This window comes from Paenibacillus sp. R-74696 (assembly GCF_055814915.1).
In genome coordinates this window covers 1-115,343 of the sequence record NZ_JBPULM010000038.1, presented here as the reverse complement: position 1 = coordinate 115,343, position 115,343 = coordinate 1, and the positions used below count along the sequence as shown (strand labels likewise).

Sequence of the window (115,343 nt, the reverse complement as noted above, 5' to 3'; positions counted from 1 at the left end):
CGGTGACCAAGGCGATCGGAAAATCCGATCATTTATTGATCGTTCAATTGGATGTTACCCGGCCTGCCGAAGCACAGTCGGCAGTCAACGCGGCAATCGAGCGGTTCGGAACGATTGATGTGCTGATTAATAATGCCGCACAATTCTATGGGGGCTTCTTCGAGGAACTGACTCCAGACCAAATTGAAGAACAGCTGCAAGTGGCTTTGATTGGCCCCATGAACGTTACGCGGGTGGTGTTGCCTGTCATGCGCAAGCAGCGTTCCGGCCATATCATCTCGATTTCTTCTGGTGCAGGCCTTTCCGGATTCGAGTTTAATTCCGCCTATTGTGCATCAAAATTTGCGCTTGAGGGCTGGATGGAGTCATTGTCGCCTGAGATAGCGCCTTTTGACATTCATACGACCATTGTCAATCCAGGCTTTTTCCGAACGGAATTCCTTACGGAGGCGTCGTCGACTTATGCCAAGCATTCGATCGAGGATTATGAGGAACGCAGAGCTAATCACATGTCATTTTTTAATGGACAAAACGGACAGCAGCCAGGTGATCCCATCAAGCTTGCGAAGGCACTTCTCAAAATCGTAAGTGAGGCGAAACCGCCGCAACGGTTCATCGCAGGCTCCGACGCTATTGGTATTGCAGAGCAAAAGATTGTGGATCTCCAGGCTCAGATAAATGCCTACCGCGATCTTTCATCGGCTATGGCTTATGAAGATTGAACGAAATCATTTGATTGTCTATATATTGACCTTTGGCGTATTCAGTATCTTAAACACCGAGATGGGAGTTATCGGAATCTTGCCCTTGATTGCGGACCACTTTCATGTCAGTATCTCCACCGCGGGGTTGATCGTGAGTCTGTTTGCACTTGCGGTTGCTATCTCTGGTCCAATTTTGCCTTCCTTGTTTTCGGGTATGAACCGTAGGAATGTCATGCTGCTTGTTCTTGGCATTTTTATTGCGGGCAACCTCGTTTCTGCCATCACATCAGACTTTACTGTGTTATTGATTGCTCGTGTTGTTCCTGCTTTTTTTCATCCCATTTATTGTTCATTGGCATTTACCGTGGCAGCTTCTTCCGTTAATAAGGATCAAGCCTCGAAGGCAGTAGCCAAAGTATTCATTGGCGTATCTGCAGGAATGGTGCTTGGCGTACCGCTCGCAGGTATGATTGCCACCGCAACCTCCCTTGCTCACACGATGTTGTTTTTTGCTGCCATAAACGTAGTCGCATTCATCGCGACAATTCTGTTCGTACCATCTATGCCTGTTGAGAATAAGTCCTCCTATGGCACTCAATTGCGTGTATTAAAAAGCTCCACGATCTGGCTATCCATTGCCGCTGTGATCTTCATGAACGGAGCCGTATTCGGAGTATACAGTTACCTTGCCGAGTATTTGAAAACCGTAACCCAATATACTTGGAACACAATCAGTTTGATGTTATTTCTATACGGTGCGGCCAATATTATTGGAAACTTGATCGCAGGGAAGCTGCTTACAAAGCATGCATTAAGCACGATAAAGTTTTATCCATTTGCATTAGGAATTGTTTACATCCTGCTTTTTATGCTGGGACAGTTCAGCGAGCCAATGACTTTCATTATCTTGGTTTGGGGAGTATTGAGCGGCATAGGAGGCAACATTACTCAATATTGGATTGTATCTGCCGCGCCAGAGGCTCCTGAATTTGCAAATGGAATCTTTCTGACATCCGCGAATCTGGGAACGACGTTAGGTGCAAGTGTATGTGGGCTGTTCATAACAGGAATGAGTATACAATACGTCATACTTGGGGGGATCTTGTTCCTGATATTAAGTATAGCAGCCATTTATCCAAGAATTTTCAAAAGCGGCCGATTGGAGGTATGAACTCGTCAGAGACTGCTCTTGTTTAGAAAATGAATATCACTATTATTACGGTAAATAATCTGATTTATGCGGATGGCAGGTTTGTCGCAGTCGGCATGGGGAAAGACTTCTTGGGAAGAAGCGTCGGGGAGACCTGGACTTCCGAGGATGGATCAAGCTGGGAAAGCTACAAAATGAATAATCTACGGCAACAGCTGGTCATATCCGGTATCGGGACGTCTACGGATATCTATACCGTCGTTTATGGGAATGGGTTGTTCGTTGCTGGCGGTAATATCGGCTTGATTCTCACCTCCACTGACGGGAACCATTGGAAACAACTCCCCGCAAATAACGATTTTGACCGCGCTAGGTAATGTAAGTAAATAGTTATACAAAAGACAGTACCTGCGGGGTACTGTCTTTTGTATTTTTGGCAGCACATCCCGAAGCTAGCTAGTTTCGTGGAGCTTGAGGACTGCTCAGTCCAAATGCTCTCGATCATCAGGCCCACCGTTCAGTACTACTGTTAATCGAGCATCCGCACCGGTCTAAGTGAAGAGCTGGAAGGAACGGATATGTTGGACGAACGGCAGAAAAAGGTGATAGAGTTACAGGGAGAGCGGCCGATGACGGGCGACGTCGTTATTAATGGTCAAAAGGATCAGTCAGTCAGGATAGATTATACGAATGATCATGATTTGATGGATAAAGGTTAGTTGTTGACAGAGTCGTGTTGGGCCTGCACACGGGTTGTTCACGAAAGCGACAAGGATTTTTGACAGAATAATGAGGGTTGATTGAGTAGCAGCAAATAAGTGACGCTTTATGGTAACCTATAGAAGTGACCTATAGAGTGACCTATAGCAGTGAAATCAGATACAGGGAGTGTTATTCTCATGTTAATACAAAGCAATACAACTAGTATTGAACGAATTCCGATCTCCATTACGAAGGTGCTCTTTGAAACGATAAAGTTTGGCATTATTAAGTCGAACCTCATTGCGATGATCGCAGGGCTTAGCATGGCGCTATACGTTCATCACTTATCTTTCTTCGATAAGATCGGCAACATTGTGCTCGCTTTGATTGGATCTGCCTTGGTGATTGGAGCGGCCGGCATCTTCAATAATTTATATGATCGTGATATCGATGCCATTATGGAACGGACGAAAAACAGGCCGACTGTTTCAGGAATTGTTGACCTCAGGAGCGGGCTGATCATGGGAATCTGGATCGCTACAGGTGGCCTTGTCGCGTTGTATATTTCTTCTCCGCTTGCAGCTTACTGTGGCTTTCTGGGTCTGTTCCTCTATGTCGTGCCTTATACCATGTGGACGAAGCGCAGAACCATCTATAATACGGAAGTGGGAAGCTTGTCGGGTGCGATGCCTCCCCTGATCGGATGGGCCGCGATTTCACCTGACATTTTTCACCCTGGTGCAATGGCGTTGTTCCTGCTAATGGTGATTTGGCAGATGCCACATTTTTATGCAATCGGGATTCGTCGTATGGAGGAATACCGGGCGGCTAACATCCCGATGCTGCCGGTCGTCAAGGGTATTCGAAGAACGTACGTGCAGATGAACGTATATCTGGTTGCGTTGTTCCTGTGCAGCTTCTTGTTCTGGTCCTTTAATCCTTATATCGCTGCGGCGAATGCGCTGCTGAGCTTGATCTGGCTGATCCTGAGCGTAGACGGATATCGTCGGAAGCCGGAGGAAAAGTGGGCGCGTTCGATGTTCATTTTTTCACTGAACCACATCACAGTGCTGCTGCTGATGATCGTCGGCTACTCCTTGGGTGCTCCTCTATTTCTGTAGAACGATTTGAGCATTTACGCTAGTGTGGGTGTTCTAGATGAATTAATAATAAAGGGATCGTGAAGAGGATATGGTAAAAGCAGTGGATTAAACCTCCTAAAACGAAAAAGCAAGCATTTTAGGAGGTTATGATAAATGAACTTCAATCCGATTATTATGGATAGCTGGAGTAGAAAACATTACTTTGACCATTATTTAAACAAGGTCAGATGTACCTTTAGCATGACGGCCAATATTGATATTACCCGGCTGCTGAAAGAACTCAAGATTCAGGAGATAAAGCTGTATCCTGCACTCATACACATGATAACGACCGTGGTAAACCGCCATCATGAATTTCGCACAAGCTTTAATTCTGAGGGGACATTAGGTTATTGGGATCGTTTATCTCCTAGCTTTACCATTTTTCATGCTGATGATAAGACTTTTTCAAGTTTATGGACTTTGTATGATGAGGATTTTAATGATTTCTACAGTCGTTATCTTGCTGATATGAAAAAGTACGGAAGTGTTAAACAATTTGCTCCTAAAACAAACGAACCGCCCAATACTTTCCCTATTTCCAGCATTCCTTGGGTTAGCTTTACAGGCTTTAACCTGAACATCTATAATGAAGGAACCTTTTTACTCCCCATCTTTACAATGGGTAAATATTTTCGGCAGGACGACAAAATACTGTTGCCATTATCAGGGCAATTCCACCATGCCGTTTGCGATGGTTACCATGCTGGGTTGCTGTATAATGAGCTGCAATTACGTGCAGATACTTGTAAGGAATGGTTGCCAAACTATACCTCATTTTGCTAACGGCCATGTTAGTTGGATAAGGGAGCGGCAGTCTAAAACTTTATTTTTTGAAAACAAAACATAAGCCATGCGAGAGAAATCGGCGCATGGCTTTCATAATTATATATTTTATTATTGAAAACTATTTCCCGACAAGTTGTATTCCGCTCCAGCTGCTTACATCACATTGGCCTTCATTATTTCGGCCCACAGCCACCACCGTACCGTCCGATTTAAGACCGATGGTATGAGCGCAACCCGCCGCAATCGCCACTATATCGCGCCAGCCACTTATATGGCATTGGCCATGCTCATTCCAACCCACAGCCGCCACCGTACCATCCGATTTAAGGCCGATGGTATGATTACTACCCGCCGCAATCGCCACAATACCGCGCCAGCCGCTTACATTGCATTGGTCACGCTTATTCCAACCCACAGCGGTCACCGTACCGTCCGATTTAAGCCCGACGGTATGAAGGTAACCCGCCGCAACTGCCACCATATCATGCCAGCCACTTACATGGCATTGGCCATACCGATTATTGCCCGTAAACGTCACCGTGCCGTCTGATTTAAGCCCGACAGTATGCCAGTCACCTGCCGTAACCGCCACCATATCACGCCAGCCGCTTACATCGCATTGGCCTTCATTATTTCGGCCCACAGCCAGCACTGTGCCATCCGATTTAAGGCCGATAGTACGACGCCAACCCGCCGCAACCGTCACCATATCGCGCCAGCTGCTTACATCGCATTGGTTATGCTTATTCCAACCCACAGCCGCGACCGTCCCGTCTGATTTAAGCCCGATGGTATGAGCATTACCGGTATGGGCATTACCCGCTGCAACCGCAATCATATCGCGCCAGTCGCTTACATCACATTGGCCATATTTATTATCACCGACAGCCACCGCCGTCCCGTCCGATTTAAGACCGACGGTATGGCGATAACCCGCCGCGATGGAGGGCAGCGCTCCGACCCGTGTGTCGCAGCTTTTGGGAGCAACGATTTCCATAATCGAATCCCCCTCATTCATAATTTTATAGATAGTATTGCAGAACCTCCACACATTTTCAACGCTTCAGTTCGTTTTGAAATGGATAATGGGGTAAATCTAGGGTTCGAGGGAGGTATCTTAGTTTTTGCATCCATGTTGTACAATTAAACTAAAAACGAATGGAGAAGATCCTCTTGGAAAATGTTGATTTTGCTTGCACGCAATTCCGGAACGCCGAGCCCGGCGCACTCCTTACTTTCGGCATGTATCCGCAAACGGCGGATGGCACAGACAGAACGCCGATCATGTGGCGGGTGCTGCAAAATTCAGGCAGCGAGCTGTTCCTGTTGAGCGAGTACATTTTAGACTGCAGGCGGTATCATGGTGAATTTGTCGATATTTCGTGGAAGGATTCTGATATGCGTAAGTGGCTGAACGATGAGTTTTATAATGCCGCGTTCGATGACTCCGAGAAGAGGTTCATCAAGACTGCGCACTGCACAGACAACGGAGAGGGGAGTGCAGACACGTATGACCAGGTTTTTTTGCTCAGTGTCTCGGAAGTGAGAGAACTGACCTATAAACATGATGAAGTCGCTTTAAGCGCGAAACGTCGAGCAATAGGAACGGGATTTTCCAAAATAAAAAAAGAAGATGGCTGTCACTTGTATGTGTATGATAAGACGGTCAAAGCTGACTATATCATCGAAAATGGTGAACAATTAGGCTGCTCTTGGTGGTGGCTGCGAACCCAACCTGTTATTGCTACACGTGCGTATTTTATTGGTCCACGCAGCAGTGTACGCAGTTATGGTCTTGTTAACTTAGCTCGTGACGGTGTGCGTCCCGCTTTAAAAGTGGTAGTTCCGTAGTTTTCATCAACGGATGTCCGTTTTTGCATATTTATCGCTTAAAACAAAAAAAAGATCGGTTTTGGATCACTTGGACGTGACCCGAAACCGATCTTTTTTCGTGAATGATAAGGATTAACAACAAGCTCCATAGTTAGGTTAGGCTTTGAGAGTAACGGTTGATTAGGCCCAAGTTGTAATCGTGTCAACCGGGAGGCGGTAGGAAGGATAGCCTTCTTTGGCTGCTTTTCCTATCGAGATCAGCATGACCGATTGGAACCGATCTTTGTCCAGGCCAAAAGCTTCAGCGATCTGATCCTTAGCGTAACCGGCCATCGGGTTGGTGTCATAACCGTGGGCACGGGCAACGAGCATCAGCTGCATCGAAATGAGGCCCGAGTCAATCAGATGTACCCAGTATATTTACGAACAGCGCATGCTCAAGGCCTGCGAGCTGCTAAAGCATGAAAATTATAAAATTTACCATATTGAAGAAAGCATCGGTTATCCCAATACCAACTGGTTTATTCGCAAATTCCGTGTTACAATTCCACCGTTACGGCAGCGAGCAACACGCTGAACCCGCGGATAAAGCTGACGAACACCGGCATTTCCGCCATCAATATGTCCGACGTGAAGCTGCGTTATTATTATACGATTGATGGGGAGATAGCCCATAGCTTTTTCTGTGACTGGTCGCATGTCGGCAGCAGCAACGTAACGGGCACCTTCGTCAAGTTCGCGACTCCCCTGACCGGGGCTGACCACTATCTGGAGCTCGGCTTTACGAGCGGAGCCGGAAGCTTGGCTGCGGGAGCCAGCATTGAAATTCAGATTCGCGTGTCCAAGTCCGATTGGTCGAATTACTCACAGACGGTGGATTACTCCTTCGATTCGACCCATACGACTTACGCTGATTGGAGCAAAACGACCGGCTACATTTCAGGTGCTCTCCAATGGGGAACGGAGCCTGGAACGGTGTAGGAATGAATTTTTGTCGAGAGGTAGAGAGCTTGTTGGCGATTGCGGAGCATTAAGCCTCCACCATTAAACCGAACAATGAAACCATTATTACTACTATTGCTGCTTAAACAGCGGGAAATATGAAACCTCCATAAAGCTGGTGTGAAACAAAGCCGAGCGAAGATCAGGTAACAGCCTGATTTTCGTTCGGCTTTTGCTTTATGCTTTTAAAGCTGCGCTTCAAGCGTCCCAAACATATGCTTCGCCATATCTGAGTAGTTGTAGGCGGGATGGGGCAGTCCAATTTGTAAAGTTGCCCACATGGCATTCCAGAACTGAACGATAAAGATCATGTCATCGAGAGTGGATAGCAGGCCAGCCCCTTCCTCCGCGCCAAAATAATGCGAAAGCAGCTGTTCTTTCTGTGCCGATGTAAATGAACAGCCCATACAGGCAAGATCAAACAGAATATCGCCCATACCTGCATACTCCCAATCAAGCAGACGAACGGAACCATCATATAGAAAGTTATTGGCAAATGGATCGTTATGACATAACCCGCGGAAACGTGAGGCTACCTGTGTTCTACTATGCTGAATATTCAGCAGCTTATTCATAAGGCGATCAAGTGATGCTGGTAATGGCAACTGCCTCTTCCTCGCACTCTGAATGCGATCCTCAATATCCTGATATGGGGAAAATTCATAGGCAATAGGAGGCAGTTGATGAACTTTTTTAAGCAGAGCTACGGTCTCTTCCATATGTTCTACCAACTCTTGATTTTGGAATTCCCGCCCAGAGAGAAAATGGGTAATCATGTGTCCGGTTTCAGGATTGAAGTAAAGTAATTCGGGTGCAACCGCTAATCCGTCCAAAACTTGCAAAGCCGCCGATTCAGCATAACGATTAATGCCTAGCTCCGAGGATTGAGTGCCGCCGATTCGTACCGCAACCTTTTGCCCGTTGCAGGAAACGATATAGTTACGGTTGGTCAGACCGCTCTTCTGAAATTCAACCATTGTTTCTTGACGTTCCCAGCCTAACTCGTCCTTGATCAACGTATAGACCTGCTCTAAACTCGCGTCTTCAATCGGCCCACTCTCTGCATTTGACAACTCGACACCTCTTCCCCCAATAGGGCTCCAAACTAAAATGATAATGATAACGCTTTCAGTATAACGACCCCGAATAGGGCCGTCAATAAAGTTTTTTGCTATGTAAAATGAATGATGGAAGGGTGAAGTGACCGGAAAATAAAGCGATAGGCAAAGCTACTTCCAGGCTTGCCCGAAAACGCTAGAGCAAGCCTGAAAGAAGCTTGGTGCCTAAGCTTAAAACTGCCTAAGTCTGCTTAAGATTGCCTAAGACTGTTTGACAATGCTGTCCCACGATGCAAGCATTTGCTGGCGCTCGCGATCAGACGTAATTAATGTTTTTAGCTTCTGTATCGTTTGGGGAGCATTCCATTCCGTACGTTTGTTGAAGTATTTGCTCGATAAGCCATAGAAAAGATGAGGGAATAGCAGATCCGCATAAATGATGCTGCATTCCTCGGCGCTTAAAGGATGAACCTCACGATAAGCACGCAGCATAGATATGGCTTTAGATGAGCTCCATCCATGCTTCTTCATCACCTTGTTGAATATTTTGCGAATATCTCTTGCAGGCAAGTCAAAGGTCAAGGAATCCATATCAATAATGGCAAGCCCTTGCCGGGTCTTAATCAAGTTAGCTGCTGCAAAATCCTGATGGCATAGGTTTTTTTGCACGGCTACTTTATTGACCCAATTGCTGTAAGCGCTGCTTTGAATCAAGTGCAGTGCAGCTTTTCCTTGGTCAATAAATTTGTCCACATGCAGAAGAAAAAGCCTCTCAAATTCGCTGCTGCTACTGCTAACGCTGCCGCTCTTTCCGCTCCTACTGCTCTTACTGTTTTTAGTGCTACTCCTAGTGCTACGGCTATTGCTGTTGCTATTGCTGCTACTGCTGTTGCCGCTGCTGAGGGCCATTCCCTTGAACCGCTCTAATTGATCGAGATGCTTCGCGTAGCTCCGTCCCCAGCTGCCAAGATGCTCCCTTTCATTCGTTGTATAGGTGGATTGAAAACCTCGGGAAGCCAAATGGAATTTTCCAAGCTCCTTCATAATCAGATAGAGATCTGCCGTTACATAGGAGGGCGAATCGCCTTCCGCTGCATCTGACAAGACGTAGCAGCTGCCGCTGCTGTCCTCCGCGTAATCATTTCCACCCGTGGTAGCTACCATGCGAGGGATAGGCGCACCATTTTTCTGCAAATGTCTAATGGCTTGAAGGAGAAAGAGGAGCCGTTGCTTGGAGACGGGCGCCTTCTTCAAAATTTTAGTTCCCGCGCTTGTCGCAAGGCTCCAGGTCGCTTTCTTTCCTTTATCCGAGATGAGCTTAATGCTCTTCACTTGAAGCGGATATTGGGACATCAGTCCAGTTATCGTTTGCATAATCGTTACCTGCCCCTTTGCTGAGTTCGTTTGATGCTAGAGCGGCGTTTGATTTTTTTGCGAAGAGGCCTAGTGAACCGACTTTTGAGTTTGGTAACCGTAATATTTGATAATGGGGTAGGCTCGCTTCTATAAGCGTCCATGTAAATTTTATTTAAACGATCTGCTACATGCTTGAATGTGAAAAATCCTTCGACCATTTCTCTGCCTCTGAAGGCCATCGTTCTGGCTTCATCCCTATAAGTAAGCATATAGTTAATGGCATCGGCAAAGGAGTCTGCGCTGGTGTAGGTGCGAACAATATAGCCATTCCGCTTATGTTGAACGACTTCGGCATTGCCGCCACGATCGGTTGTAATGACGGGGATTCCGGCCGCCATCGCTTCATAATGCACGCGAGCGAGCGGTTCCTGCCATTGGGAGCTGCAGACAAATACGTCGCCCATTGAAAAATAATTTTGAATTTCGTCAGCTTGAACGAATTTGGTGAAGATGACTCTGCTGCGATAAGGCTCAGCGAGCTTCAATAACCATTGTCCATAGCCATCAACGGTGTTGTCGCTGAACCATTTGCCGCCGACAATAACAAGGACCGCATCCGGATGCTCATCAAGAACCCGGCTCATCGCCTGAATGAGCAGGTGTGGCCCTTTCTTCACGCTGAGCCGTCCAACAAATAAAATCACTTTATTATTCTGGACGCCGTATTTTTCACGCATTTGATTGCGTAATTGCAAGCCGCGGGAGGTCCAAATCGGATAGTACGAATTAGGGTCAATTCCCGAGAAGATCGGTTCTGTTTTATTCTCTGCAGCGGGAACGCGCCTGGTAATCGTTGATTTGATATATTTGCTTACCGTCGTTATTTTGTGAACATATTCTACGCAAAGCTCGGCATCGACGTCGGATATTTTGTTGCTCTCAAACATTTCGTTATGCAGACTGACGACAAAACGGCTAGTCGGGGAGGCTTCCTTATAAATAACGACGTTTTTAGGACGATTAAATACATGAACGACATCATAGGCATGCTCTCTCAATGAACGCGCAACATCTTCAACATAGCTTTCTCGGGGAAAGCGGATATATTTAATGTCACCACGCGTCTCCCTGTCTGGCAGTGCAGCATCGGTAATGGAGTAGATCGTTAATTGATGATTTTGTGATAAAAAGGGAGATACTCCGTCCATCATGATTTGGATGGCTCCCCCCCTCACAGCGGGAGAAGGGAGCTTTTCCGTACATATGAATGCCAGTCTCATAAGGAGACAGCCTCCTGTCATTTATAGAAATCGCTAAAATATTCGAGCTCCTTGGCTAAGCCAGCTTCTAAGCTGATCTTGGGTTCGTATTGCAATAGTCGTTTGGCTTTGGATATATCGGCCCAAGTGTGCATAGGCTCGCCGTGCATGCTGCCGCTAAGGGTTATTTCCCCTTTTTTTCCAGTCAAAGTCTCCAGAGCTTGAATAACCTGTAGGATAGCTGCGCGCTCCTTACCGCCAATGTTAATGGTTTCTCCTACGACATGGGGGGCGTCAGCTACAGCAGCGATGGCTTCTACGCAATCACTGATATACGTGAAATCCCGAGTTTGCGAGCCGTCGCCAAATAAAGTGATCGGATCATTCGCCAGCAGCTGTTTAATAAAACGATGAAACGCCATATCGGAGCGTTGACGAGGTCCGTATACAGTGAAAAAGCGTAAAATAACGATTGGAACACCATCATTTTTTTTATAGACCCGGCATAAATGCTCGCCTGTCAGCTTGCTGACACCGTAGGGGGCGAGAGGAGCCAGCGGCGTGTCCTCAGATACTTGACCCGTCGTCTCTCCATAAACGGATGAGGTAGATGCAAAAATAAATTTTTTAATCGACGATTGACGACATGCTTCAAGCAGCTGCTGAGTAGCAAGAATATTGGATTCGACGTAGCTGCGAAAATCAGCTCCCCAGCTGGAGCGAACGCCCGGTATGCCAGCCAAATGATAGATGATATCCACATCGATAAGCAGTGTTTTCCAGTCCAAATGAAGCATATTGGCGGTAATCATGTTGAATCGCGGGTGGTGAAGAAAGCTTTCCATGTTTTTAGTGCCAATCCAATGAAGCTCTTCACGAACGAATGCGTCAACGCCGATCACTTCATGCTCGCCGCTTGCCAGCAAATATTCGCATAGATGAGATCCGATAAAGCCGGCAGCGCCAGTTACGAGGATTTTCATGGGCGACCAACTCCGAAGTAAGCAAAGCCTTGCAATTCTAAATTCTTTTTGTCCAGAGCATTTCGTCCGTCTACAATAACGGGCCGCCTCATTAGCATTTTGACCTTAGGCCAATCGGCTTCCAGAAAGGAGTGCCAGGCTGTGGCGACTACCAGCACATCCGCTTGCTCCACGGCTACATAAGGACTGGAGCACCAAATAACGGAGGGAAGCTCAGGGTTTGCAAGCGGGTCGTAGGCATAAACCGCATATCCTCGGAGCGCCAGCTTCTTCATTAAAGCAATGGCTTGGGAATAGCGAATATCGTCTGTGTTTTCTTTAAAGGTTGCCCCCCATACGGCAATTCGCGGTTTTGCGGACCATTCGCCTAGCGCATGGGTTATTTTATTCAGGTAAATGTCTATTTGTGAACGATTGATTTTCTTGACAGCATGCAGCAGATCAAGCTTAACGCCTTTAGAGGCGGCCACATAATCAAGGGCATTAACATCTTTGGGAAAGCAGGAGCCGCCGTACCCGAGGCCAGCCTGCAGAAATCTGCCTCCGATTCGCTCATCAAGGCCAATACCCTGCGATACCTCCGTAATGTCGGCCTTATAAGCGTCGCAAATCCGGGCTATTTCATTAATAAAGGAAATTTTAGTGGCGAGGAACGCATTGGAAGCATATTTGATCAGCTCAGCCTCCAGTCGGTTTGTTAGCAAAAACGTGGTTTGCAAGGAAGCGTACATTTCCTGGACCTTCATCGCAGCTTCTCTTCTCTTGGCGCCAATCACGATACGATCAGGATGGACCGTATCCTCAATCGCTGTTCCTTCCCTAAGAAATTCAGGGTTAGAGACGATATCAAATAAGTCGGGGCTAATCCCGTGCTGCTGAAGCTCCTCTTCGACCCAATCAGCCGTGCCCGGGGGGACGGTGCTCTTCATAATAATCATTTTGTGCGAGCCAATCGCTTCCGCAATGGCGGTGATGACATGCTTTACATATTTCATGTCGGCGCTGCCGTCCTTCGCTGAAGGGGTCCCAACTGCAATCATAATGACAGGACAATGAGCCATATGCTTCTTGCTATCCGTATCAAAAAAGAGCGTTCCCTGCTGCTGTTTTTCCGTAATCAGTTCGGTCAGCCCTGGCTCGTAAATCGGAATAATCCCTTTCCGCAGCTTCGCAATTTTATCCACATCAACATCCGTACAAAATACGGTGTGCTCCATATCTGCCAGAACAGCCGCTGTTGTCAAACCAACGTAGCCTGCTCCTACAACACAAATTTCCATTTCTATCGCTCCTCTCGAATCTACTACTACTACTACTAAAATATTGATTGCTGTGAAGAATGGTCACGGCTGCTGCATCTATTAAATCAAGCGGGAGGCTATTGAAATGGGTTGCCGCATTTGCCTTATTTTCATAGAGGACAAGCTTCAAAATCGATTTTTGCTAATATGTTATTACTATATATTGGATGAAATTCCAATGAGAGTGGGTGATATCAGTGGTATTCAAAGCGATTATTCCTGCGGCGGGATACGGTACACGCAATTTGCCGATTACTAAGGCGATACCTAAAGAAATGTTCCCTATTAACAGCCGTCCTGTCATTGACTATATTGTTCAGGAAGCGACCAATGCCGGGATCAAGGAAATCTTGATTATTCTCTCGCGCAATAAGACAGAGATAATGGATTATTTTGATCGCTCCATTGAGTTGGAATGGTTTTTAAACACACACCACAAGAGCCATATGCTTAAAGGAATAGAGCCGCCGAAGGTCAGTTTCCAATATGTACGACAGCCGGAAGCTCTAGGGCTTGGCCAAGCTGTTCAGTTGGGACAAACGTTCGCCGGGGACGATCCGTTTGTTGTTTTACTGCCGGATCAGCTTTGCTTGAAACAGCCCCCTCCGCTGCGCAAAATGATTAAGCTGTACGAGCGCTTCAAGCATCCGGTTATCGGACTGCAGGCTGTGGAGAAGGAGCTTCTGCAAAACTACGGGGTTATTTCTGGAAAACAGATTCAAGCCGGGATATATCGGCTTGATTCCATCGTCGAGAAGCCCAAGACGAACCCGCCATCCCATCTTGCGGTCATGGGCAGATATATTTTGACATCTAAAATATTTGCTGCTCTTGATCAATTGAAGGCTGAAAGCGGGGGAGAGCTTCAGCTAACGGATGCACTGAACGATCTATGTCAGCAGGATGAAGCGTACGGCTATGTTTTTAAGGAAAAATGGTACGATACTAGTATTGAAAGGGAGTATATTAACGCACAGCGTCATGCTTACAGAATGAACAAGCAGTCTTAAAGGGGAGAGGGGAAGAACCTTCAAACGGGGATGAAGCTCGTTAAAGGTTCTCTTTGATCTCTTATTTTCTGTTTTTTGCGTAAACAAAAAGAGTCGCCTTCAGAAGAAGGCGACAGTCGGTACCTAGTACCTAGTACGTGAAGTGCTCAGCTGCTTACTCGTAATCGTCATCCGAGTTTCTATCGAATTGCTCGGCCCGATTGCAGTTATCATGCGAGCGGTGATGCTGGCCATGCGAACGATGGCCATGTGAACGATGGCCATGTGAACGATTGCCGCCAGTGCGATTGCCGCCAGTGCGGTTGCCGCCAGTGCGACTGCCACCAGTACGGCTGCCACCAGTGCGACTGCCGCCAGTACGGCTGCCACCAGTGCGGTTGCCGCCAGTGCGACTGCCACCAGTACGGCTACCACCAGTGCGGTTGCCACCAGTGCGGTTGCCGCCAGAGCAGGAGGATGAACTGAAGTTTGACATATGCAAACCCCCTTTCTCGTATATGCTACAATATATGTCCGCAATCTATTATTTGTAACGAGGCATTTGATTGTTTTCATAGTCTACATAAAATTTAATATACGTCGACGTCTAATTTAATTTGGTAGTGTATTTTTAAATAAAACTAGGGCGTGTCTGAGAACTCTGAGGACAGCAAATTTTGCCGAATTTTCGTTCAAATAGCCGGCGGCAACCTGTCTAAATTATGGCTGCATGAGCTATGCAAAAGTGTATTTGGTTTGACGCATACCGGGAGAAAGAGAACGTAAGACGCGTGTGCACAAGCAATGGACTTGTTTCTTAAGCATGGTATCATAGGATCAAACGGACGGCTGCACATGATGAAGGAGGATCAGCTATGTATAAGGTGCTCATTGTGGATGATGAAATATTTGTGCGAAAGGGCCTGATTAATTTAATGAATTGGGCCGCCATGCAATTCGAAATTTGCGGAGAAGCAGAGAACGGAAAGCAAGCTATTGAGCTAATTGAACGACTGAAGCCTAATCTGGTTATTGCTGATATCAGGATGCCTATGCTCGATGGCCTCGAGCTGATCAAGCATGTGAAGGAGGAGGGAGATCACCAGCCGTTATTTATCATTATAAGCGGGCATCATGATTTCACTTATGCGCAGCAAGCCTTGCGCTACAATGTGTCGGATTATATTTTGAAGCCAGTGGACAAGAAAGAACTGGGCGCCACTTTGAAAAAGGTGGAAAATACGCTGAATCAAATGCAGCTTTTGTCATATACAGGAGAAAAACCGCTCGATCAGACCATAATCGCAACCTTGCTGCAGACCGAGCCCAACGACCAGGTGATTCAGCAAATTTCCCATATATTGAAGCTGCCAGCCGCTTCTCCTTACACTTATGTCATTGCAGAAATACAGGATATGCAGCTGCCCAGATCATTCGATTATTTACCGGCCATGCAGACGGCGCTTCAGCGGTATATGCAGCCCGAAGGGACACTTCCGCTCGTTCATGTGCGCGAGAACAATCAGTATGGACTTATTGTCCCACAAGCATGGCTAATGCAATGGGGCGATAACGAGCATACGGCTTATGCCTGGCTGCTGGATATGCTGGAGAAAGAGCTGGGAACGACGATAAGCTTATTCATCGGAAGCAGGGAGGAGCATCTTAAGCGCATTGACCATTCTGGGAGCAGCGCAAACCAATGCTTGAATTACCGTTTTGCTGCAGGCTCGCACGGTATTATAATGGCCTCTGAGATGCTCCCGCTGTCCTTATATTATTTTGACGTAGATGAAGAATTGCATAGCAAATTGATTACCGAGATGGAAGAGAATGTGCGTGAGGGCTATGAGGCTGTCATCCATACTATTTTTGAACAATTTCAGCAATTGCGTTTTGCTCCAGACGCGGTCGCCAATACCATCAGACGGAGTATTATTGCGGTCATAAACACCATCAGACAATTTGAAGGGGACGAGAAGGAGCTGCTGCTGCTGAATGAGCTGCTGGATTGGCGAAACAAATACCGCAACCTGAATCAGCTTCGGCATATATGCTTGCGTTTTGTAGAAGAATCGGCTGGCTATATAGCCGCAAAGCGAAGTGAAAAAGGTAAGGGCAGCATTGAAAAAATAAAAAAATATATTGATGCTAATTTTACGGATAATATAAATTTGAAAGGAATCGCAGCAAAATTTTATATGAATCCTGTTTACCTCGGCCAGCTCTTTCGCAAAAGCTATGGCATGTATTTTAATGAGTATTTGCTTTCACTGCGCATTGAAGAAGCCAAGCGTCTACTGCGGCAAACGAACAACCGTATGTATAAAATCGCAGAGCTCGTTGGATTTCCGAATTCGGATTACTTTGCAACACAATTTGAAAAATTGGAAAAAATGACTCCGACAGATTATCGCAATAAGATCATAGGCAGAAAATAAGGAGGCTATGCGGGGTGTTCAAATTTAGTCTGCATCATTTAAAGCTGCGAAACAAGCTGATTTTCATCTATATCGTCTGCGTATTTATCCCCATTGTGCTGACGAATATTATGTTTTACAACGTCATGACCAATAAAATAAAAAATCAGAAAAAAGCAGACGCAGATCTGGCGATTACGCAGTTGAAAAAAGAACTTGGCGTTGCCATTGATGATGCGGCAGGCATTACCTATTTGTATTCCATTGATAAATCGCTGATCCATCATCTGAATACAGAATATAAAACCTACGATCAATATATCGAGTCGCTCGCATCCATTTCCAACATTTTCAACCGATCGGACAAGGAATATAAAATGCTGAGCTCGGCTGTCATCATGAGTGATAATCCGACTATTTTGGTCTCTGGCGATATCGTCAAGCTTGATGATGCGATCCGGGCCAGCGACTGGTATCAGCATGTGGAAGATTACAGTAATACGTATCCGTTTTTGCATGTAACGCCGGAAAACATCAGTGTCATTCAAAAAATATCAGATCAGCGTTATCAAGCCTACGAGCATATCATAAAGATTGATTTAAACATGGAGTACATTGCTCAATTAATAGCACTCTCCAGCTTTGAGGGCGATATATATATTTTGGATCCAAGCAATCAGGTTCGCTACAGCCATCTAGTTAACGGGCAGTTGGGCGACCAGCTAGCGGCAGGCGACAAATGGACTGTCAATGAGATTAAAAAGCCGGATGAGCCGATTGTCATCCAAAAGCAATATCATGATAGACGTTATATGGAAGGCTGGACGTTATATGGCGTAATGGATGAAAAGAAGATCTTGTATGAGGTGCGACAGTCAGGACAGTTTATTTTGTGGTTCGCAATCATCAATTTTCTTGTCCCTACCCTCATCATCATCATGGTATCCCGTTCCATCCATACACGAATAAAAGATATTTTAGTGCACATGAAGTCAGTGAGGAACAAAACGATTGGAAGAATCCCCTATAATCGGGAACGGGATGAGATTGGCGAGCTTGCCGTTGAATTTAATCGTATGAGCGAGCGAATAGAAAATTTGATTAATGATGTTTATGTAGCGGATATTCAAAAAAAGGAGCTGGAAATACGTCAAAGACAAGCACAGCTTCATGCGCTGCACAGCCAAATCAATCCTCATTTTTTGTTTAATGCACTGGAAACGGTCCGTATGCGAAGCCTGATGAAGGGAGAATCAGAAACGGCCAACACCATTCATAATATGGCTAAAATATTCCGTAAGTCGATTTCGTGGAAGCGCAGCTTCGTTACGATACGTGATGAACTGGAATTGATTGAAAGCTTTCTGGAAATCCAAAAGTATCGGTTTGACAATAAGCTTCAGTTCCAGATTGCTGTTGAACAATCCTTACTGGAATATGAAATACCGAAAATGACTTTGTTGCCCTTCGTAGAAAATGCCAGCATTCACGGCGTTGAAAGCAGTCCCGGAATAGGCTTTATTACCATTCAAATTGGACAAGAAAAGGGACGGATTTTATTTGTTATTGCCGATAATGGAGGCGGCATGAGCGAAGAAAAGCTGGAGGAGCTGCATCATTACTTTTCCGAGAACGTAACAATGGGCGATTCGGTAGGCATGAAAAATGTGTTAACACGCTTGAAGCTTTGTTATGGAAATTCGTTTGATTATACGATAGACAGCCATGCGGGGAAAGGCACACGTATTATGCTGCGCTTGCCAATGGGTAATGCAAATCATTAAATGAGCCAGTCAGATCCTTTACTTTACAAAGAACATTCTAAGGTTTGCGGTGTAACATTGCGCCCTCATTTCTTTTATAATGAAAGTGCTTACAATTATTGTTGCAAGAGAGGGGACAAAGTAATGATCAACAAGAAATGGCTAAAGACAAGTATGGCAATTATAATGGCTTCGGCACTGCTTATTGCAGGCTGCAGCAATGGTGGAGAAAAGAACGCTGGAAACAATGAGGCAGGTAAGACGGAGGGCTCCGAAGTAAGTACAGAGCCGGTGACCTTTTCTTACTTTGGCTTCGGCTCGAACAAGGATGTGCTTGCCAGCGACACGACCATTGGCAAGGTGCTCGAGCAACAAACAGGTGTTGACTGGAAGATGGAATTTGTCGTCGGCGATGCGAGCACAAAGTCTGGCGTTATGATTGCCGGGGGAGAATATCCCGACGTTATATCTCCAGTTGCGGAGCTTGAGAAGCTGATTGATGCAGGAGCGCTTATTCCATTAAATGATTTAATCGAGAAACATGCCCCGAACATTAAGCGGGTATATGGCGATTACATGGATAAAATCAAGAGCGAAGACGGAAATATTTATATTCTTCCATATACCGCCAATGTCAACGGATATTTGACTGAGCCGGACATTGGGCAAGGCGCTTTCTGGATTCAACGCCGTGTATTGAAGGAATTTGGCTACCCTGAAGTGAAGACACTCGATCAATATTTTGAACTGATTGAGAAATATCAAGCCAAATATCCTACGATGGACGGTAAAAGTACAATCGGATTCATTACTTCCGCAGGTGTGTCGGGTGATTTTTACTCCATTACGAACGTGCCTATGCATTTAGCCGGATATCCAAACGACGGCAATGTAATGGTTGATATGAACACCCATGAAGCTAAAGTGTATGCAGCTTCGGATTTCGAGAAGAAATGGTTGACTGCATTAAACGATATAAACAGCAAAGGCCTGCTTGATCCAGAGACCTTTACTGCTAACAAGGACCAGTATCTTGCAAAGCTTACTTCCGGTCGTGTGCTGGGGTACTTCAACTATGGATGGCAGACAGGAGATGCTACCAACAACCTTAAAGCTGCTGGCAATGACGATCTTCGTTATGTAGGGCTCCCAATCGTATTCGACGAAAGTATTAAAGATGCTTACATCGATCCTCCTGCATTTGTCAACAATCGCGGGATCGGGATTTCCGTTAGTGCAAAGGACCCTATCCGTATTATTAAATATTGGGATAACCTGCTGACCGAAGAGAATCAGAAGCTGGTTCAGTGGGGGCAAGAAGGTGAAACCTATTCCAAGAACGAAGAAGGCCGCTTCGTGATGGATAAGGAACAGCTTGCCAATCGTAATGATAATGAGTTTAAACGTTCTTACGGATGGGCGTATTTTGATTATGAATGGCCGCGTTATGGCAGCAACTCTGTATTTGAGGACGGCAATTCCTACACTGTAGGCAATCAGCCTGAAGTAGCGGCTGCGAATTATACAGAAGGCGATCTCAAATTGCTTGAATCCTATAAAGTGGAAACCTTCTCCAAGATGTTTGCGCAGCCGGTAGAACGACCATGGTATCCTGCTTGGAGTATTTTGAAGGAGCAAGGCTCTCCCGAACAGATTTATAATCAAAAATCCGAGGATTTGCAAAAGAAATACTATCCCAAGCTGGTGTTTGCATCCAAGTCAGCCTATGAATCCATCTGGAATGAGTATGTGAAAGAATTCGGCAAGCTGGACGTTGCTGGCTTTGAAGCATTTATTACAAACAAGGTGAAGGAACGTGTTGCAGGCAATTGGTAAGCTTGAATAGGTATCTAATAGGAGATGAGGCTAGGAAAAGGTGGGGTTAACTCCGCCTTTTCATTCCAAAATTTTGAATTATTAGAAAATTTATATATAAAGGAGGCATCTGGAGTGGGGAAACAGACTGAGCTAATTGTAGCAACGGCTACTGGCCGCTTGCACAAAACAAACTTATTAAAAAGACTATCCAAGCAGAAAATGCTCATGCTGATGTCTTTGCCATTTTTAGCTTGGGTCATCTTATTCAAGTACGTTCCGCTTTGGGGCTGGACGATCGCTTTTCAAAAGTTTAAGCCGGCTAAGGATCTTTTTGATCAAAAATGGGTTGGGCTTGATAACTTCACGTTTTTATTTAAAGAAGAGGCCTTTTATCTCGTATTGCGCAACACGATTGTCATGAGTTCCATTAATCTCGTATTAGGATTCATAACAGCTATTGTATTAGCGCTGCTGCTTAATGAGCTGCGCAACGTTTATTTCAAAAGAACGGTGCAAACGATTAGCTACTTACCTCACTTTATTTCATGGGTTGTTGCGGCAAACATTGTGCAAACCGCACTTTCTCCCGAAGGTATTGTCAACATCCTGCTGCTGAAGCTGCAGCTGATTGATCAGCCTATTCTCTGGTTAGGTAAAGGAGAATATTTCTGGGGCATTCTAGGGATATCTGAAATATGGAAAAATGTAGGCTGGAACACCATCATCTATCTTGCTGCCATTTTAACGATCGACCCTGCGCAATATGAGGCGGCAGAAATGGATGGAGCGTCACGTTTACAGCGTATTTGGCATATTACACTTCCAGGCATGAGACCGGTCATTGTCATTTTATTAATTATGAATCTTGGATTTATTCTTGAATCTGGATTTGAGCCGCAATACTTGCTCGGCAATAGTATGAACGTGGACTATTCAGAAAATCTTGATATATTTGTTTTGAAATATGGCATGCAGATGAATAACTATGGTTTGGCAACGGCAGCCGGTATGTTTAAGACGGTTGTCAGCTTTATCTTTCTGATCGCAGCGAACCATATTGCGAAACGGTTAGGTCAAAGCAGGCTCTACTAATCCATGTGCAAGGAGGCAAACACTATGAGTCAGGCCAAATCAACTCGTAAAGCATACTTTTCTTCCCCTGATAAAATATTCGATGTGTGCAATATCATTTTTATGCTATTGCTGATCGTTGTAACGCTGTACCCTTTCTTGAATATGTTTGCTCTTTCCTTTAATGATGCCAATGATTCCATTCGTGGGAGTATCTATATTTGGCCTCGTGATTGGACGCTGCGAAATTATGAATACATCTTCAATGAGTCCGCTATTTTCCATGCAACCTTTATTTCTATAGCGCGCACGATAGTAGGGACAGTAGTCTCTGTGTTTTGTACTGCGATGCTAGCCTATACAATCAGCCGCCCTGAATATGTTTTCAAAAAGTTTGTGACCATCATTTTTATTTTTACGATGTATTTCAGCGGAGGTTTAATTCCGAACTACTTGCTGACGAAAGAACTGGACTTGCTGAACACCTTTTGGGTCTATATTATTCCCGGAATTATCGGTGTCTTTAACATGATTGTCATTCGTTCCTTTATTGAAGGCTTGCCCGAAGGAATTATGGAGTCGGCAAGAATTGATGGCGCTGGGGACTTTACGACGTTTATGCGTATTGTTCTGCCTCTTACCGTACCGGCCCTTGCGACGGTTTCGCTATTTGTAGCGGTTTATCAATGGAACTCCTGGTTTGATGTTTTTCTGTATAACTCTTCCAGTCTTAATTTAAGTACACTGCAATATGAGCTGATGAAGGTACTCTCAACATCAAGCACGACTACCAGCACAGGCGGAACAGCAGCTGATGCCTTTGCCAATGCACAGGGCAATGTAACGATGGTAACCCCGACTTCCATTCGAGCAACGATGACGATTGTTGCCAGTCTGCCGATTATTATCGTTTACCCATTCTTGCAAAAGTATTTTGTGCAAGGGATGACTGTCGGCGGTGTGAAGGGATAACGGAAGATTTTTAACTGTAAGCCAAGTGAAATCAGGCATTCACGCCTGATTTCACTTGGCTGTTTTTTTTCTCCGGCAGAGAAGCTATCCTCTCTCATCTATGCCTATCAGAAGGTTCAGGAAGAGTGGCAAAAGCGGTTGTGCGACAGCTCATAAATAACGCTGACTTTACAAAAGCTTAATATATTCGCCGTTGATTATATAAGTGTTTAATTATATGATTATGCCACGAGGATTAGCTAATTAGATATATAGGGAGGTGCCGCATATGGAACAACATGTGGAGCAACATATGGAGCGAAAAATTCAACAGATGGCGGAAGCCTATAAATTGTTAGCGGATAAAACACGGTTAACCATCATTGCTTTGTTAAGAGAACGAGAGCTTTGTGTCTGTGATATAACCGAAATGATTGGGATGTCTCAGCCGAATGCCAGCCAGCATCTTCGCAAGCTGAAAGCAGCAGGGCTGCTGAGCGAAAAGAAAAAGGGGCAGTGGGTCTATTATTCTTTAAACCCGGAAGCGGAAGCCTATGTACAATGTGTTTATGAATATTTGCCTTCCATGAAAGCACAATTAGTAGGCCTGAAAAATAACAGCTGCGGCATTCAGGGGGAAACATGACTGTCATTGCCGTTGTCATTTTTCTGCTCACCCTTGTATTTGTCATTTGGCAGCCGAAGGGGTTAAGCATTGGCTGGTCGGCAACGGCGGGAGCGGTGCTTGCCCTTCTCATGGGAGTGGTGAGCTTCGCTGATGTTGGCGCGGTTGCAGCGCTTGTATGGAATGCTACCCTTGCCTTTGTAGCGATCATTTTAATTTCGCTGATTTTAGACGAAATTGGTCTGTTTGAATGGGCAGCGCTGCATATGGCCCGTCTCGCAAAAGGGAATGGCAAGCTTATGTTTGTGTATGTCATTTTGCTTGGAGCTGCTGTCGCTGCATTTTTTGCAAACGATGGTGCCGCATTAATTATTACCCCGATCGTGCTTTCCATGGTGAGGGCTTTGAAATTTGAACATAAAATGATTTTGCCTTTTATTATGGCGAGCGGGTTTATTGCAGACACTGCTTCTTTGCCTTTAGTTGTGAGTAATTTGGTTAATATCGTATCTGCCGATTATTTTGAAATCGGATTTGCAGAGTATGCCAGCCGTATGATCGTTCCGGGCTTCTTCTCCATTATTGCAAGCTTAATCATGCTCTACCTGTTGTTTAGAAACAGCATACCGGAAAATTACGAGCTAGCTCAATTAAAGAAGCCAGTCGATGCCATCAAGGATAAGAGATTATTCAAGCTTTCTTGGGTTATTTTAGCTGTATTACTGCTGGCGTATTTCGGCAGCGAATTTTTCTCCATTCCGGTTTCGATTGTAGCGGGTATAGCTGCTGCCTGTTTTCTTATTGCAGCCCGCAACAGTCCAATCATTCATACGAAAAAGCTGATAAAGGAAGCTCCATGGACGGTCGTCATTTTCTCCTTGGGCATGTATGTTGTCGTATACGGCTTGCGAAATGCGGGGCTGACGGATGCCCTTGGAAGTGTGATTCAAACGGTTGCGGATAAGGGATTGTTTGTCGCCACGGTGGGAATGGGCTTCATTGCCGCGATATTGTCTTCCCTTATGAATAATATGCCGACGGTCATGATTGACGCGTTAGCTATAAATGGAACCCAAACGGAAGGGATGCTCCGTGAAGCATTGATTTACGCTAATGTGATTGGCTCTGATTTAGGACCGAAGATTACACCGATTGGTTCACTAGCTACTCTTCTATGGCTTCATGTGCTTTCGCGCAAAGAGGTGAAAATTAGCTGGGGGTACTATTTTAAGATCGGACTTTTATTAACGGTACCGACTCTATTTATGACACTTGCGGGGTTGTCTGCATGGCTATATTTCATCTACACAGTAAACCTTAACGTCTGGATTTCTACTGTTTTGGCAGCCGCCGTCATCGTGTTGATTACAGCGGTTTTGGTGAAATGGCTGGGTAAAAAAGGAAGCTGTCCATATTAAAAAGGGGATAAGAAAATGAAAAACAAACCACTTATTTATTTTTTGTGCACAGGTAACTCCTGCAGAAGCCAAATCGCCGATGGTTTTTTGAAATTAATTGGCGGGAATAACTATGAAGTGAAAAGTGCAGGGCTTGAAGCTCATGGCTTAAATCCTCGTGCCGTTCAAGTAATGAAAGAAGCGGGTGTCGATATTAGCAGCCATACGTCCGATGTCATTGATTCTGAAATTCTAAATCATGCTGATTATGTCATTACTCTTTGTGGGCATGCAGACGAGCATTGTCCTGTCGTTTCCAATCCGAACGTGATCAAATGGCACTGGGGCTTTGATGATCCGGCAAAAGCAATAGGAACAGAGGAAGAGATCATCGCTCAGTTCCGCATGGTTCGCGATTCAATTAAACATCGCATTGAACAATTCGTACAAGAAGGCAAGTAAAGAGCTGTTAAAATGCGATTGGGAAAAGATTGCAACAAAGAACGAATGGCTTCGCCCTAAAATGATCAGGGGTGAAGCCATTCGCTTTTAAGAGAGAGGCTTTTTCTCACGAGACTAGCCAAACCAGTAAACAAATCATTTTAAAATCGGAATAACCTGTCGATATCATTAAAATTTTCAAGATTTCTCAGAAAATCAAATCGTTCCTCTTTTGTTTTACCAGCAGGCGTTTCTTCAATTAAATGGTTAAATTTAACTTTCAACATCTCCCAGCCAAATGGAGTTTCGACATCCCCTAAAGGCACAGGAACCCATCTTTCATAGGTTTCTCCTTCACAAGTTTCTAGGATGACTTTAGCTGCACAAAAATGCGTAGGGTTTCCGGCTAAGTACGCCTGTACCTCATCATCCTTTGAAACGGTTATTTTACCAACCAACTCTTGAACTTCAGGATCGGTGAAGCTGTTGTATATGAGGTCCTCCGAGTCCATTCGGCCATATTTTAATGCGACTGCCGATGTGAATTGTGTACTTGCCTGCGCGCCGACGGCTGTCTTGGGATTCGGATTGGACAGGCGAAAGATAAACGAGGATGTTCTTATATCGATTGATTTGATCTTCGCTGGCGATAGGGCATAGCTTTCTCTCAAGTCGAGCATCGCATCCAAAATGGCATGCAGCCCTCGCTGACAAGCATGGCGTTTGAAATAAATGCTTGTTACTTTGAAAATTTTTCCAAGATCACTTGCTACATGGGTTAGATCACAATGACCACTTGTTCCCGTAAACGCTTGGAAAAATCCGTATTTTCCTTCAAGCGCAGCATCAGGCCCGGTAAAGCCGCAGGCAGCAAGCCTTACCGCCCTCATACCGGTTAATGCACCCCATCCGTTGCACATGATTTTTCCGGATGTCCCATCATTTTGATATTCGATTAATCCCCCTGTAAATAAGGAGGAAATACCCATGGCATGTTTTGTTTGTACAGCATCAGCACCAGTCATTTTCGACATTAACGCTGCTGCTGCAACAGCACCGCAAACGCCAGTAGCATCAAAGCCTCTTTCACGGTACATAAAAGGATTGATAGCTTCGCCAAGGCGAGCGTAAACATCATAAGCTGCTACAATGGCCGTGATCATTTCTTTGCCATTCCTTTTGTGCAAATGAGCCATCGTAAGCAGCAGCGGTACGAGAATTGAACCGGGATGTCCCATCGCATGCCGATAGCCATCATCCAAATCTGCGCAGCGTGCCATCATGGCATGTACAAAAACAGCCGTATCAGAACCTGTGAAGGTATCTTCCTCACCGAGTAAAGGGACTAATTCTTCGTTTTTCACCTCGGTATCTGCTAATTTTGCATAGTCCATAATAAGCTTGCTTTCTTTGCAGTAACGGCCAAATACCATGTTTCCATATGCATCCAAGATGACCTGCTTCCCTACTTCAATGGCTCTTTCGGATAAATCCTCATATCTAAGATTTGCTGCGTAATTGGATAATTCATCAATTAAAAGGTTCATAACCTGCCCCCATCATTCTTTACTGCTGATATTAACGGAATATGCCTCGATATCAAGCACATCTTATTTGCAATACAGCAACTTTTATTTGCGATTAGGGGAGGGTCTTTCTCAACAAGCAGCTTTCCCATGAGCAGAAGCACAAACTATATGTTTCCTTGTAGTTCATGTGAAAAATGAGCGATGGGGCTGCAAAATCGTTTAATAATATTTTTCAAGTCCTGTGTATAGGCTGGAAATATTTTGTTTTTGTTATATATCAGAGCAAGCGGATTGACCGATGTAAAGTTTGCAATGGGGAATACATTCAAATAGGAATATTTTTTGGACTGATTTAATTGATTGACTCCAGACAAGTACATCGTTAAGCAAAAACTGGCTGCATAATCCTCAGCGCATAACAGGTGATGGATGTCAGGCTGGGTCAGCTCATTAATGCAGTTCAAAGAGATCCCACATTCAGATAGATGCCTATCTAGGAGAATGCGGGAATTGAAATTTTTCTCATTCAGAACGAAGGGGACATGTTGAAATAAACGCAAATCGGCCCCCTTCGCAAAGGTCTCTTTACACGCGGGAAAGTCATTTGCGAAATACTGCTTTAATAAGTTGTCAGAAATAACAAGGTACATATGCTCATTTAGGATCGTTTCGTATTTTAATTGCTGAGAAGCCAGGTTGCTTACACCAGACAAAAATAAATCAAGTGAGTGATTTAGCACCATTTTTTGCATCTGCGGTGAGGTTGTGCGGTGAATCGTTAATTCTACCTTCGGATAAAGGCTATGAAATTCCTTTAATAACTTAGGAACCAAAATCGGATAGCGCCCTTCCGTTATTCCGAGATGAATGGTGCCTGTTCTGTCCTCTTTCAAATCGCTAAGCTGATTTTCTAGATTTTGCTCCGAGAGCTCAATTTGGCGCAGCGTATCCAGCATGATTTTGCCGGCGGCTGTTAATACAAATTTAGGTTTTCGCTCAAAAAAAGAAACATCATATCTTTGTTCCAGTCCCTTCAAATATTTGCTTAAGCATTGATGGGAGATAAACAGCCGTTTGGCTGCATTTGATATGTTCAGCTCTTCAGATAAAACTAGAAAATACTTGTAGTTGTTTATCATAAAAAACCTCCGTCATGTAATAGCCGTATAATCTGCTGTGAAAATGTCTGCAACTTATTATTACATATACAAAATGTAAATGTGATTCTCAGTTGCGTGTAATCCATGTTAAGGTATGGTTGCGTTAAAAGCAAATGAGGATTTATGCTGCACAACCGACGATGTTCAAGGCGTCGGTCCGAAAATAGGACAAATTAAGAATAAGCAAAGTGGCAGAGAATAAGGCCCAGCTTATCAAGAAGCAGGAGGGTGTGAATGTGAGTAAAGTCGCAGTGATGTTGGCGGAAGGATTTGAAGAAAGCGAAACTTTAACGATTGTAGACATTTTAAGACGAGCCGGAATAGAGTGCCATTTAATTAGCATTGCAGGTGAACGCGTTCGCGGCGCTCATGACATCGTAGTCAAGGCGGATGCACTCATCAGTGACGATGTAAAAAACTACGATATGATTGTGCTGCCAGGCGGTTTGCAAGGAGCTACACGGCTGCGGGATGATGACCGAGTGATCAGACTGCTGCAGGAGATGAATCAGGCTGGAAAGTTTGTGAGTGCAATGTGTGCAGCGCCAATTGTTTTAGGAAAAGCAGGGGTGCTCGATGGAAAAAATTTCACAGCCTATGTAGGCTACGATCAAAAGATTGAAACAAGCGGCACCTTTAAGGAAGATGTCGTAGTGGTGGATCGTAATTTAGTTACCAGCCGCGGGCCTGCAACGACCTATGCATTTGCTTATAAATTGGTAGACGTGCTTGGCGGAGACAGCCTGGCGGTGAAAAATCGGATGGTGTATTTTAATTCCTTTAATGCAGAATAGGAGGGACGTATAAGCATGGTTAAAATAGCAGTGTTGATGGCAGAGGGGTATGAAGAAGGCGAGACATTAACGATCGTAGATATTTTGAGAAGAGCGGGCCTGACATGCGACACCTTTTATTTTGGAGATAAGCTGGTCAAAGGGATGCATGGCATTTATGTGGAGGGCGACAAACCCTTTGGCGAAGAAGTGAAGAGCTACGACATGGTTGTGCTGCCTGGTGGACGTCCAGGGGGGCAGAACCTGCGCGAAAATCCGGAAGTTATCAAGATGGTCCAATATTTTAATGAGCATCAAAAATATATAGGCGCAATGTGCTCCGGTACAGTCGTGTTATCAGATGCCAAGGTCATTGACGGCAAACAGGTAACGGGTTATACGGGCTACGCAGAAAAGCTGATCGGCGGCATTTTCAAAGATGAAGTTGTTGTAGCTGATCAAAATCTGGTTACAAGCCAAGGACCGGCGACACCGTATCCGTTTGCCTATAAAATCGCCGAAATATTTGGCAAAGATACGTCTGGCTTGCGTGAGAAAATGTTATATCATTTGGCCGGCGGCAAATAAAAAAAACTTGCCGTGAAGCTCGGCAGGCGTGGATGTGGGAAGGATCGGGCAGAGCGCTCGATTCTGGCTCCCCTACGCTCAGGGCGGAAGGTTGCCAAGGCTGATATTCACTCAGCAAGGTAAAGAGATAGAACAGACAGATGAGGGGGAAGCAGCTTGAAAACGGAGGATTTAGCCAAGCAAATATTAGATCAAGTAGGGGAAAGCAATATCACCTACCTAACGCATTGTGCTACCCGATTGAGGTTTAACGTAAAGGATGAAGCTTCCGTTGACTTGAAAGCGCTTGATCGATTGGAAGGCGTTCTTAAAGCGCAATTCAGAAGCGGTCAGCTGCAAATTATCATCGGGGCAAAAGTAAAAGCCGTATTCGATGCTCTCAGCGAGATGATCGATTTAGATAAGAGCGACATCGAAGTGAAAGAAGTAAAGCAAAAGAAAAATGTGATCTCCAGAATTGTGGAAACGGTTGCTGGCATATTCGGCCCAGTTATCCCCGTGCTCATCGGTTGCGGAATGGTCAAGTCCGTGCTGGCTATACTTACTAGCATGGGCTTGATCGAAACAACAAGTGGCGCTTACCAGGTATTTAACTTAATTAGCGATTTGATTTTTTACTTCTTTCCGTTCTTCCTTGCGGTCAGTGCAGCTAAGAAGTTTAAAACCAGTGAGTATCTAGCGGTTGCTTTAGCAGGAGCCTACATGTACCCAACCCTCATGGAAGGGGCGGCCAACGTAGCGAAAACAGGGGTCACCAGCTTAGACTATTTTGGGCTTCCGCTTTTATTAGTCAATTACAAATCGACGATTATTCCAATCATCATCTCAGTTTGGATCATGAGCTATGTGTATCGTTTTATTGATAAACGGATACCGGACTTATTCAAAATCTTGTTTGTCCCGATGCTTGTCTTGTTTATTATGGTTCCCCTTGGCTTAATTGCGATCGGACCTTTCGGAACCTATGTGGGGAGCAGCATCGCCAAAATCGTAACGTACCTCTATACGGCGAACGGCGTAATTGGTTCGTTCCTGTTTGGCACATTCAGGCCTGTGCTCATCATATTTGGGATGCATTATTCAATTACGCCAATTAACAGCCAACTGATTGCAGAGTATGGTTATTCCGTCATATCGCCAGCAAATTTAACGGGCAATCTGGCTCAAGCTGGAGCATGCTTTGGCGTGTTTTTCCTGTTGAAAAATAAAGCAAAAAAATCGGGCGCCTTATCAAGCGGCTTGACCGGATTATTTGGAATTACAGAGCCCGCTATATTCGGTTATAACCTGAAGTATAAAAAGCCTTTTATCGTGGCAATGGTATCTGGAGGTATTGGGGCTGCCTATGTGAACTTCTGGGGCGGCGGAGCAACGGCTTTGATTTTGCCGGGATTATTGGCGCTGCCGACTTACATTGCAGACAGCTATATTCATATTTTAATTGGCGTTGCGATCAGTATCACGCTTGCTTTGGTCGGAGTCCTAATCTGGGGCATTGATGAGGAAGACATGCCGGAGGCGGTAGCGGTAAGCGCTGGAGCAGCTGGCAATGCAGCAGTTAAAGAACAGCCTTCCACTGCCAAGAAAACAAGGGATGCAGCAAGCGGCTTAGCACGAGAAATCATCATAAATTCGCCTTTGAACGGAAAGGTGAAAAGCATCGCTGAAATCGATGATCCTATATTTGCGCTTGGCGCCGGTGCTGCAATCGAATCAGACGATGGAAAAGTGTATGCTCCATTTGACGGCTCAGTCATGTCCTTATTCCGTACCCACCATGCGATCGGATTGCTGTCCAAGGATGGGGTGGAAATGCTCATTCACGTTGGTATAGACACCGTCAAATTAAAAGGCGAACATTTCACGGCGCATGTGAAGCAAGGTCAGCTAATCAAACAGGGAGACCTGCTTCTTGAATACGATAAAGAAGCTATTCGAGCTGCGGGCTATGATACGGTAGTACCGGTCATTATCTCTAACACGAATGAATACAAGAGCGTTGTTCAAGTAGCCGCGAAGCAGGTGGCAATAAGCGAAGCATTGCTAGCGATTGATGCTCAAAGGAATGATACGGATGAGTAGATTATCGGACGATTTTTTATGGGGCGGCGCAGTTGCCGCGAATCAGGTAGAGGGCGGATGGAATAAAGGCGGCAAAGGTGTCAGTGTCAGCGATGTGATGACGGCTGCTGCCCATGGGGTGGAACGGGAAGTCACGGATGGCGTGCTGCCGGATCGCTATTATCCCAATCATGAAGCCAGCGACTTTTATTCGAGATATAAAGAAGATATTAAGTTATTTCATGAAATGGGCTTTCGGTGCTTTCGAACCAGTATCGCATGGACCAGAATTTTTCCGATTGGGGATGAGGAGGAGCCTAATAAGGAAGGACTGCTGTTTTACGATGAAATGTTTGATACCTGCCTTGAATACGGCATTCAACCGGTCATTACAATATCCCACTTTGAAATGCCCTATCATCTAGTCACGAAATACGGCGGCTGGAGAAATCGCAAGCTGATTGATTTTTATTTGAATTATTGCCAAGCCGTATTTACCCGGTATAAGGACAAGGTTAAATATTGGATGACGTTCAATGAGATCAATATGATTGTCCGCAAGCCTTGGAAGCCTGGAGGCATTCAAATCACTGAAGGCGAGAACAAGCTTCAGACCATGTACCAGGCAGCTCATTATATGCTGGTCGCCAGTGCAAGGGCCGTAAAGCTTGGCAAGGAAATTAATCCGGGGTTTGTTATTGGAGGCATGTTTCTTCACCCGACCTCCTATGCGGCGACTGCAAGTCCAGACGATGTTCTGGCAAGCGTAAAGAAGCTTCAGGAAGCCTACATGTTTTTGGATGTTCATGTACGCGGCAGGTACGCTAATTCATATTATCATTTTCTGGAAAGAAATGAATTAATCATTGAAACACAGCCAGAAGATGCGCTTATCTTGCAAGAGGGAACAATTGATTTTATTGGCTTCAGCTACTACTCTAGCTCTGTCGCCATTGCGAATCCGGCAACTCAGAATACGAGCGAGGGCAATGAGATTAGCGGCTACAAAAATTCTCTTCTTCCAGCCAGTGAGTGGGGATGGCAAATTGATCCCGTCGGTCTTCGTATTACGCTGAACTGGCTGTACGATAAGTATCAAATCCCGCTGTTTATTGTAGAGAATGGTTTGGGCGCGGTAGATACGGTCGAAGAGGATGGCAGAATTCGCGATGATTACCGTATTGAGTATTTTAGAAGACACGTAGAAGAAATGAAAAAAGCGGTGCTGGAGGATGGCGTAGAACTACTTGGATACACGCCTTGGGGCTGTATCGATCTGGTTAGTGCCGGAACCGGTGAGATGAAAAAAAGGTACGGTTTTATTTATGTCGATAAAGATAACGATGGCAAAGGAACCTTGCAAAGATATAAAAAGGACTCCTTCTATTGGTATCAGGAATGTATTAGAAGCAATGGAGAAACGATATAGAACTTGCATTGACAACTTGCAACTACAAATAGGAGCTGGTAGAGATGAATAAAACATTTATGGTATTAAGTGAAGATGGTATCCATGCCCGGCCGGCGACAGCCATTGTGAATATGGCGAGTAATTTTAAAGCCGAGATTTTTGCTGAAGCGGATGGACGCAGGATAACCTTGAAATCCATTCTTGGCGTTCTTTCGCTTGACCTGAGCACGAATGATGTAGTCACCTTCATTGCAGAAGGAGAAGATGCAGCCGAAGCGCTTGAGGCGATTGAGGGAATATTCCAGAAGGAAGGCCTGGGTATTCTTTATGATTAACATAGAAGGTATAGCGGCTTCGGCAGGCATTGCTATTGCAAAGGCATTCGTTATCGAACAGCCGAATTTGCAGGCGGAGAAATGGACGATTGATGATGCAGATGGCGAAATGTTCAGATTTCACGAGGCTTTGGCACAATCGATTGTGGACGTGCAGGCTCTGAAGCAGCGGACGCTGGAGCAATTAGGCGAGGAAAAGGCGGAAATTTTCGAATCCCATCTGCTCGTACTGAACGATCCCGAGCTCATTGGACCGATCGAGCGTCTCATTCGAGAGGAGCAGGTCAATGCCGAGCATGCTCTTCAAGAAACAACAAAGTTCTTCATCGCTATGTTCGAGAATATGCAGAGTGCTTATTTAAGGGAACGCGCGTCAGATATGCGGGATGTTAGCAAGCGAGTGCTGGGGCATCTTTTGAAAGTAAAGGCTGAAAATTTGGGCTCCATTCTGGACGAAGTTGTTCTGGTGGCTGAGGATCTGACGCCATCGGATACAGCACAGCTAAACCGGAATTATGTGTTGGGATTCATAACCAACATCGGAGGGAGGACCACTCATTCAGCTATTATGGCTCGATCACTTGAAATTCCCGCGGTTGTAGGGACGAAAGGGGCAGCGCTTCAAATTCGTAGCGGCGATCTGCTGATTCTTGACGGTCTGGAAGGAATCGTAATCATCGACCCGGATGAGCAAACCGTCGAGCAATACCGTATCAAGCAAGGGCAGTATGAAGAGCAGCGTAATGAATGGGCCAAGCTGAAAAATGAGCCTACCGTGACTGCAGATGGTCATCATGTGGAGCTGGCGGCGAACATTGGCACCCCTGCGGACGTGTCCGCTGTCCTCTCAAACGGAGGCGAAGCGGTGGGGCTGTACCGGACAGAATTTCTGTATATGAGCCGGGACAGCATGCCATCAGAGAATGAACAGTTTAATGCCTACAAGTCTGTATTGGAGAAAATGGATGGCAAGCCAGTGGTCGTTCGAACCCTGGACATCGGGGGAGATAAAGAGCTATCGTATTTAGAGCTTCCTAAAGAAATGAACCCATTCTTAGGTTTCCGGGCTATCCGTTTATGTATGGAGTACCAGAATATTTTCCGTACCCAGCTCCGTGCGCTGCTTCGCTCCAGTAGGTATGGAAATTTAAGGATCATGTTCCCGATGATTTCAACATTGGATGAGTTCCGTCAAGCCAAAGAAATTATGCTGGAGGAAAAAAGTAAGCTGGAGGCTGAAAATATTCAAGTTTCAGACCAGATACAGGTCGGCATAATGGTGGAGATTCCATCTACCGCTATACTTTCTGATCGCTTCGCCAAAGAGGTAGACTTTTTCAGCATCGGCACCAACGATCTGATTCAATATACGATGGCTGCTGACCGAATGAACGAACGGGTCTCATATTTGTATCAGCCGCTTAACCCTGCCATATTGCGCTTGGTCAAAATGGTAATCGACGCTGCTCATTCACAAGGGAAATGGGTGGGCATGTGCGGAGAAATGGCGGGTGATGCGGCAGCCATTCCGCTGCTTGTAGGTCTTGGTCTCGATGAATTCAGCATGAGTGCCGCATCGATCCTGCCTGCTCGCAGCCAAATATCCAAATTGTCGTACGAAGCTATGAATGTTTTTGCCGAAGAAGCTCTAGCTTGTAATACTGCATATGAGGTTGCAGAACTCATAGAGAAGAAGATCCAGCCGCTGCTTCTCAAATAAGCCCTGACTCATCTATAGAGACCATCTCCTGGTAGATAAAACTACTGTCGAGATGGTCTCTTTTCGCGTAGGCAATTGAAAACAGGGATGCACTATATTAAACTCTTCTAAAGTGGAGTCAAATATTGCGAACGATTAAATTTTCAGTTGATAATAGCGTTTTTTACAGGAGGCAGCCAAATGAACAGAACAGCTGTAGTGGCGGGAGCCACAGGCTTAATTGGCAAGGAGCTGGTTCAATTGTTGCTTAACGATGCAGCATACGAGGCCGTAACGATTCTTGTTCGGCGGCCAACGGGCATGGAGCATCCAAAGCTCGTGGAGCAAATCATCGACTTCGAGCAATTGCAGCAAGCGAGTGTGCAGATGGACGGTGCCGATGTGTTTTGCACACTCGGTACGACAATCAAGAAGGCAGGGAGTCAGGATGCTTTTCGAAAAGTAGACTATCAATACCCGCTATCGCTCGGACAATTGGCGAGCAGGCAAGGAGCAAGGCAGCTATTGCTTGTATCTGCAATCGGGGCAAATCCATCATCGCGAGCCTTCTATAATCGTGTGAAGGGGGAAGTGGAAGAAGCGCTGAGCAGCCTCAAGCTTCCAGCTTTGCATATACTCCGTCCTTCGCTGCTGCTTGGCGAGCGGGAGGAATTTCGGTTCGGGGAACGAATCGCCTCATCGTTGTCGGGCTTGCTTTCCCCACTGTTTTCGGGACCGCTCAGGAAATATGCTCCTGTGCAGGCCAATACTGTTGCCAAAGCGATGATTTTTGCAGCGAAGAGCAATCAGGCGGGCATTCATATTCATGAGAATGAGCATATCGTAAAGCTAAAGCAGGAAAAATAAAACAGCTGCGGTCTAGGACGTTATTTTCAGGTCCGAGGCTGCAGCTGTTTCTTTATTCCAAGGCTGCTCTATGGTTGGCTAAGCAGAATACTTGGATAATAATTGAGGTCCTTCACGCTGCCAGATGTTCATAAAGGCTTTGACTACGTCGGGATCAAATTGTGTTCCTGCATTTTTCCGAATTTCCTCTATCGCAAACTCAACATCGAGCTCTCCTCTGTAGACCCTCTTGGAGGTCATGGCATCGAACGTATCTGCAACAGCCATAATTCTAGCTGCTATTGGAATTTCGGTATGTCCAATACGGCTCGGGTAGCCGCGTCCGTCAAATCTTTCATGATGATGAAGGATCATATCCAGAATGCCGGACCGTTTAAGATGGGAGATATGACTTAGCATCTCATAACCCGTAGTAGGATGCTCCTTAATAATTTCAAACTCTCCGTCCGTTAACCTAGATGGTTTGAGGAGAATATGCTCAGGCACGCCGATTTTCCCAATGTCATGAAGGATGCCGCCAATATAAATGCGTTCGCACGCTAGCTTGGACAGATTCATTTCTTCGGCGATTTTCCTCGAGTAATAAGCCACGTTATCCGAGTGGTCGGCTGTATAATGATCTCTTGAATCCAAGGCTTTAGCTAATGTAAAGGTGAGCTGAAGCATATTTTGCTTCTGTCTATTGTAATACAAAATCATAAACGAAATAGAAGAGGAGGTTAAGAAATACGTAATGACTAAAGTGAAGACTCTCAAGAGGAATTCATCATGAAAGAGAAATACCGGCTGCTGCTCCAAATAAACTCTAAAGAAAACGATAAGAACGACGAGCATGCTTCGAATCCAGGTTTCCTTCCAAAAAGAAAGGCCTACCAGTAAGCTGAGCATTAAATAAGCAAACTGAAACAATATGTAATTTTCGAAACAAAAGTCAGCCGCAATAACAGCAAGAAATGCGATTCCGAATAAGAAGCGGCTTGTATATTTACTAAGAATAAAGGTTTCTGCTTGATGAGCGATGTAATTTTTCATAGGACGGAGGACCTCAGCAATCATTCAATTTATTTCTAAATTATGTATTTAGCTTTATGAAATTATATCATATCCTAATGCTCAACCTCTACATGGAATTACTAGCGCTGCATAAACGCTGCTCATCTATCTATAAATCGAGATCCTGTTAATAAGGCGGGAAATATATAAGGTTCCAGGTCTAGTTAGAAATGAATCTTTTTAATTGGATAAAATATGTAAATGTGTTAACATGAGTATGGAATTGGACGCGGTAGCCGCATTCATTTCGTCAGCAAGCTAATTGATTATATGGTAGAGATGCTCCAAGAGGAGCCTTTCTCAATCGAGCAGATTTCTCGCTGCTCTCCTTGCAACTCCCAAATCAGCGCTAATTCGCAAAGATTACTTAGGGGGTTTATTGTCATTTCATAATTATGATAGCGCTTACATTTTTAGGTGAGGTAAGAGATTGCGAGAGCTTTTATTTTAATGAAGGAAGGGAAAATGGACGATGCTCAAAATATTGCTGGCAGACGATGAGGTGTTTGTTCGGAAAGGACTGATAGAGCTAATCCCATGGGAAGAAATGAAGTTCACTGTAGTCGGGGAGGCGAACAATGGCAAGGAAGCGCTGGAAATGATTAAGGATTTGGAGCCGGATTTAGTCATTACGGACATACGCATGCCGCTCGTGGATGGGCTTGATCTGATTCGAAGTGTGAAGGAGCATACCCAGCTTGACCCGGTTTTCATCATAATCAGCGGCTATAATGACTTTAAATATGCACAGCAGGCTCTGCGCTACGGGGTACACGATTATATTATGAAGCCTATTGACGAAGAGGAAATGACGGCGGCTTTAAGGAAGCTGACCTACAGCATTATAGAGAAAAAGAAGGCATTGCTGGCCGGAGACAAACAGCAAGGCAACCCTATTCTAGAAGCGCTGATGCAGGGAGCTTTGGGTAGAAAGGAGGCAGAGCCATATTCCGCGATGCTAGGCATGCCGGAAGGTGCAAGCATGATGTATGTGTTGGTCGACATTTATGCCGCTCCGCAGGAACAGCTAGCAGACATTAAGATGTTTCAGGAAGCGCTGCATGCTATTGAGGCTAGAGAAGGAGATATTCCCGTCATCGAGCTGCAGCCGGGCAAGTTTGGGCTGCTTTTAAACGTGGACCGGATGCAGAAGAGAGAGGGTGGGATTGGACCCGCTTTGGAAAGGCTGCGATTAGCCCTTTCCCATCGCCTGAGCCTTGACATCGGCATGTATGCGGGCAATTCCGTCGATCATGTTGCCGAGCTTCGCCATTCTTATCTGGAGGCTAGCGAAGCGGCCCGGCATAAATATGCTGAACGCGGTGTGATTTGGTACGCAAGAATTAAGGATCTGCCTTTGTATGTTTTTGATATTAGTCCAGACGTTGCAAATAAGCTGGTCTTGCAGCTGGAGGAGGGCAGCAGGGATGCGTACCGTCAAACGGCGGCGGACATGTTCCGGTTGTTCCGTGAGCAGCGTTTCACCCCGCAAGCTGTAACGGGGTCTCTCTCCCGATGCATCACCGGAATTATAGCTGTTATTAAGGAAATGGACGGCAGCGAGGAGGAGGTTCGGCGGTTAAAGGAGCTGGCCGAACGGGAGCACGGCAATTGGAGCCTACAGCTGCTGGAGGAGCATTTTATGCTGGCGCTTACGGAAGCGGAGGACTACATTGCGCTGCTGCGTCAGGAGTGGTCCAAGGGCAGCATCAAGCAGATTAAAAACTATATTGATGCGCATTATAGCGAAAATATCAGTCTCAAATGCATAGCGGCAATGTTTTATATGAATGCCTTGTATTTGGGCCGGCTTTTTCGCAAAAGCTATGGGGTTTATTTCAATGAATATTTGCTGGAGCTGCGGGTAAAGGAAGCCAAAAAGCTGCTTCGACAGACTGACCTGCGCATGTACGAAATCGCCGCCAGAGTCGGCTTTCAGAATGCGGATTATTTTGTCACCCAGTTCGAGAAGCGGGAGAAGCTGTCACCGACAGAATACCGGAACATACTGAACGCCAAAGAGCTGGGAGGCTGAAAAATGATTAAATTCAATTTGAACTACATGAAACTGCGCGACAGGCTGCTGCTCATGTACATACTGTCCGTATTCATCCCTATCGTTGTCACTAACGTGGTCTTCTATAACGTGACTACAGTCAATATTCGCAGCCAAAAAACCCGTGATGCCGACATGGCCTTAAACAATCTCAAAAACGACCTGCGCGTAACGGTTGACCAAGGCGTTGGTTTGTCCTATTCCCTATATGCCGATCCCATCTTTAACAAAACGCTTGCAAGGCATTTTACCAATCAACTGGATTACATTGAGACTTATCATTCTTATTTGAGCGGGGCGTTTTCCGATCAAAACGTACAGGGTGTCCGCTGGTATCAGGTGTATACAGATAATCCCACCGTTTTGTCCTCGGGCTACATTGATCGCCTGAACGAAGCGGTTCGGCAGTCCGACTGGTATATCCAGTCTAAGTCCTCTTCTGCTCTTTATCCGGCTTTTGTTTATGCCGACAAGAAACTCAGCCTCATTCAACAGTTAAATAACTACCACACCGGCGGTATTGAGCAGCTGGTGAAAATTGATTTGAACATGGACTTGCTCGCCCAAAAATTCGGAAACAGCGCCTTTGGCGGCAAGGTTTATTTGGTTGATCCTGAGGGACGGGTGTGCTTTGGCAATGAACGTGGAGGAGAATGGCAGCAGGCAAATGTCCGGTTCGAGGACATCGCGCTTCCTAAAAATTCGCATTTGTTCAAGGCTTCTTTCGATGGAATTAGTTATTTGGAGGGGTGGACGCTCCAAGGCGTGATGAATGAGGCAGTCTTCCTTAGAGAGGTCCGCGATTCGCGTTTCATTGTCATTTGGCTCGCATGCATTAATTTTGTGCTGCCCTCTATCATTATCGCTGTGATGTCCAGGTCTCTGCATGTACGGCTGGTGCAGATTCTAATGCATATGAAGAAGGTGAAAACGCAAACCTTCCAGACGATTCCTCACGAAGAGGCGAGAGATGAAATCGGCCAGCTGACGATGGAATTCAACCGAATGATGGGAACGATCAATAATTTGATTAATGAGGTTTATATTGCGGATATCCAAAAGAAGGATTTGGAGCTGAAGCAGCAGCAGGCGCAGCTTCATGCCTTGCACAGCCAGATCAATCCCCACTTCCTGTTTAACGCCCTAGAATCTGTCCGCATGAGGAGCGTCATCAAGGGGGAGCGGGAAACGGCAAAAATCATTCATCATATGGCTCAAATGTTCCGCCAGTCTATCTCTTGGAGTCGGAAGCACGTGCTGGTGCGCGAGGAATTGGAGCTGATAGGCAGCTTTCTGGAAATTCAGCAATACCGCTTTGGGGGAAAGCTGGACTACAGCATTGTAGCAGACCCGTCAGCGCTTAACCGCCGAATTCCTAAGATGGTTATTTTGCCTTTTGTGGAGAATGCCAGTATTCATGGAATCGAATCGAGTCCCGACAAAGGAGTTATTACGATCTCTGTCACCGAGCGGGAGGACAAGCTTTATATCAGATTAGACGATAATGGTATCGGCATGTCTCAGGCCAAGCTGGATGAGCTGTTTCATTATTTGGAGGAAAATGACGATATAGGCGAGCGAGTTGGCATGAAAAATGCCTATTATCGTCTAAAGCTGTGTTACCAGAATCGTTTTGACTTCTCCATTCACGCCAGTGAAGGGACGGGAACGCATATAGAAATCGTTCTGCCGCTGGAAACCGAAGACTTGTAATAGTTGGGAAAGAATGGGTATGTTTTTCAAAGAAAAAGGTATGGTTTGTAGGGTAATCAAGAAAGCGCTTTCTTGATATATTGAAAGGGCTTACAAGTTTATGGTTGGAAGGGGAAATAGCTGGAATGTACAAAAGCAAGGCAGTAATCGCTGGATTAGTTATTTTATTAGCGGCGACTTTCGGAGGGTGCAGCAAGGCGGATAACGGTACGCCTAACAGCGCCTCTAATAGCAAGTCTACATCCGATGCTTCCTCAGCAAGCGGAGAGGAGAACCTGCCCGTAACCTTCTCGTACTATCATTTTTCGACAGGCAAGAAGGATACTATGGCGAGTGAAACGGTCATCGGAAAAGAATTGCAGAAACAAACCGGTGTTGACTGGAAGCTGGAATACGTCGTGGGCGACAGCGCAACCAAGGCCGGAGTCATGATTGCCAGCGGAGATTATCCAGATGTGATCAGCTCTAGTGGCGAAATGGCGAAGCTGATGGACGCAGGAGCCTACATCCCGCTCGATGATCTGATTGAGGAGTATGGGCCCAACATCAAACGCGTGTACGGACCTTACTTCGATAAGATGCGACAGGAGGACGGGGAAATTTATACCTTGCCGTATACCGCCAATCAGGGCGAGTATATCGGGGGTCCCAATATTGGCGGAGGAGCCTTCTGGATCCAGCGTTCGGTGCTGAAGGAGTTCGACTATCCGAAGATCACCACTTTGGATGAATATTTTGATCTAATCAAGCAATACAGGGAGAAGCATCCGACAATCGATGGCGCGGATACGATAGGATTCGTTTCCCTGGCCGGCGTCGCGAATAACTTTTTTACGCTGCAAAATCCTGCTATGCATCTTGCGGGTTATCCAAACGACGGCAGTGTTATCGTCGATATGGAAACCCATGAGGCCAAGGTTGTAGCCGGAACCGACTATCAGAAAAGATGGATTCAGAAGCTGAACGAAGTGAACGCGGAAAAACTGTTTGATCCGGAATCCTTTACCATGAACAAGGATCAATACTTGGCCAAACTGACCTCAGGACGTGTACTTGGCTACTTTAACTATGCATGGCAGGTAGGGGATGCTTCCAAAAATCTATTGGCGGCTGGCATTGACGAGAAACGTTATGCTCCGCTTCCCATTGTATTCGACAAAGACATCAAAGATCAGTATGTGGACCCGCCAGGATTTGTCGCCAACTACGCGGTCGGCATTTCCATCAAAGCCAAGGATCCCATTCGCATCATTAAATACTTCGATACTTTGCTGAAGGAGGAAAATCAAATCCTCGTACAGTGGGGGATCAAGGACCAAACCTACAGTGTAGATGACAATGGCCGCTTCTATTACGCAAGCGATGAGCAGCGCAAATACCATGATGATCTTGAGCTCAGTCGTACTTTTGGCTTCACCTACTTTGGAACAGACTGGCCGCGTTACGGCGGGGAGTCCACATTATCAGACGGCAATGCCTTTAGCCCCGGCAATCAGCCTGAGGTAGCCTATGCCTCGTATACCGAAGGTGATAAAACGATTCTGAACGCATATGGCGTAGATACGTTTAGCGAAATGTTTTTGAAGCCCGAAGCACGTCCATGGTTCCCCGCATGGTCCATCGCGCTAGAGCAAGGTTCCCCTGAGCAAATTTTTACGATGAAGTCGGATGATGTGCAGCGAAAATATTTGCCTGCTCTGGTCATGGCATTGCCGCCAGATTTCGACAAGCTGTGGGAGGAGTATATCGGCGAGCTGGACAAGCTGGACAAGAATACCTATGAGAATACGATAACCAAGGTGATAAAGGATCGCGTTGCAGGCAAATGGTGAGCAGGGCTTAAGCAAGGAGCTGGAAGGAGTCATATCAAGTGGGGAAACTGATGAATACGGTGGATTCAGCGCTAGGCGCCGATAGACCAGAAATAAATAAAATAAAGCTGTTTTATCATCGTCTTATTCAGCAGAAAACGCTCGCGTTTATGTGTATTCCATTCGTCATTTGGGCTTTTATTTTCAAATATTTACCGCTTTGGGGCTGGACGATGGCCTTTCAAAACTTCAAGCCAGCAAAATCCTTTGGGGAACAGAAATGGGTGGGCTGGCATCACTTCAATCTCTTATTCGCGGACAGCACCTTCTATCGTGTGCTGCGCAATACCCTGGTAATGAGCTCCATCAAATTAGTGCTAGGCTTCGTTACAGCGATTACGTTGGCTCTTCTACTGAATGAGCTGAAAAATATCATTTTTAAACGGTTCGTTCAGACCGTCAGCTATTTGCCGCACTTTATTTCATGGGTAGTGGCGTCAAGCATTGTTCTGACGGTTTTATCTCCGGATGGCATCCTTAATTTGCTGCTGATGAAGTTCAATCTCATGGATAGCGCCGTACTGTGGATGGGCAAAGGGGAGTATTTCTGGGGAATTCTCGGGGCGACCGAGGTTTGGAAAGAGGTGGGCTGGAGCACGATTATTTATTTAGCAGCCATTAGTGCGATCGATCCTTCCCAATATGAAGCGGCTGAAATAGATGGAGCGGGCAGGCTCCAACGCATGGTTAGCATCACGCTTCCCGGCATGAAGCCCGTAATCATTATTTTGCTAATCATGAACATGGGCAACATTCTTGAAGCTGGATTTGAGCCGCAATATTTGCTGGGCAACGGGATGAACATGGATTATTCGGAGAATCTCGACATATTCGTGCTGAAGTATGGCATGGGGATGGGCAACTTCTCCTTAGGAACTTCGGCTGGTATCTTCAAAACGGTAGTCAGCTTCATCTTCCTTTTCTCCGCCAACTCTATTGCTAAGAAAATGGGAGAAAGCAGATTGTTTTAAAAGGGGAACTACGCGATGCAAAAAGCAAAAATGTCCCGTTTGCGCAACGCAAGCCTTGGGGACCGAGTGTTTGACAGCTGTAACATTATCTTTATGATAGGCCTGATGATCGTCACCATTTACCCGTTTGTCAATATGATTGCCGTTTCCTTTAATGATGCTAACGACGCCATTAGGGGCGGAATTTATTTGTGGCCACGGGAATGGACTTTGGATAATTACAAGTATATTTTCGGAGAATCTGATGTTTATCACGCCACTCTCATATCGGCGCTGCGTACGGTTATTGGAACGGTTGTGGCCGTATTTTGCACAGCGATGCTCTCCTATACCGTCAGCCGACAGGGATTTGTGCTGCGCAAGTTTGTCACGATGTTTTTCGTGTTTACGATGTATTTTAGTGGAGGCTTGATTCCTAGTTATTTGCTTATCCGGGATTTGGGCCTGATTAACTCCTTCTGGGTTTATATTGTTCCGGGTGTAATTGGGGTGTTCAACATGATCGTCATCCGTTCCTTCATTGAAGGCCTGCCGGAAGGCATTCTGGAATCGGCGCGAATCGACGGTGCGGGAGAATTCACCACATTCGTCCGCGTCGTACTGCCGCTGACCATTCCCGTAATGGCGACCGTGTCGCTGTTTGTAGCGGTAGGGCAGTGGAATTCCTGGTTTGATGTGTTTCTATACAATTCCTCCACTCTTAAATTAAGCACGCTGCAGTACGAGCTGATGAAAATATTGCAAACATCTACTACGGCAGCCACGGCAACGGCCGGGGATATTTATCAAGCTGCGGGCGACAGCGGATCGATGGTGACGCCAACTTCAATCCGGGCTACGATGACGATCATTGCCAGCGTTCCGATTTTGATGGTATATCCGTTCCTGCAGAAATATTTTATCCAAGGAATGACCCTCGGTGGCGTTAAGGGCTAAAGGATACGGATAACGGCTGCCTACAGTGAAAACAAATGGATAGATAAGAAGGGAGGTGATTAGGCGGTTGTTTAAACAGCCGGAGAAGTTTATAAGAAAAACTACTATTATAAGGAGATGAAAGCAATGATCTCAAGTCTGAAAAAATCAATGTTTGTCTTATTGGCATGTTTAACGGCGCTTCCGCTAGTATTAACCGTGCCGGCTACTCCTAAGGTTTCAGCGGCAAGTGATGCAGTCATTAATTTATCGGCAGAAAAACAATTAATAAAAGGTTTTGGAGGCATTAACCACCCGGCTTGGATTGGGGATTTGACAGCATCTCAAAGAGATACCGCATTTGGCAATGGACAAAATCAGCTGGGCTTTTCTGTATTAAGAATCTTTGTAGACGGTGACAGCAATAATTGGTCCAAAGAAGTGCCGACTGCCAAACGTGCGATAGAGCAAGGTGCACTCGTCTTTGCTTCGCCATGGAATCCTCCAGCTAGTATGATCGAGACCTTCAATAAAAATGGTGATACTTCAGCCAAACGACTTAAATACGATAAGTACGCTGCGTATGCACAGCATCTTAATGATTTTGTCACGTATATGAAAAATAACGGTGTGAACCTTTATGCCATTTCGGTTCAAAATGAGCCTGATTACGCTCATGACTGGACATGGTGGACGCCGCAAGAGATGCTTCGCTTTATGAAAGAAAATGCGGGCTCCATTCAAAATACGAAGGTCATGGCACCGGAGTCATTTCAATATCTGAAAAATATGTCAGACCCGATTCTGAATGATCCGCAAGCTCTTGCCAATATGGATATTCTTGGTGCTCATCTTTATGGTACAAGCGTTAACAATTTCGCTTATCCTCTGTTCAAACAAAAAGGAGCGGGCAAAGAGCTCTGGATGACGGAAGTATACTATCCAAATAGTAACAACAACTCGGCGGATCTTTGGCCCGAGGCATTGGATGTTTCCCATCATATTCACAGTGCTCTGGTTGAAGGAGATTTCCAAGCCTATGTATGGTGGTATATCCGCAGACAATACGGCCCAATGAAAGAGGACGGCACGATCAGCAAACGCGGTTATAACATGGCTCATTTCTCTAAATTTGTTCGTCCTGGCTATGTAAGGGTTGATGCATCGAAGAGCCCTGAAACAAATGTGTTCACCTCTGCATATAAAGGCGACAACAAGGTGGTTATTGTTGCCATCAACAAAGGCACCTCGGCAGTCAATCAGAAATTTGTCCTGCAGAACGGGAATGCATCGACGGTATCTTCATGGGTAACAGACAGCACTAGAAATCTTGCAGCCGGATCGTCGATTAATGTGTCGGCCGGTTCCTTTACAGGCCAGCTTCCAGCCCAAAGTGTTACAACTTTTGTAGCCCAATTGGGTAGCGGTGGGAATAACAACAGTGGTACTACTTATGAAGCAGAGACGGGTACAACATTGACCAATTCCTTAGTAGAAGCCATAAATTCAGGCTACAGCGGCAGCGGCTATGTCAACTTTAATGCGGCAACCGATGCAGCCATTCAGTGGAGCAGCATTTATGCTTCTATAGCAGGAACTAAAAATGTGAAGTTCCGTTATGCGTTGGAGTCAGGGACAAGAAATCTGGACGTTTATGTTAACGGGACGAAAGTAATCAGCAATGCTGCCTTTACAGCGACCGGCGGCTGGACAACCTGGGGTGAGAAAACACTTCAGGTATCCATGAATAGCGGAAACAATACTTTAAAGGTGGTAACAACCGGTACAGAAGGACCGAATATAGATAGTGTAAATGTTTCGGCCCAGTAGGTCGGTTAAAGGCCAAGGCTCAATATGAGGAGAAGGGGGAACAGAAGTTGAAGGAGGATATGGAAAAATGAGAAAGAAGTGCAGCGCTTTATTATTGGTTTTTGCCTTGCTATTGAGTTGCCTGCCTGAGATGTCTGTATTTGCCGCCAGTGCGACCATTGCAAAAAATGTAGGGAATTCCAACCCGCTGATTGACCATCATTTAGGGGCAGACCCCTTTGCATTAACCTATAACGGAAGAGTCTATATTTATATGTCTAGTGATGACTATGAATATAATAGCGATGGATCGATTAAAGATAATTCATTTGCTAATTTGAAGAGCGTATTCGTCATATCTTCAGCAGATATGGTGAACTGGACTGATCACGGAGCTATTCCGGTAGCAGGTGCCAATGGAGCCAATGGCGGTCAAGGCATTGCAAAATGGGCAGGGGCTTCTTGGGCTCCGGCTGCGGCAGTGAAAAAAATAAATGGCCAGGATAAATTTTTCCTTTATTTTGCAAATAGTGCCGGAGGTATCGGCGTTCTCACAGCAGACAGCCCGATTGGGCCATGGAGCGATCCGTTGGGAAAAGCGCTGGTTACAACCAATACACCTGGAATGTCCGGCGTTGTTTGGCTTTTTGACCCGGCCGTATTCGTAGATGACGACGGCACAGGGTACTTGTATGCCGGTGGAGGCATCCCTGGCGGTTCAAATCCAACACAGGAGCAAAGGGCAAATCCAAAGACAGCCAGAGTATTGAAATTAGGCGCTGATATGACCAGCATTGTTGGCAGTGCATCCATGATTGATGCGCCGTTCATGTTTGAGGACTCAGGCATGCACAAGTATAACGGAGTATATTATTACTCCTATTGCATTAATTTCAGCGGTACGCACCCCGCCGATAAGCCTAGTGGTGAAATCGGCTATATGACCAGCACGAGTCCGATGGGGCCTTTTACGTATGCAGGACATTTTCTGAAAAATCCGGGTTTCTTTTTTGGTGCCGGAGGAAACAATCACCATTCTGTATTTAATCTTAACAACCAGTGGTATGTGGTATACCATGCTCAAACAGTCAGCCTAGCCCTATACGGTGCAGGCAAAGGCTACCGTTCGCCCCATATCAATAGGCTGGTGCATAATGCGAATGGATCTATTCAAGAGGTTGCAGCCAATTATGCAGGCGTGTCTCAGCTTGCCAATCTCAATCCCTATAACCGAGTAGAGGCTGAAACGATTGGCTGGAATGGACGCATTTTAACGCAGAAATCTTCAGCAGCAGGCGGACCGGTAAATAATCAAAACGTAACAAGTATTAATAATGGAGACTGGATTGCTGTAGGAAACGCTGACTTCGGTGCGAGTGGAGCTACTACCTTTAAAGCAAATGTTGCATCCACCGTGGGCGGGAATATTGAAGTGCGTCTTGACAGTGTAACCGGCCCGCTTGTAGGAACGCTTAATGTGCCTTCCACAGGTGGAGCGCAAAACTGGAACGTAATAGAAACGGCTGTAAGCGGTGTAACCGGTGTTCACAACGTTTTCTTTGTATTTACTGGAAACGGTACAGGCAATTTGTTTAATTTTGATTACTGGCAGTTTACGCAAAATGCTGCTAGTACCGGTACCACTTATGAAGCGGAGACGGGTACAACCTTAACCAGCTCCGTAGTAGAAACCATTAATTCGGGCTACAACGGCAGCGGCTATATCAACTTTAATGCTGCAACCGATGCAGCCATTCAGTGGAGCAGCATCTATGCCGCTGTAACAGGAACTAAAAATGTAAAGTTCCGGTATGCGCTGGAGTCAGGGACGAGAAATTTGGATATTTATGTTAATGGAACGAAAGTAATTAGCAATGCTGCTTTTACAGCGACTGGCAGCTGGACAACCTGGGGCGAGAAAACGATTCAGGTACCCATGAATAGCGGGAACAATATTTTAAAAGTCGTAACTACTGGGACAGAGGGACCGAATATTGATAGTGTAAATGTTTCGGCTCAGTAATAATAATTGCAAAGGCTTCGTCTCCTTTACATGGGGGCGAAGCCTTTTTGTTATGAATTCTAATCAGAACGATAGATATCCAACCGCTGTTGCGTAGGAGTGATCTGTAATTACCTTTATGATAGACATATCGAGGAGGGATGCAGATTGTACGCTAAGCTTTATAAGTATCGATGGCAATATTTATTGATTTTACCGGGTGTGGTTCTGCTGCTGCTTTTCAACTATATTCCTATGGCAGGCGTACAGGTGGCTTTTAGGGATTTTCAAATCGGAACATCCATATGGGATAGTGCGTGGGTTGGCTTTGATAATTTCTCCTTTATCCTAGACCCTCAATTTTTGACCGTAGTCAAAAATACACTCTATATATCCGTGCTGAAATTTTTGTTCGGCTTCCCGGCGCCTATCCTATTGGCACTGCTGATTAACGAAGTGACGCGGCCGGTGTTTAAGCGATTCGTGCAATCGGTCAGCTACTTGCCCCATTTTTTCTCATGGATTGTAGTCGCTTACATTCTTCAATCCTTTTTGACAATAGACAGCGGTCTGGTCAATCAGTTTATCAACAAAGTGGGCGGGGACTCCATCTTTTTCTTGGGCTCGACGGAATGGTTTCGTCCCATGGTGGTGCTAAGCGGCTTGTGGAAAGAAACAGGCTGGAACACGATTCTTTATTTGGCGGCCATTACGACGATCGATCCGCAGCTCTATGAATCCGCCAAGGTAGAGGGTGCTGGCAAGCTTGCTCAAATTCGCCACATTACCATTCCGGGCATGCTGCCGACGATAGCGATCGTGCTGATCTTGAGCATTCCGAGCTTGATAACCGTAGGCATGGATCAAATTTATCCACTGATGAATTCGGCTAACCAGGAAGTTGCGGACGTGCTGGATACGTATATTTTACGCAGCGGCTTGCAGCAGGGCTACTTTGGCATGGCTACCGCGGTGGGATTGCTCTCCTCTATTATCAGCCTGATTTTAGTCGTTGGGACTAATCAGTTTTCACGAAAAATAAACGGCGAAGGATTGTGGTGATGGCGTATGAAGATGAGCAAAGGTGAAAATATTGCCCAATACGTCATCATAGCGCTGCTCGGTCTGCTGTGCGTATCTGTGCTTTATCCGTTTTTGTATATGCTGGCCATTTCTTTGAATGACGGTGCGGATGCCGCCAAGGGCGGGGTGTACTTGTGGCCTCGGAATTTCACACTGATTAATTATGAGATCGTTCTTGGCAATGAGATTATTCGCAATTCTTATCTGATAACAATTGGCAGAACCGTCATTGGAACGGTTGGCGGACTGCTCGTTACGCTGCTTGTGGCGTTCGGCTTGTCCTACCGTGGACTTCCTTTTAGAAGCACCATTCTCGGCTATATTCTGATTACGATGCTGTTTAGCGGCGGCTTGGTTCCGTACTACATTCAGCTGAACAATCTGGGTCTAATTAATTCGTTCTGGGTGTATGTCCTTCCGGGTCTCTTCTCCGTCTGGAATATGTTCGTCATGCTGAAGTTTATTCAGGGCATACCGGAGGCACTGGTAGAATCTGCTGAACTGGACGGTGCTGGGCCGCTGCGGATTTTAATGCAGATGATTATTCCGTTGTCCAAGCCGATGCTGGCTGCGCTGGGCTTGTTCACGGCGGTTGGCCACTGGAATGATTGGTTCGCTGGCGCCTTCTTCGTTACGAAGCAGGAGTTGATACCCGTCCAAACGTTTTTGCAGCAGCTGCTGGCTGCTTCGGATTTGTCCGCTGTACTCGGCTCGAACAACAATCAGGAGGCGCTGGCAAGGGGCTCGCAGCTTCAGAATATTACGCTGATGTCGATTAAAATGGCCGTTGTAATGGTCAGTGCGATTCCTATTCTTTGCGTGTATCCATTTTTGCAGAAATACTTTGTCAAAGGAGTTCTGGTTGGCTCGGTCAAAGGTTGATTCTTCGGGTATTAGAGCAACATTTATATACCGATTTGCAGTACAATCTTGTATAGGGGGAGTATGACAGTGAAATCTAAAAAGCTTTTCTTAACGGCATTAACCGCTGCCGTATCGCTGACATTAATGGCGGGTTGCTCTAATTCCGCAACCAATCAGGCAGGTAATGCTAATCAGGCAAGCAATTCCGGTACGGCTAGCGTTTCAACCTCGTTCAATCTTTGGCTTGGATGGGCAGCAACAACGAACAATGATAGCTTGGTCCAGAAGTATTGGCGCGAGAAAGAGCCAGGTGTCGATGTTAAGCTGGAAACGACGCAGGGCGATGCAATGACAGCGCTTAATTTAAGAATCAACACAGGCGGCTTTGAAGACGCAGCTATTTTTGCTCGAAATGAAACGGTTAAGAGCGCCATGAACCGTTCTAAGCAGCTGATGTCCGTGGAGCAGTATTTCGATATGCCGGACAAGTATCCGGGACTGGCTGCGATTCCAAAGCAGTATCTTGAACTGATGAAGGATGCGGATGGACATATTTGGTCGATTCCGACCTGGTTTGATCAAAATCCTGAAGATCCATGGCCGGGCTGGGCATCGCAAGGCTGGTCCGTCAGAACGGATGTGCTTGAAAGCGTTGGCATGACTATAGCTGACTTAGCGACAATTGAAGGAGTAGAGGCTTTTCTGAAAAAAGCGGCTGAGCAAAAGGATGCATCAGGCAAAGCGCTGCTTCCCCTTTCGTTTCTAATGGATACGAATGATACACTTAGCTGGAGTGATGAAAACGCTATTCTCACCGCCTTTGGCGTTACGACGGGCGGCAGGGGAATTGAGAAAAAAGGCGATGATTTTGTATTCACTTACGATAATCCGAACTTTAAGTCTGCTTATGCGTGGATGAATAAGATGTACGTTTCCAAGCTGATTGATCCAGAGGTCGTTACGAATAAAAAAGAGCAATATAATGAAAAAAACAAATCGGGACGCGTTGCCCTGAATGTAGGCAGCTTCTGGAATATTCCATCCTCCGTATGGGAGACGCTTGACGGCCCTACGGAGCCGGGCTGGTTTTATGAAGCCGTTCCTTTCCCGAAAGTTCAAGGCGTAGAGAAAGTCGGCATCAACCAGGTCATTAATCCGAGTCCGGGCTATGATGTGTATATCAGCTCCAATACCAAAAATTTGGAAGCCATTCTAAAGTTTTTTGACTACACGCTGCAGCCGAAGCCTGAACAACAGCATGTAATCAATGAAGGACCGGTTGGACTGTACTGGAATTGGGTGGACCAGCCGCTTGGGAAATGGAAGTTCACGGATGAAGCCTATAAAACAAGCCGGAATTCGGGTGATGCTGCCCAGAAAGCGAAGGTTACACCGGAGCTGTATATGACTGCATCCTACAGCAACGAGTGGTACCCATGGTGGAATACAGCGGATGACAGTAAAGCGGGGGCAGCCAAATCGATCAAATTCACAGAGGCCATTGGCAAAATGGGAAGTATCCGGGTTGCCGAGCCGTATGATTTGATTGAAATGAAGGCTGGCGGTCTATGGGAGAAATATTCTCCGGAAATTGAGAATATTCGCAAGGAATATAGAGCCAAGCTGCTGATGGCCAAGGATAGCGGCCAATTTGAGACAGAATGGACGAAGTTCCAAGAAGCTCTGGAGAAGCGCGGACACTGGAGCGAGGTCAAGCAGGAATGGCTTGCATCTTATAATGAGCAAGTAAAATGAACAAGTAAAAGCGAGCAAATAAAATGAAGAATTGGCGGAGCATCCCTTCCTATTGGAAGGGGGCTCCCTTTGCGGTTCATGGAGGAGTGGCAGATGAGGCTGAGACAACGATTAGAGCAATGGATCATTCGCATGACGCGTTCCATGAGTATGAGAAAGAAAATTGTCTTGTTCTATGGTCTCATTGTATTTCTTCCAACTGTCCTGCTGGCCATTGGGGCAGGCTATATGACGACGCATATTGTCCGTGGCAACTATATGCTCACTATTAAAGAAGCGGTTCGCCAGAGCGCGCAAAGCATTGAATTCCGCAAGCAAAGCTATGATCTGCTTGCTACGCGAACAGCAACTGATGGAGAGCTGGTTTCCAGATTATCGAGAGACTATCAGGACATTTCCGAACAGTATGCGACCGTTCAATATGTGGATCGGGCTTTCTTATTTACGAGCAAATATTTGCCCGGAATTGAAAATTTCAGAATTTACCACACGAACGGCACCCTTGTTCAGGACGGAGGGCTTCTGTGGAAGCCTGAGGAGCGAATCCTTTCGGGCCAGATCGAACAGGATTGGTATGAAGGGCGGCTTAGCTCGCCAGATCTCTTAAATTGGACGAATGCTCTGGATGATAAAACGAGACTGGTCGTTTCACACAAAATTTTGAGTACGTACGGGGACATCTATGGGATCGTCTATCTGCGGCTTAACTATAATGAAGTGTTCGCTGAATCGTTTGATCATCCGTTTGACGGTGCGGGAGAAATGTACATCGTAGACAGCGATGAGCAGATCATCGCTTCATCAGAATCCAATGAAATCGGCAGACACTTATCCGAATCCTCCTTAAGCGAGTATTGGGGCAGTCCGGAAGGAACGGCAGTAACCGCAGATGGCATGGTGTTAATTCGGCAGAAAATCAATTCAGGCTGGACGGTCGCCGCACTTGTACATCTTGACCGGCTGGAGGAGCAGTCCAAACGCATTTTCTACTATATAGTCAGCGGAATCGCATTTTTTCTAATTTTATCTACGTTCCTTATTATGGTTGTGCTCAAAAACGTCATCTGGCGCATACGCAAGCTAGGCACCCGCATGATGGATATTTCCGAGGGTTATTTCGAAGCGACGGTTAGAAACCGGGATAACGATGAGCTGGGAGAGCTTGAGGTTTTATTTAATTCGATGTCTGGGCGCCTTAGAAAGCTGGTGGAAGAGCACACAGAGGCCACCTTAAAAGAACGCGAGCAGTCCTTCAAAGCGCTGCAGGCCCAGATTAATCCGCATTTTATTTATAATTCTTTAAGCCTGATCCGCTGGCGCGCCATGGATGTGAAGGATGAGATCCAAATTCGCACAATTGATGCCCTGACTACCTTTTATCGGCTTGCACTCAATAACCGTGTGAATGTGACCCGAATTCGTGATGAGCTTGAGCATCTAAAGGCTTATGTTGAAATCCAGCAGCTGCGTTATCCCGATCAAGTGCTCGTAGAATGGCAGGTGGAGGCTGACGTTCTTGATCTGTATACGATTAAGCTCATTTTGCAGCCCATTGTGGAAAATTGCTATTTGCATGGCGGGATTACCACAAGAAAGGGTGCCTTTATACAGATCATGATTAGCAAAACCGAGGATGCCATTGCGTTTCAGATTTTTGATAATGGGAAGGGCATCGAGCGCGAGAAGCTGGAGCTAATAAGGACGGGCAGCTATATGGGAACCAAAAACGGATTCGGAATGAACAATATACGCGACCGGCTGGCGTTATATTTCGGCCAAGAGGGACGCTTTGAAATCGACAGCATGGAAAATGAGTGGACGGCTGTGACCATTCATATTCCGATTTACAAGGAAGCTCCTGAGATAAAAAAGGGGGATGGAGCATGATGCAAGCACTGATCGTTGATGACGAGCCAATGCAGATTCAGGGACTTGTCCGTCATATTGCCTGGGAAGCTCTAGGGTACAAGCAGCCCTTGACCGCCCAATCGGGTGAGGAGGCCATGGCCATACTGGCAGCAGCTCATGTAGATGTATTAATTACGGATGTGTCGATGCCAGGGATGACGGGGATTGAGCTGCTGGCCAAGTGCAAGTCGGATTTTCCAAAGCTGCAGGCGATGCAAACGGTGATGATAAGCGGTTATGACGAATTTGAGTTTGTTCAGGAAGCGATCCATCTGGGGGCGAAGGCCTATGTACTGAAGCCGATCAAGACGGATGAGCTGGAAGCGAAGCTTGCCGCATTTCGGGAATCGCTGGAAAAGAAGAACCACATGGAACAGGAAACGAGCAAGCTGAGAGAGAAAATGACAGAGAGCTATGAGGTGCTGCAGGAGCATTACGTCAAGGATCTGATAGAAGGGTCGATTCATAGTGACGAGCTGCTTGAATCCTGGTGCCGCCTGCTTGATTTGCCGTCAAAGAATGGGCAAGCCACGTTGTTCCTGTTCGGTTATGATCGCCTGTTTCTGTCTAATCCGCACGATGCCAAGGAGCGGATTATGCTCAGCGAAGGACTCATCAAATGTGTCAAAATGGGCCTGTCCGAGTTTGCGGGCACGTATATCGGAAAAACAGGAGCGGACGAGGTGGCGGTCATTCTATTGAACGCCTCGCCTATTGACCGTGCGAGGCTGGAGAAGCAGCTCTCTTTTATCCAGGATGTTCTAAAGGAGCAGTATACGGCTTCCGTTACCGTCGGAATCAGCAGGGAATGCCAGGCTTGGTCGGAGATTCCGTTGTTATATAAGGAAATAAAGCATATGATGGCGAGCGCTAGAACGGCCGGCTATGGGCAAATATTGTATTTCGACCATATTGAAATGAAAGAATACCATGATTTTCGATTGTACGAGGAATATTTCCCTGAAATCTTAAAGCTGCTCGATACGGGGGAAAGCGAAAATGCCGTCGTCTATTTCAACCATGCATTCGAGATGCTGCTGGCACAGAAGCCCGTATCCTTCTCCTATGTACAGGCGTTTGGCATGGGATTAATCAGTGAACTAATCCGCAAATTGAAGCGGACGAAGGAAACGGATGCCGAAATGAACATTCTCATGTGGCAGAGGATGATTGATTGTACAGATGTGGAGGAAATAAGAACGGTCGTCATGGCCTTTCTCGCTCAGTATATCCAGCTCAAGCAGAAGGAGCAGACCGTTCAGCAGCACAACCTTATCCAAAGAGTAGCGCGCTACCTTGAGGAGCATTTGGAGGCGAACGTAACGGTGAAGCAGCTTGCTGAGCAGTTTCATCTGAACTCCAGCTATTTGAGCGTGCTGTTCAAGAAGGAAATGGGCCGGACGATATCTGATTTTGTCCAGGAAACGCGTATGAACAAAGCCAAGGAGCTGCTCCGGGACCCGAACATCAAGGTGTATGAAGTGTCGGAGCAGGTTGGCTTTCAAACGGCGGCCTATTTTACGTTTTTATTCAAGAAGCTGACCGGAACAACCCCGCAGGAATTTAGGGATTATTATTATGAGGAGTGATATTGTGCTGACCAAAATGAACCTAGAGGGCGAATGGAAGCTGCAGCTAGATCAGGGCAAGAGCGGCTTGTCGCTGCCATTTACAGATTCCATTACGCTGCCCGGAACGACATCCTATGCCCGGAAAGGGCCGCAGAATGAAACGAAATTAGTAGGGGCTTTGACCGATGAATATTCGTTCGAAGGGTATGCTTGGTATTCAAGAGAGGTAGACATTCCTGATGGGCTGGCGGAGAAAAACTGTTTTCTCTATTTGGAAAGAACGAGAATGACGACGGTATGGGTGGGCGACCGCGAGGTTGGCTCGCGTGACAGCATGAACACGCCGCATCTTTATGAATTGACGGGACTGCTTCAGAGTGGCCCGCAGACGATTACCGTTCGTGTCGACAATACGGACTATCCAACGAAGGGAGGCCATATGACCTCTCCTGATACACAGACCAATTGGAACGGGATCACAGGCCGCATTGAGCTTCAATTTTATAGCGAATCGTACCTGACCGATATCCAGCTCTATCCGAACTTGTCCGCACGCTCGGTGAAAATAGAAGCGAATCTGCAAGGAGAGCTCAAGGGCAGCCTAGTTGTATCAGCAGCAAGCTGGAACTCTGACACCTTACATACGGTGGCGGAATACAGCCTCACCTCGCGTGAAATTTCGATTGAATATTCACTTGGGCAGGATGCGCTGCTGTGGAGCGACGCCAATCCCCATTTGTATACGGTGAGCATTGGGGTGAAGGATGAGACGGGCGAAATCTTTGATCAGCAGCAGCTGAGCTTCGGCCTGCGGGAATTTAAAACAGACAGAGATAAATTTACAATCAACGGAAACAAAACCTATCTGCGCGGCAAGCATGATGGCTTGATTTTTCCTCTGACGGGCTACGCTCCGACCGATGTCGAGGAATGGCTTCGCATTCTCGTCATTTCCAAATCCTATGGTATTAACCATTATCGCTTTCATACCTGCTGTCCGCCGGAAGCCGCGTTTACCGCAGCGGACATGCTTGGCATATACATGGAACCGGAGCTGCCCTTCTGGGGGACGATTACTGAAGCAGCGGATGAGCGCCACAATCAGGCGGAGCAGGACTATTTGATCAGCGAGGGGTATGCCATTCTGAAGGCATTCGGCAATCATCCGTCCTTCGTCATGATGTCGCTGGGCAATGAGCTATGGGGCAGTAGAGACAAAATCGATTCGATTTTGAAAGCCTACAAAGCGTTCGACAACAGGCATCTATATACACAAGGCTCTAATAATCATCAATTTTCGCCTGCTGTTCTTGAGCATGACGATTTCTTCTGCGGGGTGCGTTTCTCGAAGGAGCGGCTGTTCAGAGGCTCTTATGCAATGTGTGATGCGCCGCTGGGCCATGTTCAGACCGATCTACCGGGTACATTAAAGGATTATGACGATCAAATCGTGCCGCCGGATTTTCATCGCAGTGAGGTTACGCCGAGTGAGGCTGGAGGCGTCATTCAAATCCAGTACGGAACGGAAGCAAAGGCCATACAGCTCGGAGACGCCTCGGAGGAATGGATTCCTCATATTCCAGTCGTGTCCCATGAGATAGGACAATATGCGACGTATCCGAATTATAGGGAGATAGAGAAATATACAGGCCCGCTCAAGGCGGATAATTTCATCCTATTTCAGGAGCGTCTGAAGGCGAAAGGGCTGGATCACTTGGCCGCCCAATATTTTGAGAGCTCGGGGCAGCTGGCAGTGGCCTGTTACAAGGAAGAGCTGGAGGCTGCTTTTCGCTCCAGAAAGCTTGCAGGCTTCCAACTGCTCGACCTTCAGGATTTCAGTGGACAAGGGACGGCGCTAGTGGGCATCCTTGATGCCTTTATGGATTCCAAGGGGCTGATTACACCTGAAGAATGGCGTACCTTCTGCAGTGACGCCGTACTTATGGCGAGGTTTGCAAAATACAACTATACGTCGTTTGAACGCTTCGAGGCTCATGTGGAATTATGCTCGTATAGAAATCAGCTGCCTGGATTGATCAAGCTTGCGTGGGAGCTAACGGATGGCCATGTGACACTGGCAGCCGGTACGGCTGAGGCAGCGCTGACGGAGCAGCAGAATTATATTGATATTTGTGATCTGGTCATCGAATTGCCTGCTGTGGACGCCATGACCAAAGCCGCGCTTTCCCTGAGGATTTTGGATACAGATATCCGAAAGTCATACGATCTCTGGATTTATCCGCAGCAGGTTGAAGCGGACCTGTCCAAAGTCCATCGTTTTGAGTCGCTAACGGCCGAGGCTCTCGCTTTATTGGAGCAAGGGGAGAAGGTATGGCTGATGCCGAATCCGGAACGTATTAGCCATGGAATTGAAGGCTTCTACAGCACGGATTTCTGGTGTTATCCGATGTTCCGGTCCATCTCGGAGAGCATGAACCGTCCGGTTCCTGTCGGCACGATGGGGCTGCTCGTAGACAACCATCATCCTGTCTTCCGGGACTTTCCCTGCGAGCCGCATTCTACTTATCCTTGGTGGAGCATTGTCTCTCATTCCAAGTCGATTATAATGGACGGTACAAGCAGAGAATGGAGCCCTATTGTACAGACCATCGACAACTTTGAGCGCAACCACAAATTAGGTTTCCTGTTCGAATGCCGCGTAGGAAAAGGGAAGCTGCTTATTTGTTCGATCAATGCGGATAAGGTTCAAGAAACACCAGAAGGAAAACAGTTTTTGTCCAGTGTGATTAAGTATATGGAATCAGATCAGTTCAAGCCGCAGTATGAAGCCAGCGTTTCAGAGCTGCTGGAGCTTATTCAATAAAAGAGGTAAAGGAAACAATAAATAACCGCTTGCGATCTTAAGAATCGCAAGCGGTTATTTTTCTTACCCGCGAAGACCATCGCATAGGATGGATACGACGCGGTCCGGAAAAGTGCCGCTGTCCCCGGCTGCCTGCAGGATGCCGCTAAGCAGCATTTTAATATCCTCAAGGCGAGCATCCGCCCGAACGGAGCCATTTTGCTTTGCACGGGCGAGCAGATTGTCGATCCCTTGCCAAAAATCCCTCGCAACCTCCGAACGTCCAGCTTCTATATTCAGACTGCTGACAAGGGCATCGGTAATCGCCTTGTTGGCCATTCCCTCGCGTATAATAGTCCTAAAATAATGAAAGAACGCTACGCCCGGATCATCGTGTTCAAGCAATTGCTTGGCTTCATCCATAAGCCGCGTCTTGTGGCTGACAATGACGGCCCCAAACAAATCTTCCTTGGTCGGAAAATGCCGATAGACGGTTCCCACGCCCACACCGGCATGCCTTGCGATTTCATCCATCGAGACGGAGATGCCTTCGGTCGTAAAAACCTTATGGGCGACCTCAAGCAGCTTATCCCGATTCTTTTTGGCATCTGCACGCAAGGCCTTCTCGGGTGTCACGGCGGCGAAGGGCAAGGTAGTGTCAACGTCTCCAGTTGAAATTTTCTTTTTAGTCATCTTGGGATAACACCTCTTTATAAATATTACATCACTGGCGATTTATTGACAAACGGAGAAAGTTCTCCGTATAATTATATAAACGGAATGGATCCTCCGTTTATTCCGGAGAGGCGATTTTCGATTGGTTCAAGTGGAAACTAAATGAAGAGGAGATTAAAACCATATGCAAAATTCACCAAGCAAAAGCGCGCTGTTGGTCATGGATATGCAGAACAGCGTCGTATCGAGGTTCGCAGCTAACGAGGAGGCACTGCTTCCGTTCCAAAAGGCTATTGAAGCTGCACGCAGTCACGCTATTCCTGTTATTTACGTACGTGTGGCCTTTCGTGAAGGTTATCCGGAAATTAGTGCTAGAAACAAAATGTTTGGGGGCATTGCCAGTCGATCCGGCGCTATGGCGGCTCCAGAAGCGATGATGCAGATTCATGAAGCTGTGCAGCCTCGACAAGGCGAGCCGATTGTGACGAAGGTTCGAGTGAGCGCGTTCGCCGGAAGTGACCTTGAGGTCATTCTTCGGTCACGTCAGATCGATACGCTTATTCTTAGCGGTATCGCCACAAGCGGGGTCGTTCTATCGACTTTGCGGGAAGCAGCAGATAAGGATTTTGCGATTACGGTACTTTCCGACGCCTGTATTGATGCTGACCCAGAGGTTCATCGCGTGCTAACCGAGAAGGTGTTCCCTCAACAGGCCGAGGTGGTGACTGTCGATGCGTGGGTGGCTTCTTTATCGAGCTAACGCCTAGGAGTAATCGAATGAATTATTTTGGGGCTTTTCCGTCAACAGGAAAAGCCCCTTTCGCCGGTTTGCTAGAAGAGGGGGCTTGGCTTGTTTGATCGGATCATGATGGTTTCGTTCAACAGGTCGATCTGCTATTATAGATCCCTGTTCCCGAAGTTTTATGAACGCATCAAGGGGTCTTTTCTCATATTATATTTACTGGCTGGATTACAATTGTTCTAATCTGTTTGGTATCGTGAGTCCTGTTATAGTTCTTGCAGAACGCGTCAACATTTGAAATGATTTTATCTTTATCGTAGATAAAGAAATAGATGTACTTTTTCGGGTAATGAAATGCATCTGACCCAATCTCTTCTGTGAGCTTTCTCTCCGTCATATTTTGACGAGAACATTTAACTTCAATTACAGTTTCATAGGAATCGATAAATATATCAAAGCGATAGCCCTTGTATCCTCCGTCATTGGGTACCTCAACTCTTGCTTCAGGAAAAATTGGACGGATTAATGAGTAAAGCAAGCGCTGCACATCATACTCGTTCCCGAGAGCGATTTTAGCGATATTCTCTTGCTTTAAAGTTCCGTTACCGTGTACAGGCTTTTGATACATTTCGTAGATATGCTTGTCAAAATTTTCAAGAACCTTGTGTATGATAAGATGGAAGTGTACTTCATCGATTTCAGTAAGAGGCTTGGTAGGATCAAACAACCCGGCATTGATATCTGTAATTAAATTCTCTAGGTAGGATTGTGCTTGGAGCATACGTTCTTTCGTGATCAAGACAAACCTCTGTGCTATGGACTGATCGGAAAAAAAACGCTCTAAAATGCGGCTGGTGGTATCAATCCAGCCGCTGTAATCAGCCGATTTTGTCTGCGGTAAACATTTAATTTGCACTTGAAGTGCAGTTATAATTGTCGATTTATCTTCGTTAATTGTAGTCAGGATAATATCCCCTCCGTTAGTTAAAGAATACCCCAGCGCAAAAAGAATAGGAATAACGGTTCTAAAATGTAGACTTCATCGTCCTTATATTCGAACACTTGATACATCGGCTCACTGCTCTGCATAATTGATTGCATCTGATCAAGGGCTGTTTTGATTTTCACTCGATCAGGCTTATCAGAAATATCACCAAGTAACACATCGATTCTTCGTTTGATGCTGTCGGTAGAAAGGCTCACAGTTGGCGGATCATTAGCAATCGCTTTAAGAAGCAATTCATAGATATCGGCTTCCTCATTTTTTATAGTCAGATAGGTTTTTCTTTTTTGTCCTCTGGGATTAGGGCCTCTTTTCAGCTTCCTAGCAACCTCTTGATAAGCAAGAAGGTTTAATGAAGTCATTCTGTATGCCTGGTCTAGGAGATCTTGATCAGGAATTACCGGGTTATCTATATTGTCGATATCGAGTATCATGCTAAGGTTATAACATATGGATTGCATTAGTTGAGGGGAAGATAAACTCTCTTGTGCGATGCTATCGGCGATCTTAAGATCAATTTGCATATTTAGTTTGTTGAAACCTGCGACAGCAATTTCCCGCAGTTCATCTGTATTCCATGGCTCGATATTAATCAGGTTCAGTCTCCCGCTTAAATCAACATTTTTTCGAATGGCATCGTCTGACCGATGAGGTAAGGATATGATGACGGTTCGAAGCCTTTTACGAATCGCATCTTTGAGCTGATAGGCAATTTCAAACTGCTTGCTTGGTGAAGCGTAATGGAAATCATCTAATAGCAAGACTAAATTATTAGCTATAAAATATTGAATGACTTTATCTTTGTTGGAGCGGAAAGATTCAGTTATGGAAGTTGTAATTCCTTCTTTTGTTCCGGCGAGACCTTGGCCTTCAATCGTGCGTATTTCTGTATGGTCACGTTCGAGCGGAATACCGACTTTATTCGCAATCGTTTCCCAGAAATCCTCGGTATCCTTGAAGTCGCTTCCTATAAAGTCGACGTACTGATCTTGGCCGATCACTTTGTCACACAACACGGTTTTGCCTGTTTTCGATGGACCTACAATTGAAGTTAAAAATCCGACCATATCGATAACGTTATGGAGACGGAATTCATAAGTCAGACCAAATTCCGATTTGCGAGAAATATAGGTGTGAATCGGAAGGGCACCAGCAATAAAGACATCTCTAACTCTGAGCTTCAAAATATCACCCCTCAGCAATATAAAATGGATTCAAATGTTCTAAAATTCGTAGCCTCTTTTAGTATAACCCTAAATGGGATGGAATAACATAAATATACGACCTTTTAAGAGGAATGCTGATAGAAACCCCTTAAATTATTTGTTGATTAGTATATATATCTAAATCCTTGGATGAACCTCGTTAAACCGTCGCGGAGAAAGGAATTTCGCCTTTGAGATGATACCTCGAACCCTATCACAATTAAGGGCAAGGTTTGATATAATGGCAGGGGAGGGTGAAGAACATGCATACGATAGAGAGCTTAATGAAGCAGTTAGAGCAGCTAGGCATTGACGGCCAAGGGACGCTGCTCGTCCATTCTTCGATGAAAAGTATCGGGTCTGTTGACGGTGGCGCAGATACTGTCTTAGATGCGTTAACAGATCATATGAAGGATGGGCTGTTGGTGTTGCCCACCCATACATGGTCCTACATCAATGCGGATAATCCGAAATTTTACGTTGATCGTTCCCCTTCCTGCGTCGGAATACTGCCCGAGCTTTTTCGCAATCGGCCTGGTGTGGTGCGTTCGCTGCACCCCACCCATTCGGTGGCAGCATTAGGCCCGGATGCTATAGAGCTCACAAACGACGATCATCGTTTCGATACGCCCTGCGCTAGAGGCTCCGCTTGGGGGAAGCTGCTCGACCGCAGGGCGACTATATTGTTAGTTGGGGTCGATTTAAGGCGCAATACCTTTATTCATGGAGTCGAAGAATGGGTAGACATACCGGGCAGGTTAACGGATGACCATGAGCTGCTTTACACGGTTTTAGCCGATGGAACAGAAATTTCTGTGCCTTCCCGCAGACATTGCGGGCTGTCGTGGTCGCAGCATTTTTGGAAAGTAGATGATATACTGGAAAGTGAAGGCGCTATGCATAAGGGGCGGCTTGGCGATGCGGTTGTAAGGGTTTGTGATGCGGCTGCGGTAGCGAGAGTAATAACTGGCATGCTCAAAGACAATCCCGATTTGTTTTCGGATAATAATCCCTTGGATCATCACTAATAGAATGTATGAAGGGGCTGTCCGGCAACGGATGGCTCTAGGGTGCGAACCGCGTAAAATCTTCTAAATTTATCCTCAAAACAACCTCTTCTCTCTCATAGCTTAAGTCATAAACGTCCCATTCATGGGCAAATTCAAAGAATGTATGAAGAAATCGTTCAGAGGATGGTTGGACTGCCATTGTGTGGGCTAGCTGACTGTCTTTACTGTATGATAAGATGTGGTTAATTTAACCAAGCTAATGATTTGGAGAAGTATCTTTTAAAGGTTCATTTAAGTGTCATGGATTATGCTATTTCTATAATATTGTAGTCGTCGTATCAAAAAAGGAGAAGATTTGTGAGCCCATTAGTATGGTATGATCTCTTTTTATTCCTCCTATTGTTTGCTTTATATGTTTATGTTTTTTCCACCGTGAGGATTACGAACTTACATAAGGTATACTTTTTATTTCATTTTTTAATGATGCTTTGGCCACTGTGCCAGATTGCTATAGATCTGACCACTGATCCGCTGCTGCAGTTGTTCTATGTGATATTATCCTTTGTCGCACTCTCTTTGCTCGGAAGCGGCTGGCTGCTGCTTACTGTCTTTCTTACCGGAAATGCTGATAAATTAGGAAAAAAAAGCTTGTTTCTGCTGTTTGCTCCAGCGGTTATCGCAGCAGTTGGCGTGGTCATTAACCCGAATAATCTTTTTGTGACTCCGCTGGAGGGCGGTTACGTTCATCGAGTATATGGCACATGGTTTTGGATAGTCATCACTATTCTAGTGAGCTACTTCTTTGCTTCTCTCTTTGTATTGTTTGGGGCATTGAAGGCTTCCAAAACGTCACCCATGATTAGAAAGCAAGTGAAAGTAACGTTGTGGGGAATATTCGTGCTTGCTATTTTTGCAGGTATTGATGCCATTCTTAATGTGGTCCTAAGGGAGTGGCTGCCAATCATTCCGGGCTTTACTTCGATGGGTATTTTTCTTTCGGATTTATTTTTCGTATATGTCATTAAAAAATATAATGTGTTTGATCTTGTCTCCATCGCTCATGAGGATGTGATCAACACGCTTCCATATGGCATACTTGTGCTGGATGATAATGAAACCATTATCGAAGCCAACAGATCTTTACGAAATTATATGGATTTAAATGTAGGTGATTATTTTGATATGGAGTCGTTGCTGGCGTCTGTTCGTGTTGAGGGCAACAGCAAAAGGTTTCTCGAACGTTATAAGCGAAAAGAAAATACCTTGTCTCAAATCGAAATTATCGATGAGCGAGACATCGTGCGTCATTTTATCGTACAAGCTTCTCCGATTGTCGATTCTTACCGAATGCAGATCGGTCATATCATTACGTTTCAGGATGTCTCGCAGGAGCGCTTTTTTGTGAAAGAAATGAATCGGCAAAATGAGGTTCTTCAGGAACGAAACCATGCACTTGATCGCATACGCAATGAGCTGTCCACAGCTAATCAAAAGCTTGAAGAATTAGTTCTTACGGACAGTTTAACAGACTGCTACAATCGACGTTATTTGACGCAGCAGCTGATGCATGAGGTTATAACCAATATTCAATATAAAATTCCGTTTTCACTTATCCTTTTTGATATTGATTTCTTTAAATCAATTAATGATCGCTATGGACATGTAATTGGGGATGAAGTCCTTTATCGTACGGCTCAAGCCGTCAAACAATCCATTCGTGGGACCGACATTCTAACTCGCTATGGCGGGGAAGAATTCATGATCTACCTGCCGCATACAGAACGCCAGTTAGCCAAACAATTAGCGGAACGAGTGAGAGTAGCGGTCGAGTCGAACGACATTTTAGTAGATCATGAAATCGGAGAGGTTTCCATTACGGTGAGCGTAGGGTTTTTATCCATTGAAGACTTTAATCTTCAGCATGTACCGGACAATCCAGAAGGGTATTTAATTCAACTTTTTGCCGCCGTCGATAAAGCCCTTTATCAGGCCAAGCAAAATGGACGAAATCGAATCGAATTTGCCGATGTTCAGAGTGTTTCTTAAATGAATGGAATCAACAACAGATAGATGAGGCCGCTGCTTAAGCAGACGGTCTTTTTTTATTTTGCTCAAGTAACGGGTATCAAGCTATGAGGGGACTATAAATGTTAGAACTAATGAAGAACAGAGAAAAGGAATATAATTTTAGATAAGGCGGATGAGATTGGAGCAGGTTGATGAGTGACAAAAAAATGATCGCACTATTAATTGGAGCTGTGGCGGTGTTGTGGTTTATTACAAGCTTGTTTTTCACTAAAACGACCTCAACGAATGATATTTATTTAATCCCTGTAGGCTTTGAGGGTGATATTAGGGTGACTTATAACGTTCAAGGTGCGCCAGCACTTGAGAAAGAGGGGAAATATGATCTCATTCCAATTCGAGTCGATGGGACATACGATACCTCAAAGCCTGAAATGGAATACGGGCTGGTGACGGACCAATATTTCTATGTCAGCCCTGATGGACGGCGAACTCCGATAGATGAACGTTGCGTCCATGTCAGAGGAAATGGTGCTTCCGAGATTGGTTCAAGCATCACAAGACATAACGATTTTACCATTACCCGCACCAATTGCAGTGAAGATTTTAGGACATGGGGAAAGTGAAGAAAGGAGTTATTAGTAGTAGTGAAAATATTGAGGGGTATCCTAAACGATAAATGTCTTATAAAATAATATTATTCTTATGAGAGCGAGCTGAAAACTGATGATGTGGTCACCACTATTTGAAAATGATGTACCTGTAGTTATTCTCCCTTAGCGGTAGAAAAACTACATCTCCGTTAAGGACAGGAATGGTCTAGAAAAACGGAGGGTACAACATGAAAAACACTTTATTAGGTTCTTTATATTTATCAATCGCTGCAAGTATTTGGGGCGGGATGTTTGTTGTAGTAAAGCATGTGGTAGACGTTGTGCCGCCACTTGAATTAGTATGGATTCGTTATGTCATTGCGATTTTTGCATTATTAATAATTGGTGTTGTCACCAAACAATCCTGGCGAATTGAAAAACGAGATTTGCTGTTGATCTTCATGATTGGTCTTGTTGGAAACACCATTTCAATCCTGACCCAAGAAGTGGGCACGATGTTCTCTACTGCACAAATGGGCGCTATTATTACTTCGACGACACCCGCATTTATGGTGTTATTTGCGCGCATCATCTTAAAAGAAAAAATTACGTTTAAAAAAGCCGCTTCTATTCTTTTAGCAACAATCGGAGTTGGTGTTATTGTTGGAACTGCCAATATCGATCCATCTCTTCAACGGGGTGGCGTTTCCCTGCTTATTGCCGCCCTTACTTGGGCGCTTATGTCTGTTTTAATTAAACGGGTACCTAGGCAGTATTCACAAATTGTTGTAACGTTCTATACAACCCTAGTAGCCATCTCGCTACTTACCCCTTTTACAATTAGCCGATTACCTGAGCTAGATGTTCAAGCCATCATGCAGCCATCGATTTGGGGCGGCCTTTTGTACTTAGGAGTCATTTCGACAGCATGTGCCTTTTTGCTGTGGAATCGTGGATTGCAAATGCTTAATGCTGCAAGTGGCGGATTGTTTTTCTTTTTTCAGCCTATCGTCGGAACTTTTCTAGGATGGTTATTACTAGGTGAACAAATCGGCTGGTCTTTTTGGATAGGTACGTTATTCATTTTTACTGGTGTGTTATTAGTCATCCGCGAAGAATAATCACGAAAGCTGATCGTATTCAAGCCCCATTTTATCTGACGATTTAAGGGCAAGGGACCGCAGTTTGCGAGGGTAGTCTGAGATCTCAACGCTCGTGATGCGCACTGTATTTTTTCTGAGGACAGAGGTTCCGCTATTCTGGTTTTTGACCTGATTTCACGTCTTTCGCGGACAGGAAATCCGTTATCGGCCTCCTCATCCAGTCAAATTGGCCATTTGCAGAGCAATAGCGTCTCCTGAGTCCGCGGCCTGTGCTATTACTCTTGATTTTGTTAGAATAGCTGCTGCTGTGTCCGCCAAGTCTAGCTTTGTACAGGGAGTATCCCGGCAATCGCCGGAAACAAACGAACAGCATCAAGCTGCTGATTGCCGACTATCTAAATGTAAAACGAGTCTGTCCCGGAGGTCATTTCTGACCTGTCGAGACAGACTCGTTTCATTTGCTTGCCCTGTCTATCCTAGTAGCCACAATAGCTTAACGTCCAGAAAGAGCGGTAACAAATGCGCTGAGTGGAGTAGCTGGACGGCCAAGCAGCGTCTCCAGATCATTGCTCTCTACATCGAGGGAGCCTTCGCGGATTGGAGCTTGTAAATCAACAATCATCGCAACGACAAAATCAGGAAGCCCTGCTTGCGTCAAAGCTTGGCCGAATGCAGCATCATCTACATCGACAACGTTGATTTCTTTGCCCAATGCTTCGCCAGTGATGGCTGCAAGCTCAGCTTGCGTACGCGGCTTGCCCGACAGCTCGTAGACCGTATTGTCATGGCCTTCGCCAGCTAGAACAGCCGCCGCCGCTTCGGCATAATCGCTCCGTAATGCATAGCCTGCACGCGCAGTGCCAGTGGCATTCAGCCAAGGTGCTCCGTGGATGGCGCCCTGTACGCTGCCAGCTTCGTTCTCAGCATACCAGTTGTTACGCAGTAGAGAATATGGAATTCCCGTTGCAAGAATCGCTTCTTCCGCAGCGCGGTGGACTTCAGCGAGCGAGAGCGTGCTCTTATCTGCTTTGGCAACACTTGTGTAAGCAATGAAGCCTACGCCTGCTTTTTTGGCGGCATCGATAGCGGCTTGATGCTGGCGAATACGTGTAGCATTATCTGCATCAGCGGAAACGATCAACAAACGGTCTACACCAGCAAATGCTGTATCGAGGGTTTCGGGCTGATCAAAGTCACCATGGCGTACTTCAACGCCTTGTGCTTGCAAATGCGCGGCTTTTTCTGGCGTACGCACACTTACCGCAAGCTGTTCAGCAGGCAGCTTTTTTAATAGAGTATCGATGACGAGGGAGCCAAATTGTCCAGTTGCGCCAGTTACTAAAATTTTCATAATTCATTCCTCCATGGGTTGGGTTTGTGTGAAATAAAACGGGATTCAATGATTGAAATCCCCTTATAGCCTAGCTTTAGTTACTTTTGAAACCTTCACTGTTATAACCTAAGTAGTTACAACGAGGGCGTAAAAAAGCCATTGCAAGAGCTTTTTTTAACAAACTTGTCCGAGTATCTTCGCAATGCTAACGCTGCTCAATCTCTGCTCCATAGCGGCTTGAGCTTCAGTCAGTTCTGCCGTAAGCGAGGCTTCAATGGTTCTGCCTACAGGGCATCGCGGGCTAGGATTTGGATGAAAATGGAACAGGGGACCCTCATCAATGACTTCAACCGCATTGTACACTTCCAATAAGCTAATAGATGCGGGGTCTTTCAATAGAGTAGCACCACCAACACCGGGCCGGACATTAATCAAACCGGCTTTTTTCAGCTGGGCCATAATTCTTCGGATGACGACGGGATTCGTATTTACGCTGCCAGCAATCATATCCCCTGTGCAATCTCCCGGCATAACAGCAATCAACGTCAGAATATGGACTCCCATCGAGAAGCGGCTGCTGAATTGTTTCATTGTTATCACCACCGTTGTAACCATCATAGTTACTTCTTGACGGAATGTCAATCCTGTTCCTATTCTTTTTGTGTTTTGGTTACTTGTCTATAGACTTTGATTCGTATGATATACTAAAAATGTGTCATTTTGTAAAATTGGAGATCGATAAGGAGCGGTTGTTGATGATCCTAGCAAAAGGTCAAAAAATCGATGTTACAAAAGGTCGCGGGATTTCCGATATTGTAATTGGGCTTTCTTGGCAGACCGCAGATCCAGCAATCGATATAAATGCATCAGCTTTCCTCTTAAATCAAGCAGGTGTATGTGCCCAGGATGAAGATATGATCTTCTATAATCAACCTTTCAGCCGGCAGCATGCCGTTGCACACTTAGGTCCGACGAATGGAGATCGAGAGCTTATCAAAATTTCGGTAGGTAAGGTACCGAGTGATATACATAAAATCGCGGTAACGCTCACCATTCATGATGGGGAAGCGCATGGTCAAGCCTTTTCGCAAGTTCGTAGCGCCGTCGGGCGAATCTATAACCCAAGCAACGGCGAGGAGATATGTAGATTCAACCTCGGAGAAGGCCTTAGCAAAGAAACAGCTATCGTTGTTGGCGAATTTTATCTCCATAAAGGGGAGTGGAAGTTTAGTGCCGTCGGAAGCGGGTTTGAGGGAGGGCTCGCCGCTCTTGTTAGCAACTTTGGACTCAAAGTATACAGCGAATCAGATGCGGAAGTGGCTGCTGCTGCTGAACCCGCTGTTTCCCCTGCCAAGCCAAACCAACTGCTAAAAGTGGAGCTCAAGAAGAAAGAAAGCATTAACATTCAAAAGTCGGCCAAGGTTACGGCAATTCTCGAATGGCAAACCAAAAAAGACTTGGATTTGTATTGTTTTTATGTAACAAAGGACGGGCAGGTTGGCAAAATCTATTATCGCTACCTTGGATCACCTCATACTGCTCCGTACATTCAACTCGATGGGGATGCTATGGGACATGGGAAAGAAACGATTGTTATTCATCGACCGGAAGCGTTAAGCTACGTTCTATTTGCCGCCTATAGCGCATTGAGCAATGGCGCAGGCAGCTTTAAATCGATGAAGGTTCGTGCAAGCGTTGATAATCATCAGGGACAAACCGTAACAGCACCACTGCTCGAGAAAAACGATTACGCCTATTGGGTGGCCATCGCCCATATCGATTTCACAGATGCCAAGCAAATGCGAGTCAGTCACGTTGAAAAATATTCCAAAGATGGGGAAGAGCGTAGTCCGCTTCTTTATGCAAATGGAGATTTTAAAATGGATGTTGGCCCTGAAGAGTTCAAGGATGATTGGGACTGAGGTTCCGCTATTCTGACTTTTTATGCGGTTTCAGGCATTACGCGGACAGGAGATCCGTTATTGGCTTCGTCATCCCCTCAAAATAGCGATTATTAACGCAATAGCTGCTCCTGAGTCCGCGAACTAGGCTATAACCAGTGATTCGGTTGAAATAGGGTTTTCTGTGTCCACCAAGCCATCGATCGGGATCGATCGGGAATACGATTGAAGCGGGCTGCTTCTATCCGGATTTGGCGGGATTACGTTTCCATCCATGGCCTGCAATAGCCAGCACCAATTAAAAGCATTATCCCAAACAACTGCATTCAGACGAATGCGGTTTTTTTGTTGTATTCCCTCGCCCTGTCGGACGAACCAATGAAAGTGCTATTTTACCTAATCATCGTGTCATTACAATGATTTATGTCATTGATAAAATAATGAAAACGGATACAAAAAAGCAAGGCATCATGCGCATTAAGCTAGGAGAGGGTGTTACGGATGAACGAAACAGGCGCCGGACGCTTGGGCAGCAGGCTATTTTTCATGGGACCTGCACTGTTGATTTTTTTGGCAGTTATTATTGTGCCGATCAGTATGAGTATTTATTATAGCTTCTTCCAGTGGGACGGAGTTTCGGCAAAGGTGTTCAACGGAGGGGACAATTTCATTCGGCTGCTTCAAGATCCGGTTCTATGGACCTCGCTCAAAAACTCAGTGTTATTAACTTTGGGAGCGCTTTTCATTCAGCTGCCGGTCGGTTTGTTTTTTGCCATTGTGCTGGGCTACAAGCTGAGAGGATCAAATTTTTTGAAAACGATTTATTTCACACCGGTTATGCTGTCTACAGCCGTGCTTGGAATTTTGTGGGGGCAAATTTACGACCCGAATTTCGGGCTGCTGAATAGTTTGCTTATGCAGCTTGGGCTCGACAGCTGGGCACATGCCTGGCTCGGGGAAGAAGCGACGGCGCTAGGGTCGGTTATCGCGGTTGTCGCTTGGCAGTTTATCGGCTTTTATATTATCGTCTATATCGGCGCGCTTCAGGGCATCTCGGAAGAGGTACTGGAGTCGGCACGGGTAGAGGGCGCTGGAGAGTGGAGAATTATTTTCAGCATTCAAATCCCGCTGATCTGGCCGACCATTACGTTCACGGTGCTGAACTGTGTGATCAATTCTTTGAAATATTTCGACCTGATCTATATTATGACGGGCGGCGGGCCGAATAATAGCAGCGAAGTGCTAGCAAGCTATATGATGAAAAATGCATTCCGCATGATGGACTTCGGCTATGGCAGCACCATCTCCACCTTCCTGCTGCTGTTCGGACTATGCCTCGCATTTATTATTTCCAAGCTTCTGAGCCGTACAGGCGCCAGATTCCAATAAGAGAAAGGAGAGATGAAGGTGAGCGCGACTCAAACGATGCAGCCGGCGGGGACGCGCGGCAAAGGCTTTTCCCGATTGCTGCTGTATGTGCTGCTTCTGGTCCATCTCGTATTTACAGGATATCCGTTCGTATGGATGGTCATTTCGTCATTTAAAACCAATAAGGAGTATTTCGCGAACCCTTGGGGGCTGCCGGAATCGTGGCATTTTGATAATTTTGTGCAGGCCTGGAACCAAGGCATCAACGGCTATTTGTTCAACAGCCTGTACATTACCTTCTTCTCGGTAGTCGGGCTGCTGGTCGTATCGACGCTGATTGGCTTTTACTTATCGATTCGGCCGTTTAAGGGCTCGAAGCTGCTGCTGGGAGCATTTTTTCTCGGCATGCTGATTCCGATCCACAGCACCTTGATTCCACTGTTTACGATGGCGAATAAGCTGGGGATCTATGATTCGTTCTGGGCATTGTTTTTCCCTTATATCGCCTTTAATCTTCCGGTCGCTGTCTTTATCGCCCATGGCTTCTTTCAGGGCGTGCCGAAGGAGCTGGAGGAGGCGGCCATGATTGACGGCTGCTCGATTTATCAAACGTTTTTCAAAGTGTATTTTCCGATTGCGAAGCCTGTGCTGGCGACGATTACGATTCTTTCCTTTTTCAACATTATGAATGATTTCGTCTTTCCGCTCGTCATGGTATCCAAGGAATCGCTCAAAACGCTGCCGCTCGGCCTCATGATGTTCAAGGGCAACTTCAGTGCCGATTATTCGCTGATCAGCGCGGCATTGGTCATCACGACAGCTCCTATCATTATTTTATATATGTTTCTGCAAAAGTATATTCAAAAGGGGGTTGTAGCGGGCGCGGTTAAAGGCTAATAGGGACTTCTATTTATGAGCTGCGGCATTCGACACTATCCAAGGGGGAAACAAACATGAAAAAGGGTCTTATCTTATTGTTGGCATTAATGATGGTAGTAATGGCGGGCTGCTCCAGCGCCGGAAACAAGGCGGAAGGCGAAGCGACGGAGGCAGGAGCGGGCGATGTAACGAAGCTGACCATGTGGAGCATGGAAACGAGAAACAAGGATATTATTGAAAAATCAATCAAGCAATTCAATGACGAGCATCCGAATGTAGAGCTTACGGCCGAGTTTTTTGAAGACGAAGCATTGAAAACCAAAATGAAAGTAGCGATTACAGGCAACCAGGTGCCGGATATTATTACGTATTGGAGCGGTGAAACCTTCGATACGCTCGTATCCAACAGCATGCTGGGCGATATTACCGAGCCGCTGAATAAGGATGAAGCGTTCAAAAACGATGTGCTTAACGGCGGATTGGAAACGTTCTCTTACGACGGCAAAAACTACGGCATTCCCGTTCTATTCAGCGGAGTATCCCTATGGTACAACAAGCAAATTTTTGATGAAAATGGTCTGACTCCACCGACTACCTATGCGGAGCTGCTAAATGTTGTGGATCAACTGAACGCTAAAAATATCGTTCCGATTACAGTCGCAGGCAAAGACCGCTGGCCGGTTCTGCACTGGTTCTCTTATCTGGCACAGCGCATCGGCGGCATGGAGCCGTTCGAGAAAGCGAAAAATGGCGAAGCCGATTTCACACAGGACAGCTTTGTAAAAGCAGGAGAAATGCTGCGTGAGCTTGCTGTCGATCACAAAGGCTTCATCAATGGTTTCCTTGGTCTTGATTATGCAGCGGCAGAATCGCTGTTTACGAACGGCAAAGCTGCTATGTATCTGCAAGGCGAATGGGCAATGAACTCCTTCCTCGATGGCGACTTTGCCGATAAAGTCGGCTTCGTGCCATTCCCGACCGTAGATGGCGGCCAAGGCGGCATAAACACTTACCAAGGCGGCTTCGGCGCAGGTATGGCGATTTCTTCCAAGACGAACCAAGAAGCGGCTTATGAAGCGATTCGTTTCCTTACTGACTCGCTGCAGCGGAAAGAAATTAATGAAGGCGCGAACATCAGCCCAATGAAAAACCCAGGACTGGAAGAGGCAAAAATGAATCCGCTGGCGTTTGCCTATGACAGCTCCATCAGCAGCAGCTTGGAAGGCTTCTTCAGCTACTATGACCAAGCGCTGGACGCGAAGCGTGCCGAGCAGTTCCTGAACTCGGTCGGTGCGATCGTCGGCCAAAATGCAAGCAGCGTTAAAGACGAGCTGGCGAAAATCAAGTAACAGCGGCCAGAGCATGTGAGACAGGAGGCGTTTGCGATTAACGTAATTAACAATCCGATATTGCGGGGCTTCAACCCCGATCCTTCGATCATTCGTGTCGGAGACGACTATTATATTGCGACCTCGACCTTCGAATGGTTTCCCGGCGTTCAAATTCATCATTCTCGCGATTTGAAAAACTGGCGGGTGCTCACGCACCCGCTTACCCGGGCGAGCCAGCTCGATATGATCGGCAATCCCGACTCCGGCGGAGTATGGGCGCCGTGCCTCAGCTACGATAACGGTATCTTCTATCTGGTGTTTACCGATGTAAAAAGCCATATGGGCCCGTTCAAGGACACGCATAACTATGTCGTTACGGCAACCGATATTATGGGGCCTTGGTCAGAGCCGATTTATTTGAACAGCAGCGGCTTTGACCCTTCCCTGTTCCATGATGAGGATGGCACCAAGTGGCTGGTCAATTTAACATGGGATCACCGTAAAGGGAAAAATCCGTTCGGCGGCATCGTCATTCAACAGTATTCCGAGGAGCTAAAGGCGCTAACGGGACCGATTCAAACGATATTTGGCGGCACGCCGCTTGGTTTGACGGAAGGTCCTCACATTTATCGTCATGACGGCTATTATTATATGATTACCGCGGAGGGCGGCACGCGCTTTGGCCATGCGGCGACGGTGGCTCGCTCACGAACGCTGCTTGGCACCTATGAGGCCGATCCGGCTGGGCCGCTCATTACGTCAGCGGACCGCCCAGAGCTAGCGCTGCAAAAGGCGGGCCATGTCAGTCTGGTCGAGACGCAGGAGGGGCAGCTGTATATTGCCCATCTGTGCGCGCGGCCGCTCAGCCCTTCGGGAAGCTGCACGCTTGGGCGGGAAACCGCCCTTCAGAGGGTCGCTTGGACGGAGGACGGCTGGCTGCGCCTTATCGGCGGAGGCCATTCGCCGGAGGTTCAGGTGAGCGCACCAGCGCTTCCGGAACATCGTTTTGAGGCGGAGCCAGAGATTGAGCATTTTGACGGGGATGCGATAAGCATTCAACTTCATACACTGCGCGAGCCGCGGAGCGAGCAATGGGCAACGCTGAAGGAGCGTCCGGGTCATATGAGGCTGAAGGGAAGAGAATCGCTGTATTCCTCCCACCGGCAGAGCCTTATAGCACGCCGCCAGCAATCGTTCACCGTAGATGCTGAAACGGTGGTAGAATTTGAGCCAGATACTTATCAGCAGCTTGCTGGGCTTGTATACTATTACAATACAAAGAATTATTATTACTTATGGATCAGTCGTGATGAGCAGCTGGGCAAATGCCTCGGCATTATGTCGAGCGACCGCGCCGTATATGATGAGCCGCTTGAGCAGCCCGTATCGATTGATGGGGCAGAGCGCTGCTATTTAAAGGCGGAAGTCCGCCATGAGGCGCTGCAATTCCACTATTCGCTGGATGGAGCGGCTTGGTTGCCGATTGGCCCTGTTCTGGATGCCAGCAAAATATCGGATGAAAACGCCGAGCTGGTGAAGGACGGCATTGCGCTTGATCAAGGCTTCACCGGAGCATTTATCGGCATTTGCGTACAGGATTTAAGCGGACGAGGCAAGTATGCGGACTTTGATTATTTCAAGTATTCTGAAAGGTGAGCTGATGATGAGCATAAACGTAATGGATGCAGCCGTAATGAACAAACCACTGGATATCGAGATTCAGAAAGTACCCGTTCCGACCCCGAAGGACGATGAGGCGCTCGTCAAAGTATACTGTATTGGCGTATGCGGCTCGGACGTTCATTATTATGAGCACGGAAGAATTGGCCGCTATGTCGTGGAAAAACCGATTATTCTCGGCCATGAGCTGGCTGGCGAGGTCGTTGCTGTCGGCGCACGCGTATCGGGTGTCGCGATTGGCGACCGGGTAGCGGTAGAGCCGGGCGTAGCATGCGGCCGTTGTGAATATTGCAAATCGGGCCGCTACAATTTGTGCCCTGACGTTGTGTTTATGGCAACGCCGCCGGTTGACGGCGCATGGGCTGAGTATGTAGCGGTACGCAGCGATTTCCTATTCAAGCTGCCGGATGAAATCAGCTTTGAGCAGGGCGCGCTTCTGGAGCCGCTGTCCGTAGGACTTCACGCGATGAACCGCGCGAAGGTTACTCCGGCAGACCGTCTGCTGGTAACGGGTCTTGGACCGATCGGCCTGCTTGCGATTCAGGCAGCGAAGGTGTTCGGCGTAAGTGAAATTTATGCGACGGACGTTGTGCCCTTTCGCCAGGAGCTGGCGAAGGAAATGGGCGTTACGGCAATTATCGATCCAATGAAAGAGGATGTGCAGGCGCGCATTGCCGAATTGACCGGCGGAAAAGGCGTTACCGTCATTGTTGAGACCTCCGGAAATGGACGGGCTATCGCCGATGCGGTTCGCACCGTCAAACGCGGCGGACGCATTGTGCTTGTCGGAATGCCAGCAGCTTCTGAAATTCCGGTTGATGTGAACGCGATTATCGATGCGGAGGTAGATGTGCTCGGATTGTTCCGTTATGCTAACACCTACCCGGGCGCCATTCAAGCGCTCAGCCAGTCCAGCGTGGACATCGAGAAGGTCATTACCCATAAATATGCGCTGCGGGATACGAAGGAAGCAGTTGAAATGGCCCGTACGCAGAAGGACACAAGTATAAAAATTATGATCTATCCAAATAAATAACCGTATGCGGACAAAGCCTATCCTTTCATGAACTTTCGAGAGGATAGGTTTTGTGCAAGTTTCACTGGAGGAAGCAGCAAGTGGGATACTTCAAAAAAATAGGATTGGATCAGACGAGAGGCCAAATTTTTGTCAGCTTTATTTTGACCATGTCCATTGTCCTGCTTATTACGGTGAGCAGCCTCTATGTGCTGCTGTCCAAGGTGCAGCGTGAGAATGCGGCACTGTATATTGACGAGATCGCGCTGCAAGCAAGCGGGAGGCTGGAATCGCAGCTTAACGAGGTTAACGTCCTGACGCTGCAGCTGGCCATGGATGACCGGATACAAGAAGCGCTCAGCTTGGAGAAGCAGGGGCACTCGGCGGTCTATGACGAACGAATGAAGCTGAGGAGGCTGCTCATCGAGAAGACGGCCTACTCAGATACGATAAAGGACATTGAGCTTTACAGCTTGTCCCGCAGCCTCTACCCCATTGTGGAGAAGAGCATTGCAGAGCGGATAGAGGAGCGTTATTTGCAGCAGGCGGATGAAATCCATGAGGCGGGAGCCATGATATGGATCGGACGTGATCCAGACAACCCGGAATATTTGCTGGCCGTCAGGCAGGTCAAGCTGGAGAAGGAGAAATATGCGAAGGGCGGCTATTTGCTCATCCGGCTTAAGCCTTCCATAATCGAGCTGGCAACTACGGACAAGGCGAAGGACAAAGGCCGTGTGATGCGTCTACTTGATGAAAACAACAACAGCATGAACGTGGCGGAAGACAGCGGACTGCTCCTGTCGGTCGGCGCTCTTGAAGGAGAGAGCGGCGATTATGTAACGGTAGAGCGGGCCATACGATCGACAGGCTGGAAGCTGCAAATTATGATTCCCAAGCAAACGCTGACCGCCGATATTTACTTTTTGCGCGATGTATTGCTTTGGGCAAGCGTGCTGAGCATTTTCGTATTTGCGCTGCTGTCTTATTATTTATCCAAGTTTATTACTTCACCAATCCGAAGCCTGACACGTATTATTCAGGGCGGCAAGCATGGCAGTCCACGGGAAAACCCCGATCAATATTTTAATCGCGAGGTTAATCAGCTGAATGTGACGTATAACCAGATGGTTAAGCAGATTAATTATTTAATTAAATCGGTTTATGAGATTGAAATTGTGAAGAGCAAAAGCGAAATTAAAGCGCTTCATTCACAAATCAATCCGCATTTTTTATTCAACACGCTCGATTCGCTCTACTGGGATCATATCCGCAAAGGAGAGCAGGAGCTGGCGCAGACCGTTATTCAGCTGGCCGATTTGTTCCGGTATACGATTCACTCAAGCACCCAGGACGGATTTGTAACCATTGATGAGGAGCTGGAGCAGGTCAAGCGGTATGGCGATATTATGAAAATGCGCTGGCGCGACAGGCTCGCCATTGAAATCGACTGCGAGCAGCAGCTTGGCGGCGTGCGGATTCCCAAGCTCGCGATTCAGCCGTTGGTTGAAAATGCCATCGTGCATGGCATCGAGCCTATGGAGCATGGCGGCACGATTAAGCTGCGCGTAAGGGAGGAAGCGGGCGTCATTTCCTTTACGGTGCACGATAACGGCATTGGCATCGACCCCGAGCAGCTGCATCAAATAAGAGAACGCTTACAGAGCGATTTGAGCATTGCTTTTGTAACGGGCAAAAATGGCATTGGCCTATTCAATGTGTGCAAGCTGATTCAGCTTCATTACGGGAAGCAATTCGGCTTAACCATTGACAGCGCGCCAGGCGCCGGGACGACGATTGTATTGAAAATTCCGCTAGAGCCTGAGCCAGAGAGGGGAGCTTCTGACGATGAATCACAGCATACTGGTCGTTGATGATGAGTACAATTCGCGCATGGGGGTGGCTTTCACCCTGGAGCAGTGGGGGGAAGACAAGGTTCAGGTGGATATGGCCGACAATGGGAAGCAGGCAATCCGGCTGCTTCGGGAGAAGCCCTATGATCTGCTTATTACCGATATCCGGATGCCGCTCATGACGGGCATCGAGCTGCTTGAGACGCTGCGCGGCGAGCAGAACGACATTAATACGATACTGCTCACCGGCTTTGCGGAATTTGAGTATGCCCAGAAAGGGCTGAAGCTTGGTGCCGTCGATTATTTGCTGAAGCCGATTCGGCAGGAGCAGCTCATTCAGGCGGTTGGAAAAGCTTTTCAATCCAAGTCGGAGGAAGCGGCAAACGGGCTGTCCTATGGCGTACCCTCCACCAATGCCTATATACTTAGTGCCGTTAAGTATATTCATGAAAGTATTGGCATGCCTTTGTCCATCAAGGAGGTCGCCCAGCATGTCCATCTGAATCCGAGCTATCTCAGCGTGTTGTTCAAAGAGGAGACGGGCGTAAGCTTCAGCGACTATGTCATCCGGCTGCGGATGAAACGGGCCAAGGAGCTGCTCTACCATTCTCCGCTTAGCCTAGATGGTATTTCGGAGCAAATCGGCCTCCAGACGGCGAGCTATTTTATTCGGATTTTCAAAAAATATGAAGGCATTACGCCAAAGCAGTACCGGGAGCAGCTAAAGCTGATGGCAGTCCATGGGAACCAAGGGTCGCTGTCCTAGCTTCGTGATAGCTGCCTGTACAGCTCTCTTCCTTCTTAATCCACCTGTCTAAAGAAGGAAGAGGTCTGCTACTGATTTTCAGCTAAAAAGGCGATCTGCTTACGTTCAAATTCGGCAGCATGCTTGCCTATCCATATCAGGTGGCCCCATGCATCCAAAATAAAGGCTTCCGAATGTACAATATGGGCTTTGGCATTTTTAGCATGGCTGGGAGTAACGGAACGATCATTTTTGCTGTGCATAATTAGCGTAGGGGCTTTGATGGAACCTAGCTCTCGCGTATAATCTTTCTGGGTTTGCTCGAGATCAATCAGAAAGCCATAATTTGAGCGCTGCCTATTGTTCATTTCGCGAAATAATTCAACAGCAAGCTTATCCAGCCTAGCATACGCCTCAGCTGGTGATAGGGTAGAAAAGACAAAAAACGACATCCTTAACATGAGCCGCGGCAGAAGGTTATTCATCCCAGCCAGTATGAGCCAAGTTCCTTTTTCCACCCCGGGTTTGAAAATCAGCCTTCCAATGCGATAGGCTTTATTGTTTGAAGAGATCCAGGGCATGGAGATTGCGCATTGTAAGGTCAGGCTTGCGACTCGTTCAGGGAATTGCGCACAAAAAAGGATGCCTGTAGGCCCTCCCGCTGAAGCTGCAATCACATGTACTTTTGCAATATGCAGGTGATCCAGCAGAGCCAAGTATACCTCGCAGGCTTGCTGCAGCTCGGGAATAGGGGAGGTCTTGCTATATCCTGATCGGGAGGGGGTTATAATGGAATATCCCGAAGCGACAAGGCTCTGGTAGCCGAATTCTTCATAGCAGTTGGAGTGCCCGCCGTGAAAAAACAGCAGCGGCAGTCCTTCGCCTACAATGGAGTATTCAAGCACATATTCACCTACTTGTATGGTGCTGACTTGGCGATCCATGACGTCCCATCCTTCCAATCTGTTGAGCTAACGATATCCATTAGTCGTTATTTTCGTCCTTTGGATACGGACATATTCCCTAGGCTGAAAGGGAAGCGGCTGAAAATCTCTGTTTTCCCAGATCGAAGCTTGATAAAGCGTATAGGACGGTGTCGTTAAAGGTGGCGATACAGCTGTATATCTTTTTTTCTCCAACTGGTTATTCATAATAGCTCCGAACCCGATTAGAAAAACAAAGACGGATAAGCAAATGAATATTTTTATTCGCAGCACAGGGGGAGCACCTCTTTTATTATAAGTAATGCCCTGTACAGCTGTGTTTCATGCCCAGACCCGTCCGAAATCACAGGTTTGACAAAAATACGCTTTAAAGATAAAATTAAATCCAGTTGTGCTATAAAATCAAATATTGCTTTATTCGGAGGAGCCTGCCAACAGCGGGCTCTTTTTGCGTTTTTTTGGAAAAACTGATGTAGAAACGAGCTGTAAACAGGATGAAGGAGGATGAAAAAGTTGTCTTTACTGCATGTGGCTATTATTTTGCCTTTTCTATTTGCTGGCGGCAGCGCGGTATGCCATAAGCTGCTGCGTCAAATTCATACGGGCTGGATTGTCATCCCCGTTCCTGTGCTGCTATTTATTTATTTTTTGCTGCAGCTTCCGTTGATTCAAGCAGGAAATCCGCTCACGGAGACGATTCCGTGGATACCGTCGCTTGGCATCAACTTTACGGTTTATTTGGATGGGCTGGGGTTATTATTTGCCCTGTTGATTAGCGGAATTGGCTCCTTAGTGGTGTTATACTCGATTTTTTATTTAGACAAAAGGAAAGAGGCACTTCCATCCTTTTATGTATATTTGCTGTTGTTTATGGGAGCCATGCTTGGCGTGGTGCTCTCGGACAACGTTATTGTTTTATATGGGTTTTGGGAGCTTACGAGCATTACTTCTTTTTTACTGATCGCCTTCTGGCACCATAGGGACAAATCCAAATATGGCGCCTTAAAATCGATGCTCATTACGGTGCTTGGCGGTCTCGCCATGCTCGCAGGATTTATTCTCCTGTACGTGATGGCAGGGACGTTCAGCATCCGGGAAATGATCGGCAGCTTGGACACGCTCTCTGCCCATTCGTTATTCCTTCCGGCGCTGCTGCTTATATTGCTGGGTGCCTTTACGAAGTCCGCGCAATTTCCGTTTCATATTTGGCTGCCTGATGCGATGGAGGCACCGACACCGGTCAGCGCCTATCTCCATTCGGCGACAATGGTAAAGGCTGGCTTATACCTGGTCGCCAGATTCAGCCCTGTTTTCGCGGGGCATGCGGTGTGGTTCTGGCTGGTCTCGCTTGTCGGCTTGGTTACGTTGATTTATGGCTCTTATCGGGCGCTTAAGCAAACGGATCTGAAAGCGATGCTCGCCTTCTCAACGATTAGCCAGCTTGGATTAATTATGAGCCTGCTCGGGCTTGGCTCTGCCGCTGCTTTCTATACGGGTGTCAATGATTCCTTGTTTTATACGAAGGCGACGATGGCAGCGATTTTTCATCTCATTAATCACGCTATCTTCAAAGGGGCCTTATTTATGGTCGTAGGCATTGTGGACCATGAGACCGGAACCCGGGATATGCGAAAGCTTGGCGGGCTTCTATCGGTCATGCCCATCACTTTTACGATTGCGCTCATAGGCACCTTCTCGATGGCAGGCTTGCCGCCGTTTAACGGCTTTTTAAGCAAGGAAATGTTTTTCACAGCTGTGCTCGGTATTATGGAAATGGATATGCTGAGCATGCCATCGATCGGGGCGATTTTTCCCATCATCGCTTGGGTCGCCAGCATATTCACGTTTGGCTACAGCATGATTCTATTGTTTAGAACGTTTACGGGCCCAGCCCAATTTGAAAAGCTGGCTAAAAAGCCTCATGAGGCGCCAATCGGCCTGCTGTTGTCTCCGGTCGTTTTAGCGTCTCTGGCAATTGTATTCGGGCTGTTTCCGAATTTGCTGGCCTATTCGTTAATTGAACCGGCAATGGCGGCTATCCATCCGGGCCTTCTGCTTCCGGGTGACCGCTTCGTCGTCTCCATCCATATGTGGCATGGCTGGACGCCGGAGTTATACATGACGATGGGAGTCGCAGCCGCCGGAATCATGGTGTATCGCTTCCATCAACGCCTGCGTGTGCTTCATCAGCCGCTTTTTTACCGGGTGTCGCTGAATGCTGCTTATGACAACGGACTCAGGCTGCTGCACGGAGGATCACGCCGTCTGACCAGCCGCTATATGACGGGCTCTATCCGGCACTATTTGATCTATGTTTTTATTTTTTTCATCCTGTCCCTCGGATGGGGGTTGTATCGCAGCGGCGGCATGACGCTTGATTTTACTGCATTTGCCCCGGTTTCGCTATATGAAGCGGTCATCAATCTGGTTCTTATAGCTGCGGTCATTGCGATTCCGTTCGCAAGCTCACGAATAATCGCGATTATATTGACTGGTGCCGCAGGCTACATGGTCACTTTGTTTTTTGTTATTTTCCGGGCGCCGGATCTGGCTTTGACCCAAATGATTGTCGAGACGGTTTCGGTGGCTCTGTTCCTGCTCTGCTTCTATCACCTCCCAAAGCTGAAAAAGGAAGCAGTAAAGCTCCCATTTAAGCTGACTAACCTGGTCATCTCGATTGGGGTTGGGGCGATTATGACACTCATTGCGTTAAGCGTAAGCGGCAGCAAGCTGTTTGATTCCATATCGGATTATTATTTGAAATACAGCTACGAGCTGGCTGGCGGGAAAAACGTGGTGAATGTCATTCTTGTGGACTTCCGCGGATTCGATACGATGCTGGAAATCGTTGTGCTGGGCATTGCGTCTTATGGCATCTATGCGCTAATTCGGCTGCGGCTCGCTAACGAGGCGGATGGTGTCAGTCAAGCAGCCATCACCGCCAATGCTGAAAATCGGTTTTCGGCTGCTTGGCGAGGAAAGAGCAATGATGTCATTTTGCAGACGATTTCCAAGATAGCGGTATTTATCATTATAACGTTTTCCTTGTACTTGTTCTTTGCTGGGCATAATGAGCCGGGAGGCGGCTTCATCGGCGCCTTAATGACTGCAGCCGCGCTCATATTGCTGACGATGGCCTTCGGCACCAAAACGATGCGAGAGGTCATTCCTCTTGATTTCAAAAAGCTGACTGCCCTAGGTTTATTGGTCGCTGTACTGACGGGCATAGGCTCCTTCTTATTTAAGGCGCCTTTTCTAAGCCATGCCTTTGGTTATTTCGACCTGCCTCTGCTTGGGAAAACGGAGCTGGCAACGGCCGTACTGTTTGATTTGGGCGTATATATGACAGTGGTTGGCATTACGATGACGATCATTCTTACTATAGGGAGGGATAAGTAGATATGGAGCTGTATATGTCGCTTACGATCGGTGTGCTGTTTGCCGTCGGCGTTTATCTTATTTTGTCAAAAAGCCTGCTGCGCATTATTTTGGGCACCTCCTTGCTCACGCATGGCGTCCATTTGCTGCTGCTGACGATGTCCCGGCTCAAAACAGGATCGGCACCCCTGCTGGGAGAGAAGGCAGCGGCCTATGTCGATCCGCTTCCTCAGGCACTCATTTTAACCTCCATCGTCATCAGCTTTGGCGTGACCTCCTTCTTCTTCGTATTGGCCTATAAGGCGTATCAGAAGCTGGGAACCGATGATATGGAGCAGCTGAGGGGGCAGGATGATGAATAATTTGCTTGTACTCCCGCTGCTGATTCCCCTGTGCACGGCTATTATTTTATTGTTTTTCAAAAATCAGGTCCTGCTCCAGCGGTGGATCAGCGCGATTGGCGTGCTGCTTCAAATAGCGGTGTCCTGCTTGCTGGCCGTTCAGGTTCGGGCTGAAGGCATACAGGTGCTGCGCATGGGAGGCTGGATGCCGCCATATGGCATTGTATTTGTTGCCGATATGCTCGCAGTGCTGCTTGTATTAACCACATCGGTCGTCAGTGCCTTCTGCTTGTTTTATTCCTTCGGCACGATTGGGAAGGAGCGGGAGCGCTATTACTTTTATCCCTTTTTTCAGTTTATTCTTGTTGGCATCAATGGCTCTTTTCTGACAGGCGATTTGTTTAATTTGTTCGTCTGCTTCGAGGTCATGCTCATTTCCTCGTATGCCCTTATCGTATTGGGCGGCACAAGGCGGCAGCTAAGGGAGACGCTAAAGTATATTCTCATTAATATTTTATCCTCTACGTTGTTTGTCGCAGCCGTTGCTTATTTATACGGGGTTGTAGGCACGTTAAACATGGCCGACTTGTCCGTCAAAATCGCAGAGGCAGGGCAGAACGGGATTTTGCATGTTATCGCGCTGCTGTTCATGATTGTATTTTCCTTAAAAGCGGGGCTGTTCCTATTTTTCTGGCTGCCCGGCTCCTATGGTGCTCCTCCAGCCGCCGTAACGGCATTGTTCGCGGCACTGCTCACAAAGGTAGGAATCTATGCGCTGCTGCGGACGTTTACGCTGATTTTTCATACGGACCTGGCGATCACTGAAAGCTGGATCAAATGGATGGCTATTGCAACCATGCTGTTAGGCGCCTTCGGTGCGGTCGCCTATCAGGACATCCGGCGCATTATGAATTATAACGTGGTCATTAGCGTAGGCTTTATTGCATTGGGTCTGGCCGTATCCTCCAAGGCTTCCTTGGATGGAGCTGTGTTCTATCTCCTGCATGACATGCTGGGCAAGGCGCTGCTGTTTATTTTAGGCGGCCTAATCATTCATGCTTCAGGGACGTCCAGCCTTCAGCAAATGGGAGGTCTGATCAAGCGTTATCCGCTAATGGGCTGGCTGTTCTTGCTCGCGACACTGGCGATTGCAGGTATTCCACCTTTCAGCGGCTTTACGGGCAAGCTGCTTCTCCTTCAGGGAGGCTTGCAGAAGGGGGAATACCTCCTGACCATCGTTGCGCTAGCATCTAGCTTGATCGTGCTTTACTCCTTGATTCGGATATTTATGGCTGCTTTTTGGGGAGAGGAGAAGCGCGAGCTGAAGCAAATGCCGCTGTTAAGCAACAAGCTGCTTCTGCCTGCCGTAGGCTTAAGCGTGCTCGTTATTGGAATGGGGCTGGGCTCAGAAGTGGTGTACGGATGGGTGTCCGTGGCCGGAGATACGCTCCTTCACCCTTCAACCTATATTGATGCCGTATTAAAGGAGTAGATGGGATGGCCTTTCAAATCATATTAAATCTGATTTTAGCTTTCGTCTGGATGCTGTTGAATAATGAGTGGTCCATGATGCAGTTTACCGTCGGTTATTTGATCGGCATAGGCTGCATAGGGCTGCTGCGTCGCTTCTGGCCGCATGACTTCTATATGAAAAGAGTATGGGCGATTTTCAAGCTGCTCGTCCTGTTTAACAAGGAATTGCTCCTGTCCAGCATAGCTGTGATGGTGCAAATTGTTAAGCCGAAGCTAGCCATACGCCCTGGCATCTTCGCTTTTCGGACGGAGCTGAAATCCGATTGGGAAATAACGGTGCTTTCCTGCCTTATTTGCCTTACACCCGGTACGCTTACTTTAGACGTATCCTCTGATAATCAAACCTTGTACATCCATGCTATTGATATTCACGATGCAGAGCTGCTGTCGGTTCAAATTAAAGACACGTTTGAAAAAGCGATTATGGAGGTGACGAGGACATGATCACCTATCTGCTTCTTATATCGTTGGCCATATTGGCCTTGGCCATAATGGGCTGTATGTACAGATTGCTGAAGGGGCCTTCCTTGCCGGACCGAATTGCTGCATTGGATACGATTGGCGTCATTTTGCTATCCATGGTTGCGATCCTTTGCGTCCTGCTAAGAACGACGGCCTATATTGATATTGTTCTGTTAATCGGCGTATTAAGCTTTATCGGGACCACGGCATTTGCGCGTTATATGGAGAGAGGTGAGGTCATTGAATAGCGAGCTGCTTAGCGAGGCAGGGGAAATCGCAATTGGAATCGTCATTTTGCTTGGAGCTATCATTAGCTTAATCAGCGCATTTGGCCTCATTCGGCTCCCTGATGTTTATTTGCGATCGCATGCTGCGACTAAAAGTGCAACACTAGGTGTTTTGTTTATTTTGGTCGGAGCCTTTCTCTATTTTTTATTTTATGAGGGGCATGTCAGCGTTAAGCTGCTGCTTGGCATCGTATTCGTCTTTTTGACCTCTCCGGTGGCAGGGCATCTAAATGGCAGGGCTGCATACCGTTCGGGAGTGCCGCTATGGAAGAAGAGCGTTCAGGACGACCTTGAGCAAGCGATGGCGAAAGAGCGGGCGGAAGGACAATAACGATGAGGAGGCTTGCTAGTGCCTGAAGCGATTGCGGTTCATCCTTATTTTAAAATGGAGAGACAAGTGACAGCTACCGAGCAAGTGATCATTTTCCATGAACGCACCATCTGCTTATATGAGCTGGAGATCGTAACCGGCTATCGGGTATTTGCTCTTCATGACGTATACGATATGTCCTATCACCGCATGGGGCAGGAAGAGGGCATATTATATTTGCATACGAAACAAGGCGTATATCCTTACAATGTGAAATCCAATCCACAGTTTTTTATAGAAGCCTTCATGCAGTTGACGAAAAAGCCTTATACGACTGAATAACCGCCTACCTCCTCAGGGAAAGGCGGTTATTTTTTTGTTTTGTTTACAGGCTATATTGCTGCATAAGCTGCTTGAGCTTGTCCCCAATTGCAACACGCAGCTGAGGGGGCTGCAATACGTTTGCTTCTGTACCGAAGCCGAGGAGAAATTGTACGGCCCACGGTATATAAGAGGCGCTTAGTTCCGTATGAATCTTTCCTGAACCGTCCTCATGCAAGGCAACAGCCTGTGACAGCCATAACTCCGACTGACATCTTCGTACCCCCTCAGCCGTTAAATCCACCTCCAACTGCAGCAAATCGCTCTCATCCATTCGCATAATCCACGGGCGGATATGCTCCTCCGTTTTTTCGAGCTGCATCGTCTGGTCTTCCTGAATAGATAGCGCCTTGACGCGGTCAACGCGGAAGACGCGGTTATCCTCGGCAAGGAAGCAATAGGCCTGGCAATACCATAATCCATTCATTGTATACAGCCCAATAGGCTGGATCATGCGCTCACGCCGTGAAGCTGCTTCATAAATGATTGTGATAATCTGTTGTTCCAGTGCGGCTTCAAGCAAGGGCTGCAAAAAAGGAGTTTCCATCTGATGCGGGGGAATCCAGAATACGAGCCGCTGCTGCATGCGTTCGATTTTTTGCTTAGGCTCGCTCGATAGGTAGTGCATGAACTTTTGAAGCGCGGCGTTTACTTCATTTTCGAAAGGCAGCGATTTATAATTTTGCAACGATTGGCAGGCGAAAAATAGTGCGGTGGCCTCGTTTTCAGTAAAGCTGATCGGCGGAAGCAGCTTTTCGCGCAAAATCCGGTAGCCGCCTCCCGGACCGACTTGGGAATAAAGCGGCACGCCCAGCTCGCTGAGCTCCATTAAATCGCGAATCATTGTCCGGCGTGAGACACCAAACTCTTCGCTTAGCTCCTGTATTGTAAATTGCTTACGCTCATTAACCACCATGATGAGCTGAATGAGCCGCTGTGCTTTGTTCATCGGCAGTGTCCCCTTTATGGGTAGATAGAATTCATTTAAAAAGCTCAAATAATAGTGCCATTAGATGGCACTATTATTTCGTATAGTTAACCAAGTAGTCAAGTTGATGTTTTCGCAAATGGAAAGGGAGATTAAAAAAATGAAACAGGATCAACAAAATCACGTGCTGGAGCTCGTCTTATTCACCTTAAAGGAAGGGACAGAAAAATCGCTTTTTTGCGAGGTGGCCTCAGCCCTAAGTGAAGTATTGAAGGCAAAGGTGCCGGGTTTTAAAAAGCGTTCCCTCATGCATACGGCGGACGAATCCCAGTGGACGGATATGGTTTACTGGTCGGATATGGAGTCAGCGATGGCAGCGCTGGAGCAGTTAAAGGTATTGCCGGAATTCCGATCTTTTGCAGCTATGATCGATACCCGTGAAATAACGATGCGGCATTTAATTCCGGCTCAATATATGAAGGAGGAAATCAAATGAAAATGAAGATGAATGAGGTAACGATAATCGGATTAGGAGCAATGGGGTCTATGCTTGCCCGCGCCTTGCTTCAGAAAAACTATCGCGTCACCGTCTGGAACCGCACAATTGAAAAAGCAGAGCAGCTTGTAAGCGCGGGGGCTAGCTTGGCATCAAGTGTATCAGCCGCAGTTAGCGCAGGTCCGGTGACCATTGTCTGTGTTTCTGACTATCTGACCTCCTATCAGCTGCTTGATACGGAGGAAACCAAGTCCGCATTTGCAGACCGAGTGCTCATACAGCTGAGTACGGGAAGCCCGCAGCAAGCGCGTGACAATGCAGCGTGGGCAAAAGCGCTGGGGATTGAATACCTCGATGGCGCAATAGCTGCCTCGCCGTCGCAAATAGGCCGAGAGGATGCGGTTATTTTTACATCCGGTTCGGCTTATGCTTTTCAATATAGTGAGGAGGTTCTTAAAAGCTTGGCTGGAAGCGTGCCTTATCTTGGCGAGCAGGTGAGCGCGGCAGCGACGACAGATCTTGCATTTCTGTCCTATTTATTTGGTTCCTATTTGGGCTTCTTCCATGCCGCGCGCATTATGGAGTCGGATGGCCTTCAAGTGGGCGCCTTTGGAGCTATGCTGGCCCACATTTCCCCTGTCATCGGCGAGGTCATCAAATACGAGGGCGAATTAATCGAAGCTGAAAAATATGATCATCCACAAAGCTCCTTGAACATTTGTATGGTTACAGCAAAGCTGCTCATGGAACAGGCGAGAGAAGCCGGCATTAACAATGAATTCCCGGCCTTTGCCGAGCAGCTGTTTGCGAGAGCGCTTGATGCGGGCTATGGCAATGAAGAGGTTGCTGCTCTTATTAAAATATTGCGATAAACAGAGTATGAAGCGAATCCATTTTAATGGCTTAATTGAAATCTGGAATTATCCTATATAACAGAAAGAGGGTGCCCACGGCCATTTAAGCCGATAGGACACCCTCTTTTTTGATCATAAGGATAAACGTACATTTCATAGCTGGCTGATTGATGGGGCAAATCAGTTCCCGTTATTCTCCGCCTTTGGTGCTTCTACAAACAACGGCTCAATAAACGTTACGCTGTATTGCTCAGAAATAAATTCCTTGCTGTAGCCCTGTTCTTCGAAATGAGCCATCAGCTCCGGTGAAAACGAGGAAATCAGCAGCGAGGAAGCGATGGCTGGCAAAATTTGCGGCCGCAGCTGCCCTGCTGCAGCGGCTTCCTCCAGCAATCCGCTGACCGTCGCATGCATGAAGGTATACGGTTCAGTTAGGAACCAATCCTGTTTGTTCTTATCTTCGGTACAAATAGCGGAAAGAATAGGACGTATATATTCCCGCAGCTCAAGCGAAAAGAATAGCAGGCTTTGTACAAAAACCGAAAGGCGTATGACGACGGGCTGCGTGTCGTTTGCTTTCAATTCCTGCGTCGCATTCACTTTGAACTGCTCGAATTGGGTATGCAGCACCGACATGCACAGCGCGCCCTTGTTTGGAAAACGTCGGTAAAGCGTGCCCTGCCCAATCCCTGCACTTTTCGCAATCTGGTGCATATTGACCGCTTCAACGCCATGCTCGTTAAACAGCTGACGGGCCTTCGCAATAATATCCCGGCCCACCACATCCGTTTCAAAATTCAACTATCCTTCACTTCCTTAATGCTCACTCCGGCTTTGCGCTTCGACCTAAGCCGCTCTTTTCTCCTCCACATCAGGTGCTTTAGTGCGGCGGATGAACAAGCCCAGTCCAAAGGCGATGAAGGCAATGATAAGTCCAAGCAGGAACGCACTGTGCATGCCTGATACGAAGCCTTTGACCTGCTCAAGCGGGGAAGACGGATCAGCAGAGCTTTCCAAATATTTTTTTGAGCCGGATGACATAATGCTGATAAATAAGGCGGTGCCGATAGCGCCGGCAACCTGCTGCAGCGTGTTCATGATCGCTGTGCCATGCGGATACAACGGGCGGGGCAGCTGATTGAGCGCCGTCGTCTGCGCCGGCATCATTACCATAGAAACACCGATTAACAGCACGATATGGATAAAGATAATATAACCTATACTTGTCAGCTCGTCGATGCCAGTAAACATCCAAACCGCTGCCGCCGTAATAGCAAGCCCCGGAATGACGAGCACCCGTGGTCCAAACTTGTCGAACAGCACTCCGGAAACGGGAGCCATCAAGCCATTGATAATGCCGCCCGGCAGCAAAATAAGTCCGGCCGCCAAAGCGGTTTTGCCAAGCGCATTTTGCAGGAAAAGCGGCAGCAATATCATCGTGGAGAACAGCGTCATCATCATCACCAGCATCAGCAGGGCGACAAGGCTGAACATGGGATATTTAAAGGCGCGCAAATCCAGCAGCGGCTGGCTCGACATGAGCTGCTTCACAATAAACAGCAGCAAGGCGATTGCCCCAACGACGATAGACCAAATGACGATGGGACTGTCCCAGCCATCCTCGCCAGCTTTACTGAAGCCGTAGATCAGGCCGCCAAAGCCGAGCGATGAGAGAAGAATGGACAGCAGATCGACTTTTGGACGAGTGATATCCGAAACATTTTTCAAATAAACCGCCGCGAACAAAATAGAAAAAATAGCGAGCGGAATAACAAAGTAAAACAGCCAGCGCCAGTTAAAGGATTCAATAATCAGTCCCGACAGCGTTGGGCCGATAGCAGGCGCACTCATAATCACGAGGCCGATCATACCCATCGCGCCGCCACGCTTTTCCGGCGGGAAGATGACCAAGATCGTATTCATCATGACCGGAAGCATTAACCCGGTACCAAGCGCCTGAATGACGCGGCCCACAAGCAGTGCAGGAAAGACGGTTGCCGTGCCGCAGACGATGGTCCCGACAAGAAATAAGATCATCGCGGATAGAAACATTTGGCGGGTCGTAAACCATTGCTGAAGCAGCGCCGTAATGGGAACCAATATGCCGACTACGAGCATATAAGCGGTCGACAGCCATTGAATGGTCGCATAGCTGATGTCAAATTCCTTCATTAAATCGGGGAAAGCAATGTTAAGCAGTGTTTCGTTCAGAATTGCAACAAATGCGCCAATAATAAGTGCCGCTACAATAGGTCCTCTTTTTATTCCACTCAAATCCTTAGGTGCTGTATCTAGACTTGCTGTATTCAAAATCGTTCCTCCTCCATACCCTTCGTTTGTGTTCTAATGCTGCTGTATCTCTAAAATAAGTATGTCCCCGCTCCCGCCGGTTCACTCAGCCTCCGTTCAGGCAGCGCATGCCGCCCATTATGTGCGGACAATTGTCCGCACTGCTGAAAATCATTCTATCGGACAACTGTCCGCAAGTCAACAGCGACAATAGTCGTTTCGTCCCCCCAGCATCATTGATTGCCCCATCCCGTATGGAAGTCGGCATCCTTTACAATGAAGCTACAAATGAAGGGGAGATGAAGGCATGCATAAAAATCGAATCGGGGCGTATTTGTTCAGCTTTCCAAGCTTTTTTCTAACCATGGCGCTCGGCATTTATCCGGTTGTATGGGCGCTTCGATATATGTTTTTCGATTATCAAGGGTTTGGGACGCCGAAGTTTATCGGGCTTGAGAACTTTGCGCGAGTGGGAAGGGATGCCGAATTTTGGCACTCTGTTCTGAATACTTTTATCTACGCGGGTGGAAAATTAATTATAACGCTGCCGCTATCGCTCATATTGGCGGTTATATTGAATCGTAAGCTGCGGGGACGGCATGCGTTTCGGGCGATTTTTTTCCTGCCAACGATTTTCAGCGCATCTGTCATGTCCATCGTTTTCTATATTGTGTTCAATTCCTACAACGGTATTATTAATCAGTATTTGATGAAACTGAACATCGTTTCCGCACCAGTGGACTGGCTGGGCGCGGCACATGCCATGACGACGATCGTCATAATTGCGGTGTGGGGAGCAGTCGGCAACTATATGCTGCTGTTTATCGCCGGTCTTCAGAACATTCCAGAGGATGTGTATGAAGCGGCATCACTCGATGGTGTAAACCCGGTGCAGCGGATGTGGTACATTACGATTCCAATGCTCGGTCCTGTTCTGCAAATGATTATTATGCTTGCGATTACAACTTCGCTTAAAGGCTACGAGAGTATTATGGTATTGACGGAGGGCGGTCCTTTCGGCAAAACCGAGGTTATGTATTTATACCTGTACAAACTGTTCTTCCCGCTGACGACGTCTGGCACGTCCGTGCAAAATATCGGCTACGGCAGCGCGGTCGGCTTTACAACGGCTGTTATCGTCGGTATCGTCACATGGCTGTATTTCTGGATGTCGAAAAAGCTTAATAACGTTTATTAAAAAGGGGGAACGATCATGACCATTCGTAAAATAGTACTTCGTATACCAGTATGGCTGCTTCTGCTTGTTACGGCAGCACTGATGCTTTTTCCAATCGTAATCGCGCTATTCGGCTCCCTCAAGACGAACCTGGAGCTGACAACCGGAGCAACGTTTCTTCCTTCCTCCTGGGAGTTTAAAAACTATTTACAGGCGTGGAATCAAGCTGATTTCTCCGCGTATACCTTCAATAGCTTATATGTAGCTGTGTTCGTTACGGTTGGCACTTTGCTCGTATCTTCCATGGCTGCTTATGCGGTCGATCGCGTTGCTTTCAGAGGAAAGAAACTGTTTATTCTGCTTCAATCCTTCACTCTGTTTATTTCCATCGGTGCGGTTGTGCTGCGTCCACAATTTGATCTAATGGTATCCATTGGTTTGCAGAAATCGCTGTGGGGCGTCATAATTATTCTAATTAGTGCGCATGCGACTGCCTTTTTTATGGTCATCGGCTTTTTCCGCGGCATTCCGCGAGAGCTGGATGAAGCGGCGCTCATTGATGGCTGTAATTTCTACTCCACCTTCTGGCTCATTATTTTACCGCTCCTGCGCCCAGCGCTGGCTGTCGTATCGCTATTCACATTCCGTAATGCATGGAATGAATATATATTACCGCTCGTCTTTTCACTTTCGCGTCCTGATCTACAAACCTTGCCCGTGGGACTTGCGAACTTGCGCTACGGGGCCGGAGCCGCAGTTGAAAATCAACTGATGCTCGCCGGCGCATGTATTTCGATTTTACCTATGCTTATCGTATATATTTTCGCTAACCGTTCATTTATGCAAGTTACGGCTGGCTCGGTTAAAGGCTAACAAACTCCATATGCATTGAGGCGATGAACAGCATGAAACGTATATTTCGAAAAATGTCGCTTAAAAGACGTCTGTGGGTTTCGTTCGTTTTATTGACCGTCGTTTGTATATCCGTCACGGGAACTTATGTTTCCGTGTTTTTTTCTCGTGAAATGGAATCACAGGCGACGAAGACCAGTCAGGATACGCTCAATAAGTCGGCGAGGGTGCTGGATGAGCGCTTGAAAAATATCGTCGTGCTCGTCTCCACCCTCATGATGGGCGAGCCCTTCCAGCGAACGCTGAAGGATGTGCAGTCAAGCAGCAAGAAGGAATATTATAATCGGCTTTCCGAGCTGCAAACGCCCTTTGCCCAGCTGATGCTGGCTGAGCAGTCGATTGACTCCGTGCTGGTGCATACGCCAATCGGCGATTTTTATCCGACGGGAAACCGGCGCAGCCCGAGCCGCGATTTTGAGAGCACGATTATTAATCAGAAAATAACGGATACTCAGGAAAGATGGAGCAAGCTATGGGTGCCGGGACATGCCGATGAGCTGTTCAGCCGGAGAAGCTCCGTTATTACCTTAATCATTAAACCGTTTTTTGATATCCAGCTGCCTGGTGTGTATGTCGTAGTCAACATCCGCGAGGATCACCTGCTGGATCTCATTCAGGCGGATATGCAGAGCGCCAGCCTTCAGCAGCTTGTCGTGGACCGGACTGGCAAGGAGGTTCTTGCTTCCACGGAAGGCATCCCGCAAAGCAATCCACAAATTTATGAGCGGGTCGGTTCCAGCGCGCGAGGGAACTTTGAATATACAAGCCAGAGCGGAGACGCTTATCTGCTTAATTACGCGGCGCTTGGGATGAATCCAGATTGGGTATTGATTGGCTATCAATCCAAGTCGGAGCTGCTGGAGCCTGTTCAGCGCATGCGCTGGACGATTCTTACGATTATGGGCGGCTGCGTCGTACTGGCGCTGGTCATGTCCAGCATGCTGTCGGAGCTGCTGCTAAAGCCGCTGTTCAAGCTGCGAAATCTGATGGTGAAGGTTGAGCGCAATAAGCTTGATGTCAGGTTCGAGAGCGCATTTGAGGATGAAATCAGTCAGGTTGGCCACAAGTTTAACCGGATGCTGGAGCAAATTGGCGAATTAATCGAAGAGGTTAAAGCATCCGAGCAGGACAAGCGCAAATCGGAAATCAAAGCGCTGCAGGCGCAGATTGATCCCCATTTTTTGTACAATACGTTAAATACGATTTATTGGAAAAGCGAGATGGAGGAGCAGCAGGCGGTCAGCGGCATGATTGTTTCGCTGTCCCTGCTGTTCCGGCTGGGCCTGAACAATGGCCGGGAAATTACGACGCTGCGGCAGGAGCTGGAGCATGTGGCGCAATATTTGAATTTGCAGGAAATGTGCTATCCGGATTTATTCCGATACAGCATACAGACGGTCGATGAGAAGCTGCTGGATACTCCTGTGCTCAAAATTTTGCTGCAGCCGCTGGTGGAAAACTCTATTTTGCACGGCTTTCAGGAATTGCCCCATGAGGGGATGATCCGAATTGGGGCGGAAGCCGATGCTGCCAAGGGGTTGCTGGTGCTAACCGTTACGGACAATGGGATTGGCATGGATGCCGAGCGAGTGGAAAAAATGCTGAATGGTCCAGAGGTAGAGCGGACGAGCTACGCGCTAGTGAACGTACGAACAAGATTGTCGCTGTATTACGGCTATAAGGCTTCCATGGAGCTTGAAAGCGAGCCGGGCGTGCAGACCTCCGTTAAGCTAATCATTCCTATTCAAGAGGTGATAAACGAATGAGCGAGATTACGATGTGCATCATAGACGATGTAAAGACGGTCATCGATGGGATAGTATCAAAGATTCCTTGGGGGGAGCATGGAATCAAAATTGTGGGTACGGCTGCTAATGGCAAGGATGGCTTGCAGCTCATTAAAGAGAAGCATCCGCATATTGTGCTGACCGACATCCGGATGCCGATGCGCACCGGCATTGATATGATCCGTGAGCTGAAGGAGAGCGGAGAGCCGGAGGCCAAGGTTATTTTTTTCAGCGGCTATACCGATTTCACCTATGCCCAGGAATCTGTGCGGCTGGGGGCATTCGATTATTTGGTTAAGCCGTTTACGACGCAGCAAATTGTCGAGGTTGTGCTGCGCGCTAAAGCGCAGATTGAAACGCAGCAGCTGGAGCAGCTGGACCGGTTGACGCTGGAGCGCAAGGTGAGGGAAAGCTTGCCCTATTTGCGCCAAGAGTATTTTCGGCTGCTGATCCGGCATGATGAGCTGCCCGAGCGGGCGCATGACAAGTGGGAATTTCTAAGCATCGATATGGATACCCGCCGTTTCGTAGCGATGTCTGTGCAGATCGAGGGGCTAATGGACGAGCATTCCCCGCTGTCCGTGCGGGAAGTGGAGCTAACCCGCTTCGCCGTGCAAAACATAATGGAGGAAACGATCAAAAAACAGGCGAAAGGCATCGTATTTCGGGAGCATCTGGGCCAATTTGTCATTTTGCTGAATCCCAATGAGGAGGTGGGTATGCTGGCGCTGGCGGAGGAGTGCCGGGACAATGTGAATCGCTACGCGAAGCGGGACATTTCCATTGGCGTCGGAAGCTGCGTGGAAGGAATCAGCGAAATCGCTCTTTCCTATAATCAGGCGAAGACAGCGCTCAGCTATCAGTTTTATTCCGGCAGCGGCAGCGTCATCTCCTATAGTGATATTGAACGGCAAAATGATATTTCACCCCATTATTCCGCAGATAAGGAAGTAGAGCTGCTCTATTGCTTGCGCTCAGGCAACCGGGAAGGGACAGAGAAGCTGCTGGAGAGCATTTCCGAGGAATGCCTGCGTTATCCGACGCCGCCTGATCCTGATGTGATGACCAATTTGTTTTATGGACTGGCCTTCTCCATCTACCGCGTCATTGCCGAGAAGGCGGACAGCAAGCAGCGCATGTGGCTCGATGAACGGCTGAGCATCATTAAGAAAGGCCGGTATTTATCTACCTCCGAGCTGATTAAGGATGTGAAGGAGCTCGGACTGACCGGCTGTGACTGGCTCCAGAAGCGCCAGAAAAACAATGTCGGCCAGCTCATCCATCAGGCTATGAATTATGTGGGCGGACGTCTTGGCAGCGACTTAACGGTACAGGAATGTGCGAATGTCGTCCATTTGAGCCCGAGCTATTTTTCCAATTTGTTTAAAAAAGAGACCGGAATGACGTTCATGCAATACGTCACCTCCGCACGGATGGACAAGGCAAAGGAGCTGCTGCTGGAAGGGCTGCAGGTGCAGGATATTACGTATGAGCTTGGTTATCGGGACCGTCCTTATTTCACCGAGCTGTTCAAAAAGCATACCGGGCTGACGCCTACGGAATTCCGCAGCAAATACGAAAGCTCGGAACCGAAAGCGTAATCAAAGTGATTTTGCCCTCCCAGAATCGTGTTTTTGTCCTTCATGGGCAAGCGGACAACGGTGCTACAATGAGGTCAGCAGGAGGAGCTGGGCGGTAGACACCGCTATAACGCCGCTTGCCAAACAAAGGGGAGGTACGACAGATGAAAAAAAGATTCGCAACGAAACGCTCGTTTCTGCTTTGCAGCTTGCTGGTATTGGCTTTGATGCTAGGAGCATGCTCAACGGGTAACGGAACGAATGCCGCACCAGAAGCAAGCACAGACACAAACGGTGCAAGCAGCGCAGCAAAGACGAAAATTTCCTATTGGACAATAGATCGTCATGACATGGATTATATGCAGGAGCAGGTTGATAAATATAACGCGACGAATACAGATAATATCGAAGTGGAAATGAAGGTTATGGCGGATAACTACAATCAGGCGATTGAGGTAGCATTCGCGAGCAACCAGGCTCCGGACATTTTCCGCAGCGGCGATTTCCAGACTTATGTGAGCAAAGGCTATTTTGCTCCACTTGATACACTGCTCAGCAAAGAGTTTCTGGCGAAATTCGACGGTTTGCTGGTAGAGGATGTCTACACAAAAGATGGACATGTGTATACGCTTCCAAACACGGGCCAATTCTGGCGTCTGCTGTACAATGTAGACCTGCTGGAGAAGGCTGGCTACACAGAGCCGCCAAAGACGCTTGACGAAATGGTTGAGATCGCGAAAAAAGTAACGGAGCAAGGTAAGGCTGAAGGCATTTACGGCTTCGCCAGCAATTTCAAAAACGGCTCCGGCTTTACGCGTCCGGCATTTGCATCGGGCTCGCTCAGCTCGGAAACAAGCCACGAGGGCTTTAACTACCAAACCGGAGAATTTGATTTCGGCATGTACCGTGATATTGCTGAGGCGCTTCACCAAATGAAAGCGGATGGCAGCATGATTCCAGGCGCTGAATCACTGGATATTGATCCACTTCGCGCCCAGTTTGCACAAGGCAAAATCGCGATGTATGTGAACCACTCCAGTGAGCCGGCAGTCTACACGTCGCAATTCCCGACGGACATCAAGTGGGCATCGACGCTTGTGCCGACGAAGGATGGCGAAATCAACGGCGTAACTTGGGTTAATGCAGGCGGTTATATCGGAATCAATGCACAATCGGACAAGCAAGCAGCAGCTGTGAAGTTCTTAGAATACTTGTACAACACAGAGCTTCGTACGGAATATCAAGAGAAGGGCCTTGGACTTTCCGTTCTGCCTTATGTGAATGAAGCAGCAGGCAAGCCTGAACTGAAGGGCATCGAAGGCTTCCTTCCAACGAAATATGACGGCATCTATCCAGCAACTCCGATTTCGGTTACAGAAACGAAGCTTGAAGGCAAAAAAGCAAGCGACATATTTATTGAATACATTTTGACCAGCAATCAGGACTTGGAAGCAGCGATTAAAGATTTGAATACGAGATACAACAAAGCGCTAGCAGCGGCTCGTACGGAAGGGCTGACCAATATTCAGGCTAATCCGTCGTTCAGCGCCAAGAGCCTGCAAGGCTCGCTCGGCCAGTAGCCGTATAGCTGAAGGGAAAGAGAGGCTGCCTGCGGGCAGCCTCTGCTTCTATGATTGGGGAAAAGCAGAGAGAGGAGCGAGTGCTTAAATGGATCATTTGTATTTTAGGCCGAAGCAGAGAAGCGATTGGGGAGCAAGCTTTCAGCAGCATTTTCCACAGCAGGCTGCCGCTGCGATTGCCCAGGCGAATCGCTGGTGCGAGGATAAGCCTGTGATTTGGAAAGGTTTTGAAATCGATTTGGGCCAGCCTATTAATTGGCTTTACAACCCAACCGGGGACAAGGAATTTACATGGGGCATTAACCGCTTTAAGCATCTTCGCTCCTTAGGCACCGCCTATGCGTGCACCGGGGACGAGAAATATGCAGCTAAGGCGCTGGAGCATATTTTAGGCTGGATCGATACGCAGCCTTGTCCGCGGGATTTGCCGGCAGAGGAGCTGACCTATTTTCAAAGACCGGGTCCGTGGCGGCTGCTGGAAACGGGTCTCAGGCTGCGCCAATGGATATATGCCTATCACTTTTTCGATGAATCGGACAGCTGGAATGGCGAGGTGAAGCAGCGGTTTCTCCAATCGGTGAAGGAGCATGCTTGGTTTCTCTCTACCTACAAAGCGAGCATTGAAATCAATCATTCGATTATGCATATGATCGGGCTGCTAGGCGCGGGGCTGACGTTTGTGTCTTGGGAGGAAAGCGAGGAATGGCGCGGCATAGCGATGAAGCGGCTGGAGGAATGCATCCGCGTGCAGGTGCTGCAAGATGGCGTCCATTCGGAGCTTACGCCGCACTACCATATGGTATCGCTGGAGCTGTTCGTTGATTGTGCCGTTATGGCGAAAAAGCGTGGACTTGCGTTCTCAGAAGAATACGAGCGCATTGTGGCTGGCATGACGCGCTTCGCAAGCCTGATGATCAGGCAGGACGGCAGCATGGCGCCGTTTGCTGATTCCTTCGCGAACCAGCCGCCAGATTTGAATGCAGCGGCGCTGTATTATTATCGCCCGATGCTGCTGCTGGAGGATCAGCTGTATGAGCAGTTTTGGACGGTCGGCCCTGAGGCGATCGACTGTCTGCTGGCGGCGGCAGCTAAATCGCCAGAAGCAGCATCGCAGTCGCAAGTAGCAGCATCGCAGTCTACTTCAACGGCAAGTGGAGCAGGAACGTTGCTCGGTGCTCATGCACAGGAGCAGCTGCCGTTTGCTTTTCCGGCAGCAGGCTATTATGGGTTTGGCGATACGGAGCAGCAGCTCATCTTCGATGCCGCTGCACTTGGCGGCCCTCATGGTCATGCCGATGCGTTGTCCTTCGAATGGTGCGCCTATGGCGAAGCATTGTTTGTCGATCCGGGCACGTACACGTATATGGAAAATCCATGGCGCCGTTATTTCAAAAGCACCTCTGCCCATAATACCGTTCTCGTGGACGGGCAGGATCAGACGCCTTACTTGCGCACCCAAAGATGGGGCTTGCCAGAAGCGGCTGTTTCCTTAATCGCTTGGGAGCCGGATCAGCAAATGATTTGCGCGGAGCATGACGGCTATGCATCCCGTGGCGTAACGCACAGGCGCGCCTTATGGTTTCTGGATAGTGGAGAATGGGTTATTTATGACCGCCTGACTGGTACTGGCGAGCATACGTATCAGCACCGGCTGCACACTAGGCTGCTGGAGTGGGAGACGCAAAGACTGGTGACGGACAACGGTGCCTTGAATGATCAAAAGCGCCCCCTTGATCAGCCTGCCTGCTACTATGCCAAAGGCAGTGGCCTAGCGAATGGATCAGAGCCTGCTCCTGCTTCGCCGCTCGCCTGCGAGCTGCTCGTTTTTGGACCGCCGGAGCTGGAGCTAGACGTGGAGGACAGCTGGGAATCGGTTCACCAAATGAAGATGCAGCCGCTGAAGGTGCTTCAAGGCTTGCTGACAACAGAAAATGCTGGTGCTTGGTTTATTACCGTGATGAAGCCATCTCTTGGAACGCAGCAGCTGCAGACCTCTGAATGGAGCGTCAGCATAGGCGAGCATGGCCGCCCTGTTCTGAGCTTAAACCGTGATGGACAGCTTGCCGTGTTCGCTATGCCTGAATGAAACGATTGGAGTGAAGCATGTGGATAAGCAAAACGGATTTATTACTCATTATCTGACTTCAGGACTGCGGTTGAGTGATTTTATATCAGATAAAACCGACAAAAATCAAATACGCTACGAGCAATATTTACGCTCAATTGTCGCAGACAGGAATCTACCAGCGCCTGCGGCTGAAGAAGCCATTCAAATCGGCGCCGAGAGCGAGCTGGGGCTACCTTGGGAGTATCTTTACCCTTGCAGCGGTTTCGTAAATTTCAGCCAGTTTTCGTTTACGCCCCAGAAAGTAGAGCTGCTTGCCGCTACTGTACTTGTTGTGGAAGAAGACCTGGTCGCCTTGGCGAACCTATGGACGTATACAGCGATAGAAGTTTGGCTCAATGGGGAGAAGGTAAGCTCCGTTGCCGAGCCGGTTTATAAGCCGATTAATAAACAGGAAATGCAGCTGCCTTTGCGCAAAGGCAGCAACACCATGGTCATCTGCATGCAAAATTTGGCGGTGCGTGATACGCGGAATATTTTTGGCATTCAATTAGTGGAGCATTTGGACCAAATTACAGTGACGCTGCCGGATGCGGAGCAGGCCGAGCCGTTTCTTGCGCTGGACCGCTTCCTGTCAGGCATTACGCTGAAAGGCAGCGAGCTTTGCTTCCCGGTGGAAGCGCCGTGCAGCATCTATCTGGCGTACGGGGAAGACTTGAATGATAGCCTAATTGGCGAGGACATAAGCGGCAAGAGCAGTGTGAAGCTTGACGAGGGTGCGCCAATGGCCATAGTATATGGTGAAATCGGACCGAGAAAGCTGATTCGCAAAATCGAGCTGCTGCAAAACAAAAAGCCGATTTACCGTAGCGGAGCGGCGGCGGCCGAGGTCAAAGGCGCCATGTTTGAGGAGATTGCCGCCATAGGCACAGAGCAGGCGTTTCAACCGCTGCGCTTTGGTTTATTTTACGTGCTGGCGCGCTGGAACTTGGGACAACCCGGTGTTCATGATGAACAGCATATTCTGCACGCGCTTGGACAAATTGAGCGGCGCGAGGATTGCTCGGACTTTATCCTAGCGGGCTTGCTTCGCTTCATGCAGCAGCAAGAGCTGCCAGCCCATTTAACGGAACGGACTAAGCAGGCGATTTTAGACTACCGCTTCTGGATGACCGAGAATGGCTCAGACGGCATGTGCTTCTGGAGCGAAAATCACGCGCTGATGTTCTATATTTGCGCTTATATGGCGGGCCGCGAGTACCCGGATCAGCTATTCGCAAGATCGGGCCGCACAGGCGTCCAGGCAAGCGAAGTGGCGCTCGGCAAAATCCGCGAGTGGCTGGCAGATGTTGAGGAATACGGCTTTGAGGAGTTTCTCAGCGCCGACTATATGTGTGTGACGCTTGGCGCACTGCTAAATGTCGTCGATTATATGGAGGAAGAGGAGTCTGCTCGGGCCAGCCATTTAATTGACGAAATGCTGAAATCCTTCGCCTACCATACGTTCCGCGGCTCAATCGTCGCGCCGCAGGCCCGTATTTACCGCTCCGTCATTTTGCCATTTACCCAGTCAGCCCAGTCTTTAATTCATCTGCTGAATCCGGATACACCTATGGGCAACAGCGAATGGATCGTGTTTCTGATGAACAGCAAATACGTGATGCCGCAGCATTTCACAAGCCTGATGAATGAGTCCTTGGAGCTGGAGTATCAGACCGGCAACGCATGGGTGAAGCTCAATAAGCAGCCCGATTATATACTGACCTCGGTTCAATCACCAAGATATGATGCGAACCCGTCCTTCTGGCAAAATATTAGCTTTGACGAGTCCGTTGACACCGAATCGGGCGAATATGTTAAATCGTTTAATGAGCGTTTTCACGGCACCTCGCGTTTCGAGCCGGGCGTGTACGGGTATCAGCAGCATATGTGGTATGCGGCGCTGGACAACGATACGGTGCTGTATACGAACCATCCAGGAGAGCTCGCTGACGATGGCGGCATGCGTCCAGGCTATTGGTATGGGAATGGCATCATGCCAGCGGTCAAGCAGCAGGGCAGCGCGCTGGGCGCGATTTATGAAATCGGGGAGGACCATCCGGTTGCGTTTACGCATCTCTTTTTCCCGGAAGCGAAGTTTGATGCGTTTGTCCAAGACGGACATTGGCTGTTTGGGAAAAAAGGCAGCGGCTATGCCGCCATCTGGTGCAGTGAGCGCATGGTTCCCCACCATGACCGCTTGTTCCATTGTGAATACCGGGCATATAGCCGCCAGAACGCGTATTTCTGCAAGCTGGGCTCGGAGGAGGAATTCGGCAGCTGGGAGCTGTTTAAAGCGGCATGCTATAAGCTTGCTCCTGCCTTCGATTCTGAGGCGCTCAAGCTGACCGCAGCGGATGCTTATGAGCTGAGCTTCGTCCGCAGCAGCAACAAAACGCAATATGTTTAGACACAATATGTGTATACCAATCCGATAATAGTTGAGAGGAATGACGAATGATGAGCAGATTGAACAATTGGGAAAATGCCGAGCCAGGCGTAAAACGGAAGATCTTCACACCAGGCGATACGATTATGATGATGGAGGTGCATTTTGAGGAAGGAGCGGAAGGTTATTTGCACAGCCATGTGCATGAGCAGTTTTCCTACTGTCTGGAAGGACAGCTGGAGTTTTCGATAAATGGAGAAAAGACCGTCATTTCGGCGGGCGAGACGATCTTCATTCCTAGCAATGCCGAGCATGGCTGCCGCGCTTTGAAAGCAAGCAAGCTGCTTGATACCTTCACGCCGCTTCGGCAGGACTTGATCAATTAGTTTAATAAGGCTGTACTAGAGCGCTAAGCTGAGTGAGTACGCTATGCTGCGAGGGTTGTCCCAAAGTCATGCTTGATGGCTTTTGGGACAACCCTATTTTTATGGAGATAAGTACAGCGCAGCCGTTCCCGCATTTCTGAAACATTGACATGGGCAGAAGCGTCTAGGGAAATGAGGTGATTGAAGATGAATGGAATCAAGCTTACTAGCCAGACTTTAATCGTGCTGCTCCTTATGCTGACAGCTGCCGGCTGCGGCGGTGGGAGTAGCGCGATGGAAAGGGGAGCGTCCAAGGTACCAGAGGTCCAAGTAAAAGCTGCGGAGCCAGAAATCGAGCAACCAGTTGAATCATGTAATGCGATTATTGAGTGGGTCGATTTTCTGATGATTAATGGCATCAAATATCAATATAACTATGAGGGGACTGGGAAGACAGTTGATGATCAGCTTGGCGAAAAAGTAGGCGAGGTATCTTATATGCTGAACGACCATGCTTGCACGGATCATGTGGAGGAGGATGGGAATGCCGCCTTTTTGCCAATCGGTACAGAGATCTTTGCGATGAAGGGTTATAAACCGGAGTTTCGTGTCATAGCAAGCAACAAGGTTTATGAGGTGATGGATAATCCAAAGGCGGCAACGCTGGGGCAATTACTCGATATTGAAGGCAACGTCGATAAAGTCGGCCTGGAAAGTGCCCAGGATGGCAGTCCAATCGGCGATTTCAGTGCTGAAGCGTCGGCACAATTTATTCAAGAGCTGCTTTCTCTGCAGCATGTGGGGTTTAATCAGGTTTATGAAAAAATCAAGCATGAATCCGGTGTTTTTCTGAGAGTGCATTTGCTGGACGGCACCTCCTTCCGGCTCGTTTATTATCCCGAGGGGAACGGCTTTACGGCTGGGGCATTCGGAACAGACAGCCTGAAAGCGTTAATAATGGAGCAGCGGGCCCAAATCAAAGCGGCAGCAGGTCTGGATAAATAAAACAGCAAAAAAATCCCGATGAATCGTCAGCAGCAAAAGCACGAGGCTTTTTGCTGCTTTTGACCATGCACCGGGACTTTTCTTATCGTTCCATGCTACAGCTTGAATTTATTAATTTGAATACGCAGCTTCTCTGCCATATTAGCAAGCTCTGCGGAGGATGAAGCTACTTCCTCCATAGAAGCCATTTGCTCTTCTGCCGCAGCGGAAACATTTTGTGATTCTGCCGCAGTTTCACTAGCCGAGTCGGAGATGAGGCGAATGGATTCCACCAACGTGGTTGTACCGGACACCATCTCGCCGGATGCTGCTGATACGCCTTGAATGCTCGCTGCTACCTCTTGAATAGAAGAGCGAATGCGAGCGAACAGCTCACGGGCTTCTTCACCTGTATGTCTTCCTTCGGCCGCTTGGGAAACAGTCTGTTCGGAGGCCTGCAGCGTTCGATCAATTTCGAGGCGGATACTTCCAATGAATCCGGCAATTTGCTCCGCTGACTCCATCGATTGGCCTGCAAGCTTGCGAATTTCATCCGCTACGACGGCAAAGCCGCGCCCCGCTTCTCCAGAACGTGAAGCCTCAATCGCTGCATTCAACGATAAAATATTCGTTTGGCGGGCGATTTGGCTAATGCTGCCCACGACATCGCCGATTTTGCCGGACAATCCGCTCAGCGCATGAATCGTTTGGGCAAGCTCGCCGATGCCTTGCTCCATCTCCGCCATTTTTCCATTAAGCTGATCCATGGAAGCCGCTCCGTCATCGGAGAGATTGGAGGCCTGGGAAGCGATGTCAGACGCATTTGTACTATAAGAAGCGATACCATCAATTTGCACAGCGATGCTGTCGGCGGCTTGGCTTCCATCCTGCAAGCTGGACGTTTGGCGCTCCGAGCTTTCGGCTACGACGAGAATCGCTTCGGAAATGCTTTGCGCGGCACGCGCGCCTTGATCCGCTCCCTCTGCAAGCTGCTTCGCAGAATCCGTCAGCTGCTCGGACAAGCCGTTAACCTCCATCATCAACAGCTGCATTTGATCCCCAGCGGCATTAAAGGAATGCAGCGCCTTGCTAATATCGGTTTTGCCTTTGACCGGAATGCGATACGTTAAATCGCCTTGTGCCAAAACATCAATGCCATGTGTTAATTGGCGAATGGGATACACAATCCGCAGAGCAATCAGAATCGTTGTAATCAGCGCAAGGACGATAATGCCTGAACCAACCAAGAGAATCAAACTCAGCAAAGTATCGACAGGCTTTAAAATTTCATTTTCTTCCGCATACATCGTAATAACCCAGCCCAGGCCAGTCACACTCATAAACCCAATTTTTTCAACGCCATTTTCCGTATAATGAATCGGGGCCGTATTGCCTTGGGTCGCATTGGTGAGAGCTTGATCAAGTGGGGAGATGCCCAGATCGGACAGTTTTTTGTTTAACACAAACGATTCATCCGTGTACGAAAGGAACGTTCCGTCCGCTAACGTCATATAAGCTTTTCCGGTCTCGCCGAATTGGGCTTTGCTGACGCTTTCTACCGCTTGGCTAATCGAATAGGAGGCACCGTAAAATCCATAGGCTTTGCCGTCTTTGATTAGTGGAGCGCCGACAATAACAACCATCGTGCCCATCGTTTTGGAAATTACCGGCTCAGAAATGAATGGTTTGCCTTCTTGGGCAAGCTTGATGTAAGGCCGATCAGCTAGATCGACGTCCGTATTTTTAATGTTAACGGCGTTGGCGCCTATTAAATCAAGCGAGAAAAAAATCGATTCAAACTCGGGATGCTGATTATGGGCTTGGACGAGAAAATCAAGCTGCTGCTGCCGATCTGCTTCCACCTTGGAGCCTTGCTCGGCGATAACCTGCATAATAGCCTGCTTTTCTACTAAGTTGGCATCAATCTCTTTAGCTAGAAGACTGGAGTAGAGCTCCATTTGTTTTTCGGCTTGGATTTGGACTTCTCTGGAGGTTGGAACATAGAACGTGTACGAAAGGACGGAGACACAAACGACAATAATAAGCAGTGTGGACAATACAATTCGACCTGCGGTCTGACGGATTGAACCCAGAATAAGCAAATTTCGAATAAAACGTGAATTCTTCAATGGCTTTACTATTCTCCTTTTAGAAAAGTTTATGTACTATTAATATCGGTTGCTGACTGCAAATGTATGACCATTATTTTCATTTTATTTTGTAAATCCTTCAATATATATATTTTAAAATGTAATCGCTTGCAAAAATAGCTGGCGGAAGTCTGTTTAACTATAATTTATAGCGTAACGTTCTACTGACATGCAGTTGTCAGTAGAGTTTTTATATAATCTAGGTATTAGAAAGCAAAAGATGATATTAACTGAACTTTGTTTAAAGAGATTACTAAGGAGAACTGTCCCACTACAGGTCGTATTGGTGACATCGTTTTTCGTGATGTCCCATGCTTGCTTGGTTGAAGTGTGGCAGGTTTACTTCAAAATAACCCCTACAGAAGTAAATCTCATACGTTATTTTGAAACAACGAAAGATAGTATAAATGGTTGAATTCCAACAAGGGAGTGCAGCTTTAATTGAATAAAACAGAGCGTCTTTTAGCGATTGTGGTGGAATTACAGCGAAGCAAATTGCTGACAGCTGATGAATTAGCAGAGGTCTTAGGGGTCAGTGTAAGAACGATCTATCGTGATATGCAGGCTTTGAGTGAAGCAGGTGTTCCCATAATTGGTGAGACAGGATTAGGATATTCTTTAATGGAAGGCTATTTTCTTCCACCAATTAGTTTTACAGTAGAAGAGGCAGTATCACTTCTTCTTGGAGCTGAATTCATAGAAAAACGTTTTGATCCAACTTTTCGCAAAAGTGCTCGTTCTTCCCGCAGAAAAATAGAAGCCATTCTTTCTCGACCCATCCGTGAGGAGACAAACCGAATACAAGGGAGCATCCGTCTGCTCCAAAAAGATGAAATGGTCATAATGACGCGGGAGAGAGTAAACTTGGGGATCATTCGCGAAGCCATGCTGGAGGGCAACAAAATTCGTTTCACCTATCACAAGCGGGTTGCTGAAGCTGATGGGAACAGGGTAACTGTGCGAACGGTATCGCCATTCGGATTGGCACATGATGAGCAGAATGGCTGGCTGTTAGTTGCTTCCTGTGACTTACGGGAGGATATTCGCCATTTTCGAGTCTCCCGAATCAGCGACCTTACCGTGACTGATGATACGTTTCAGACTCCCGATCACTTCAACCTTCAATCCTATCGGCCGAAGGATACCCGTAGCATACGGGTCTGCGCACTTTTTAATTCAGAAATCACCGATAAAGTCGAAGAAGCAAACAATTACTATATGGAGATTGCCGAATCTAAAGAGGACGGTTACCATGTCACTTTTCGTGTCCGTCAACCGGAAGAATTGCTGAGTTGGATTCTTGGCTGGGGGGCAGATGTGGTAGTCACTGAACCTGAATCATTCAAAAACCGAGTAAGAGAAGAAATCGAGAAAATGAAAGAACGCTACTGACATACTGTTGGCAATAGGGGCCTTGTATAATCAAGATATGCAAAGGAGGACATTACATTATGTCAGCAATTGGACCCGACTTCATTTCACTTCAAGTGAGCAATCTTGAAGGCTCTGCGGAATTCTATCAAAACTATCTCGGACTGGTGCGCTCACAGGCGGGACCACCTCATGCTGTGGTCTTTGAAACAAAGCCTATTGCATTTGCTCTTCGAGACCTAATGCCAGGGATAGAACTCGGTTCAGGTACTCAGCCTGGACTTGGTGTCGCTCTGTGGCTCCATGCCCCTGATACGCAAGAAATCCACGATAAGCTTGTTGCAGCAGGTGTAAAGATTGCATCCGCACCAATAGATGGACCATTCGGGCGAACCTTTACATTTGCCGACCCAGACGGTTACCTAGTTACCCTTCACAGTAAAGCCTAATTATTTCTATGCGAAACGGTAGCTTTGCCGCCATAGGACAGCGACAGCCGTTTCACCTTGGCTAAATATGTCTGGAAGGTTAGTGCTAAAAAAACGGAAAAATTAGGGTGAAGTTAGGTCGAATATCTGCTTTTTTCGATTTGATAGGTTAGTTGAAAGTTAGTAAAATTTAGGGTGAATTGTTAGTTTGAAAAATATGGAAATTAAAAACGTTTTATTGTATAGTGGCATTGTAGCCTATTTCCAATTAAAGAGAGGAGGAAGGGAGTTTAGTCTAGGTAATTATTGTTAGCCTAATAAACGATGAAGAGGAGAAACGTAAAATGTTGAAAAAAACGATTTTGTTAGGTTTTGTTATGACTTTGCTGCTTTCCCTGTCTCTAGTTCATATTCCTTCTGCTTCTGCTGCTACGGGCTTTTATGTAAGCGGTAACAATTTAAAGGACGCCAATGGCAACAACTTTGTGATGCGAGGGATTAATATGCCTCATGCCTGGTACGACACCCAGTCCTATAATGCGCTGACGACGGCTAGCTCCTATGGTGCGAACACGGTCCGTATCGTTTGGTCGACAAGCGGAACAGCGGCTCGCTTGCAGCAAATTATTAATCGCGCCAAAGCGCTGAAAATGGTGTCCGTTGTGGAGATGCATGATGTTACAGGCAGCGATAGTGCAGCCGCGCTCAACAATATGGCGAATTATTTTGCCCGGAATGATGTGAAGGCTGTTTTGCAAAATAATACGAAATATGCGCTGGTTAACATTGCTAATGAATGGGGAAGTGCCAGTCTTTCCGATACGGCTTGGAGAGACGCCTATAAAACAGCCATTACGACCATTCGCAACGCAGGAATTACAAATACAATCGTTATAGACGGCTCTGGCTGGGGGCAATACGTTTCCCCGATTAAAAACTACGGGGCCGCATTGCTGAGTCATGATCCACAGCATAACCTTTTATTTTCCGTGCATATGTATGGGGCCTGGAACAATTCATCAACCATCGGAACAGAGCTGCAAAATGTGAAAAATCTCGGCCTTGCTATCATCGTTGGAGAGTTCGGCTATAACTATAATAACGGCAACAACAATCTGGGTACGACTGTTAATGCTCAAGAAATTATGAATCAATGCCAAGCGAAGGGCATCGGATATTTAGCTTGGTCGTGGACCGGCAACGATAGCGCGAATGCATGGCTGGATCTGGTGAGCAGCAGCAACTGGACGACACTGACCTCATGGGGCAATCTTGTTTTTAATGGCACGAATGGCATCGCATCGACGTCTGTAAGGGCCAGCGTATTTTAAAAACAGCCGCTAAGACTGCTTGCCATTAAGCGCCGTGTCGGCAATACCCGGATATAAATGAATGATCTTAACAAGCTGTTCCTGCATATAAGCAGGCGGATGCTTAAAGCCGGTTTCAATCCAGTGCCATACGAGGCCTAGTACAGCACTCATACTATAGGTGGCTAGCAGCTCCCGATCAATATCAGCCGTAGGAAAAAGCAGCTCCTCCATTGAAATTTGCTTGAGGACATGAAGCATTTTTTCCTTCATATTGGGTAGCACATCATTTTTCATAAGAATCGTGTAGACGCCCGAATGCTCGTAAATATGATTGAATATCGTGACGGCATGGGCAGGCAGCTCACTAACGTTAAAGACCTCGACATGCTCGTAGGGTGCTCGGAACGCTTGCAGCAGTTTATCCAGCAGCTCCGTCGAAATCTCGTCAAGCAGCGCTTCTTTATTGTCATAGTTGGCATAAAAGGTTCCCCGGTTGTAGCCGGCATGCTCCATAATCTCGGTAATGGATATGGCTTGAAAGGGCTTATCCGCCATCAAGGCGAGGAGAGCTTCCCGCAAGGCGCGTCTGCTTCGAACGATGCGGCGGTCGATTTTTGAATGGTTTTCGGACATAAACATCCGCTCCTTCTACCAGTTAGTATACAAAAAACCGTCTTTTGTTCGTTAACGGGCAAAGGCGGTTTTTTTGCTGATTGTCAGCAGTTTCTACACTTTATTATACTCGAAGTAACAGATGCTTAAGTAATGAGTATGTGTTTATTTTATCTCTGATTCAAAATGGAGGAATGAACCGTGAGACTAACAGGAAAAGTGGCTGTCGTAACTGGCGCAGCATCAGGTATGGGTAAAGCGATTGCGGAGCTGTTCGCAGCAGAAGGAGCTAAGGTTGTCGTCTCGGATCTTCGCGTAGATGCGGCACAAACGGTTGTTGCAGCTATTGAAGAAAATGGCGGTACAGCGGTTGCCATCGCTGCCAATGTTGCCAAGGAAGAAGATGTCCAGCAATTAATAGATACGACCGTAGCAACTTACGGCACAGTGGATATTTTAATAAATAATGCGGGAATTATGGACAACTTTGTTCCGGCGGCGGACATCACGGATGAGCTATGGGAGCGGGTATTTGCGATTAATACAACGGGACCGATGCGTACGATCCGGAAAGTGCTGCCTCTTTTCACCGAGAAGAAGAGCGGGGTTATCGTCAATATCGCTTCTGCTGGAGGTCTGCAGGGCTCTAGAGCGGGCGCTGCTTATACAGCTTCCAAGCATGCTGTCGTGGGCCTCACGAAAAATATCGGGTTCCAATATGCGGACTTCGGCATTCGCTGCAATGCGATTGCACCTGGCGGGGTGAAAACGAACATTGCGGCGTCGCTGACGGAGCCTAACGCTTTTGGAGCATCGCGCGCAATGGCAGGCATGGGTCTTAACCCGCGTACGGGCGAGCCGGAGGAAATCGCTAAGGTTGCCCTGTTCCTCGCTTCTGATGACGCAAGCTTCGTTAACGGTACGGTTGTAACCGCAGATGCGGGCTGGTTGGCTTACTAATACAGGTCAAGCACAAAAATCTAATAGACCAAAACAATAAATTCCCTCTTGCGATATCCTGCTCCTCATACACAATTATGGAGGAGGCTCGAATCAATTAAGAGGGATTTTTATGCTGCAAGCATTAAGAGTTAATTGTAGTCATAGTTCCCCAATGCATATGGCAGCCAACTAACCATTATAAAATCGACTTTTGAAGTCTCTTCATTGAAGCTAAAGTAGATGGTGTAGGTCTTCTTTTCGTTTTTAATTTGTGATCCATTGAAAAAGGGGTCCAACTGCGTATAGCTGCCATCTTCCGCTTCTTCATAAAAATAAAAGGCGCTACCCGTTTTTAAATATCCGGCTGTTCCGTATTGCTGTAAAACATCCGATATCGTACTTTTCTCCAATACAATGCCTTTATAAGTTGAGAAGAGCTTGCTCGCTTCCAAATGATCTTTATCGCTAGCTATATCCCACGAGTCCACTTGGCCTGCTTTATTATAATGAACCGTGAAAGCGGAATATTGGCTGCGTTTAAACATACCGGCCTGCTGTGATTCACCAAAGCGAGAGTCAATAGCCTGTTTACTTTCCCAAAGCTTTACTCCCATAGCTGGATTATTTCCAATTAAATCAAAATCTGCTCTTGTAACAGGTTGTGTGCTGAATAAAGGCAGCGCCTTGGGAGCAGTTGCAGGATCCGGCAGCTTGCCGAGTTCGGAAAGTGCTTTCGGCCGTTCTTTAATGTCAAGCATACCCGCAACTGTCAATTGTCTTATCCATTGAATCGCTTCTGCGCGTGTTAATTTGGAATCGGCTTTAAAAGTAGACAGCGAAGCGGCATCGCCAATTACCATCCCATTTCCGATTAAAAATATAATGTTATCCTGTCCCTCGTAGTGGACACCTCTGGCTGATGCGATAATTGCAGCTGCTTGTGTGTGGGTAATAGGTGACGAGCGCAGTTCAGGTTTGGCAGCACCATCAACGGGATGGTTCCAGCCTTTAGCAAGTTTATACAGCAAATCCATTCGGTTTTTTATTGATTCATAAGTTGCAGTGTTATGTAATGTACGATCAAACGCCCGATATAAAATTTTTAAAAACTCTGCCTCGCTTATAAGCCGATCCGGCTGGAAGGTTCCATCCGAATAGCCCTCAATAATTTGATAATCGCTGGCCCATTGAAGTAACGTATCACTCCAGTGACCGCTTGGTGTGTAAGACGCTGCTGAAGCGATGTTCCCGCCAAGTATGCTGAAAAGTAGCAACAGACAAATGATTGCATTACGAATGATAGACATTTTCCCCTAAACCCTTTCTATTTTTTAATCATGTTCCTATACAATGTGTTAAACAAAACTTCCTACACTTATTTTATCGGTTGAACAATCGAGTGAGGTAAGAAGAAGTAGCGATACCTACGAAATCTTGTTACGATTGCTGTATAAGGTAGAGCGGGAGGGACGCATAATGCCTGAGTTACAGGAAATCTACACGATTAAAGAAGCGGCGGGACTGAGCGGCCTGTCGGAGGATACGATTCGGTATTATGAGAAAATCGGCGTTTTGCCGCAGGCGGCGCGTAAAAACAACACCCATCGTTTTTACCGGATGAAGGATATTGAAACGATGAAAATGCTGGTTTGCTTGAAAAAAACAGGTATGTCGCTTGACGAGATAAGACCGTTTATAGGTGTGTCCTTCATCAATAAACCGTCGGATTACCCCGAGCTTGTGCAATTAATGCTGAACCATAAGCAGCAAATTCGGCAGCAAATAGCGGATTTGCAGCAGGTGCTGGACTTTATTGATGACAAGCTGAAAATTACCTCTTTTGAGCAAGGAGGCTGCCCTCAGTAGTTACATAGACTAGGGCAATCCCTTGTTCTCCTAGTTAAATGAAGAGGTTGAGCAGTGAGGATTTGTTTTTGGCAGCCCGGTTAGGGTAGGGAAGGGATGGGATGGGATGGGATGGGACGGGGAGCTTTCATTCTGGAGGATTGAGGTTCCGCTATTTTGGCATTTTATGCGATTTCAGCCTGTGAGCGGACAGGAAATTCGTTATTGTCCCCTTAATCGCATTAAAATGAATAAAAGGCGTTCATTAGCGTCTCCTGAGTCCGCGAGTCCCGTCAAAAAACCTAATCTGGTTGATATAGCGTCTTCTGTGTCCGCCATATTTTCGCTGCCGACTTTTCTTGTTTTAAGCGACTCGTTGATAAAATCCCGTCTTAAATAAGCAGATATGTAAACGCTATCCTAGTTGCTTTTTCTCGTAAAGCGATTTGTAAACAAAGGAGCAGTTCCTATGTATGAGCTAACAGCAGCAGAGTTTTATATTGTAAATCCAATGCTTGATAAGGTGGGAAATAAAGCGGTCTATGCTTTATCGGTAATTCAGCAGCTGCAAACAGGTAAGGTGATAGTAAACGATAGGAACAATGCTACAGCTGCTTTAATAACGAGTGTTGGTGGATTCTACTGCTTGTTAGGAGCTGCAAACGATACTCCTTTTAACGAAGGGGTTATCCAGTTCCTAAACAATAAAAATAGCCATCCTATTGATTTTTATGCTCTAGCTTTATTTTCAACGGATTGGGAACAACTGCTGGCTGAAAATAATTTGATCAATGCGGCCAAAATTAAACGGGCCTATTTTCATTTTAACATGGAAAAATTCCTTCAAGCTTATCGCGATTATCCATTTGTACTCAGCCCTGAATTCAACGAAGAAGGATTGAATCCAGAAATAGCAAACCAATATAGAGAGGACTTTTACCCGTATTATAAATTAGTTTGGGATTCGGCCCAACAATTTATCGATAATGGTGTCGGTCATTTTGTGACCAAAGACGATAAGATTATCAGTGTTTGTTCTTCTCCCTATGTTGGAGGTGGCTACGCTGAAATTGACATCATAACAGTAGAAAAATACAAAAGAAAAGGCCTGGCAACATTGGTTGGTGTCCGTTTTATTAATGAGTGCCTAAATCGAGGACTGACACCAAATTGGTGTTGTCATTCAGATAATATAGAGTCCTTAAGTGTGGCGCATAAGCTTTGTTTTGAGCAAGTAGACGAACATCCTATGTATTGGTACAACGGTTAGTAATTACGTTACTAGTATAAGGCGAAGGTCAGCGCTTGCTGACCGCCGCAGGTTCTTCCCACACTTTATTCCCGAATGGTCACGCGGGTATTAATCGGAACCAAATGGGCGAGCGTCACAACATCGTCATTGTACATGCGGATGCAGCCATGCGACACCATGCGTCCGATAGATGCAGGATCATTGTTGCCATGAATGCCGTAATGCGGCTTGGACAATCCCATCCAGAAAGCGCCGAACGGCCCGCCGGGATTGGCTTGTTTATTTATAATCGTAAATTCGCCGAGTGGCGATTGTGTCAGCATTTTGCCGATGCCAACAGGATAGGCGTTTACGACCGTATTGCCATCAAGCAAATACAGCCTGCGGTCAGATAGATCAACGATAATGCGGTATGAAGGCATAAAAGGTTTCCCTCCTCTGCTTCTATCCTATGTAAGAGTGGAGTAGAGGGCGTTAGGCATTGTCCTATATGCGGGAAAATGAAGAGCTTATAGTTAAAGACCCATGTTCCATGTTACTCCGATGGTAGGGGGCTCCATCTTTCATCACGTGTATCTTTATCCGTTGGTTTTCGGTTAGTTCTCCCCAATAAAAAAGCTTTTTGATGTTGTCTTAAAGACTCAATATTAGCTCCGCCTTCATAGTCGGGGTCATTAAATTGGACAGCGTCATCCTCCCAAAAACAAATTTCACATATGTCATATGTGCCTGGCGGTTCACAGTCTAATGTCTTGTAACCACAACAAGGACATGCGAATTTCATAGTCATTCCTCCACTATAAGCACTTCGATAATACAGTAAAAATGACGCATCAAACTATGGTTAGTTTGTGCGTCATTTTATAGTTAATTTGATACTAATGACTAGCCGCTGCTACTTCGAGCCTTGCTGCTGGTTCTAGTGCCCAGATGCCTCGTGATCGTTGGACAGCTTTAGCACATCAAACAGCTTGAACAGCAGGCTTAGCAAAATCGCTACGACTGTCGCAAGCGCCATGCCGGAGATGGCGAAATCGCCTAGCTTGATGGTGACGCCGCTGAGTCCAGTTACCATGACAACTGTCGTCAAAAACAGATTAGTCGGCTTGCTGTAATCTACCTTCGATTCGACGAGCATCCGGAAGCCGGATGCGGCGATAACGCCGAACAGAAGCAGGGAGACGCCGCCCATGACAGGAGTCGGAATGCCCGAAATGAGCGCTGAGAATTTTCCTGAAAAAGAGAGCACAATGGCGATGACGGCAGCGCCGCCAATGACAAAGGTCGAATAAACCTTCGTGATTGCGAGTACGCCGATGTTTTCACCGTAGGTTGTATTCGGCGTGGAGCCGACAAAGCCGGAAATCATCGTGGAAATCCCGTTGCCCAGCATGGAGCGGCTCAGCCCTGGGTCCTTCGATAAATCCTTTTCCACGATATTGCTCGTTACGACCAGATGTCCGATATGCTCGGCAATAACGACGAGCGCAGCCGGAGCGATGGCAAGAATAGCGGCCCACTGGAAGATGGGCAGCGTAAACTCAGGAGACTGCAGCCAGCCGCTCTTCCCCACACCAGAAAAATCGGTCATACCCATACAATAGGCAATGACATATCCAGAAACAATCCCGATTAGAATCGGAATGATTTTCATAAACCCGCGGAACAGCACGGAGCCGAACACGGTTATGCCCAGCGTAATCGTTGATAAGGCAACCGTAGCACCGTCCATTTTCCAGTTCGCTGGGTCCGGGTATTTATCCGGCATAATCCAGCCAGCCATTTTCGCTGCAACCGGAATGAGCTCCAGCCCGATAATCGCTACAATCGCGCCCATCGCCGCAGGAGGGAAAACGACGTTAATCCAGCCCGTTCCCGCAATATGAATAATCAAGGCGACAAGTGTGAAAATAACGCCTGCGGCGATAAAACCGCCCAGTGCCGCAGCGTAATTGCCGGGCTCTCCGGCGGCGTGCTCACCAATAACGGCTCCCGCAGGAGCGATAAAAGCAAAGCTTGAACCGAGATAGGCGGGAATTTTGCCTTTGCAAATCCATAAATAAAGCAAGGTGCCGATTCCGTTCATCAGCAGGCAGACAGCCGGATCGACGCCAAGCAAATTCGGGACGAGTACGGTGGAGCCGAACATGGCGAATAGATGCTGCAAGCTCAGCATCAGGCTCTGCCCTAGCGGAGGGCGATCCATAATTCCAATTGTATGACGTTTTTCCATAAACCATTGATCCTCCCCAGTGTTCTATGTCTATAATCCTTGTCGATTCTACCGAGTTCGGTGAAGGTTGGCAAGCTTTTTTTCAAATTATAGAGAAAGTATGA

99 protein-coding genes and 1 pseudogene (1 of these 100 running past the window's edge) are annotated in these 115,343 nt (G+C 47.0%); 74 read left to right on the top strand and 26 right to left on the bottom strand.

All coding sequences use genetic code 11. From position 1 onward, the window contains the following. The 6 genes from ACSR9A_RS18720 to catA all read left to right on the top strand — a co-directional run. On the top strand, positions 1-722 hold the 3' portion of the coding sequence (locus ACSR9A_RS18720; RefSeq protein WP_473758802.1) for an SDR family NAD(P)-dependent oxidoreductase. Its footprint begins 118 nt before the window's first position; 722 of the gene's 840 nt are visible here — the last part of the coding sequence; the start codon falls outside the window, past its left edge; it ends in the stop codon at positions 720-722. Continuing rightward, positions 712-1,875 carry an MFS transporter gene (locus ACSR9A_RS18715; RefSeq protein ID WP_473758801.1) on the top strand — a complete coding sequence of 388 codons (1,164 nt, stop codon included), beginning with the start codon at positions 712-714 and terminating at the stop codon, positions 1,873-1,875. Before ACSR9A_RS18720 ends, ACSR9A_RS18715 begins: the two co-directional genes overlap by 11 nt. A gap of 29 nt (positions 1,876-1,904) precedes the next feature. After that, positions 1,905-2,231, top strand: a complete 327-nt coding sequence (locus ACSR9A_RS18710; protein ID WP_473758800.1) for a hypothetical protein — start codon at positions 1,905-1,907, stop codon at positions 2,229-2,231. Positions 2,232-2,432: 201 nt separating this feature from the next. Further along, positions 2,433-2,573: a hypothetical protein gene (locus ACSR9A_RS18705; RefSeq protein ID WP_473758799.1), complete on the top strand. Its 141-nt coding sequence runs from the start codon at positions 2,433-2,435 to the stop codon at positions 2,571-2,573. Between the two features lie 180 nt (positions 2,574-2,753). After that, on the top strand, positions 2,754-3,677 hold the full coding sequence (gene cyoE / locus ACSR9A_RS18700) for a heme o synthase (RefSeq protein WP_473758798.1): 924 nt from the start codon (positions 2,754-2,756) through the stop codon (positions 3,675-3,677). A gap of 135 nt (positions 3,678-3,812) precedes the next feature. Further along, positions 3,813-4,484 (top strand): type A chloramphenicol O-acetyltransferase, encoded by a 672-nt coding sequence (gene catA, locus ACSR9A_RS18695; protein ID WP_473758797.1) that lies wholly within the window; start codon positions 3,813-3,815, stop codon positions 4,482-4,484. A gap of 121 nt (positions 4,485-4,605) precedes the next feature. On the opposite strand, the gene ACSR9A_RS18690 is transcribed toward catA, so the two are convergent. Continuing rightward, the gene (locus tag ACSR9A_RS18690; RefSeq protein ID WP_473758796.1) at positions 4,606-5,484 is read right to left on the bottom strand and encodes an RCC1 domain-containing protein; all 879 of its coding nucleotides are present in this window, start codon (positions 5,482-5,484) and stop codon (positions 4,606-4,608) included. 176 nt (positions 5,485-5,660) lie between these two features. Between ACSR9A_RS18690 and ACSR9A_RS18685 the strand changes: the two genes are divergently transcribed. Continuing rightward, on the top strand, positions 5,661-6,338 hold the full coding sequence (locus ACSR9A_RS18685) for a DUF6273 domain-containing protein (RefSeq protein ID WP_473758795.1): 678 nt from the start codon (positions 5,661-5,663) through the stop codon (positions 6,336-6,338). A gap of 162 nt (positions 6,339-6,500) precedes the next feature. On the opposite strand, the pseudogene ACSR9A_RS18680 reads toward ACSR9A_RS18685, so the two are convergent. Next, a pseudogene (locus ACSR9A_RS18680) lies at positions 6,501-6,731 on the bottom strand (nitroreductase family protein); the annotation flags it as partial. A 105-nt stretch (positions 6,732-6,836) separates the two neighbouring features. Here ACSR9A_RS18680 and ACSR9A_RS18675 point away from each other — a divergent pair. After that, entirely contained in the window at positions 6,837-7,301 is a 465-nt protein-coding gene (locus ACSR9A_RS18675; RefSeq protein ID WP_473758828.1) for a cellulose binding domain-containing protein, read from the top strand. Between the two features lie 206 nt (positions 7,302-7,507). Here ACSR9A_RS18675 and gntI read toward each other — a convergent pair whose 3' ends face one another. From gntI to ACSR9A_RS18650, 5 genes are all read right to left on the bottom strand, one after another. After that, positions 7,508-8,395, bottom strand: coding sequence for a guanitoxin biosynthesis pre-guanitoxin N-oxide kinase GntI (gntI, locus tag ACSR9A_RS18670; RefSeq protein WP_473758794.1), 888 nt, complete (start codon positions 8,393-8,395; stop codon positions 7,508-7,510). Between the two features lie 246 nt (positions 8,396-8,641). Then, entirely contained in the window at positions 8,642-9,754 is a 1,113-nt protein-coding gene (locus ACSR9A_RS18665) for a hypothetical protein (RefSeq protein ID WP_473758793.1), read from the bottom strand. 5 nt (positions 9,755-9,759) lie between these two features. Next, positions 9,760-10,947, bottom strand: a complete 1,188-nt coding sequence (locus ACSR9A_RS18660) for a glycosyltransferase family 4 protein (protein ID WP_473758792.1) — start codon at positions 10,945-10,947, stop codon at positions 9,760-9,762. Positions 10,948-11,033: 86 nt separating this feature from the next. After that, a complete protein-coding gene (locus ACSR9A_RS18655; RefSeq protein ID WP_473758791.1) occupies positions 11,034-11,978 on the bottom strand; it encodes an NAD-dependent epimerase/dehydratase family protein in 945 nt (314 codons plus the stop codon). Continuing rightward, positions 11,975-13,258, bottom strand: a complete 1,284-nt coding sequence (locus ACSR9A_RS18650) for a UDP-glucose dehydrogenase family protein (protein WP_473758790.1) — start codon at positions 13,256-13,258, stop codon at positions 11,975-11,977. Before ACSR9A_RS18650 ends, ACSR9A_RS18655 begins: the two co-directional genes overlap by 4 nt. 218 nt (positions 13,259-13,476) lie before the next feature. Between ACSR9A_RS18650 and ACSR9A_RS18645 the strand changes: the two genes are divergently transcribed. Continuing rightward, complete coding sequence (locus tag ACSR9A_RS18645) at positions 13,477-14,289, top strand: UTP--glucose-1-phosphate uridylyltransferase (RefSeq protein WP_473758789.1); 813 nt, start codon at positions 13,477-13,479, stop codon at positions 14,287-14,289. A gap of 123 nt (positions 14,290-14,412) precedes the next feature. On the opposite strand, the gene ACSR9A_RS18640 is transcribed toward ACSR9A_RS18645, so the two are convergent. Continuing rightward, positions 14,413-14,628, bottom strand: a complete 216-nt coding sequence (locus ACSR9A_RS18640; protein ID WP_473758788.1) for a hypothetical protein — start codon at positions 14,626-14,628, stop codon at positions 14,413-14,415. A gap of 515 nt (positions 14,629-15,143) precedes the next feature. Between ACSR9A_RS18640 and ACSR9A_RS18635 the strand changes: the two genes are divergently transcribed. The 8 genes from ACSR9A_RS18635 (at position 15,144) to arsC (ending at position 24,775) form a co-directional block, all read left to right on the top strand. Then, on the top strand, positions 15,144-16,709 hold the full coding sequence (locus ACSR9A_RS18635; protein ID WP_473758787.1) for a response regulator: 1,566 nt from the start codon (positions 15,144-15,146) through the stop codon (positions 16,707-16,709). A gap of 14 nt (positions 16,710-16,723) precedes the next feature. Then, on the top strand, positions 16,724-18,472 hold the full coding sequence (locus ACSR9A_RS18630; protein ID WP_473758786.1) for a sensor histidine kinase: 1,749 nt from the start codon (positions 16,724-16,726) through the stop codon (positions 18,470-18,472). A 123-nt stretch (positions 18,473-18,595) separates the two neighbouring features. Then, positions 18,596-20,287 carry an ABC transporter substrate-binding protein gene (locus ACSR9A_RS18625; protein ID WP_473758785.1) on the top strand — a complete coding sequence of 564 codons (1,692 nt, stop codon included), beginning with the start codon at positions 18,596-18,598 and terminating at the stop codon, positions 20,285-20,287. A gap of 201 nt (positions 20,288-20,488) precedes the next feature. Continuing rightward, positions 20,489-21,361: an ABC transporter permease gene (locus tag ACSR9A_RS18620; RefSeq protein ID WP_341283082.1), complete on the top strand. Its 873-nt coding sequence runs from the start codon at positions 20,489-20,491 to the stop codon at positions 21,359-21,361. 24 nt (positions 21,362-21,385) lie between these two features. Continuing rightward, a complete protein-coding gene (locus ACSR9A_RS18615) occupies positions 21,386-22,312 on the top strand; it encodes a carbohydrate ABC transporter permease (protein WP_473758784.1) in 927 nt (308 codons plus the stop codon). 268 nt (positions 22,313-22,580) lie between these two features. Then, complete coding sequence (locus ACSR9A_RS18610) at positions 22,581-22,937, top strand: ArsR/SmtB family transcription factor (protein ID WP_473758783.1); 357 nt, start codon at positions 22,581-22,583, stop codon at positions 22,935-22,937. Continuing rightward, on the top strand, positions 22,934-24,334 hold the full coding sequence (locus ACSR9A_RS18605) for an arsenic transporter (RefSeq protein ID WP_473758782.1): 1,401 nt from the start codon (positions 22,934-22,936) through the stop codon (positions 24,332-24,334). Before ACSR9A_RS18610 ends, ACSR9A_RS18605 begins: the two co-directional genes overlap by 4 nt. A 15-nt stretch (positions 24,335-24,349) precedes the next feature. Continuing rightward, positions 24,350-24,775, top strand: coding sequence for an arsenate reductase (thioredoxin) (gene arsC, locus ACSR9A_RS18600; RefSeq protein WP_473758781.1), 426 nt, complete (start codon positions 24,350-24,352; stop codon positions 24,773-24,775). 140 nt (positions 24,776-24,915) lie between these two features. Here the strand turns inward: arsC and ACSR9A_RS18595 are convergent, their stop codons facing one another. Further along, the gene (locus ACSR9A_RS18595; RefSeq protein ID WP_473758780.1) at positions 24,916-26,301 is read right to left on the bottom strand and encodes an MmgE/PrpD family protein; all 1,386 of its coding nucleotides are present in this window, start codon (positions 26,299-26,301) and stop codon (positions 24,916-24,918) included. 146 nt (positions 26,302-26,447) lie between these two features. Next, the gene (locus tag ACSR9A_RS18590) at positions 26,448-27,422 is read right to left on the bottom strand and encodes a LysR family transcriptional regulator (RefSeq protein WP_473758779.1); all 975 of its coding nucleotides are present in this window, start codon (positions 27,420-27,422) and stop codon (positions 26,448-26,450) included. A gap of 257 nt (positions 27,423-27,679) precedes the next feature. On the opposite strand from ACSR9A_RS18590, the gene ACSR9A_RS18585 reads away from it, so the two are divergent. From ACSR9A_RS18585 to ACSR9A_RS18555, 7 genes are all read left to right on the top strand, one after another. Then, positions 27,680-28,237, top strand: coding sequence for a DJ-1 family glyoxalase III (locus tag ACSR9A_RS18585; RefSeq protein WP_473758778.1), 558 nt, complete (start codon positions 27,680-27,682; stop codon positions 28,235-28,237). A gap of 15 nt (positions 28,238-28,252) precedes the next feature. Further along, positions 28,253-28,804, top strand: coding sequence for a DJ-1 family glyoxalase III (locus tag ACSR9A_RS18580; RefSeq protein WP_473758777.1), 552 nt, complete (start codon positions 28,253-28,255; stop codon positions 28,802-28,804). A 156-nt stretch (positions 28,805-28,960) separates the two neighbouring features. Beyond that, the gene (locus tag ACSR9A_RS18575) at positions 28,961-30,886 is read left to right on the top strand and encodes a beta-glucoside-specific PTS transporter subunit IIABC (protein WP_473758776.1); all 1,926 of its coding nucleotides are present in this window, start codon (positions 28,961-28,963) and stop codon (positions 30,884-30,886) included. Then, positions 30,879-32,294, top strand: coding sequence for a 6-phospho-beta-glucosidase (locus ACSR9A_RS18570; protein WP_473758775.1), 1,416 nt, complete (start codon positions 30,879-30,881; stop codon positions 32,292-32,294). The genes ACSR9A_RS18575 and ACSR9A_RS18570 overlap by 8 nt, the downstream gene beginning before the upstream one ends. Before the next feature lie 44 nt (positions 32,295-32,338). Further along, complete coding sequence (locus ACSR9A_RS18565) at positions 32,339-32,611, top strand: HPr family phosphocarrier protein (protein ID WP_473758774.1); 273 nt, start codon at positions 32,339-32,341, stop codon at positions 32,609-32,611. Beyond that, positions 32,604-34,331, top strand: coding sequence for a phosphoenolpyruvate--protein phosphotransferase (gene ptsP / locus ACSR9A_RS18560; protein WP_473758773.1), 1,728 nt, complete (start codon positions 32,604-32,606; stop codon positions 34,329-34,331). Before ACSR9A_RS18565 ends, ptsP begins: the two co-directional genes overlap by 8 nt. Positions 34,332-34,511: 180 nt before the next feature. Continuing rightward, the gene (locus tag ACSR9A_RS18555) at positions 34,512-35,177 is read left to right on the top strand and encodes an oxidoreductase (protein WP_473758772.1); all 666 of its coding nucleotides are present in this window, start codon (positions 34,512-34,514) and stop codon (positions 35,175-35,177) included. Positions 35,178-35,255: 78 nt separating this feature from the next. On the opposite strand, the gene ACSR9A_RS18550 is transcribed toward ACSR9A_RS18555, so the two are convergent. Next, entirely contained in the window at positions 35,256-36,209 is a 954-nt protein-coding gene (locus tag ACSR9A_RS18550) for an HD-GYP domain-containing protein (RefSeq protein ID WP_473758771.1), read from the bottom strand. Between the two features lie 493 nt (positions 36,210-36,702). Here ACSR9A_RS18550 and ACSR9A_RS18545 point away from each other — a divergent pair, with 493 nt between their 5' ends. The 13 genes from ACSR9A_RS18545 (at position 36,703) to ACSR9A_RS18485 (ending at position 57,572) form a co-directional block, all read left to right on the top strand. Beyond that, positions 36,703-38,265: a response regulator gene (locus ACSR9A_RS18545; protein ID WP_473758770.1), complete on the top strand. Its 1,563-nt coding sequence runs from the start codon at positions 36,703-36,705 to the stop codon at positions 38,263-38,265. Positions 38,266-38,268: 3 nt separating this feature from the next. After that, positions 38,269-39,999 carry a sensor histidine kinase gene (locus ACSR9A_RS18540; protein WP_473758769.1) on the top strand — a complete coding sequence of 577 codons (1,731 nt, stop codon included), beginning with the start codon at positions 38,269-38,271 and terminating at the stop codon, positions 39,997-39,999. 125 nt (positions 40,000-40,124) lie between these two features. Continuing rightward, positions 40,125-41,831, top strand: a complete 1,707-nt coding sequence (locus tag ACSR9A_RS18535) for an extracellular solute-binding protein (RefSeq protein WP_473758767.1) — start codon at positions 40,125-40,127, stop codon at positions 41,829-41,831. Positions 41,832-41,881: 50 nt separating this feature from the next. After that, positions 41,882-42,841, top strand: a complete 960-nt coding sequence (locus ACSR9A_RS18530; RefSeq protein ID WP_473758827.1) for an ABC transporter permease — start codon at positions 41,882-41,884, stop codon at positions 42,839-42,841. A gap of 15 nt (positions 42,842-42,856) precedes the next feature. Next, positions 42,857-43,777, top strand: coding sequence for a carbohydrate ABC transporter permease (locus tag ACSR9A_RS18525; protein ID WP_473758766.1), 921 nt, complete (start codon positions 42,857-42,859; stop codon positions 43,775-43,777). Positions 43,778-43,903: 126 nt separating this feature from the next. After that, positions 43,904-45,586, top strand: a complete 1,683-nt coding sequence (gene xynC, locus ACSR9A_RS18520; RefSeq protein WP_473758765.1) for a glucuronoarabinoxylan endo-1,4-beta-xylanase XynC — start codon at positions 43,904-43,906, stop codon at positions 45,584-45,586. Between the two features lie 67 nt (positions 45,587-45,653). Continuing rightward, the gene (locus ACSR9A_RS18515; RefSeq protein ID WP_473758764.1) at positions 45,654-47,588 is read left to right on the top strand and encodes a carbohydrate-binding protein; all 1,935 of its coding nucleotides are present in this window, start codon (positions 45,654-45,656) and stop codon (positions 47,586-47,588) included. A 147-nt stretch (positions 47,589-47,735) separates the two neighbouring features. Then, a complete protein-coding gene (locus ACSR9A_RS18510) occupies positions 47,736-48,629 on the top strand; it encodes an ABC transporter permease (RefSeq protein ID WP_473758763.1) in 894 nt (297 codons plus the stop codon). A gap of 6 nt (positions 48,630-48,635) precedes the next feature. Continuing rightward, entirely contained in the window at positions 48,636-49,532 is an 897-nt protein-coding gene (locus tag ACSR9A_RS18505; RefSeq protein ID WP_473758762.1) for a carbohydrate ABC transporter permease, read from the top strand. Between the two features lie 69 nt (positions 49,533-49,601). Continuing rightward, positions 49,602-51,269 (top strand): type 2 periplasmic-binding domain-containing protein, encoded by a 1,668-nt coding sequence (locus ACSR9A_RS18500; RefSeq protein ID WP_473758761.1) that lies wholly within the window; start codon positions 49,602-49,604, stop codon positions 51,267-51,269. Positions 51,270-51,362: 93 nt separating this feature from the next. Further along, the gene (locus ACSR9A_RS18495; RefSeq protein ID WP_473758760.1) at positions 51,363-53,156 is read left to right on the top strand and encodes a cache domain-containing sensor histidine kinase; all 1,794 of its coding nucleotides are present in this window, start codon (positions 51,363-51,365) and stop codon (positions 53,154-53,156) included. Then, positions 53,153-54,766, top strand: coding sequence for a response regulator (locus ACSR9A_RS18490; protein WP_473758759.1), 1,614 nt, complete (start codon positions 53,153-53,155; stop codon positions 54,764-54,766). The genes ACSR9A_RS18495 and ACSR9A_RS18490 overlap by 4 nt, the downstream gene beginning before the upstream one ends. A 4-nt stretch (positions 54,767-54,770) precedes the next feature. After that, positions 54,771-57,572 (top strand): glycoside hydrolase family 2 TIM barrel-domain containing protein, encoded by a 2,802-nt coding sequence (locus tag ACSR9A_RS18485; protein WP_473758758.1) that lies wholly within the window; start codon positions 54,771-54,773, stop codon positions 57,570-57,572. Between the two features lie 63 nt (positions 57,573-57,635). Here the strand turns inward: ACSR9A_RS18485 and ACSR9A_RS18480 are convergent, their stop codons facing one another. Beyond that, complete coding sequence (locus tag ACSR9A_RS18480) at positions 57,636-58,244, bottom strand: TetR/AcrR family transcriptional regulator (RefSeq protein WP_473758757.1); 609 nt, start codon at positions 58,242-58,244, stop codon at positions 57,636-57,638. Between the two features lie 166 nt (positions 58,245-58,410). Here ACSR9A_RS18480 and ACSR9A_RS18475 point away from each other — a divergent pair, with 166 nt between their 5' ends. Then, positions 58,411-58,986, top strand: a complete 576-nt coding sequence (locus ACSR9A_RS18475; RefSeq protein WP_473758756.1) for a cysteine hydrolase family protein — start codon at positions 58,411-58,413, stop codon at positions 58,984-58,986. 187 nt (positions 58,987-59,173) lie between these two features. Here ACSR9A_RS18475 and ACSR9A_RS18470 read toward each other — a convergent pair whose 3' ends face one another. Together ACSR9A_RS18470 and ACSR9A_RS18465 are read right to left on the bottom strand one after the other, a co-directional pair. Next, a complete protein-coding gene (locus ACSR9A_RS18470; RefSeq protein ID WP_473758755.1) occupies positions 59,174-59,767 on the bottom strand; it encodes a PD-(D/E)XK nuclease domain-containing protein in 594 nt (197 codons plus the stop codon). Between the two features lie 185 nt (positions 59,768-59,952). Next, positions 59,953-61,155 (bottom strand): AAA family ATPase, encoded by a 1,203-nt coding sequence (locus tag ACSR9A_RS18465; RefSeq protein WP_473758754.1) that lies wholly within the window; start codon positions 61,153-61,155, stop codon positions 59,953-59,955. A 284-nt stretch (positions 61,156-61,439) separates the two neighbouring features. Here ACSR9A_RS18465 and ACSR9A_RS18460 point away from each other — a divergent pair, with 284 nt between their 5' ends. The 4 genes from ACSR9A_RS18460 to ACSR9A_RS18445 all read left to right on the top strand — a co-directional run bounded on the left by ACSR9A_RS18460 (position 61,440) and on the right by ACSR9A_RS18445 (position 65,925). Next, complete coding sequence (locus ACSR9A_RS18460) at positions 61,440-62,204, top strand: AAC(3) family N-acetyltransferase (protein WP_473758753.1); 765 nt, start codon at positions 61,440-61,442, stop codon at positions 62,202-62,204. Positions 62,205-62,543: 339 nt separating this feature from the next. Beyond that, complete coding sequence (locus ACSR9A_RS18455; RefSeq protein ID WP_473758752.1) at positions 62,544-64,232, top strand: histidine kinase N-terminal 7TM domain-containing diguanylate cyclase; 1,689 nt, start codon at positions 62,544-62,546, stop codon at positions 64,230-64,232. Positions 64,233-64,405: 173 nt separating this feature from the next. After that, complete coding sequence (locus tag ACSR9A_RS18450; RefSeq protein ID WP_473758751.1) at positions 64,406-64,837, top strand: DUF6843 domain-containing protein; 432 nt, start codon at positions 64,406-64,408, stop codon at positions 64,835-64,837. A gap of 215 nt (positions 64,838-65,052) precedes the next feature. Then, on the top strand, positions 65,053-65,925 hold the full coding sequence (locus ACSR9A_RS18445) for a DMT family transporter (protein ID WP_473758750.1): 873 nt from the start codon (positions 65,053-65,055) through the stop codon (positions 65,923-65,925). A gap of 475 nt (positions 65,926-66,400) precedes the next feature. Here ACSR9A_RS18445 and ACSR9A_RS18440 read toward each other — a convergent pair whose 3' ends face one another. Continuing rightward, positions 66,401-67,258, bottom strand: a complete 858-nt coding sequence (locus ACSR9A_RS18440) for an SDR family oxidoreductase (protein ID WP_473758749.1) — start codon at positions 67,256-67,258, stop codon at positions 66,401-66,403. Between the two features lie 156 nt (positions 67,259-67,414). Beyond that, on the bottom strand, positions 67,415-67,831 hold the full coding sequence (locus ACSR9A_RS18435) for an Rrf2 family transcriptional regulator (RefSeq protein WP_341279646.1): 417 nt from the start codon (positions 67,829-67,831) through the stop codon (positions 67,415-67,417). Positions 67,832-67,989: 158 nt separating this feature from the next. On the opposite strand from ACSR9A_RS18435, the gene ACSR9A_RS18430 reads away from it, so the two are divergent. The 8 genes from ACSR9A_RS18430 (at position 67,990) to ACSR9A_RS18395 (ending at position 78,033) form a co-directional block, all read left to right on the top strand. Continuing rightward, complete coding sequence (locus tag ACSR9A_RS18430) at positions 67,990-69,162, top strand: TerD family protein (RefSeq protein WP_473758825.1); 1,173 nt, start codon at positions 67,990-67,992, stop codon at positions 69,160-69,162. Between the two features lie 480 nt (positions 69,163-69,642). Next, positions 69,643-70,530, top strand: a complete 888-nt coding sequence (locus ACSR9A_RS18425; protein WP_341279645.1) for a carbohydrate ABC transporter permease — start codon at positions 69,643-69,645, stop codon at positions 70,528-70,530. A gap of 18 nt (positions 70,531-70,548) precedes the next feature. Beyond that, positions 70,549-71,406: a carbohydrate ABC transporter permease gene (locus ACSR9A_RS18420; protein ID WP_341279644.1), complete on the top strand. Its 858-nt coding sequence runs from the start codon at positions 70,549-70,551 to the stop codon at positions 71,404-71,406. Between the two features lie 56 nt (positions 71,407-71,462). Then, positions 71,463-72,737 (top strand): ABC transporter substrate-binding protein, encoded by a 1,275-nt coding sequence (locus tag ACSR9A_RS18415; protein WP_473758748.1) that lies wholly within the window; start codon positions 71,463-71,465, stop codon positions 72,735-72,737. 36 nt (positions 72,738-72,773) lie between these two features. Then, on the top strand, positions 72,774-74,375 hold the full coding sequence (locus ACSR9A_RS18410; RefSeq protein WP_473758824.1) for a glycoside hydrolase family 43 protein: 1,602 nt from the start codon (positions 72,774-72,776) through the stop codon (positions 74,373-74,375). A gap of 4 nt (positions 74,376-74,379) precedes the next feature. After that, positions 74,380-75,435, top strand: coding sequence for an NAD(P)-dependent alcohol dehydrogenase (locus tag ACSR9A_RS18405; protein WP_473758747.1), 1,056 nt, complete (start codon positions 74,380-74,382; stop codon positions 75,433-75,435). Between the two features lie 80 nt (positions 75,436-75,515). Continuing rightward, positions 75,516-77,288 (top strand): sensor histidine kinase, encoded by a 1,773-nt coding sequence (locus ACSR9A_RS18400; protein WP_473758746.1) that lies wholly within the window; start codon positions 75,516-75,518, stop codon positions 77,286-77,288. After that, on the top strand, positions 77,263-78,033 hold the full coding sequence (locus ACSR9A_RS18395) for a response regulator transcription factor (RefSeq protein WP_473758745.1): 771 nt from the start codon (positions 77,263-77,265) through the stop codon (positions 78,031-78,033). Before ACSR9A_RS18400 ends, ACSR9A_RS18395 begins: the two co-directional genes overlap by 26 nt. A 68-nt stretch (positions 78,034-78,101) precedes the next feature. On the opposite strand, the gene ACSR9A_RS18390 is transcribed toward ACSR9A_RS18395, so the two are convergent. Next, on the bottom strand, positions 78,102-78,956 hold the full coding sequence (locus ACSR9A_RS18390; RefSeq protein ID WP_473758744.1) for an alpha/beta fold hydrolase: 855 nt from the start codon (positions 78,954-78,956) through the stop codon (positions 78,102-78,104). Positions 78,957-79,469: 513 nt separating this feature from the next. Between ACSR9A_RS18390 and ACSR9A_RS18385 the strand changes: the two genes are divergently transcribed. The 7 genes from ACSR9A_RS18385 to ACSR9A_RS18355 are packed head-to-tail and all read left to right on the top strand — an operon-like array spanning position 79,470 to position 85,609. Further along, on the top strand, positions 79,470-82,355 hold the full coding sequence (locus tag ACSR9A_RS18385; protein ID WP_473758743.1) for a Na+/H+ antiporter subunit A: 2,886 nt from the start codon (positions 79,470-79,472) through the stop codon (positions 82,353-82,355). 2 nt (positions 82,356-82,357) lie between these two features. After that, positions 82,358-82,696, top strand: coding sequence for a Na(+)/H(+) antiporter subunit C (locus ACSR9A_RS18380; RefSeq protein WP_473758742.1), 339 nt, complete (start codon positions 82,358-82,360; stop codon positions 82,694-82,696). Continuing rightward, positions 82,689-84,167, top strand: a complete 1,479-nt coding sequence (locus tag ACSR9A_RS18375; RefSeq protein ID WP_473758741.1) for a Na+/H+ antiporter subunit D — start codon at positions 82,689-82,691, stop codon at positions 84,165-84,167. The genes ACSR9A_RS18380 and ACSR9A_RS18375 overlap by 8 nt, the downstream gene beginning before the upstream one ends. Before the next feature lie 5 nt (positions 84,168-84,172). Further along, on the top strand, positions 84,173-84,652 hold the full coding sequence (locus tag ACSR9A_RS18370) for a Na+/H+ antiporter subunit E (RefSeq protein WP_473758740.1): 480 nt from the start codon (positions 84,173-84,175) through the stop codon (positions 84,650-84,652). Next, positions 84,649-84,918: a Na(+)/H(+) antiporter subunit F1 gene (locus ACSR9A_RS18365; protein ID WP_473758739.1), complete on the top strand. Its 270-nt coding sequence runs from the start codon at positions 84,649-84,651 to the stop codon at positions 84,916-84,918. Before ACSR9A_RS18370 ends, ACSR9A_RS18365 begins: the two co-directional genes overlap by 4 nt. Further along, entirely contained in the window at positions 84,911-85,288 is a 378-nt protein-coding gene (gene mnhG / locus ACSR9A_RS18360; RefSeq protein ID WP_473758738.1) for a monovalent cation/H(+) antiporter subunit G, read from the top strand. The genes ACSR9A_RS18365 and mnhG overlap by 8 nt, the downstream gene beginning before the upstream one ends. A gap of 18 nt (positions 85,289-85,306) precedes the next feature. Continuing rightward, entirely contained in the window at positions 85,307-85,609 is a 303-nt protein-coding gene (locus tag ACSR9A_RS18355) for a hypothetical protein (RefSeq protein ID WP_473758737.1), read from the top strand. Between the two features lie 43 nt (positions 85,610-85,652). Here ACSR9A_RS18355 and ACSR9A_RS18350 read toward each other — a convergent pair whose 3' ends face one another. Next, positions 85,653-86,597 (bottom strand): helix-turn-helix transcriptional regulator, encoded by a 945-nt coding sequence (locus ACSR9A_RS18350; protein ID WP_473758736.1) that lies wholly within the window; start codon positions 86,595-86,597, stop codon positions 85,653-85,655. Between the two features lie 139 nt (positions 86,598-86,736). On the opposite strand from ACSR9A_RS18350, the gene ACSR9A_RS18345 reads away from it, so the two are divergent. Next, the gene (locus ACSR9A_RS18345; RefSeq protein WP_473758735.1) at positions 86,737-87,072 is read left to right on the top strand and encodes a hypothetical protein; all 336 of its coding nucleotides are present in this window, start codon (positions 86,737-86,739) and stop codon (positions 87,070-87,072) included. Positions 87,073-87,080: 8 nt separating this feature from the next. Beyond that, on the top strand, positions 87,081-87,944 hold the full coding sequence (locus tag ACSR9A_RS18340) for an NAD(P)-dependent oxidoreductase (protein ID WP_473758823.1): 864 nt from the start codon (positions 87,081-87,083) through the stop codon (positions 87,942-87,944). A 162-nt stretch (positions 87,945-88,106) separates the two neighbouring features. Here ACSR9A_RS18340 and ACSR9A_RS18335 read toward each other — a convergent pair whose 3' ends face one another. Both ACSR9A_RS18335 and ACSR9A_RS18330 read right to left on the bottom strand, forming a co-directional pair. Continuing rightward, positions 88,107-88,727, bottom strand: coding sequence for a TetR/AcrR family transcriptional regulator (locus ACSR9A_RS18335; protein WP_473758734.1), 621 nt, complete (start codon positions 88,725-88,727; stop codon positions 88,107-88,109). Positions 88,728-88,772: 45 nt separating this feature from the next. Next, positions 88,773-90,236, bottom strand: coding sequence for a DHA2 family efflux MFS transporter permease subunit (locus ACSR9A_RS18330; protein ID WP_473758733.1), 1,464 nt, complete (start codon positions 90,234-90,236; stop codon positions 88,773-88,775). Positions 90,237-90,522: 286 nt separating this feature from the next. Between ACSR9A_RS18330 and ACSR9A_RS18325 the strand changes: the two genes are divergently transcribed. The 9 genes from ACSR9A_RS18325 to ACSR9A_RS18285 all read left to right on the top strand — a co-directional run bounded on the left by ACSR9A_RS18325 (position 90,523) and on the right by ACSR9A_RS18285 (position 103,114). Next, a complete protein-coding gene (locus ACSR9A_RS18325; protein ID WP_473758732.1) occupies positions 90,523-91,413 on the top strand; it encodes a carbohydrate ABC transporter permease in 891 nt (296 codons plus the stop codon). Between the two features lie 15 nt (positions 91,414-91,428). Then, positions 91,429-92,265 carry a carbohydrate ABC transporter permease gene (locus ACSR9A_RS18320; protein ID WP_473758731.1) on the top strand — a complete coding sequence of 279 codons (837 nt, stop codon included), beginning with the start codon at positions 91,429-91,431 and terminating at the stop codon, positions 92,263-92,265. Between the two features lie 32 nt (positions 92,266-92,297). Further along, the gene (locus ACSR9A_RS18315) at positions 92,298-94,070 is read left to right on the top strand and encodes a sensor histidine kinase (RefSeq protein WP_473758730.1); all 1,773 of its coding nucleotides are present in this window, start codon (positions 92,298-92,300) and stop codon (positions 94,068-94,070) included. Beyond that, positions 94,067-95,692, top strand: coding sequence for a helix-turn-helix domain-containing protein (locus tag ACSR9A_RS18310; RefSeq protein ID WP_473758729.1), 1,626 nt, complete (start codon positions 94,067-94,069; stop codon positions 95,690-95,692). Before ACSR9A_RS18315 ends, ACSR9A_RS18310 begins: the two co-directional genes overlap by 4 nt. Before the next feature lie 143 nt (positions 95,693-95,835). Further along, a complete protein-coding gene (locus ACSR9A_RS18305) occupies positions 95,836-97,251 on the top strand; it encodes an ABC transporter substrate-binding protein (RefSeq protein WP_473758728.1) in 1,416 nt (471 codons plus the stop codon). A gap of 88 nt (positions 97,252-97,339) precedes the next feature. Further along, a complete protein-coding gene (locus ACSR9A_RS18300; RefSeq protein WP_473758727.1) occupies positions 97,340-99,337 on the top strand; it encodes a heparinase II/III family protein in 1,998 nt (665 codons plus the stop codon). Positions 99,338-99,356: 19 nt separating this feature from the next. After that, on the top strand, positions 99,357-101,765 hold the full coding sequence (locus tag ACSR9A_RS18295) for a hypothetical protein (RefSeq protein ID WP_473758726.1): 2,409 nt from the start codon (positions 99,357-99,359) through the stop codon (positions 101,763-101,765). 50 nt (positions 101,766-101,815) lie between these two features. Then, the gene (locus ACSR9A_RS18290; protein ID WP_046232396.1) at positions 101,816-102,130 is read left to right on the top strand and encodes a cupin domain-containing protein; all 315 of its coding nucleotides are present in this window, start codon (positions 101,816-101,818) and stop codon (positions 102,128-102,130) included. Positions 102,131-102,316: 186 nt separating this feature from the next. After that, entirely contained in the window at positions 102,317-103,114 is a 798-nt protein-coding gene (locus ACSR9A_RS18285) for a hypothetical protein (RefSeq protein ID WP_473758725.1), read from the top strand. A 95-nt stretch (positions 103,115-103,209) separates the two neighbouring features. Here ACSR9A_RS18285 and ACSR9A_RS18280 read toward each other — a convergent pair whose 3' ends face one another. Next, positions 103,210-105,222 (bottom strand): methyl-accepting chemotaxis protein, encoded by a 2,013-nt coding sequence (locus ACSR9A_RS18280; protein ID WP_473758724.1) that lies wholly within the window; start codon positions 105,220-105,222, stop codon positions 103,210-103,212. A 462-nt stretch (positions 105,223-105,684) separates the two neighbouring features. On the opposite strand from ACSR9A_RS18280, the gene ACSR9A_RS18275 reads away from it, so the two are divergent. From ACSR9A_RS18275 to ACSR9A_RS18265, 3 genes are all read left to right on the top strand, one after another. Continuing rightward, complete coding sequence (locus tag ACSR9A_RS18275; RefSeq protein WP_473758723.1) at positions 105,685-106,635, top strand: helix-turn-helix transcriptional regulator; 951 nt, start codon at positions 105,685-105,687, stop codon at positions 106,633-106,635. Positions 106,636-106,694: 59 nt separating this feature from the next. Further along, entirely contained in the window at positions 106,695-107,063 is a 369-nt protein-coding gene (locus ACSR9A_RS18270) for a VOC family protein (protein ID WP_473758722.1), read from the top strand. A 323-nt stretch (positions 107,064-107,386) separates the two neighbouring features. Further along, on the top strand, positions 107,387-108,373 hold the full coding sequence (locus ACSR9A_RS18265; RefSeq protein ID WP_473758721.1) for a cellulase family glycosylhydrolase: 987 nt from the start codon (positions 107,387-107,389) through the stop codon (positions 108,371-108,373). Positions 108,374-108,382: 9 nt separating this feature from the next. Here ACSR9A_RS18265 and ACSR9A_RS18260 read toward each other — a convergent pair whose 3' ends face one another. Next, entirely contained in the window at positions 108,383-108,988 is a 606-nt protein-coding gene (locus tag ACSR9A_RS18260; protein ID WP_473758720.1) for a TetR/AcrR family transcriptional regulator, read from the bottom strand. Between the two features lie 180 nt (positions 108,989-109,168). Between ACSR9A_RS18260 and ACSR9A_RS18255 the strand changes: the two genes are divergently transcribed. Then, positions 109,169-109,927 carry an SDR family oxidoreductase gene (locus ACSR9A_RS18255; protein WP_473758719.1) on the top strand — a complete coding sequence of 253 codons (759 nt, stop codon included), beginning with the start codon at positions 109,169-109,171 and terminating at the stop codon, positions 109,925-109,927. A gap of 131 nt (positions 109,928-110,058) precedes the next feature. Here the strand turns inward: ACSR9A_RS18255 and ACSR9A_RS18250 are convergent, their stop codons facing one another. After that, positions 110,059-111,216 (bottom strand): S-layer homology domain-containing protein, encoded by a 1,158-nt coding sequence (locus ACSR9A_RS18250; protein ID WP_473758718.1) that lies wholly within the window; start codon positions 111,214-111,216, stop codon positions 110,059-110,061. A 169-nt stretch (positions 111,217-111,385) separates the two neighbouring features. On the opposite strand from ACSR9A_RS18250, the gene ACSR9A_RS18245 reads away from it, so the two are divergent. Further along, positions 111,386-111,775, top strand: coding sequence for a MerR family transcriptional regulator (locus tag ACSR9A_RS18245; RefSeq protein WP_473758717.1), 390 nt, complete (start codon positions 111,386-111,388; stop codon positions 111,773-111,775). 448 nt (positions 111,776-112,223) lie between these two features. Next, the gene (locus tag ACSR9A_RS18240; RefSeq protein WP_473758716.1) at positions 112,224-113,024 is read left to right on the top strand and encodes a GNAT family N-acetyltransferase; all 801 of its coding nucleotides are present in this window, start codon (positions 112,224-112,226) and stop codon (positions 113,022-113,024) included. A 65-nt stretch (positions 113,025-113,089) separates the two neighbouring features. Here the strand turns inward: ACSR9A_RS18240 and ACSR9A_RS18235 are convergent, their stop codons facing one another. From ACSR9A_RS18235 to uraA, 3 genes are all read right to left on the bottom strand, one after another. Continuing rightward, complete coding sequence (locus ACSR9A_RS18235) at positions 113,090-113,428, bottom strand: L,D-transpeptidase (protein WP_341279618.1); 339 nt, start codon at positions 113,426-113,428, stop codon at positions 113,090-113,092. A 113-nt stretch (positions 113,429-113,541) separates the two neighbouring features. Further along, positions 113,542-113,790 (bottom strand): CPCC family cysteine-rich protein, encoded by a 249-nt coding sequence (locus tag ACSR9A_RS18230; protein WP_473758715.1) that lies wholly within the window; start codon positions 113,788-113,790, stop codon positions 113,542-113,544. A 135-nt stretch (positions 113,791-113,925) separates the two neighbouring features. Beyond that, positions 113,926-115,239, bottom strand: coding sequence for a uracil permease (uraA, locus tag ACSR9A_RS18225; RefSeq protein ID WP_473758714.1), 1,314 nt, complete (start codon positions 115,237-115,239; stop codon positions 113,926-113,928). Between the last annotated feature and the right edge of the window lie 104 nt (positions 115,240-115,343).

Excerpts from the sequence above, each read along its gene's own strand:
- ACSR9A_RS18530 (WP_473758827.1), top strand. The coding sequence starts at position 41,882 with ATGAATACGGTGGATTCAGCGCTAGGCGCCGATAGACCAGAAATAAAT.
- ACSR9A_RS18380 (WP_473758742.1), top strand. The coding sequence starts at position 82,358 with ATGGAGCTGTATATGTCGCTTACGATCGGTGTGCTGTTTGCCGTCGGC.
- ACSR9A_RS18270 (WP_473758722.1), top strand. The coding sequence starts at position 106,695 with ATGTCAGCAATTGGACCCGACTTCATTTCACTTCAAGTGAGCAATCTT.
- ACSR9A_RS18515 (WP_473758764.1), top strand. The coding sequence starts at position 45,654 with ATGAGAAAGAAGTGCAGCGCTTTATTATTGGTTTTTGCCTTGCTATTG.
- ACSR9A_RS18610 (WP_473758783.1), top strand. The coding sequence starts at position 22,581 with ATGGAACAACATGTGGAGCAACATATGGAGCGAAAAATTCAACAGATG.
- ptsP (WP_473758773.1), top strand. The coding sequence starts at position 32,604 with ATGATTAACATAGAAGGTATAGCGGCTTCGGCAGGCATTGCTATTGCA.
- ACSR9A_RS18445 (WP_473758750.1), top strand. The coding sequence starts at position 65,053 with ATGAAAAACACTTTATTAGGTTCTTTATATTTATCAATCGCTGCAAGT.
- ACSR9A_RS18595 (WP_473758780.1), bottom strand. The coding sequence starts at position 26,301 with ATGAACCTTTTAATTGATGAATTATCCAATTACGCAGCAAATCTTAGA.
- ACSR9A_RS18690 (WP_473758796.1), bottom strand. The coding sequence starts at position 5,484 with ATGGAAATCGTTGCTCCCAAAAGCTGCGACACACGGGTCGGAGCGCTG.
- ACSR9A_RS18390 (WP_473758744.1), bottom strand. The coding sequence starts at position 78,956 with ATGGATCGCCAAGTCAGCACCATACAAGTAGGTGAATATGTGCTTGAA.
- ACSR9A_RS18310 (WP_473758729.1), top strand. The coding sequence starts at position 94,067 with ATGAGCGAGATTACGATGTGCATCATAGACGATGTAAAGACGGTCATC.
- ACSR9A_RS18665 (WP_473758793.1), bottom strand. The coding sequence starts at position 9,754 with ATGCAAACGATAACTGGACTGATGTCCCAATATCCGCTTCAAGTGAAG.
- ACSR9A_RS18395 (WP_473758745.1), top strand. The coding sequence starts at position 77,263 with ATGAATCACAGCATACTGGTCGTTGATGATGAGTACAATTCGCGCATG.
- ACSR9A_RS18655 (WP_473758791.1), bottom strand. The coding sequence starts at position 11,978 with ATGAAAATCCTCGTAACTGGCGCTGCCGGCTTTATCGGATCTCATCTA.
- ACSR9A_RS18565 (WP_473758774.1), top strand. The coding sequence starts at position 32,339 with ATGAATAAAACATTTATGGTATTAAGTGAAGATGGTATCCATGCCCGG.
- ACSR9A_RS18340 (WP_473758823.1), top strand. The coding sequence starts at position 87,081 with ATGAATGAGGTAACGATAATCGGATTAGGAGCAATGGGGTCTATGCTT.
- ACSR9A_RS18705 (WP_473758799.1), top strand. The coding sequence starts at position 2,433 with ATGTTGGACGAACGGCAGAAAAAGGTGATAGAGTTACAGGGAGAGCGG.
- ACSR9A_RS18250 (WP_473758718.1), bottom strand. The coding sequence starts at position 111,216 with ATGTCTATCATTCGTAATGCAATCATTTGTCTGTTGCTACTTTTCAGC.
- arsC (WP_473758781.1), top strand. The coding sequence starts at position 24,350 with ATGAAAAACAAACCACTTATTTATTTTTTGTGCACAGGTAACTCCTGC.
- ACSR9A_RS18245 (WP_473758717.1), top strand. The coding sequence starts at position 111,386 with ATGCCTGAGTTACAGGAAATCTACACGATTAAAGAAGCGGCGGGACTG.
- ACSR9A_RS18710 (WP_473758800.1), top strand. The coding sequence starts at position 1,905 with ATGAATATCACTATTATTACGGTAAATAATCTGATTTATGCGGATGGC.
- ACSR9A_RS18480 (WP_473758757.1), bottom strand. The coding sequence starts at position 58,244 with ATGACTAAAAAGAAAATTTCAACTGGAGACGTTGACACTACCTTGCCC.
- ACSR9A_RS18495 (WP_473758760.1), top strand. The coding sequence starts at position 51,363 with ATGAGGCTGAGACAACGATTAGAGCAATGGATCATTCGCATGACGCGT.
- ACSR9A_RS18525 (WP_473758766.1), top strand. The coding sequence starts at position 42,857 with ATGCAAAAAGCAAAAATGTCCCGTTTGCGCAACGCAAGCCTTGGGGAC.
- ACSR9A_RS18450 (WP_473758751.1), top strand. The coding sequence starts at position 64,406 with ATGAGTGACAAAAAAATGATCGCACTATTAATTGGAGCTGTGGCGGTG.
- ACSR9A_RS18440 (WP_473758749.1), bottom strand. The coding sequence starts at position 67,258 with ATGAAAATTTTAGTAACTGGCGCAACTGGACAATTTGGCTCCCTCGTC.
- ACSR9A_RS18320 (WP_473758731.1), top strand. The coding sequence starts at position 91,429 with ATGACCATTCGTAAAATAGTACTTCGTATACCAGTATGGCTGCTTCTG.
- ACSR9A_RS18475 (WP_473758756.1), top strand. The coding sequence starts at position 58,411 with ATGCAAAATTCACCAAGCAAAAGCGCGCTGTTGGTCATGGATATGCAG.
- ACSR9A_RS18570 (WP_473758775.1), top strand. The coding sequence starts at position 30,879 with ATGAGTAGATTATCGGACGATTTTTTATGGGGCGGCGCAGTTGCCGCG.
- cyoE (WP_473758798.1), top strand. The coding sequence starts at position 2,754 with ATGTTAATACAAAGCAATACAACTAGTATTGAACGAATTCCGATCTCC.
- ACSR9A_RS18715 (WP_473758801.1), top strand. The coding sequence starts at position 712 with ATGAAGATTGAACGAAATCATTTGATTGTCTATATATTGACCTTTGGC.
- catA (WP_473758797.1), top strand. The coding sequence starts at position 3,813 with ATGAACTTCAATCCGATTATTATGGATAGCTGGAGTAGAAAACATTAC.
- ACSR9A_RS18285 (WP_473758725.1), top strand. The coding sequence starts at position 102,317 with ATGAATGGAATCAAGCTTACTAGCCAGACTTTAATCGTGCTGCTCCTT.
- ACSR9A_RS18345 (WP_473758735.1), top strand. The coding sequence starts at position 86,737 with ATGAAACAGGATCAACAAAATCACGTGCTGGAGCTCGTCTTATTCACC.
- ACSR9A_RS18580 (WP_473758777.1), top strand. The coding sequence starts at position 28,253 with ATGGTTAAAATAGCAGTGTTGATGGCAGAGGGGTATGAAGAAGGCGAG.
- ACSR9A_RS18435 (WP_341279646.1), bottom strand. The coding sequence starts at position 67,831 with ATGAAACAATTCAGCAGCCGCTTCTCGATGGGAGTCCATATTCTGACG.
- ACSR9A_RS18315 (WP_473758730.1), top strand. The coding sequence starts at position 92,298 with ATGAAACGTATATTTCGAAAAATGTCGCTTAAAAGACGTCTGTGGGTT.
- ACSR9A_RS18535 (WP_473758767.1), top strand. The coding sequence starts at position 40,125 with ATGTACAAAAGCAAGGCAGTAATCGCTGGATTAGTTATTTTATTAGCG.
- ACSR9A_RS18660 (WP_473758792.1), bottom strand. The coding sequence starts at position 10,947 with ATGATGGACGGAGTATCTCCCTTTTTATCACAAAATCATCAATTAACG.
- ACSR9A_RS18615 (WP_473758784.1), top strand. The coding sequence starts at position 21,386 with ATGAGTCAGGCCAAATCAACTCGTAAAGCATACTTTTCTTCCCCTGAT.
- ACSR9A_RS18605 (WP_473758782.1), top strand. The coding sequence starts at position 22,934 with ATGACTGTCATTGCCGTTGTCATTTTTCTGCTCACCCTTGTATTTGTC.
- ACSR9A_RS18350 (WP_473758736.1), bottom strand. The coding sequence starts at position 86,597 with ATGAACAAAGCACAGCGGCTCATTCAGCTCATCATGGTGGTTAATGAG.
- ACSR9A_RS18235 (WP_341279618.1), bottom strand. The coding sequence starts at position 113,428 with ATGCCTTCATACCGCATTATCGTTGATCTATCTGACCGCAGGCTGTAT.
- ACSR9A_RS18650 (WP_473758790.1), bottom strand. The coding sequence starts at position 13,258 with ATGGAAATTTGTGTTGTAGGAGCAGGCTACGTTGGTTTGACAACAGCG.
- ACSR9A_RS18290 (WP_046232396.1), top strand. The coding sequence starts at position 101,816 with ATGAGCAGATTGAACAATTGGGAAAATGCCGAGCCAGGCGTAAAACGG.
- ACSR9A_RS18545 (WP_473758770.1), top strand. The coding sequence starts at position 36,703 with ATGCTCAAAATATTGCTGGCAGACGATGAGGTGTTTGTTCGGAAAGGA.
- xynC (WP_473758765.1), top strand. The coding sequence starts at position 43,904 with ATGATCTCAAGTCTGAAAAAATCAATGTTTGTCTTATTGGCATGTTTA.
- ACSR9A_RS18625 (WP_473758785.1), top strand. The coding sequence starts at position 18,596 with ATGATCAACAAGAAATGGCTAAAGACAAGTATGGCAATTATAATGGCT.
- ACSR9A_RS18540 (WP_473758769.1), top strand. The coding sequence starts at position 38,269 with ATGATTAAATTCAATTTGAACTACATGAAACTGCGCGACAGGCTGCTG.
- ACSR9A_RS18555 (WP_473758772.1), top strand. The coding sequence starts at position 34,512 with ATGAACAGAACAGCTGTAGTGGCGGGAGCCACAGGCTTAATTGGCAAG.
- ACSR9A_RS18305 (WP_473758728.1), top strand. The coding sequence starts at position 95,836 with ATGAAAAAAAGATTCGCAACGAAACGCTCGTTTCTGCTTTGCAGCTTG.
- ACSR9A_RS18425 (WP_341279645.1), top strand. The coding sequence starts at position 69,643 with ATGAACGAAACAGGCGCCGGACGCTTGGGCAGCAGGCTATTTTTCATG.
- ACSR9A_RS18300 (WP_473758727.1), top strand. The coding sequence starts at position 97,340 with ATGGATCATTTGTATTTTAGGCCGAAGCAGAGAAGCGATTGGGGAGCA.
- ACSR9A_RS18265 (WP_473758721.1), top strand. The coding sequence starts at position 107,387 with ATGTTGAAAAAAACGATTTTGTTAGGTTTTGTTATGACTTTGCTGCTT.
- ACSR9A_RS18370 (WP_473758740.1), top strand. The coding sequence starts at position 84,173 with ATGGCCTTTCAAATCATATTAAATCTGATTTTAGCTTTCGTCTGGATG.
- ACSR9A_RS18415 (WP_473758748.1), top strand. The coding sequence starts at position 71,463 with ATGAAAAAGGGTCTTATCTTATTGTTGGCATTAATGATGGTAGTAATG.
- ACSR9A_RS18260 (WP_473758720.1), bottom strand. The coding sequence starts at position 108,988 with ATGTCCGAAAACCATTCAAAAATCGACCGCCGCATCGTTCGAAGCAGA.
- uraA (WP_473758714.1), bottom strand. The coding sequence starts at position 115,239 with ATGGAAAAACGTCATACAATTGGAATTATGGATCGCCCTCCGCTAGGG.
- ACSR9A_RS18365 (WP_473758739.1), top strand. The coding sequence starts at position 84,649 with ATGATCACCTATCTGCTTCTTATATCGTTGGCCATATTGGCCTTGGCC.
- ACSR9A_RS18635 (WP_473758787.1), top strand. The coding sequence starts at position 15,144 with ATGTATAAGGTGCTCATTGTGGATGATGAAATATTTGTGCGAAAGGGC.
- ACSR9A_RS18590 (WP_473758779.1), bottom strand. The coding sequence starts at position 27,422 with ATGATAAACAACTACAAGTATTTTCTAGTTTTATCTGAAGAGCTGAAC.
- ACSR9A_RS18240 (WP_473758716.1), top strand. The coding sequence starts at position 112,224 with ATGTATGAGCTAACAGCAGCAGAGTTTTATATTGTAAATCCAATGCTT.
- ACSR9A_RS18325 (WP_473758732.1), top strand. The coding sequence starts at position 90,523 with ATGCATAAAAATCGAATCGGGGCGTATTTGTTCAGCTTTCCAAGCTTT.
- ACSR9A_RS18460 (WP_473758753.1), top strand. The coding sequence starts at position 61,440 with ATGCATACGATAGAGAGCTTAATGAAGCAGTTAGAGCAGCTAGGCATT.
- ACSR9A_RS18550 (WP_473758771.1), bottom strand. The coding sequence starts at position 36,209 with ATGAAAAATTACATCGCTCATCAAGCAGAAACCTTTATTCTTAGTAAA.
- ACSR9A_RS18230 (WP_473758715.1), bottom strand. The coding sequence starts at position 113,790 with ATGAAATTCGCATGTCCTTGTTGTGGTTACAAGACATTAGACTGTGAA.
- ACSR9A_RS18405 (WP_473758747.1), top strand. The coding sequence starts at position 74,380 with ATGATGAGCATAAACGTAATGGATGCAGCCGTAATGAACAAACCACTG.
- ACSR9A_RS18505 (WP_473758762.1), top strand. The coding sequence starts at position 48,636 with ATGAAGATGAGCAAAGGTGAAAATATTGCCCAATACGTCATCATAGCG.
- ACSR9A_RS18375 (WP_473758741.1), top strand. The coding sequence starts at position 82,689 with ATGAATAATTTGCTTGTACTCCCGCTGCTGATTCCCCTGTGCACGGCT.
- ACSR9A_RS18620 (WP_341283082.1), top strand. The coding sequence starts at position 20,489 with ATGCTCATGCTGATGTCTTTGCCATTTTTAGCTTGGGTCATCTTATTC.
- ACSR9A_RS18490 (WP_473758759.1), top strand. The coding sequence starts at position 53,153 with ATGATGCAAGCACTGATCGTTGATGACGAGCCAATGCAGATTCAGGGA.